This window comes from Pseudomonas sp. Pseusp18, from assembly GCF_059506005.1.
Genome location: NZ_CP169240.1, coordinates 3,548,626 through 3,663,968 on the forward strand (window position 1 = coordinate 3,548,626; position 115,343 = coordinate 3,663,968).

Genomic DNA, 115,343 nt, shown 5'->3' on the forward strand with positions numbered 1-115,343 from the left:
TCACTCCGACGCTGATCATGGGCAGCGCCCTGGGCCTGCAAAGTGAAGTGCCTTATCTGATCAGCATGGCGCTGTTCGTCTCGGGGCTGGGCACGTTTGTGCAGGCGCGGCGGTTCGGTCCGGTAGGCTCCGGCCTGTTGTGCCTGCAAGGCACCAGTTTCTCGTTCATTAGCGTGATTCTTAGCGCCGGGTTCATGGTCAAGGCGCGAGGCGGCGGCACCGATGAAATCCTGTCGACGATTTTCGGCGTGTGCTTTTTCGCCGCGTTCATCGAAGTGGTGTTGAGCCAGTTCATCGGCAAGCTGCGGATGCTGATCACCCCGGTGGTGACCGGCACCATCATCACCCTCATGGGCCTGTCGCTGATCAAGGTCGCCATGACCGACATCGCTGGCGGTTTCGGTGCGGCGGATCTCGGTGCGGCCAGCCACCTGGCGCTTGCCGCACTGGTGCTGGGGACTATCGTGGTGTTGAACCGGGTGGACGTGCCGTTCCTGCGCCTGGGAGCAATCGTCATCGGCCTCGCCCTCGGCTATGCGGTCGCGTGGTTCATGGGCCAGGTCGATTTCGCCAGCCTGCCCGCCGTGCCGCTGATGAGCGTGCCTGTGCCGTTCAAGTACGGTTTCTCCTTCGATTGGGTGGCGTTTGTGCCAGTGGCGGTGATTTTCCTGGTGTCGCCCCTCGAAGCCGCTGGTGACCTGACCGCCAACTCGATGATTTCCCGGCAGCCGGTCAAAGGCCCGGTGTATATCCGTCGGATCAAGTCCGGGCTGCTGGCCGACGGCCTCAATTCAGCCATGGCGGCGGTGTTCAACAGCATGCCGATGGTGACCTTCGCCCAGAACAACGGGGTGATTCAGCTCACTGGCGTGGCCAGCCGTTATGTGGCGTTTTTCATTGCCGGTCTGTTGGTGCTGCTGGGCTTGTTCCCGATGATCGGCGCCGTGCTGCAATTGATGCCGAAACCGGTGCTCGGCGGTGCCGAACTGGTGATGTTCGGCACCGTAGCGGTGGCCGGAATCAAGATCCTCGCCGAGGCAGGCCTGCATCGGCGCAACATGCTGATCGTGGCGATTTCCCTCGGCATGGGCCTGGGTGTCGCGGCGGTGCCTGAAGTCTTGCGCGAGCTGCCGAAGGCGCTGCACAACATCTTCGAATCGCCGATCACTGTCGGTGCGTTGTGCGCTATCGTGCTGAATATCTTCCTGCCCGAAGAGTTCATCGAGCTGGAAGAAGACGAGTTCGACCCGGAAGCCTCGGTGCTTCAGGTGATGCAGAACCCGGATGTTCCGGCCAAAGGTGAACCCACGTCGCCTGTGGTTGTCGCACAGTTGAACCGTCCGTAATGCTCAAAGGCCGAGCTTTGAGCGGTTCGGCCTTTTTCTTTACGAGAATATGTTCATGCGCAGATTGCTAGCCCTGTCCCTATCCCTTCTATTGCTCTCCCTGAGCGCCTGCGCCTTGTTCCCCAGTCGCGACCCGCTGCACATCAACGTGGTCGGTATCGAGCCGCTGCAAAGCCAGGAGCTGGAAGTGCGCTTCGCGGTAAAACTGCGCGTGCAGAACCCCAATGAAACCGCGATCGCCTACAACGGCGTGGCGCTGGATCTAGAGGTTAATGGCCGACCACTCGCCTCCGGCGTCAGCGACCAGTCGGGCTCGATCCCGCGATTCTCCGAAGCAGTCATAGTGGTGCCGGTGAGTATTTCGGCGTTCACGGTGCTGCGTCAGACCCTCGGATTGAGTCAGACACAAACCCTGGACAATCTGCCCTACGTACTGCGCGGCAAACTGGCTGGCGGCGCGTTCGGCACGATGCGTTTTGTCGATCGCGGGAAGCTCAGCCTGCCGGGTTCGACCTCCGGCACCTGGTAACGCGCTAGTAACGTAATTCTGTTCACTTACGCCGTAATGCGATCTGTAGCAGCTGTCGAGCCTGCGAGGCTGCGTTCGGCTGCGAAGCAGTCGTCAAATAAGACAATGCGGTGCATCAGATACACCACGGCAGCCGGACTCACGACTGCTGCGCAGCCGAACGCAGCCTCGCAAGCTCGACAGCTGCTACAAGGAATGCGTCGCGGCTGAAATCGCTTAAGTGAACCGCAGCACGCTAGGTAACGGGGTCGATCACCTGCGTCACACTATGCTTCAGACCTTCTACGTGCCAGTTGGCCCATAGTCGGGTCTTGCCGTTGCCGCCTTCATCCGGCTCGATCGCCAACCAGTTTCGAGCGGCGATCAGGTAACGCCCCCTCGCGCCAACAGGCAACATGGTTCCGGTGATCCCGTAATCGATCTGTTCCTGGTTGCCACCGATGGACTCCAGAAAGTGCACCGCCAACACCGGTGGCGCAGGATGCACGACGCCGGTGGAAATCAATTGGTAGATTTTCCCTGCGCCATCGATGCCATGCCGGGGCAACTTCGATTCGATCACACAGGCCCCGGCCACATGAACATCGCCGGACACCAGCGTGACCTTGCATGATTGGGCTTTGGCGAAATCCAGCAGCCGCATGATCAACCGCTTGCGTTCACTGCGGTGCGGCAGGCTTCGCCAGTGGTCGCGTAAATCGTCCTCGAGCTCCTGTTGCCCCACCATCACGTCCAGCGCCTTTTCGGCCGCCTGCAAATCAAGGTAGCCCACCGGAATACTCGACATCAGCAACAGGTGCTTGTGCGCAGGGACCTTGTCCAGCCAGGCATAAATCGCATCCCAACTGACCGGGGAAATAACCCGGGTTTGTTGGGCCTGCGGGGTGGTCAAGTCCGGCGCACGTTCGCTGCGCAAATCGGGAACCAGCAATGCCAATTCGCCCAGGCCGGTGAACCCCAGGTGAAAGCCGTCAGCGGTGCCGGGAATCGCGCACGGATGAGTATCAGCAGACGGTTTGAGGTGAGGATGGGTCTGGATCAGTTGCTGCTGGAAAATCCTGAAATAGCGTTTGGCCGTGGCAAACAGCCCCTGGAACACCGGGCTTGAATGTAATACCTCATCGTAGGAACCCCAGCCATCGATGATGTCATGGTCATCCCACATCATCACCGTCGGAATGGCGCCGAACACCCTGGCCATCTCGGGCTGTTTCCAGCATTCCAGGTAGAGCCTGGTGAAGAACTTGTCCAGATCGGCTTCGATCACCTTGCTGTAAGCGGCCTTTTGACGGTCGGCGAAGGGTTTGGCGAACCATGCTTTCATCGACGGCACACTGCTGCGCATGTCGTCGCTATAAACCTGATCGCCGCCCATCAACAGCAGATGATAGGGCTCGCCCTGGTGAGCGCCCCACATGTGCTCCCAACGCTCGTTATTCCGGTCTACCTTCTCCATCTCCTTGGGGTCGGAGAAACCGTTGCACGACACATAGGCAATGCGCGGCGACTGGCCCTTGGCCGGAACGACGAAGTTGGCCTGCGCACTGTCTACGGTAACCGTGTAACTGGTGGCAACGGCCTGATCCTGCGCCGCCTTGAAATCAATGCGCCAGACCCGGGAATTAGGGTTCAGCAGCGGGATATCGGCGATGGCCAAGGGTGTGTCGGCAGTCACACCCTTGGGCACTTTTACCGTGGGTGGAGGCCCGCCCAAGGGTGAAACCACCAGGGCAGACACGTTGTAGACATTATTGTTGATGCCACGAAACTGCAGAATCGGGCCTAGTAACAAACTCATGGCGAGTCCATCCGTTGACAGGGGTGTGAACACCTGAAGACTAGACGAAGCGCACTCATCAGTCATGCCTACCCTTGTGGCGAGCGAGCTTGCTCGCGCTGGGCTGCGTAGCGGCCCCAAAAATCTGACAACCACTGCGAGTTTTTGTGAGTGCTACGCACTCAAGCGGGAGCAAGCTCCCTCGCCACAGGTTTCTCTGACTCGAGACACTCCTAAGTGAACTGCATTGGCCCTTCTACTGGGTTTATGTGTTGAACCGCACGCCCGGTTTGGCTCGTTCATCCACCGTCAACTCAAACACATCCGGGCGCGCATAGTGCCCGACCACGTCGTAGTCGTACCGGGCGCGGATCAGGTCATCGGTGTCGATTTCGGCGGTCAGCAATCCCGCCTCGCCACGCAGCGGCCCGGCGAGAATGTCGCCCATCGGCCCGACAATCACGCTGCCGCCGGCAATCAGCGGGCGCTCCGCCGGCCAGTTGGCGATGTCCACGCCCAAGGCTTGCGGCGAGTCCTGAACCTGACAGGCGCTGACCACGAAACAGCGTCCTTCATGGGCAATGTGGCGCATGCTGACCTGCCACATTTCCCGCTCGTCCACGGTCGGCGCGCACCAGACCTCCACGCCTTTGGCGTACATCGCGGTGCGCAGTAACGGCATCATGTTTTCCCAGCACACCACCGCGCCGATCCGCCCGACCTGGCTGTCGATCACCGGCAAGGTCGAGCCATCACCCTTGCCCCAGATCAGTCGTTCGGTGCCGGTGGGCATCAGTTTGCGGTGCTTGGCAACCAGCCCTGCCTGCGGGTCGAAATACAGCGCGGTGCAGTACAAGGTGCTGCCGGCGCGTTCGATCACACCGATCACGAGGTTGGCCCCGGTGCGGGCGGACAACCCGGCCAAGGCGTCGGTCTCGGTACCGGGCACGTCGATGGCATTGGCGAAATACCGGGCAAACGCTTCACGACCTTCCGGCAGTCGATAGCCGAGTTGCGTGCCAAAACCCTCGCCTTTGGGGTAGCCACCGAGCAACGCCTCAGGCATGACCACCAACGCCGCGCCGGATTCGATAATGGCGGTTTCCCAGGAGAGGATTTGATCGAGGGTGTCGGCCTTGCCGCCGGGCAAGGCGCCGATTTGCAGGGCAGCAACAATTGACTTGGGCATTACGGTGGCTCCGTCAGTAATGAGGTGTTGCTCATTCTCCGGCGCCACAGGATCATGAATAAAGCCCGACTCACTGCTGAATGATATGAACCAAATGAATATCGCCACCGTCGATCTCAACTTGCTCAAAGTCTTCGAAGCGCTGCATGAGGAGTCCAGCGCCAGCCGTGCCGCGCTACGTCTTGGCGTGACGCAGTCGGCGGTCAGCGCGGCATTGCGCCGGCTGCGCGAGGTGTATGGCGATCAATTGTTCGTGCGCACTGGCCGAGGTCTTGCGCCGACGCTCAAGGCCAACCAGCTGAAACCGGTGGTCAGCGATGCACTGAACAAATGCCGCCAGAGCCTGGCGATGGTCGATCCAGCGGCCCATCATTACGACGGGCGCTCGGTCACGGTGGGCTTGTCGGATGATTTCGAAATCGCCTACGGGCGACGATTGATCGAAGACATCGCTCACCGTGCGCCGAAACTGCGACTGATCTTTCGCCAGACCCACAGCCAGATCGTCGCCCGGGCCTTGATGGAACGCAGTATCGATCTGGCGATCACCGCAGGCGGGTTTGCCGAGCGTTTACTCAGCCGTCAGGTGTTGGGTGAAGGGGGTTATCTGTGTCTGGTGGATCCCCTCAGCTTGGCCGAGGGGCAACAAATCCTCAGCCTTGATGAGTTCGTCGCCCGCGAGCACATTCTGGTGTCTTCGGGCGGTTTTATCGGGATTACCGATGAAGGCCTGGCGGCGTTGGGATTGAGTCGGCGGGTATGCGCGTCGACCACGCATTTTGCCGCGTTGCCGTATCTGCTCAAGGGCAGTCAGGCGGTGGCGACCATTCCGGCCCATGCGGCGCAAAGCATTGCGGCGCTCAGTGGACTGGCGTTGCTGCCCTGCCCTTTGGCGCTGCCGCGTTACCCGATCGAACTGGGCTGGCGCACCAGCACGCAGCTCGATCCGGTGGTGTTGAAAGTGCGTGAAGCGATTGCCGCGATCTTTTCCGGGGCGTTTATTTAGCGGCCATCAAGCGATTGACTTCACTGCGCACCATGTTCGCGAATTCCGGCGGCGACATGCCGTCGAGTTCGGAGCGTACCCATTCCGCCCATTTGCCTTTGCGCTTGGCGCGCTCACCGAACAACCGAGCGGCTTCGCCCTTGGCTTTGCCCAGGTTGTTTTGCCAGAGTTCGAACAGACGGGATTTTTCATCTTCAAGCGCTGCGCGCTCGGCGAGGGGTTTGTCGGCCAGATTGAAGCTCATGGGGAATTACCTGCTGCGTAAAATAGGCGACATCTTACACTGTAGGAAGAAATGTCCTGCGCTGGATTTTATCGTTCCCACGCGCAGCAACGGAATGCCTCAATGGACGCTCTGCGTCCGCTTGAGCCACCTCACAAAATAGCTGCAACTTTTTCAATCGCCGCAGACTCCATTGCTCACTGTCCATTCACTGTAAGGAGTACACCAAATGGCTCGCAAAACCGTCGATCAAGTCGCCGATGATCAAATCAAGGATCAGGTCTTCAGCGAACTTCAGGCCCTGATCGAAGAGTCGGAAAAACTGCTGAAAAGCAGTGCCTCACTGGTCGGAGAAGAAGCGGACACCCTTCGAGGACAAATCGCCCAGAAACTCCAGCAGGCCCGGGACTCGGTGACCAGTGTTCGTGACCGGACCAAACCCGCGGTCGACGCCACCGAGATCTACATTGGCGGCCATCCATGGCAAACCGTGGCCATCTCTGCGGGTTTCGGCCTGGTGGTTGGTCTGTTGTTGGGTCGGCGTTGAACCATTGACCACTGCGAAACCTGTGGGAGCAGGCTCAGAGCCCAGCCAGTTCCCGCAGATTCGCCAGCGTCTGTGGATCGAGCGCAATGCCTTCAACATTGGCTTTGGCGCGTTGCAGGTGACGCCGATCACCCGGTAACCGCTTGAGCCCCACACCATGCATCTGCCGGACCAGTTCCTGACTGCGTTCGGCAAAGTTTTGCCCCGCCGATTTGCTCGGGTCGATCACGATCAGCAGTTGCCCGGTCCAGGGGGTTTTGGCCCCCGGATGGTTCGACCAGTCGAACTCGAAAGAAAAATTGCCACCCGTCAATGCCGCCGCCAACAACTCCACCATCATCGACAGCGCCGAGCCCTTGTGCCCACCAAACGGCAGCAACGCGCCGCCTTCGAGAATGGCTTTCGGGTCCTGAGTCGGCTGGCCGAGGCTGTCCACACCCATGCCCGCTGGCAAGCGTTCGCCTTTGCGCGCGGCGATCTGCACGTCGCCATGGGCGATGGCGCTGGTCGCTAGGTCGAAGACAATCGGCGCACCGTCGGCCCTGGGCGCGGCGAAGGCAATCGGGTTGGTCCCGAACAGCGGACGATCGGCACCGTGCGGCACCACGCAGGTCATGCTGTTGACCACGCTCAGTGCCACCAGCCCTTCATCGGCAAACGGCTCGACGTCCGGCCACAAAGCGGCGAAGTGATGGGAATTGCGGATCGCCAACACCGCAATGCCGGCACTGCGGGCTTTTTCCACCAGCAAGGGCCGCGCCGCCGCGAGAGCCGGTTGGGCAAATCCATTACCGGCGTCAACCCGGACAAAACCCGAGGCCACGTCCTCGACCACCGGCACGGCCTGGCCATTGACCCAGCCGCTCTGCAACGTCGACACATAACCGGGAATACGGAAAACACCGTGACTGTGGGCGCCATCGCGTTCGGCGCTGGCGCAGTTGAGGGCCAGGGTTCTGGCGACATCGGCTGAGGTGCCATGGCGCAGGAAAATCTGTTCGAGCAATTGAACGAGCGCGCCGAAATCGAGGTTTTGGGTGTTCGAATTGACGGCCATTTCAGGCGATGCGGTCATCTGAAGCTCCGGTTTTATTATTGGGTATGGGCAACAGGTCAAGCGAGGTTACTGGGCAACCGAAAAAGTCGTCGATTAAGCGCTGTTTTACCGGCGTCCTGTCAAGCCTGCGACAAAGAATCAGCTCAAGCAATATGTACCGCACCCGGGCTTTCCGTTGGCCCTACTGTTTTCCCTCGACCCAACAACTTGCGATTGCCAGCGATCGCAGCCGATCGAGGAAAAACCATGACTACTCCAGCACTGCCGTATTTTTTCGACGAGGCAGAACGTGCATCCAATGCCAAACAACCCGGTGATCGCGAGAAAGCGCTGAACTTCACCCTTGATGACCTGAAATGGTTAAAGGGCGTTTACCTCCCGACCCAGGTAGCGCGCAAGAAACACAGCAAACCTATGCACGTCGACCGATTGCTTCTAAGCCAGACCGGCGCGGCCGACATTCCACTGGCCGGTGCCTTTGCCATAAGCCGGCCCAATGACGGCGAGGTAACGCTCTACACACCCTGGAAAGGTCTGATCAAATTCGCCGACATGGACGACGCGAAAAGCAAACTCAAGGAGTGGCTGGTGCAGGACACCGGAAAGCGAGAATTACTGCGCTACCTCTCAATCGAACAACGCACCGCTGTGCTGGCCGCCGCCGCGCCAGACATCACCATACAAGCCATCGAAGGGGCGGTATTTCAGGATCAGGAGGCCCTCCTCGAACGCAATGGGGCACACAACATCCAGGCGATGATGGGCGAGCTGATAAAGACTCCGACCCTGCAGGCGATGCTCGATGAAACCCTCAAAATTGCCTTGGCCAGGTCCTTCCCTGGATTGGATCAGCGCCACACGCGAGTAGAGAGTTTTATCAACACCGTTTCGGCCTTCGACAATACCGAATATAGCCATAAGACGTCCGCGCTACCGCTGGACGCCGCCCTCCTGCAGTATTACCTGACCAATCAATGGCCCGTTGGCGACTACCGGATCTTTTCCAACCCCCGACACGGCGTGAGCAGCGACGCCGATAACCAGGCATGGGAAAGTGCAATCACGGAAATCGCGCAAAGTTTTACACCACACCTGCAAAGCCTGCTCGAGACGTTCTGGAACATGCCCATGAATGGCGGACGATCACGCGCCGAGTTTTTAACCGAGTGCATGCGCGACACCTATCACGTGAATCTGTTGCTCAAATGCCAGCAAGGTGTTTTGTCCGTGCAGCAATACCTGCGCCTTATGAACATCAGCCTCACGCCCACCCCGGGCGCTTCTCTGCGTATCGAAAAAGTGCGCGTCACCGCCCCCTACAAGCACTATGCAGAACTGGCCTCGACCTTGATGATCGGCGGTGACGATACTCTCGGTTTTTTGTACAGCCAATCCCGAGGCATCGAAGCCACGAGCGACCTGCCCGCCATCAAGAGCATCGTGTTGCGCATGCTGAAAAGCGAAGGGCATGAAGACACGCTGCTCAATTTCATGTCGCTGGATGAGCGCGGCACGTTTCTTGACCTGAAACCCCACGATCCAGTGATTATCGGTGAACCGATTGTCGGTCCGGTGTTTGAACAACTGATGGCAGACGTGCTTGCCAAACAATTGCAAAACCTGAGCTACGCCTTGAGCCGGTACCGTGAAAGCGAAGGCACGCTCAACCTCCACGCCCTGCTCGACAAGGCGTTGGATGTTCGAGGCCTGATCGACGATCGGCTGCTGGTCCCCGACGCCGCCGGGCGCTGGAGCACCCAAGCAGACCAGCGCTGGAGCGCGCAACCGGCCACCGTGCGCGCCGAGTCGGCTAAAGAACAGCTGAGCCTGCTCTCCACGGTCGAACAGGCGCTCGAACAACGTCTTGAAAACCACCCCGCCATTCCCGCCGCAACCCGCACGGTCGCTGAGGCGCAACGTATCGTCGGTTCATCGCTGGAAGGCTTGCAATCAAGCTTCACCCATACCCTGTCGACGGCGCTGCGCAGCGAACTCAAACTGCGAACCGTCGCCCATACGTTAGGTGCAACGGAACAGGCGATCATCAAAACGGTGCTCGATACCCCGGTGCGCCTGCAACGCGCTGCACTTAACGGCTTTCTGCCCGACGTGTTCTCTCTGGCGCTTAAGGTGGGCGACTCCGCCGACTTGTTGAAACTGGCCAGTTGTTTTGTGCTGACTGAACGAGGCGGACTGGACCCGATACATTCGGGCAAGGCCATTGTATGGACCCCGGCGCTTGGCTTCGAAGCATTCCCGTCACTCAAACCCTTGCTGACCGAACTAGAAAGACGCCTGCAAGACGAAGATGAACGTAGCACGCTGCTGGAAAACCTCGGACGCGGCCAGCGATTGCCCAGGCAGAGAGTGAACCTGGCACCGCTGCAACAGGTACACGGCAATTTCTTCGATCATGTACAAAGGCCCAATGTCCACCTCGACCTGACGTCCATCGAGGATGCACTGAAGACACCGCTTTCCGTTACGAACCTATCCAGACTGCTGAACCTGGTGGCACTTCGCGAACCGAAGACGGGGTTACAACGTGCAACGGACATCGCCCGGTCCCTGACAACCCAGCAAATGCTTCCGGCATGGCTGGCAAAGGCCTCTATCGCAGACCAGGTGCTGCACGGCGAGCTGCTTCAGCAATATCTGAATAACGCCACCGATGACAAGGACTACCTGAGCGGCATTCGCACGTTGGCGCGCACGGCACACCATGAATTGCAGAAGCAACTCAAGGCAGACGCCTTCGACATTGACCCAGACAATGTCGAGATACACATCCGCCCACGTCCGACATCTGGGGCAGTGATACAAACCCTTACCGAGTTTGCGTTGACCCACATTAAGGATCTGGAACAAGCCGCCTTCAAGCTGGTGTCGCTTAATGCCACCGCCATTCCTGACGACATGGACCAGAGTTACATCAAAGACCTGATACGTAACCTGAAGCTGGGCGAGCATCAGCAAGCGATATTGAACACTGCGTTTGCCGATACACACGTCAGCGCGGCGGATCGCAGAAAGCGGTTCGCCACGCAATTGCCCTGGCAATTGATGCACTACGCCCATTCGGAAAAACTGCAGGAGCGTCTGGGCGAGACCGGGTTTGATCTGATCCGGCAAGTCATGGACATGCCCGACGCCATCGCCCGTGCCGCAGTCGACGGCGCAAAGGCGATCATCCGCCCACTTGAGTTCGTCGGTATCAGGAGCGGGCAGACCATCAAAGTGCCAGGCCTCTATTTGATCGGCTCAACGTCGGACAACGCAGGGCCACAGGTCCTTATAGCGCCCTATAGTCCTCGGCATGGCGTGAAAGAATATGAAAATGAACGACAACTGGTGACCGAAATGAAGACCCGGGGCGCGCTGCACGACTGGGTACTCAAGAATCTGCCGCAGCCTGATCGGATCCTGGTGGAAAACCGGATGGCGCACACCAATCATCGCCTCAACGAAGTCACCCTGGCGTCCAGTCCGATCAAGGGAAACCTGTTCAGGCACTTGTTCAACGACAATGCTGCGTTACTCGCCCGTTTACTAGGGTGTCAGTCGGACAACCATGCTCAAGGCGAATGGGCAACCATCAAGCATGTATTGGGTGAGGACTCGCATCAGGCTTTTACGCTTTTCATGGGCAAACTCGCGTATCCGATCACGGTATGGCGTAGTTACCGGGACATCAAGCAGTCCGCCGAAGACCTGCAAACGCACAAGTGGGGCGCCGCGATAAAGGCGTTCATCAGCGGCATCGCGCAACTCGCCACCTTGCGTCAATCAATGGAAAACCAGACGCCCCCATCTTCGGCCGTGAATGAACCGCCCCCCGCAACACCCGACACCCGGTTCAAATGGAAAGACGTCGACATCACCGCTCCCGAACGCACTCACTTGCAGCGTTATGAGAGTCCCGATGTCGACCTGGGCTCGTTGACGCCGAACCCGACGCTTGGGCTTTACACCCATCCGACGACAAAAAAACACTATGGACCGGTTGAAGGCAAAGTGTATCCACTCAAAAAACGGGGCGCGCGTTGGTGCATCGGTGGCGACGATGCCCATGGTCCCGATCTTCGCCAGAACACCTCCAGACAATGGGTGCTGGATTTGAAAGCGCTGGCTCCGCGCTACAGCATGCTCAACCGATTGGAGACAGCTCTTGCAGTAAGGGGAGGCATGAATGTCGAAGCCGATGGAATGGCAGAAATCCGCATGCTGTTTCCCGTCAGGGCTCGAGTGATCGACGAAAGTCTTGACCAGGCGACCACGTATGCCTGGAACGCTTTTCGCAACCTGCAACTACTCAGAACCTCGGGTAACAAGGACACTCCTGTACATCAGCTCATTATGGAGTTTCTCGATGTACCGACAGTGCTGCCCGAGCATATGACGATGCTCGAAAAAGTCGTCGGCGATATTTTTGGTGCTTTGCTGGATCCCACACTCAGGGATGCCAAGTCCAGGCGGTTTGTGGTCGGGAGAACCCATGAAGAAAGGGAAAGTACTTTCGCCTTCACGATTCCTACGGACCTCCAGCGGAAAGTCTACCTGGCAGAGAAATTCTTTCTCCCGCAGCTAGACCATTACCGCAATTATATGTCTGATGCATCCTTCCCCATCCGGCCTCATGCCCGCGCTTCCACCTTGATCCACGAACTGTCGCACATTGTGTGCGACACAGAAGACCTTGGTTATCTCGACGCCTCCAGACCTTTTGCCGACTTGATAGAAACGTCGAGCGCCCGGGCCAGGCAGCTCAAAAAAGCATTGACTGATGTTCAGCGGACCGCCTTATCGAGCAAGTCACCCTTGAATCAGCTGTTCAGGCTCGAGAATGCTGATTCCGGGCTATGGGAAGATTTTGGCAGTACCACTTACGAGAATACTGATCGGATGCTGGAACATGTTTTGAAATTAACGGGTGAACAGACTCTGGACGATGCCCGCAAGCGCTTCATGAGGGACTCGACGACCAGACTGGCTGTGCAACTCGGCAATGCTGATAGCGTGTCCTGGTTAATCGGTCAGTTAGGGCGCCAATTGCACACCAGCACTCCTTGAACCATAAAAATAAGCGCCACTTTGATGGGGAAATGCCATGACGGTTGTTCTCGCAGGCTTCCCCTCAAGGTTAGAATGCAGGAAATCAGGATGAGTCAATGACCGACCACTCTCTCTCCCAAGCCCAATACGACGCCATCACCGATGCCGCTGCGCACTGGTGCATGCGTCTGCATGCCACCGACTGCACGGCCGAGGAACGCCTGGCGTTCGAGCAATGGCGTGATGCTCATCCGCTGCACGCCTTCGAGTACGAAGCCATGCTGGAGATCTGGGATGTTGCGGGGGATTTGCCTCGTCCCGAATCCGCCACACCGGCTGTTCGGCTCAAACCGGCAACGCCCTGGCGCACCTTCGGCATCGCCGCCACCGTCTGCGCCCTGGCGCTGCCCCTGGCGGCGTATACCGGATGGAACCTGGGGTGGCTGCCCAATGCCTACCAGCATTTCGAGGCGACCGATAATGTTCGTCAGGTCACGCTGGGCGACGGCAGCCAGGTGGAGCTGAACCTGGGCAGTGAACTGACGTTCAGCAATTACAAGGATCAACGACGTGTCACGCTGAAAAAAGGCGAAGCCTTCTTCAGCGTCAGCCACGATGCCCAGCACCCGTTCATTGTCAGGGCGGGCGACGGCAGGATTCGCGTCACCGGCACCCAATTCAACGTCTGGATGTATGAAGACCAGGTCCGCGTGAACCTGATCGAGGGTTCCGTGCTGGTGACCAGCAACGATACCCTGCCCGGCGACGGTCTACGTCTGGAACCTGCGATGCAGGCGCGTTACAGACACGGTGACTTCACCCCGCAAGTCAGCCAGACCTATGCCAACGACCAGTCGCTGGCCTGGCGCAGCGGCAAACTGGTGCTTGATAACCTGGCGCTGACCGATGCCCTGCCCCTGATCAATCGTTATCTGAACAAACCGGTGATGCTCGCGGACCACAGCGCTGGTTCGATTCGCCTCGGCGGTATCTACAACATCAAAGAGCTCAACAGCCTGGTGGCTTCGTTGCCCAAGGTGCTGCCGGTCTACCTGACCCGCAACCAGGACGGCAATCCGGTCCTCAACTCGATGCCACAACAAGCCCCAAAAAGCTGAAGGCCGCCACCCTTGCGGGGTGCGGCCTTCACTTTTCATTTAAACGCTGTTGCTGTTACTGCGCGACGATCTTCCCCACCTTTTCATCCTGCTCGCGGATCGTCTGAGCCTGGTACTGCGGATCAGCCGTGATCTGCTGCTCAGTGAACGGCAACACACTCAACTGTTTCTTCGAAAAGGCCTGTGTCTGGTCTCGGGAATACTTCGACGCCGGGTCACTGGACAACGAGAATGCCAGCAAACCCTGGGCCTGCGGCCCTTTGTCATCGAACGTCACCACCTGCAAATAGCTGGTGCCACTGACAACTTCGCGCTTGCCGTCGGTTCTCGGCACACTTTGAATAGCGTTATACACACCCAGCGTGCCCGGCCCGCCGTGGATCGGCGTTTGCTGCCCGCCACTGCTGGCCACCTGGATATCTCCCCAGCGGCTGTCGGCCTTCAGGCCAAGGGTCTCGACCTTCTCTACCGAAGCCAGCATCGCCGCTCGAACCGCTTTGGCGACTTCCGGCCGTTCGGTTGCCAGGCCACTCGGGGTGTGTTGCGGGTCCTTCGGATCGAACGCCACACGCCAGAAGTCAGGGGTTTGCTGCAACGCCAGCATGACGTTCTGAAAATGCACAAAGCCCAGCCCACTGTCCAGATTCACTCGGTGATCCCAAGCCTTGAGACTCGCACACAAGGGCGTCAGCGTCGACGCATCGGTGCCGAGGTCCGCGGCACAGAATTGCAGCAGGTCCGGCATCACCAGGGCCGCCTGATACACCTGATCGTCCATCACCATGCGTTGCAGATCCGCCGCAGCGACAGGACCGGCCTTGTTCAAGCTGCCCAGACGCTCCAGTGCGAAGCGCGAACGCAGCCCCAATGGCTGGCTATCCTGACTGATCAACGGCGAGAAACCGGTAAGCGGTTGTGCCGGGTTGGCCATCCAGGCCGAATCGTTGGAGTGCTGCACAAAATCCTTACGCAGCAGTTGCGGCAATTTGTCTGCCGCATAAATACCTTTTTGCGCGGCGTGCGGGTCGATGTCCCAGGCACAAGCACTGTTGGAGCCGTCGAGCAGGACCATCTGTAGTCCCGCTCGCGGATCGCTGCACTTGGCCAACTTCTCGGCACTGACGTTCGGCACCACTGACAGGTTCATGTAAAGCGTCTGCCCCTGATCGTCCACCGCCAGGGTGTTGACCCACGGGATCCCCTGAATCTTGTGCACCGAAGCCTGTAAATCCTTGAGGCTGGCGGCACGATTCATCGCGTACCACTGCTGCAAGACCCGGTCGTTATCCAGGTTGGCATCGCGCAGGCTGTAGGCAAACTGATTATTCCAGTCCAGTTTTCCGGGCCATTGCACAATCGGCCCGAACACCGAGCTATAGACCACATGGGAAATCTGCCGGGTCTGGCCATCGGGTTGCTTCACGCTGACTGCCAGCGTCTGCTTTTTCATCGGCAAGGACTTGCCATCGAGCAGGTAGCGGGTAGGCTCCTTCGGATCGAGTTGCAGGCGATACAAGGTGAAGTGCTTGGACGAATCCACGGTGTGGGTCCATGCCAGATGCTGATTGAACCCGATGTTAATCATCGGCAGACCGGGCAACGCGGCGCCCATCACGTCCAGTTTGCCGGGAATGGTCAGGTGCATCTGATAGAAACGCATCCCGCCCGCCCAAGGAAAATGCGGATTGGCCAGCAGCATCCCGCGACCGTTGAACGAACGCTCACTGCCAACCGCAACGGCATTGCTGCCACGATCCAGAACGAAGCGTTGCATGCGTGAGGCCGCCAACTGGAACGACGCCGGGTCGCCTGCCGCATGAGCAACGGATTTAGGCGGAGTCGCGCCGGCCAGTGCTTCGGCAAACTGGCCCACGCCGCCTTCGACCAACAATCGACGAGTCAACTTGACCAGGTCCCGGGCGGTAATTGCGCGCACCCATTCGCCCTGGCAGTGCTGCGGTAAACCTTGCGCTCGACGCTCTGTCAGCGAACGGTTGTAACCCGCCGCATAGCCTTCAATGAGCTCACGTACTTCAGGAGTTTGCGCCTGCCAGAAACCGGCGACAGCCTCGGGGGTGTTCAGCCAGTTGAAAAACAGATCGCTGGCCAGGTTGCCGCGCTCCTCGAGCGTCACCTGCTCCGGGCCAAAATACCGCGAACGCTCGCCATTGACGGTGACGATCTCATTGGCCAGCAAGCACAAGTTATCTTGAGCGTAGGCATAGCCAATGCCATAGCCGAGCCCGCGCTCGTTTTCGGCGCGGATATGCGGTACGCCGAAACTGGTTCGACGGATGTCGGCCGTCGCCTGCTCTGGCTGACTGCGCGCGTTTGCCGCAAGGCTCAGCCCCAGAAACACACCCGCCAGGCTCAACCTGGTTAACTGCCTGGAAATAATCACGCTCGCTCCTGATCGAAAAGACGTATGACACGCAATGCGCCTTCCAGAAAAACGAAGCAAACACCAAAAAAATTAGGTCTTTGAGGGCATCCCCAATGCTCTTCTCACAGAGCGCTGACGTCGCGGCGACAAATTTTCTACATGCAGGTCTTCATTATTTCCCGGCTCGTTCGTCTTATTGATCAAGAGCACCCATCACATTTTCATGATCAGGCTCTGGAAAGGAGTTTTTGCATGTACAACCCGCAACTGCCAACGGATGGTAGCCATGCATCAAAGGGCAGCGCCATGAGCTCCGGTGCTTGCAATCAACAGACCGAACGCCAGGGCAACGAACGGATCAGGTTTTTGCTCAAATGCTTTGGCCTGCGGACCAGCCTGATTCGCCTGAAAGTCATCGACGCCTTGCTAAGCGCCGCCGAAGGCGACCGCAGCCTGGGTGTGCGCGGTGTGCACAGTCATTTGCTGGACCTGGACATTCCCCTGTCCTTTCTCAGTGTCCGCGAAGTGTTGAAACGCCTGTGCAGTGAAGGCGTGATCACGCTCAATCCAGACAAAAGCTACAGCCTGCATCCACAGGCCGTAGCCGTCCTTCATGGTGAGCAATCAGGCCAGCAGGCGTCGCTCAAGGCTTGACCTTGCGACGCATCACGCCATTGATCACCACCACGACCACCGCCACGCCAATGGCGATGTACTGGAACAGCTTCTCGCTGATGAACCCTGCGTTCTGCAGCCAGGAAAGGCCGAACATGATCCCCAGTACCACCAGGGAAATCAGAATCGAGTATTTCAAACGTTGCGACTGGGTCATTACGGGTTCCTGAACCAAAAAATGTATCCGGTTTGTATCCGATTGCATACCAAACCCCTACAGTTCTGTGTGAATGAGAGGCTGCAAACGGGGTCTCATGTTACAGCCGATGAAGAGTTTTGACTTCATTGCGGCGATAACCATGAGGATTTTTGAAATGCTCCGTCGAATCACACGGCTGATTCCACTGCTCGCCCTCCTGACCCTGAGTGGCTGCATCATTCTTCCTAATAACGGCTGGCATGGCGGCCACCATTACGACCGTGGCGGACCGGGCTACTATCAACATCGATGATCTAAAACAGCTGACATAAACGACGAATATTCAGCCAATCGTTCGTAAGAAAATAATCATTCTTTGGCCCACTGAATAAATGCCCGCTCTCTAGCGGGCATTTTTCGTACATGACTGTTCCAATCAGTCTGTCAGCCAAATCCACCTTTTTTTGCGTGCTCCCACACCTCGAAATATAGCGAAAACCATTGAAGCTTTAAGTCTCAATCGTGAGTTTGAGCTGTTCGGGATCAATGTCTACTCTCGGAACATCACAAATAAATCCGCCGTCCAACTTCGAGTAAAACAGGGATGCCATGCTCAAGCCGTTAATCAATATCAGCCCCCATCATTTGTTTGGCTTTTGCCTTGCAATCACTCTTTTCGAACTACTGACTTATATGGGCAGCGACATGATCATGCCGGCCATGTTGACCGTAACCGATCAACTGGGTGCCGGCCCGAGCCACGTTCCATATGCCTTCAATCTTTATTTGATTGGCGGCATTCTTCTGCAATGGCTTATAGGTCCGCTGTCTGATCACTACGGTCGCCGCCGGCTGTTGCTGCTCGGTTGTGCCGGGTTCGCCCTGGCCTGTGCCGCTGCGTTCTACGCGCAGAGCATTGTTGCCTTCAACGGCTTGCGTCTGATTCAGGGTATGGGGCTGGGATTTGTCATTGCAGTCAGTTATCCAGCCCTGCAAGAAGTTTTCTGCGAAACCGACGCGGTAAAAATCATGGCGTTGCTGGGGAACGTTGCGCTGCTCTCCCCGCTGCTCGGCCCCCTGCTCGGCAGCCTGGTACTGGAATGGCTTTCCTGGCGGGAGATGTTTTTAGTGTTGGGTGTCGGCGGCGCGACGGTCTGGCTCGGGCTTTACCTGTTCATGCCGGAAACCGTGGGCACTGTGCGCCAGGACGGTCAACAATTGGCCGCAGTGCCCTTTGAATGGAACGGCACTATGCGCCGATACGCCGCGTTGCTCACCAACACACAATTCCTGAGCGCTACCGTCGCCCTGGGACTAATGAGCCTGCCGTTGATTGCCTGGATCGGCTTGGCGCCAATCTTGCTGATCCAGAGCCAGGGACTTTCTCCTCTGCAGTATGGCCTGTGGCAAATCCCGGTATTTGCGGCCGTCATTCTTGGCAATCTGATACTCAACCGATTGATTGCCAGCACTGAACTGCCCCAACTGATTCGATATGCGCTCTGGCCATTTTGCGGCGGGCTCATTGCATTGATCACCATAACGCTCACCGGTGCTTCAACGGTGCTGTTGGTCAGTTGCCTATCGCTTTACGCCATCGGTCTTGGCATGAGCAATGCCGCGCTGTACCGGCTCGCCCTGTTCTCCAGCGATGACAGCAAAGGCCTGGTCTCGGCCATGACCGGCATGATCTCCATCGCCGTCATGGGTGGCGGCGGCTCGATTATCGCCGCACTGGGTGCCGGTGACAGCCTTGAAGCTTTCGCCCTGATGGCCGGTCTCACGGGACTCTTGTGCCTGGCGCCCTTGCGACTGTTTCTGCGCCGCTCTCATATCACGCTTGCCGTCTGACACCACCCCACAGGTCTTTTGATGATCCATCTACCTCACACCGATGCGCTTTGCGCGTTAACGCAACCCTATTGCCTGGAATCCATGCCAGAAGGCCTGTTCGATCAGGCAATGGGTGAAATCAGCCTGTTTCATTGTCATCACACGCCCGGATACGAACGCTGGCTGAACGCAAACGGGCTTGATGCAAATACTCTGGAGACACTGGATGACTGGTCGAGGCTGCCGCCGATTTTCGCCAATTACTTCAAACGTCATTTGCTGCTCGGCCCCACAGGCGAAGATGCGCTGGAGCTGACATCCTCCGGCACCAGCGGCCAGAAGAGTCGCATGCGCTACGACCAGCGCAGCATGACTGCGGCACAAGGCATGGTGAGCCATATATTCAGGCATTACGGCTGGGATACCCCGGACATCCCCTGCAATTACCTGCTCCTGAGCTATGAACCCGAAGCGGCCATCACGTTGGGTACGGCCTACACCGATCAGTTTCTTTGCAGCTATGCCCCCGTCAACCGAGTCGTTTACGGCTTGCGCCTGACCGGAAAAGGCCACGAATTCGACCTTTTCGGTGTGATTCGTGCCTTGCAGGAGTTTGCCGAGGAAGGATTACCCGTTCGCATTATCGGTTTTCCGGCATTCCTTTCCCATGCACTGCAACACATGGAAGACACCAGCGTGGCCGACTTGCAGTTGCCTGCCCAGTCGCTGGTGTTTCTGGGAGGCGGCTGGAAAACCCAGGCCGCGCAGGAAATCCCCCTGCATCAGCTATATGCCCGAGTCAACCGGCAATTGAGTATCGACCTGTCCCGCTGTCGGGACGGCTACGGCGCCGTAGAGCATGCCGTGCCCTATATCCAGTGTGCCCACCATCGTTTCCATGTACCGATCTACTCGAAGGTTTTCATGCGCAACCCATCCGACTTCACTGTCCAGCCCTACGGCCAGCGCGGCTTGCTGGAGTTCGTTTCGCCCTACATTTCGTCCAGCCCCGCTCATGCGGTGGTCATGAGTGATCTGGCGACATTGCACCCCGGCTCCAGTTGCGGATGCGGCCTGACGACCGATTGGTTCGAACTGCATGGACGTGCCGGCACCACCGCCAGTCGCAGCTGTGCCATGGCCGCTTCAGAACTGATCGGGGGGGCTTGATATGTACCTGATCAATGGCCAGTTGCGTGATGACGTCACCCCGCAAAGCGCCCTGCAACTCCTTCAAAAGTCATTGCCGCGACTGCTTTGCGCACCGATCGATAGCGAGACCGTCATCGAGTCCGCCGCTCGCTTTGCGACGCAGTTGCAAACTCGTAGCCTGGATCTGTCCCTCGACGACGATCAATATCAAGGGCTGATCGATTTCTGCCAACACAGCAACTTGAGCACCAAGCTTGAGCGGGAACTGGGCCAGCTACCGCGTTCGCTACGACGCATCGACTACCGGCAGCCCTGCTTCGAAAGCTGGCACCCGTTGGGGCTGGTGGTGCATATCACCCCGGGCAATGCGCCGATGCTGGCGTTCTGCGCGATCCTCGAAAGCCTGCTGGCCGGCAACATCAATTGGCTTCGCCCCAGCTCCAGCGATCAGGGTTTGACCGCACAGTTGCTCGCCGCCCTTGTGCGGTGCGACACCAGCGGCAGACTGGCCGAATTCGTAGCGGTTCTGCCGGTGAAGACCTCGTGCATCGCTCAACTCTGCGCCAAGGCCGATGGAGTGTCCGCCTGGGGCGGGGAAACGGCGCTTAAATCGATCCGTCAGCAGATCCCGTCCGGCTGTCGCTGGATCGATTGGGGACACAAAATCAGCTTCGCCTATCTCTCACCTGACGCGGCGACCTCTTCGGCGCTCGATGCGTTGGTGGATGAAGTCTGTCGACTGGATCAGCAGGCGTGCTCCAGCCCTCAATGGGTGCTGGTGGACAGCAACGATCCGGCCGTCTTGCAGAACCTCGGAGATCGACTGGCCGAAGCCTTCATCCGTCGCGCCCCACACTGGCCAGCGTTAACGCCGACAGATCAGGAAGCATCGGAAATCACTACCCGCACCGCCATGGTGCAGCTGGATCAATGTTTCAAAAACCAGACCGGCCAAGTGTGGAGCGGCCTCGGATGGCGTGTCATCTGGGAGCACCATCAGACCCTTGCGCCGTCACCACTGTTTCGTACGATTCTGCTCAAACCGGTTCCGCAGCATCTGCTCACCGAGACACTGCAGCCCTGGCGCAACTTCCTGCAAAGCTGCGCGTTGATGTGCCACCCGGCAAAAACGCCTGAGATCGTTCGAACATTAGTCAATGCCGGCGTCAGCCGCATTGCGCCTTGCGAGTCGATCCATGACGGCTACACCGGTGAGCCCCACGATGGCCTCTACGCGCTGTCGCGTCTGAGTCGCCGCCTCTCGGTGAGTTTGCCCCCGCATGTGTCGACGGGCCGTGCGACGCTCGACCCGATTCCGCCCGCCCCTGACACATCTAATGACCCGATCATGGACAAATGCACTTTTATGGCCCAGCCAATCGGGTCCGCAGCACAGCTGTACTTCCGTTCCGGCGGAAGCAGCGGGACGCCGGCGTTGGCTGGATTCAGCTATCAAGACTTTCAACGACAAATGCGCGCCGCAGCCGATGGCATGTTCTGCGTCGGCCTCGATCCGTCCCTGGACCGGGTGATGAACCTGTTCTACGGCGGCAACCTTTATGGTGGTTTTTTCAGTTTTTCCAACATTCTTGAACAGATGGGTGTTGTGCATTTGCCCATGGGGGCTCCCCAGGACGATGACTTCAGCGAAATCGCCCGACTGATCGTGGAGCAGCGTGTCACCGTGCTGATCGGCATGCCCAGTACGCTGCATCGCCTGTTTCTCAAAGAGCAGGCCCGACTTCGCGCTTATGCCGGTATCGGCAAAGTATTCCTTGGCGGCGAACATCCGGGAGAAGCCAGTCGGCGCCTGATGGAAAGTTGTGGGGTGTCGACGATTCGCTCCGCCATGTATGGCTCCGTCGATGCCGGCCCCCTGGGGCATGCCTGCCGGGCAATGGCGGACGGCGTATTCCATTTGATGAGCGAAACCCAGCATCTGGAAATCGTTCAGCTCGAACAGGATGTGCCGGTACAGACCAATGAGATCGGCCGGCTGCTGTTTACGTCCCGCGCCCGGCAAGGTCAGCACGTGCGCCGATATGACATCGGCGACACCGGCCGCTGGATACCCGGAGCCTGCCCTTGCGGGCTGGAGACGCCACGATTCGAACTGCTGCAGCGGCACGGCAAGCTGGTGCGCATTGGCACGGAATTCGTTGCGCCTGCAGCGCTGGAACTCAGTGTGGGATCCCCCATTCAAGTGGTCCTGGACCACACCGCCGACGGGATCGAGCGAATGCACGTTCTCGCTGATGCAGACGCCACCTGGGTCCACGAAAAACTGCTGACCCACGAAGCCTTGGCGAATGCGGTGCGCGCTGAACTTTTAATTGTGGAGGTGACGACATGCGCTGAACAAGCATTCACCCGAAACAAACACAGTGGCAAAACACCGTTAATTATCGATCAACGAAAATAAAAAAGTCGACGCAAGACGCTCACTATAAAAGAGAACGCCGTGAAGCCAACTTACTCGCTTGAACAACTTGTACCTTATATAAGACAACACTCCGACTTCTACCGTAAACATCTGGAACACTTGCCCGCGAACAGGCTTACTTTAAAAGATCTGCCATTAACCAATGTGGCCGACTATTGGTCCGGTAGCAACGACTTGAGTCATTGGTCAGTCCTGACCGGAGATGTCGATGACGCACTGGTATTTAAAACCGGCGGCTCGACCAGCCAGGGCAAACTTGCGGTTTACTCCTCCGAGGAATGGCAAACTTTGGTCAGCACGTTCGGCGCCAGCCTCTCAGTTCAACTGAACAACGGCGACCGGGTGGCCAACCTGTTTTTTTCAGGGGATCTCTACGCCAGCTTTCTGTTTATCCACGACTCCCTGGCCCATGTCGGGAGACCTATCTGTGAATTTCCGTTTACCGGAAGCGTCGAGCTCGACGTACTGGCGGATGCCATCGCACGACATCGGATCAATGTTCTGGCTGGAGTGCCGGCACAGTTACTGCGATTCGCGGCCTACCTGGCGCAACATCAGCGTGTCTTGTGCGGGGTCGAGACGCTGCTGTATGGCGGTGAAAGCCTGTTTGCTCCGCAGTTGGCAATTCTCGCAGAAGTGTTCCCCAACGCACGCATTGCCTCTATTGGCTATGCCAGCGTAGACGCCGGACTCATTGGTGCCAGCGATCGCGACTGTGCATTGGGCGAGCATCGGGTATTCGAACCACAAACCTTGCTGGAAATCATCGATGAACACACTGGTGAAGTGATTGAAGAATGCGATCGCATCGGGTTGTTGGTACTGACCAACCTTACACGCCAGCTCATGCCGCTGCTGCGTTACCCGGTAGGAGACCGTGCTTGTTGGCGTGAACCGACCGCAACCCCGATGCGTAAATTCGCCCTCAAGGGCCGCAGTGCCCATAGTCAACGTATACGAGTAGGTGTGCTGTCGCTGTTTACCGAAGAAATACACGAGATCGTTCAACGTGCAGCACGCACAGAGCAATGGCAATTGCTGATCGAGCAGACCGGTCACAAAGATCTGTTGAGCGTGAGGTGGGTGCCTGAACCTCACTTGCAAACCGTCGAACCGGATCGCCGTGCACTGCGTGAGGCGCTGCTTGCCCACTACCCCGCCATCGACGAGCTAAGCCGCGAGGGTCTGCTGGAATTGCGGGTGCTGACCTGCACAACCACAGAGCTGAAGCTTCACCCTCGCTCAGGCAAACAACTCAGGGTGGTGGATTTGCGAGTGTATGACACTCCCTCGCTGGGGTCTGTGTGATGACCCGGTTGATATTTCGCGCCTACCGCCCCTCCGACGCAGGTGCCGTGAGCCAACTGTTTCGAGAGGTCTACGGCGATCATTACGTTCAGCCGGATGTCTACCTGCCGAATATGATCAGTCAACACCACGCCGCGGGGCGCTGGCAATCGATGCTGGCCGTGGGCGACGCACGCGTTCTGGGGCATGCCGCATTGTGTCGCGACACGCTTTCGAATACCGCGGAACTGGCGCTCAGCGTGGTGCATCCCACCGCACAGGGACAAAGTATCGCAACCCGCCTGGGCCGCGAGTTATTGAGGCAGTCAGGTTCTCTGGGGCTCACGAGCGTCTCGATCAAGCAAGTGACCCACCATCCCTACACTCAACGCATGGCAGAAAAGATCGGTTTTCACAGCACTGGATTGCTTCCCGACTATGTCCCTTCGCCATTCGCAGAACCACTCCCTGAAACCATCGTAATGGGGTGTCGCATGGTCGAAGGACACGAGCGCCCGCTCCCCGACATCCCCTGGCCTGAACGCTACCGGGCGTTCATGAAGCACCTGTGCTCGGTGTTCGGAACCCGGCGGGATATGGCGTCACGGTCCGAGATGCCTTTGCAAATAAAGCAACACCAGCATCGGTTCGATATCGTCATTGCGCGCTTGAACAGACACTTGCTCCAACAGCTCTGGCAACTGCCCAGGCAGTGGATGATCTGCGCCAGACTCGAACTGTCCCGGCACTTCACACAAGACTTGCGAAGCTTTTCGGCGCTGGGCTTCGCCTTCACCGGCCTGATGCCCGCGCCGGGTGGCAATGGCTGGTTCGCCCTGTTTCATCGAGGTGTCCAGTCTCGGTCACTCAACCTGAACAGCGCACACATGCAACAGTTGCATGACGATTTACAGCAGAACGCCAACGCCACGATAGGCCACCGCTGCACCGACGTCCCCATCGGTGGCCCGCTTAGCAGCGTGAGTCTTCTCTGTAAAAACCATTATCCGAATGAGCGCAAAGCTCCACCAGCCAGTCGACAAACACCCTAACCCGCCGGGACAACTGGCGGTGAGGAGGATAGAGCGCCGTCAGCGGCATACCCGGTGGCGGCACATCCCTCAGGACCTCGATCAACCGTCCCTCCTTCAATTGACGGGCAACGTGATAATACGGAGCCTGGACCAAGCCATATCCCGCCTCACACGCCGCCAGATAGCCATCGGAGCTGTTGACCGCGACGTGCTTGGGCAGGTCGATCAACCGCAACTGCCCATCGACGACAAACTCCAGTCCGTAGCGTTTGCCTGTGCTATTGGAAAAGTACTCCACCATCTGATGCCCCTTCAGATCCTCCAGACACCGTGGAGTCCCGCAACGCTGCAAGTATTCGGGACTCGCACACGTGACCTGATCCAGTGTGGCCAGCGGCCGCGCCACCAGTGAGTCGTCCAGGGCCGAGCCGCCCCGCAACACGCAATCGACACCTTCGCGGATCAGATCCACAGTCCGGTCATTCAAACCGATTTCCAGCTCGATCAAGGGATAGCGTGCAGTGAATTGCGGCAATGCCGGGATCACCATCAGACGCCCCACTCCCGCCGGCATATCCACTCGCAACAGGCCTTTGGGGTTGTGGCGAGCAGCGGAAAACACGGCTTCGGTTTCCTCCAGATCGGCCAGCAACTGCACGCAACGCGGGTAATAGGCTGCGCCATCGAGCGTCAGGCTGATTTGCCGGGTGGTGCGTTGCAGCAGTTGCACGCCCAGATGGGCCTCAAGTTGCTTGATCAGAATGGTCACGGAGGCACGCGGCAATTGCAGGCTGTCCGCCGCCTTGGCGAAGCCACCCAGCTCGACGATTCGCGTGAATACACGCATGGCGTTTAAACGATCCATGGTCAGGACTCGATGATTATTTAGAAATTACGAACAGTGATAGCACTTTTAGCCGGTTTATCTTCGTTCTGTCGAGATCGACACTAAGCGCCTACATCCACAGGGAGTTCATTTCATGCAAACACGTCAACTGGGCAAGAACGGACCACAGGTGTCAGCCATCGGTCTGGGCTGCATGGGCATGACCGATTTCTACACCACCGGCGTGGACACCCGCGAAGCCACGGCAACGCTGCATCGTGCGCTGGAGTTGGGGATCAACCTGCTCGACACGGCAGACATGTACGGCCCACACACCAACGAAGAGCTGATCGGCAAGGCGATTGTCGGCAAGCGTGACCAAGTGTTCCTGGCCAGCAAGTTCGGCATTGTCCGCGACCCGTCCAACCCCGGCGCGCGTGGCGTCAACGGTCGCCCGGAATACATTCGCGAAGCGATCGACGGCACCCTCAAGCGCCTGGGCGTGGAAACCCTGGATTTGTATTACCAGCACCGCATCGATCCGCAGGTGGCCATCGAGGAAACCGTCGGCGCCATGGCCGAACTGGTGAAGGCCGGCAAGGTGCGTTACCTGGGATTGAGTGAGGCCTCGGTCGACACACTGGAGCGAGCGAACAAGGTTCATCCGATCAGCGCCCTGCAAAGTGAATATTCGCTGTGGAGCCGCGATCAGGAAGAGAACGGTTGCCTGGTCGCATGCCAGCGCCTGGGCGTGGCCTTTGTACCTTATAGTCCGTTGGGCCGGGGCTTTTTGACCGGGGCACTGAAAAGCCCGGATGACTTCGCTGCAGACGACTACCGTCGCTTCAGCCCGCGTTTCCAAGGGGAAAACTTTGCCAAAAACCTGTTGCTGGTGCAGCAGGTACAAACGCTGGCCGCCGACAAAGGCGTGACAGCCGGCCAATTGGCCTTAGCCTGGGTCTTGGCTCAAGGGGATTACCTGATCCCGATTCCGGGCACCAAACAGCGTAAATACCTGGAGGAAAATGTGGCCGCGCTGGAGGTGAAACTGAGCCGCGAAGAGTTGCAGGCCCTTGAAGCGATATTCCCGGCCAATGCCACGGCAGGCCTGCGTTATCCGGAGGAAGTCATGAAGTTGCTCGACCGGTAGCTGCTGGCGAAGCGTGCGTTCGGCTGTGTGAGCGGCCGAACGCTGCGCAGCTGTTCTGTATTACTTAGAAACAATCCCCTGTCTCCTTGTCAGGTAAATTGGTCAAAATGCATCTTTTTTGGCCGCAACCCGAGACGAGACTCCCATGCGAACCCACCTGCGTCTGGCCGCCCTGAGCGCCCTCTTCATCTCTTCCCTGACCCAGGCCGCCGACCTGATCCCGATCGAAGTTCACCGCGACGCCAATTGCGGCTGCTGCAAAAAATGGGTCAGCCATCTGGAAGCCAACGGCTTCAAGGTCGAAGACCACGTTGAAACCGACATGAGCCAGTTCAAGCAACAACACGGCGTGCCGCCTCGCCTGGCGTCGTGCCACACCGCTTTGATCAACGGCAAATTTGTCGAAGGCCATGTGCCGGCCGACCAAGTTCTGGCCTTGAGCAAGCGTGACGATCTGTTGGGAGTTGCCGCCCCCGGTATGCCGATGGGTTCGCCCGGGATGGAAATGGACGGCATGAGCGACGCCTATCAGGTGATCGGCCTGCAAAAGGACGGCACTGACGTGGTGGTGGCGGACTACCCCGCCCATTGATGTTCGGTGCCTACATCGGGTTGTTTCTCGCGGCGTTCGGCGCCGCGAGCCTGCTGCCCTTGCAGTCCGAAGCGGTGCTGGTGGGGTTGTTGCTCAGCGACCGGTATTGGCTCTGGTCGCTGTTGGCAGTGGCAACGCTGGGCAACGTGCTGGGGTCGCTGCTGAACTGGTGGCTGGGGCGCGGCATCGAGCGGTTTCGCGAGCGGCGCTGGTTTCCGGTCAGCCCTCGTCATCTTCAACAAGCCCAAATACATTATCTGCGCTACGGTCATTGGTCCTTGCTGCTGAGTTGGGTACCGATCATCGGCGACCCGCTGACGCTGGTGGCCGGCGTCATGCGCGAACCGCTGGGGCGTTTCCTGATGATCGTGACCCTCGCCAAGGGTGCCCGCTATGGCGTACTGGCAATGGCCACGTTGGGCTGGATGGGTTGAACGAAAGGCCCCGTGTATCGGCGTTCGCCGTAGCAGCTGCCGAGCCTGCGAGGCTGCGTTCGGCGGCGAAGCCTTCGTGAATCCGGCTGACGCAGTTTGCCTGATGCACTGAAAGCTCTGGTTTGACGACTGCTACGCAGCCGAACGCAGCCTCGCAGGCTCGGCAGCTGCTACAAAAAGAGTGCATCGCGAGGGGAATGGCTTGACTGCGTTTAATGTCACCCTAATCACGCCAATCCAGCATCGGCGGATTTCCTGTGGAGTTTCCCCATGTCGCCCATCCTTTCCCGCTGGTTACCCGGCCTGCTGCTAACGGCGGCACTGCCGGTTCTCGTTTATGCCCAGAACCAGGCCCAGGCCGAAACACCAGAATACGGCCTGGAACTCCAGGGCTTTGACTACCCCTACACGGTCAAGCATTTCGCCTTTCAATCCCAGGGCAAATCCCTGCAAATGGGCTACATGGACGTTGCCGCCCAAGGCAAGGCCAACGGCCGCAGCGTGGTGTTGATGCATGGCAAGAATTTCTGCGCAGCCACCTGGGACAGCTCGATCAAGGCACTGAGCGAGGCCGGTTACCGGGTCATCGCCCCGGACCAGATCGGCTTCTGCACCTCCAGTAAACCGGACCACTATCAGTACAGTTTCCAGCAACTGGCGAGCAACACTCAGCAACTGCTCAAAGCCCTCGGCATACAAAAGGCGACCCTGCTCGGCCACTCCACCGGCGGCATGCTCGCCACCCGCTATGCGCTGCAATACCCCGATCAGGTCGAACAACTGGCGCTGGTCAACCCCATCGGCCTGGAAGACTGGAAAGCCCTCGGCGTGCCATATCGCTCGGTCGATCAATGGTATGAGCGCGAGCTGAAAGTGACCGCGCAAGGTATTCATGACTACCAACGCACCACCTATTACGACGGCCGCTGGAAGCCCGAGTTTGACCGCTGGGTGAACATGTACGCAGGCCTGGCCAAAGGACCGGGCAAAACAGCGGTGGCGTGGAACTCGGCGCTGATTTACGACATGATCTTCAACCAGCCGGTGTACTACGAGTTCAAGGACCTGAAAGTGCCGACCCTGCTGTTGATCGGCACCTCCGACACCACAGCCATCAACAAAGACATCGCACCGCCCGAGGTCAAGGCGAAAATCGGTCATTACGATGTACTCGGCAAGCAAGTGGCGAAGCTGGTCCCCCAGTCGACACTGATTGAATTCCCGGGTCTGGGCCACGCGCCGCAGATGGAGGAGCCGGCGAAGTTTCATCAGGCGTTGCTCGGCTGGCTGAACAAAACCAATCCCGTTCGTTGATGAGGTAAGGCTGATGGCGGTGCAGATTGCGGTGATCGATGACTGGCAGGACGTAGCGCGCGACGTGGTGGACTGGTCAGTGCTGGACAGCATCGGCCAGGTGAGTTTTATCCATGACTACCCGGCCGATAACGAAACCCTGGCCGAGCGCTTGGGCGCATTCGAGGTGATCTGTGTGATGCGCGAGCGCACCCGGTTCGACGAAGACCTGCTGCGCCGCTTGCCCACCCTCAAACTGTTGGTCACCGGCGGCATGCGCAACGCCGCCCTGGACCTGAAGGCCGCCGCCGCGCTGGGCATCCAGGTCTGCGGCACCGACAGCTACAAACATGCCGCGCCAGAACTGACCTGGGCACTGATCATGGCCGCGACCCGCAACCTGGTGGCCGAAGCCAACGCCTTGCGCGCGGGCTTTTGGCAGCAAGGCCTGGGTGGCGACTTGCAGGGCAAGACGCTGGCGATCCTCGGCCTGGGCAGTATCGGTCAACGGGTTGCCCAATTCGGCCAGGTGTTCGGCATGCGCGTCATTGCGTGGAGCGAAAACCTCACCAGTGAACGGGCCGCCGAAGTCGGCGTGACCTATGTCAGCAAGCAGGAACTGTTCGAACAGGCTGATGTGCTGTCGGTCCATCTGGTGCTCAGCGAGCGCAGCCGAGGGCTGGTGGACGCTCAGGCGCTGGACTGGATGAAGCCCACGGCATGGCTGGTCAATACTGCGCGCGGGCCGATTGTCGATGAAGCGGCGCTGATCAAGGCCCTGCAGAAACAACGTCTGGCGGGTGCTGCGCTGGATGTGTTCGAGCACGAGCCGTTGCCCCGCCATCACCCGTTCAGAACCCTGGACAATGTGTTGGCCACACCCCATATCGGGTACGTCAGCCGACAGAACTATCAGCTGTTCTTTTCGCAGATGATCGTGGACATTCAGGCTTGGGCGGCCGGGGCGCCGATTCGGTTGCTGGGCTGAGACGGCATTATCGTTCTTCGCGGGCAAGCCGCGCCCCCACATGTGAAATGCATTCCCCTGTGAGAGCGCGGCCTGCCCGCGAAGAGTCCCTCAAATCCACCACACCCTCCTGAATCCTGCGCACCGCAATGGTGCAATCCCTATTCCATCGTGCCCAACTATCGTGACTTACTGGTCCCGATTTGACCCACTCCAAAAAACAAACCTGCCCTTCGTCGGTGCGTTCCCCCATAAAGCCCGTGTGTTTTGTACCCTCCTCCAACCGATTGTCGAACAATTTGTCCGGTTGACCACCCCGCTCTAGGTTCTGGCCTAGACTGTTTTCGGGGAATAAAACCGACTGGTCATTCGGTGAAATAAATAGAAACTTTTGGTGCTGGCTTCAGGTCAGCTGAAAGGTAGGGCACAGCGACTGGTGCATTCCTTGCAACAGCCACTCCACCCATTGAGCTTCAGCGCATGGGCAGCACTTGCTCACCGATGCGTAGCGCGTTTGCGCCCGGCCACAGGAATTGGCCAACACCGTTTGTGCCAGGCCTGGAATCAGATCAACAACACGGGGAGATGCATATGATCAGTACGGCGTTAGATGTTCAGGGAGAACGTGCTCTTCAGCAGGTCGGCGAAGCCAACACCGTGGGAGCCCTTACCGCCAAATCGGTCAGCGTCCCGGTCACCAAGGCGTTGGCACCGGTAGTCCGTCAGAATCCCAACAAGAAGAAAGTGTTGTTCGTTACCTCGGAGATTGCCGATCTGGTGAAGACCGGTGGCCTGGGCGACGTTTCCGCCGCGCTGCCGCGAGCCATGGCTCACCTGCACGATGTCCGGGTGTTGATCCCCGGTTACCCGCAAGTGCTGAACAGCGAAAATCCGATTCATATCATCGGTGAACTGGGCGGGCACGCCGCGTTGCCGCCCTGCAAGATCGGGCGCATGGACATGCCTGACGGCCTGGTCATTTACGTGTTGATCTGCCCTGAACTGTATGAGCGCGAAGGTTCACCCTACGGCGCCAACAACGGCCGTGACTGGCCAGACAACCATATTCGTTTCGCCCGCCTGGGCCTTGCGGCCGCCGATATCGCCGCCAACCTCGCACAAATTCACTGGTGCCCGGATCTGGTGCACGCCCACGATTGGCCCGCCGGCCTGGCCCCTGCCTATATGCACTGGCGTGGCCAACGCACCCCGACCCTGTTCACCATCCACAATCTGGCGTACCAGGGCGTCACCAGCCTCGGTTCGTGCCCGGAACTCGGTATTCCCGTGCACGCCTTGCAGCAAGAAGGCATGGAGTTTTACGGCAAGATGTCGTTCCTCAAGGCCGGCATGGCCTACTCGAGTCACATCACCACCGTCAGCGCCACCTATGCCCAGGAAATCACCACGCCGGCCTTCGGCTGCGGCCTCGACGGTTTTCTCGCCGCCAAGACCCAGCAAGGTCTGCTCAGCGGGATTCCCAATGGCATCGATGAAAGCTGGGACGCAGCCACCGATCCGCACCTGTTCTGCCCGTTCGGCATCGGCGACTGGGACGGTAAAGCAGTCAACGCGGCGCACGTTCGCCGGTTGTTCGGCCTGAATGATTGCGAAGGCCCGCTGTTCGCCGTGGTCTCGCGACTTGTCTACCAGAAAGGCCTGGACCTGACCGAAGCGGTGGCCGAATACATTGTCGCCAACGGCGGGCAGATCGCGATTATCGGCCGTGGCGAACCGGAAGAAGAACAAGCCATGCGTGAGCTGGCGTTGCGCTTCCCCGGGCAAATCGGCGTGCACATCGGCTTCAATGAAACCGACGCCCGCCGGATGTTTGCCGGCAGTGATTTCCTGCTGATGCCTTCGCGTTACGAACCTTGCGGCCTGAGCCAGATGTACGCCCAGCGCTTCGGTTCATTGCCGGTGGCGCGCAATACCGGCGGCCTGGCCGACACCATTGAAAACGGCGTGACCGGTTTTCTTTTCGACGAATCCACCGTGGAGAGCTATCGCGAAGCCCTGAGCCGCGCGTTCAAGGTGTTCGCCTTCCCCGGCCTGCTCAACGCCATGCGTTGCCGGGCCATGGCGGCGCCTTTCAACTGGTGCAAGGCGGTCGAACCCTACGCCGAACTCTACGAACAACTGGTGGCTAAAGCGCTGGGTAAATCGGGCAAACAGTAAGAGGTTTTCAACGATGCCGTTACGGACTCTTGAAACCTGGCCCCACGGCGCAATCATGCTGGACGCTGAACACACGCGTTTTGCCTTGTGGGCGCCAGATGCGTTTTACGTCAGTCTTGAACTGGAAAACGGACAATCCCTGCCACTGCTGCCTCAGGCCGATGGCTGGTTTGTGATCAAGACCCGCTGCCCCGCGGGTACCCGCTACCGCTACAACATCGATGGCGAGCTGGAGGTGCCGGACCCGGCCTCCCGCGCGCAGGCAGGGGATATCGGCAGCCACAGCGTGGTGGTCGATCCCCTCGCCTATCGCTGGCAACACAGTGCCTGGCAAGGTCGGCCATGGAACGAGGCGGTGATCTACGAACTGCATGTCGGTGCGCTCGGCGGTTTCAGCGAGGTCGAGCAGCATCTGGCGCGCTTGGTCGAGTTGGGGATTACCGCCATCGAACTGATGCCGTTGGCGCAGTTTCCCGGCGAACGCAATTGGGGCTATGACGGGGTTCTGCCTTACGCACCACAGGCCTCCTACGGTTCGCCCGAACAACTCAAACACCTGATCGACACGGCCCACGGCCATGGCCTGGCGGTGATTCTCGACGTGGTCTACAACCACTTCGGCCCGGACGGCAATTACCTGCATCGCTACGCCAAAGGCTTTTTCCGCGAAGACCAACACACCCCGTGGGGCGCAGCCATCGACTTTCGCCGGCGCGAGGTGCGTGACTTCTTTATCGACAATGCGTTGATGTGGTTGCTGGAATACCGCTTCGACGGCCTGCGCCTGGATGCCGTGCACGCCATCGAAGACCCGGACTTCCTGCAAGAGCTGGCGCAACGGGTTCGCCGGCAAATCGATCCGGCGCGGCACGTGTGGCTGATGGCGGAAAACGAGCACAACCAGGCCAGCCTGCTGGAGCAAGGTTTCGACGCGCAGTGGAACGACGACAGCCATAACGCCCTGCACGTGTTGCTCACCGGTGAAACCGACGCCTATTACGCCGACTATGCGCAAAACCCCACCGAACAACTGGCCCGTTGCCTGAGCCAGGGTTTCGTGTTTCAAGGCCATATCACCCGCCACGGTACGCCGCGCGGTGAACCGAGCGGTCACTTGCCGCCGACGGCCTTCGTGCTGTTCCTGCAGAACCACGACCAGATCGGCAACCGCGCCTTTGGCGAGCGGCTGCATCAACTGGCCCGTTCCGAGGCCCTCAACGCCGCCACCGTGTTGCTGCTGTTGTCGCCGATGATCCCGCTGATGTTCATGGGCGATGAGTTCGCCGCCGAGCAACCGTTCCTGTTCTTCACCAGCCACCACGGTGAACTGGCGGAGTTGGTGCGCGAAGGTCGACGCAACGAATTCGCGGCCTTCAGCGCCTTTGCCGACCCGCACAAACGCAAGCAGATTCCCGACCCGAACGCGATGCAGACTTTCGAAGCGTCGCGGCCGAAGCTGACCGCCACCCGGCAACCGGCCATTCATGAGCTGTATCGTCGACTGCTGCAAATCCGCCATCAACACATCATCCCGCAGTTGCCCGGCGCCCATGCGCTGGGCGCGCAGCTACTGGCCGAGGGCGCGGTGTCGGCACGCTGGCGGCTGGGCGATGGCAGTCAGTTGCGCATTGACCTGAACCTCAGCGACGCAGCCGTGGTCCACACCCCACAGGCCGACGCGACGCTGCTGTTCGAATACCCGCCGCACTCGGCCGGTCTGTTGGATCAGGGCACCCTTGCCCCGTATTGCGCGCTCGTCAGCCTCACAGCCGCAGCCCCTTTGCTACCCCCGGATGGAGAGCGACCATGAGCGATGCGCAACTGGAAATACTGGCCAGCCGAGCCGGCCTGGCCGTCGACTGGATCGACGCCAACGGCCGGCCACAAAAAGTCACGCCGGCGGTGCTGCGCTCAGTGCTTATCGGGCTTGGCCATCCCGCCAGCACCGCCCAGGAAATCGACGCCAGCCTGCTGCAACTGCAGGAGGCACAGCAAACCCGGCACCTGCCGCCGCTGCTGACCTGCGACGTTGGCGTCGGTCTTGATCTGGCCCACTACTTTGCACCGCAAACCCCGTGTGAGATCCATCTCGAAGACGGCTCGCGGCTCAACCTCAAGCTCGATGACAACGCTGTTTTGCCCGGTTTGGTGCCGGTGGGTTATCAGCACGTCAGCATCGACGATCAGTCGTTCACCCTGGCGGTGGCGCCCGAGCGCTGCTACAGCGTCGGCGACGCCGTTGACAGTCAAACCCCGCGCGCCTGGGGCCTGAGCGTGCAGTTGTATTCGCTGCGCCGCCCCGGCGATGGCGGTTTCGGCGATACCCAGGCCCTCGAAGATCTGGCCCGGGTGGCCGGCGAACGGGGCGCCGAAGCGTTGGCGATCAGCCCGCTGCATGCGATGTTCAGCGGCGACACCCAGCGTTACAGCCCTTACTCGCCGTCCAGCCGTTTGTTCCTCAATAGCCTGTACGCGGCGCCCGGTGCAATTCTCGGCGAGCGTGCCCTGCGCACCGCAATCGACGCCACCGACCTTGCCGCCGAACTCAAGCACCTCGAGGCATTGCCGCTGATCGACTGGCCCACCGCCGCCGAGGCCAAACATCGCTTGCTGGAAGCCTTGTACGAAGGATTCACCCACGGCGCACACCCCTTGCATGCCGACTTCAGCAGCTTCCGCCACGCCGGTGGCGAAGCGCTGGAAAATCATTGCCGCTTCGAAGCGATCCAGGAAGCCCGTGCAAGGCGCGGTGAAAGCCTCGACTGGCGCGAGTGGCCCGAGCAATGGCGTAACCCGCGCAGCGCCGCCCTGGCGCAATTTGCCGAAGAGAACTCGGCCCGCATCGGCTATTACGCATTCTGCCAATGGCTGATTGCGCGCAGCCTGGAGCGCGCACAAACCGCCGCCCGTGGTGCCGGCATGGGCATCGGCCTGATCGCCGACCTGGCGGTGGGCGCTGACGGCGGCGGCAGCCAGGCCTGGAGTCGCCAGGACGAATTACTCGCCTCGCTGACCGTGGGTGCGCCACCCGACATCCTCAACCGCACCGGCCAGGGCTGGGGGATATCCGCGTTTTCCCCCGAAGGTCTGGTGCGTAACGGCTTTCGCGCGTTCATCGAAATGCTGCGGGCCAATTTCGCCCATGCCGGCGGCCTGCGCATCGATCACGTCATGGGCCTGCAACGGCTGTGGGTGATCCCTAAAGACGCACCGCCCAGCGACGGAGCGTACCTCTATTATCCGGTGGATGATCTGCTACGCCTGCTGACCCTCGAATCCCATCGGCATCAGGCCATCGTCCTCGGCGAAGACCTCGGCACCGTGCCCGATGGCCTGCGTGAAAAACTCATCGCACGCTCGATCCTCGGCATGCGCGTGCTGTTGTTCGAACAGGACAACACGCACTTCAAACCGATTCTCGACTGGCCGGACAACGCCCTGGCCACCACCAGCACCCATGATCTGCCGACGCTCAATGGCTGGTGGCATAGCCGCGATATCGATTGGAGCGCGCGCCTGGGCCTGACCGACGCCACGGGCGAAATCGAATGGCGCCGCCATCGCGAACGCGAGCGCGAAGGCTTGCGCCGAGTGCTGAGCCAGGACCCGCAGAACTTTCGCGAAGAGTCCCATGAAACCGATCAAGTGCTCGACGCCGCCATCCGGTTCCTCGGTCATACCCGCGCGCCGTTGGTGTTGTTGCCGCTGGAAGATGCCCTGGGTATCGAACAGCAGGCCAACCTGCCCGGCACCACCGACACCCACCCCAACTGGTCCCGCCGGTTGCCCGGCGACAGCGAGGCACTGCTCGATGATCCGGATGCGGCCCGCCGCCTCGAACTGCTCGCCTGTGCGCGACTTCAGGCGGCCGAGCGTGACCAATGAATCAACCGCTCAGCCAGCCGCTGCGGGCGACCCTGCGGCTGCAATTTCATCAAGGCTTCACCCTGGATCAAGCGGTGCCACTGGTGCCGTATTTTTCCAGCCTGGGCATCAGTCATCTCTATGCCTCGCCGCTACTCGCCGCCCGCGCCGGCTCCATGCACGGCTACGATGTGGTAGACCCGACCACGGTCAACCCTGAACTGGGCGGCGAAGCGGCGTTACGCCGTTTGGTCGCTGCGTTGCGCGAACATCATATGGGGCTGATTCTCGACATCGTCTCCAACCACATGGCCGTCGGCGGGGGCGACAATCCCTGGTGGCTCGACTTGCTGGAATGGGGACGGCTGAGCCCCTACGGCGAATTCTTCGACATTCAATGGCACTCGCCCGACCCGTTGATGGAAGGCCAGTTGCTCTTGCCCTTCCTGGGCAGCGACTACGGCATCGCCTTGCAGGACGGCACCCTGCCCTTGCGTTTCGATGCCCGCCGCGGCGCCTTTCATGTCGAGCACTATGAGCACCACTTCCCTATTTGCCCGACCGACTATGGCGAACTGCTCAAGGCCGATGACCGATTGAATGTCGAGCAGGCTGAACGACTCAAATCCCTGGCAGACCGCTTCAGCACCTTGAGTTACCAGAGCGATGCCCACAGCCTGGCGGTTCCACTGAAAACGGAACTGCGCGAACTGGCTAGCGATCCGGCCATCCTAGATGCCATCCAGTACACCCTCAGCACTTACGACTCGCTTACCCCCGAAGGTTTCCAGCGCCTGCACACGTTGCTGGAGCGCCAGAGTTATCGCCTGGCCAGTTGGCGCACCGCGGCGGACGACATCAACTGGCGGCGCTTTTTCGATATCAATGAACTGGGCGGCCTGCGCGTCGAACGGCCGGCGGTGTTCGAGGCGACCCATGCAAAAATCTTCGAGCTGGTGGCCGAAGGTCTGGTCGACGGGCTGCGCATCGACCACATCGACGGCCTCGCCGACCCGCGGGGCTACTGCCGCAAACTGCGGCGCAGGGTCGATCGCCTGGCACCGGGCCGACACCTGCCGATCTACGTCGAAAAGATCCTCGGCGAAGGCGAAACCCTGCACCGCGACTGGTGCGTCGATGGCAGTACCGGTTACGAATTCATGAACCAGTTGTCGCTGCTGCAACACGACCCCGAAGGCGCCCAGGCCTTGGGCGAACTCTGGAGCCGGCACAGCGAACGGCCCGCCGATTTCCGCCAGGAGGCACAACTGGCGCGCCAGCAGATTCTCAACGGCTCCCTCGCAGGCGATTTCGAAAGTGTTGCCCACGCCATGTTGCAAGTGGCCCGGGACGACCTGATGACCCGGGACCTGACCCTCGGCGCGATCCGGCGGGCCTTGCAGGAACTGATCGTGCACTTCCCGGTGTACCGCACTTACATCAGCCCGTTGGGTCGCGCGGCCCAGGACGAGATGTTTTTCCAGCAGGCCATGGCCGGTGCCAGGCAAACCCTTGGCGAGGCCGACTGGCCGGTGCTCGATTGCCTGGCCGGCTGGCTCGGTGGCCAACCCTGGCGCAAGCGCCCGGTGGGCCGTCCACGCAAACTGCTCAAGCATGCCTGCGTGCGCTTCCAGCAACTGACCTCACCGACGGCCGCCAAAGCGGTGGAAGACACCGCGCTTTATCGCTCGGCGGTGCTGCTGTCGCGCAACGATGTCGGCTACAACACCGAGCAGTTCAGCGCCCCGGTTGCCGACTTCCATGCCGCCTGCGCCAATCGCCTCGCCGAGTTCCCCGACAACCTGCTGGCCACCGCGACCCACGACCACAAACGTGGTGAAGATACCCGCGCGCGGCTGGCGGTGTTGAGCGAGCGCAGCGCCTGGTACGCCGAACAGGTCGAGCACTGGCAAACCCTCGCGGGCGAACTGCGCAGCGACCCCGGCGCGCCCTCGGCGGGCGACGAACTGATTCTGTATCAAGCAATCCTCGGCAGTTGGCCACTGGAATTGTGTAGCGACGATCAACCTGCGCTCGAGGACTACGCCAAACGCCTCTGGCAGTGGCAACGCAAAGCCCTGCGCGAAGCCAAGTTACAAAGCAGCTGGAGCGCATCAAACGAGGTGTATGAACAGGCGACCCACGGGTTTCTCGAACGCCTGCTGCTAAGCCCCGAAGGTCAGCCATTGCGCGCGGCCATCGAGGCAGCCGCTCAACGCATTGCCGTCCCGGGTGCACTGAATGGATTGGCGCAAACCTTGCTGCGAATGACCGTGCCGGGAGTGCCGGATCTCTATCAGGGCAACGAGTTCTGGGACTTCTCGCTGGTCGATCCGGATAACCGCCGGCCGGTGGATTACGTCAGCCGTCAGCAGGCCATGCACCTACCGCTTGACCTGTCCGCTCTGTTGGCGAACTGGCGTAACGGGCGCATCAAGCAAACCTTGATCGCCCGGGCGCTGAACCGGCGTGCCGGGCATGCCGAACTGTTTCAAAAAGGCACTTATCAAGCCCTTGAAGTGATTGGCAGCCAGGCTCACCGGGTACTGGCGTTTGCTCGAGAATGGCAGGGGAAACGGGCAATCGTGGCCGTACCGATACGTTGTGCCGGACTGCTGGAAAACAGTGCCGCCCCCCAGATTGACGCGTCGCTGTGGGGCGATACCCGAATCAAATTGCCGTTCACGGCCACCGAAGAAAATCTGAAGGGACTTTTTACCAGCGTCGCAGTCACAAAACACAAGGAGCTGATGGTCGGCGCCGCGCTGGGGGATTTCCCGGTCAATCTCTTTACCCAAACTTGAGTTCAGTTCAGGAGCATTGCGATGAGTACCGACGAAAAACGCATTCGCGAATTTGCCTATCAAATCTGGGAATCCGAAGGAAAACCCGAGGGCCAGGAAGCCCGCCATTGGGAGATGGCCTGCAAACTCGCCGAGGCCGAAGCCCTGGCGCCCGGCAAACCAGCCAAAACGAGCAGCAGCAAAACCGCAAGCAAGCCCGCGGCCGGCAAGCCCGATGGCAAGCTGGTCAATGGCAAGGGCCTCGAAACCAAACCCCGCGCCAAGCCCAAAGCCAAACCCGCTGCCGCTTCGGCAGTGATCCCGCCGGGCGAAAAAACCACCGTGAAAAAGCCGCGCACCGCGCGTAAACCACCCGAGGTCTGACGCTTCACTGTCTTGTCCTGATTGACTTCGTGGCGAGCCCGCTCGCCACCGAGAGCGCATTCGCCCTCGAAAAATACCGTTGCAGGAGCAGCTATGACCAGTCCAAAGAAAACCGCGCCCGAACCTCACGAGGCCTCGCGAATCCGTGAAGGCTTGCCCTTCCCGCTAGGCGCGACCTGGGATGGCCTGGGGGTCAATTTCGCGCTGTTTTCGGCTAACGCGACCAAGGTCGAACTGTGCATCTTCGACGATGCCGGCGAGGTGGAACTGGAGCGTATCGAGCTGCCGGAATACACCGACGAGATCTACCACGGCTACTTGCCCGACGCCCATCCGGGGCTGATCTACGGCTATCGCGTGTACGGGCCGTACGACCCGGCCAACGGTCATCGCTTCAACCCGAACAAACTGCTGATCGACCCCTATGCCAAACAGTTGGTCGGCCAATTGAAATGGTCCGAAGCGTTGTTCGGCTTCACCATCGGCCACCCCGACGCCGACCTCAGTTTCGATGAGCGCGACAGCGCGCCCTTCGTGCCCAAGTGCAAAGTGATCGACCCGGCCCACACCTGGGGCCATGACCATCGGGTCAGCGTGCCATGGGACAAGACGATCATTTATGAGACTCACGTACGCGGTTTCAGCATGCTTCACCCCGCCGTTCCCGAGAACCTGCGCGGCACCTTCGCCGGGTTGATGGTCGATGACGTGCTGGAACATATCCGCAAGCTCGGCGTATCGACCGTGGAGTTGCTGCCGATCCATGCCTTCGTCAACGACCAGCATCTGCTGCACAAAGGCATGACCAATTATTGGGGTTACAACAGCATCGCGTTCTTTGCCCCGGACCCGCGCTACCTGGCCAGCGGCAAGATCGCCGAGTTCAAGGAGATGGTCGCGCACCTGCACGAGGCCAATCTGGAAGTGATCCTCGACGTGGTCTACAACCACACCGCCGAGGGCAACGAACAAGGCCCGACCCTGTCCATGCGCGGCATCGACAACGCCTCTTACTACCGTTTGAGGCCCGACGACAAACGCTACTACATCAACGATTCCGGCACCGGCAACACCCTGGACCTGAGCCACCCGTGCGTGCTGCAAATGGTCACCGACTCGCTGCGTTACTGGGCCACGGAAATGCACGTGGACGGTTTCCGTTTCGACCTGGCAACCATCCTCGGCCGCTACCATGACGGCTTTGACGAACGGCACAGCTTCCTTGTTGCCTGTCGTCAGGACCCGGTGCTGCGTCAGGTGAAATTGATTTCCGAATCCTGGGACTGTGGCCCCGGCGGTTATCAGGTCGGGAACTTCCCACCGGGCTGGGTCGAATGGAACGACAAATTTCGCGACACCGTGCGCGCGTTCTGGAAAGGTGACGACGGCCAGCTTGCCGACTTCGCCAGCCGCATGACCGCCTCCGGAGAGATGTTCAACCAGCGCGGCCGTCGACCGTATGCTTCGCTGAACTTCGTCACCGCCCACGACGGTTTCACCCTCAACGATCTGGTGTCGTACAACGACAAGCACAACGAGGCCAACGACGAGAACAATCAGGACGGCAGCAACAACAACCTGTCGTGGAACCACGGCGTCGAAGGCCCCACCGACGATCCCGAGATCAATGCCCTGCGCCTGCGGCAGATGCGCAACTTCTTCGCCACGCTGCTGCTGTCCCAGGGTACGCCGATGCTGGTGGCCGGCGACGAGTTCGCCCGCACCCAGAAAGGCAACAACAATGCCTATTGCCAGGACAGCGAGATCGGTTGGGTCAATTGGGACCTGAGCGAAGACGGCAAGGCGCTGCTCAAGTTCGTCAAACGCCTGATCAAGTTGCGCCTGGCCTATCCGATCCTGCGGCGCGGGCGCTTCCTGGTGGGCAATTACAACGAAGACATCGGGGTCAAGGACGTGACCTGGCTGGCCCCGGACGGCAGCGAAATGTCCAATGAGCAATGGGAAGAAGGTCACGGTCGCTGCATGGGCATACTGCTCGATGGCCGCGCCCAGGAAACCGGCATTCGCCGCAAGGGTGCCGACGCAACCCTGCTGCTGGTGGTCAACGCGCACCATGACATCGTCAACTTCCTGCTGCCGGAAGTGCCTGACGGCGGTTTCTGGACCTGCATGATCGATACCAATCAACCGTCGATTCGGGGCCAGGAACGCTTTGAGTTTGGTCGCCAATATTCGGTTACTGGCCGTTCGCTGCTGTTGTTTGAACTGCAGCATGAGGAAGAAGAGTGAAAGTGATCACCATAATATCTGTAGCAGCTGCCGAGCCTGCGAGGCTGCGTTCGGCTGCGCAGCCGCCGTAAAACCTGAGTGCACGGTATATCTGCAAGATCGCATCGTTTGACTTCACGACTGCTTCGCAGCCGAACGCAGCCTCGCAGGCTCGGCAGCTGCTACCAAGGGACGGTTTCGGTGACTTTTTGCAAAGCCTGACACAGCCAGGGTTAAAAAAACCGCATGAGACCAAAGGCTGAGGCGACGAATAGCGTTTCATGGGCAATACTCTGACCGCGGCAATCCAGGGTTCGGAGCGCCGCACATTGCTATCTACCCGCCTTCACGGGTCTGCCAGGCTTGCGCCCTTGCAAGCATTGCGCACGACTGAGGGCCAGACAGAACAAGGATGTAGCGCCTATGAAACCGGTTTCCATCAGCGAAAACAGCTTGTCTGCGCAGATCTGGAACAGCGCCCCACAACTGGACAACATCCCCGTCATCAACACCGAAACACTGGTCCCTGCTGGAGCTCGCGCGGTGATAATCGCCCCGCATCCCGGCGATGAAGTGGTGACTTGCGGTGGCCTGCTGCAACTGTTGTGCGCCCTTGGTCATCCTCTGCAACTGATCTCGATTACCGATGGCAGCGCCAGCCATCCGGGGTCGCGACAGTGGTCAGAAAAACGCCTGAGCGTGTTCCGCCCCCAGGAAAGTGTCGAAGCCTTGCGCCGGCTCGGCTTGCCGATGCACAGCCTGAAGTGGATTCGCGGCGGCTTCACCGACAACGCTCTGGACGAGCGGGAGTCAGAATTGACCCAGTTCATCGTCCGCTACCTGCGCCCCGGCGATGTGGTATTCACCACCTGGCGCGAAGACGGCAACGTCGACCACGACGCTGTCGGCCGGGCCAGCGCCAGGGCCGCCGCCCTGGTCGGGGCGACGCTCAACGAAATACCGGTCTGGGCCTGGCACTGGCCGATGCGCGACCACGGGCAACTTCCTTGGCATCGCGCACGCAAGCTACGCCTCGACACCTGGACTGTCGCGCGCAAAAGCCACGCCACCTATGCCTACGCCAGCCAGCTCGACGGCGAACCGGCGATCGGCATCGCCCCGCTACTGCCACGAGTGATTCTGGAACGCATGCGGTTGCCGTATGAAATTGTGTTTGTCTGATCGGACTCGCTCGTAGCAGCTGCCGAGCCTGCGAGGCTGCGTTCGGCGGCGTAGCCGTCGTAAAACCGGAACTTACGGTGCATCAGGCAAACCGCGTCAGCCGGATTCACGACGGCTACGTCCGAATGCGGCCCACACCGAACGCTGCCTCGCGGTGCTCGACAGCTGCTACGGGTGTGGTGAATGTGTTTGAACTGCTCGCCCACGCATCAGTCGCATACATACAGCAGCCCTGATTCAGAGGAGTGAACGTGACCCACGATGCCGAACGCCAAGCCGTCGAATCAGTGCCATCGAACACGCCCCCGACGATTCGCCGACTCAGAGTACTGACGGTCAATACTCACAAGGGTTTCACCGCCCTCAACCGACGCTTCATCCTCCCGGAACTGCGCGAAGCGGTACGCAGTACGTCGGCGGACCTGGTGTTCCTGCAGGAAGTGGTCGGTGAACACGACCGCCATTCTTCCCGTTACAACGATTGGCCACCGACCTCGCAGTACGAATTCCTGGCCGACAGCATGTGGAGCGATTTCGCTTACGGTCGCAACGCGGTCTACCCCGACGGCCATCACGGCAATGCCCTGCTGTCGAAATACCCGATCCGCGAATTTCGCAACCTCGATGTCTCGATCACCGGCCCCGAGCGGCGCGGCTTGCTGCACTGTGTCCTGGATGTACCGGGCCATGCCGAAGTGCATGCCATTTGCGTGCACTTGAGCCTGTTGGAAAGCCATCGACAACTCCAGCTGCAGTTGCTCTGCCTGTTGCTCGAATCGTTACCAGACGACGCCCCGGTAATCATTGCCGGCGACTTCAACGACTGGCAGTTGCAAGGCAATGCTACCCTCGCCCGACGCGACTACCTGCATGAAGCATTCGAACGCCACCACGGCCGCCCGGCGAAAACCTACCCGGCACGGTTTCCCCTGCTGCGCCTGGACCGCATCTACCTGCGCAATGCCAGCAGTCATGAGCCACGCATACTCGGCTACAAGCCCTGGACGCACCTGTCGGACCATTTGCCGCTGGCGGTGGAGGTGCGCCTGTAACACCGTCAAGCGACAGGCGCCAAGAACTGCTGCCTGAAGCAGAAAAAATGACAGTAATCACGTCACGGACTTGCTCATGAATTTTGCACTGTTCATCCGTCACGCAACCGATAGCCCACTACCCAATACGTCTGGATTGCACCTTTCAGGATGATTTTTCGTACAAACAACAACTTAGATCAGCGCCAATAATCAGTCACTTACAGAGCCTAAAATAGCCGCACCACTTATCGGCCATTTTCTTGACGCAGCACCATCGGTCTTCTTAGCTAGTCCTTACTACCCCCGGAAATCCATCAGGGGCAAGCCTCCAGACACCCGTAAAACGGGCGGGTCGGACCTTGCCTCAATCCATTCGGTCGCCCCTCATTCGGGGTAGGAGAGACGCCACAGCGAGATACGCATGCGATTGCAAGGTAGACCTCCATGAGAACTTCATTCACCCCACAAGAGATAAAATTCACTTTTTGCGTTGTCTCCGGTTCACTCCTGCTGTGCTCATCCATGGAGGTGCGAGCGTCGTCTGCCGAGGACGAAACAACGCCCTGGTACAGCCAGCAATTGCCGACAATTACCTTGCCCTTCGGCTTGGCCACGTATCCCGACCGCTTACGCGTCAACTCAGACTTACCCAGCTCACGCCTGACGATCGAAGACGCCGCGCCCCTGGCCTGGGACCACGCCTATGGCCCGACGTCGCGGCAGGCCCAAACCGATTATCTGGCCCAGGGCACGATCCCCGGAGCCAGCGAATTCAAAGGCCCGGCGCTCCTGACCGTGCAAAGCAACAGCGGTAGTACCCAACGGGTCGGACTGATCGGCGGCACCGCTCAATTCCAGGGCAACGACAACGGCCTGCTGACCAGCCGCGCCCTCGCCGACCCCAGCCACGACACGCTCAACCTTCAAGGCCAGAGCCTTGGTGCCTACTGGAGCCTGACCGGGCCGCAAGGCTGGCACGTCGACTTGACGGCCAGCGGCGGCCGGGTCAGCGGTTTTAGCCGCAACGACCAGGGCGTGCGACAAACCACCGAAGGCAGCGCGATGACAGTGTCGGTGGAAGGTGGTTTCCCGATTGGCCTGAGCGAAAACTGGGTGGTTGAACCCCAAGCGCAGTTGATCAATCAACGCATCACGCTGGATACGCCGTATGCCGGGTCAGGCAACGCCTCGTCCAGCGACCTGACGTCCTGGAGCGGACGGGTCGGTGCACGTTTGAAAGGCAGTTACGATATCAATGGCTTGCCGGTCGAACCCTATGTGCGGACCAACGTGTGGCACACGGTGTACACCGGCAACACCGTGAGCCTGGATCAGGTCGACAAAATCAGCAGCAGCCGCAATTCATCGACAGTGGACGTAGGCCTGGGGTTGGTGGCCAGGATGACGCCTTTGGTCAGCCTGTATATCAGCGCCGATTACAGCAGCAATGTGGATGACAATGATTTGAACGGGTTGATTGGCAGCCTCGGGGTGCGGATGCGGTGGTAAAAAGATCAAAAGATCGCAGCCTTCGGCAGCTCCTACAGTTCAGCGTTGTCCCGCCCACCTGGGACGGCCCCGATCCCGTAGGAGCTGGCGAAGCCTGCGATCTTTTCGATCACCCCTCCGGCCGCAAAATCAACACCGCCAACGGCGGCAAATTCAACACCAGGGAAAGAGCCTGCCCATGGCTCGGTTCTTCCTCGGTGAACACCCCGCCACCGTTACCGTAATTGGACCCGGCATAGGTGTCGGCGTCGCTGTTGATCAACTCGACCCAGCGCCCGGCAAACGGCACGCCGACGCGGTAGGACTGACGCGGCACCGGGGTGAAGTTGGCCACCACCAATACCGGCCTGCCCTCCTTGCTCCAGCGTAGCCAGGCATAAACGCTGTTGATCGCGTCGTCGCCGATCAACCACTGGAAGCCCTGCGGTACATCGTCCTGATCGTGCAGGGCCGGCTCTTCGCGATACAACCGATTCAAGTCGCCGACCAGTTTGCGCACACCCTGGTGTTCCGGATATTGCAGCAAGTACCAGTCCAGCTGCTGATCGTGATTCCATTCGCGCCACTGGCCGAACTCGCAGCCCATGAACAACAGTTTCTTGCCCGGATGGGTCCACATGAAACTCAGGTAAGCCCGCAGGTTGGCAAACTTCTGCCAACGGTCGCCGGGCATTTTGTCGATCAGCGAATGCTTGCCGTGTACCACTTCGTCGTGGGAAATCGGCAGGATGAAACGCTCGGACCAGGCATACACCAGGCCGAAACTCAGTTCATTGTGATGATGGGCGCGGTACACCGGATCCTGCTGAATGTAATGCAGCGAATCGTGCATCCAGCCCATGTTCCACTTATAGGCAAAACCCAGCCCGCCCTGTTGCGTGCTCTGGCTGACACCCGGCCACGCGGTGGACTCTTCGGCAATCACCAGTGCACCCGGTGCTTCCAGGGCCACCACGTCATTGAGATGGCGAAGGAAATCGATGGCCTCCAGATTCTCCCGACCGCCGTGACGGTTGGGCACCCACTCGCCAGCCTTGCGCGAGTAATCGCGATACAGCATCGACGCCACTGCGTCGACCCGCAGTCCATCGACATGGAAATGCTTGAGCCAGTGCAGCGCCGACGCCAGCATGTAGCCGTGCACCTCGGTGCGGCCCAGGTTGTAGATCAGCGTGTCCCAGTCCTGGTGAAAGCCCTCCATCGGGTTGCCGTATTCGTACAACGCGGTGCCGTCGAACTGCGCCAGGCCATGGACATCGGTCGGGAAATGCGCCGGCACCCAATCAAGGATCACGCCGATTTCGGCCTGGTGACAGGCGTTGACGAAAGCGGCAAATTCATCCGGCGAGCCGTAACGGGCGCTCGGGGCGAATTGCGACAACAGTTGATAACCCCACGAACCACCGAACGGATGTTCCATGATCGGCATCAATTCGATGTGAGTGAAACCCAGCTCTTTCACATACGGAATCAGCCGCTCGGCCAGCTCGGGCCAGGTGTACTGACGGGCGACTTCGCCCAGGTCATCCAGTTCGCATTGCCAGGAACCGGCATGCAACTCATAGATCGACAGCGGTGCACTGGTTCGCTGACGCTCGCTGCGGGACTGCATCCAGTCCTGGTCCTGCCAGTCGACTTTCAGTGGCGAGGCGACTTTTGATGCGGTGTCCGGAGGCAGCGCGGTGGCCAGGGCCATCGGGTCGGCCTTGAGCGGCAGAATGCCGTGGGCGCCGAGGATTTCGTATTTGTAGGCTTCCCCCGCTTGCAGGCGCGGAATGAACAACTCCCAGACACCGGAAGGATGACGCAGGCGCATCGGATGCCGACGACCGTCCCAGACGTTGAAATCGCCGACCACCGAGACCCTTCTGGCATTCGGTGCCCACACGGCGAAACGCACGCCATCCGCGCCATCGACCGTCTTCAGCTGTGCGCCGAGGCAACCGCTCAGGTCGCGGTGATTGCCCTCGGCGAACAGGTACAAGTCCATCTCACCGAGTAACGGGCCAAAGCTGTAGGGGTCTTCGGCCAGTTGCTCGCCGCCGGCCCAACGGGTTCGCAACAAATAGGGCCGTGCCTGTTCGAAATGACCGACGAACAGCCCCGGGGTTTGGGTGGCCTCAAGGCTGCCGAGTTCTTCTCCGGAGGCCTTGTCCACCACTTGCACACTCAAGGCATCCGGCAGATAGGCCCGAATGAATTGCCCGCCGGCGCCATCGCCGTGCGGGCCGAGAATTGAGAAGGGATCCTGATGTTCGGCGCGTACCAATGCGTCGATGTCCCGCGCCTTGGGCAGCAGCGCCTCTTTAACGTGCCCCTGTTCCTTGTTCGAGAAACTCATGACTACTCTCCACCAAGATCGGAAAAGGGTTTAAGCCCACTCAATAATCCATATAAACCGTGTAACGGCACCGGTAGCCAGGTGGGGCGATTTTCCGCCTCATAGGCCACTTCATAAGCCGCCTTCTCCAGCCCGAACAACGCCAGCGCAGCGTCCTCGCCTTCGGGATCTTGCCATGCATGAGCAAGACTAGCTGCCGCCAGCCGATAAGCGTCGACAAATGATTGTCGCGCCTCTTTCAAATAGCGATCGGCGACCCGTTGACGCGCCGCCTGGGCATCCGCCGTGTTGTCGACGTTGTGTACATTGATCGCCATCGCCGCGGCGTAATCGAAGGAGCGCAACACGCCGCTGACGTCTTTATAGGGGCTGTGTTTACCGCGGCGCTCACGCAGCGGCCGCGCGGGTTCACCCTCAAAATCGATCAGGTAGGCATCGCCCTTGATCACCAGCACTTGCCCCAGGTGCAAGTCGCCATGGACGCGAATACGCAAGCCGCCAGCAGTCTTTTTACCCAACTCCTGAACATGGCTGAGGATGGCTTTTTTGTTGTCCAGCAATCGGCTGACCAATGCCTGATCCGCCGCGCTCAGTTCGGTTTGATGCTGCTTGAGCAGCTTCAGTGCATGCTCCAGCTGCGCCGCCACGTCCTTGGCCGAGGCCAGGGCATCTTTCTGACTCATGATGTGTGGGGCAAAGTCCAGGTTGGCGCTTGGGGTCGCCAGTACCTGATGCATCTCCCCCAGGCGCTGGCCGAGCATGCCGGCAAAATCCTTCAGCTCGCCGAGGGCGTTGTAGTGCTGCTCCTGCTCGGACACGGCATCGGCGAGCTCATCGCGAAGCGCTCGTTCGAGGTTGTTCTGGGTCCATTCCCACGCGTCGCCCTGATTGCTCAAGTAACCTTGGGCGATCATCAACAGCGTGTCCAAGCCCGCCGCATCGCGACGGATCACCGCCCCCAGCAGCGGCGAAATATTTTTGAAACCGGCATGGGTCAGGTACGCGCTCATTTCCAGTTCCGGGTGCACCCCTGACGCGACCTTGCGGATCAACTTCAACACCAGACTGGCGCCGATCACCACCGAACTGTTGGATTGCTCGGCAGACAGGTAACGCACTTCCGACTCGGCGCTCAGCCCCAGTTTGGCCAATTCGTCGGTTGGCTCGAAACGGATCTCGCCACCGTCCGACGGCAGCACCGTGCTGGCCTGCAACCCCTGCAACACCGCATGAACAAAGCTGTCGAGGCTGAAGGCGTCGGTGATCAGGCCGACCTGGCGACCGCGCCGGACCCTGGCCAGCGCCAATTGCTGCGGCAACGCCGCGCCAACCTGTTCCTCGGAAATAAAGCCGAACGGCAATTGATAGCGGCTGGTCTGGCCAGCGCTGGTGACGTCGATTTCACTCAACAGCACCGGATGCTGCGGGTCGCCGAAGCGCACGCCGTAAGCGAGATTGACGCTGTCGATGGTGCCGTCCTTACCGGCGAACCAGCGGCGATTCTGCAACCAGCTCGGCAAAATACCCTGCTCCAGCGAGTGCCGGGACGGCGCTTCGAGCAGCTCTTCCATGCGCTTCATCAGCACCAGGGTGGTGAAATCCGGCAGGCTTTGCGCCGGCTCCACGTGCCAGCTCGGCATCTGGTTCTCCGCCGCCAGGCCGAACCAATAGAAGCCGTAAGGCGCCAGCGTCAACAGGAAATTCAACTGGCCGATCGGCGGAAACGCATTGCCGCCGAGCATCTCCACCGGGACCATGCCGACATACGCCGACAAATCCAGCTCCGCCGCTTGTGCGCTGCGGGACACGTTGGCCACGCACAAAATGATCTCGTGCTTGCCGTCCGCCCCGGTGAATTCGCGGGTATAGGCCAGGATCCGTCGATTGCTCGGCGACAGCATCTTCAGCGTGCCGCGACCGAAGGCCTTGGACTGCTTGCGTATCGCGAGCATGCGCCGGGTCCAGTTCAACAATGAATGAGGATCACCGGCCTGGGTTTCGACGTTAACCGACAGATAGCCGTATTGCGGGTCCATGATCGGCGGCAACACCAGGCTGGCCGGATCGGCGCGGGAAAAGCCGCCGTTACGGTCGATTGACCATTGCATCGGCGTGCGCACACCGTCGCGGTCGCCGAGGTAGATGTTGTCACCCATGCCGATTTCATCGCCGTAATACAGGGTCGGCGTGCCGGGCATCGACAGCAACAGACTGTTGAGCAGCTCCACGCGACGACGATCGCGCTCCATCAATGGCGCCAGACGCCGGCGAATCCCCAGGTTGATCCGCGCCCGACGGTCGGCCGCGTAGTAGTTCCACAGGTAATCGCGCTCCTTGTCGGTGACCATTTCCAGGGTCAGTTCATCGTGGTTGCGCAGGAAAATCGCCCACTGGCAGTTGGCAGGGATTTCCGGTGTCTGGCGCAGAATGTCGGTAATCGGGAAACGATCTTCCTGGGCCAGCGCCATGTACATGCGCGGCATCAGCGGGAAGTGAAACGCCATGTGGCATTCGTCGCCGTTCTGGCCTTTGGCGTCGGTGTTTCCAAAATACAACTGAGTGTCTTCCGGCCACTGATTAGCCTCGGCCAGCAGCATGCGGTCGGGGTAATTGGCGTCTATCTCGGCGCGGATCTGCTTGAGGACGTCGTGGGTCTCGGGGAGGTTTTCGTTGTTGGTGCCGTCGCGCTCGATCAGGTACGGGATCGCGTCCAGCCGCAGGCCGTCGATGCCCATGTCGAGCCAGTAGCGCATCACCGACAGCACCGCTTTCATCACTTGCGGGTTGTCGAAATTCAGGTCCGGTTGGTGGGAATAGAAGCGGTGCCAGAAATACTGACCGGCCACCGGATCCCAGGTCCAGTTGGACTTCTCGGTGTCGAGAAAGATGATGCGGGTGCCGTCGTATTTCTGGTCGTTATCGGACCAGACATAGAAGTCGCGGGCCGCCGAGCCGGGCTTGGCCTTGCGCGCGCGCTGGAACCACGGGTGCTGGTCCGAGGTGTGGTTGATGACCAGTTCGGTAATCACCCGCAAGCCACGTTCGTGGGCCTCGGCAATGAAACGCTTGGCATCGGCCAGAGTGCCGTAGTCGGGGTGCACGCCACGGTATTCGGCGATGTCATAGCCATCGTCGCGTCGTGGCGAGGGGTAGAACGGCAACAGCCAGATGGTGTTGACGCCCAGATCGGCAATGTAATCGAGTTTGGCGATAAGGCCGGGAAAGTCGCCGATCCCGTCATTGTTGGAGTCGAAAAAAGACTTAACGTGAACCTGGTAGATCACCGCATCCTTGTACCAGAGCGGGTCTTTGATGAAGGTGGCTGACCTGGGTTTCTTCGCCATTTGAAACTCCTGTTTAATTCGAATAAAACCGCCGGACCTGTGGCGAGGGAGCTTGCTCCCGCTCGGCTGCGAAGCAGTCGTAAAACCTGCAAAAGAGGTGTGACTGACATATTGTCTGGGGCCGCTGCGCGACCCAGCGGGAGCAAGCCCCCTCGCCACAAAAGCCCCCTCGCCACAGTCAAGAAGCGGTAATCCGCCAAATCCCGAACGGCAGATGCCACGGTTCGATCCGCATGAACTGGTACTTGCCGTGCCAGGTCCAGCGGTGGCCGTTCATCAAGTCTTCGCCCTGGGTGCTGGCATCGTCGGGCAGGCCCATTTCCCACAGCGGCAATTCAAAATTCGCTTCCTGGACGTTATGCGGATCGAGGCTGACGGCCACCAGAATGAAATTGCTGCCGTCCACACTGCGTTTGCCGAAGTACAGAATGTTGTCGTTCCAGGCGTTGTAGACCTTCAGGCCCAGGTGCGTGTGCAGCGCCGGGTTCTGCCGGCGGATGCGGTTCAGCTGGGCGATTTCGGCAATGATGTTGCCCGGCGCGGTGAAGTCCCGTGGGCGAATCTCGTACTTCTCGGAATTGAGGTACTCCTCCTTACCCGGCACCGGCGCCGCTTCACACAGTTCAAAGCCCGAATACATGCCCCACAAACCGGAGCCCATGGTCGCCAGCGCGGCACGAATCAGAAAACCGGGGCGCCCGGAGTCATGCAGGAATGCCGGGTTGATGTCCGGCGTATTGACGAAAAAATTCGGTCGGTAGCATTCGCGCCACGGCGACTCGTTGAGTTCGGTGAAATAGGTCGCCAGTTCGGTCTTGGTGTTGCGCCAGGTGAAATAGGTGTAGCTCTGGGAATAACCGACCTTGCCCAGACGCGCCATCATTGCCGGCGTGGTAAAGGCTTCCGCCAGAAAAATCACATCGGGGTACAGCGCCCGCACATCGGCGATCAACCACTGCCAGAACGGCAACGGTTTGGTGTGGGGGTTATCAACGCGAAACAGCTTCACGCCCTCCTCGACCCAACCCACCACGATGTCGCGCAACTCGACCCACAGGCTGGGAATCGCGTCCACGGCATAGAAATCGACGTTGACGATGTCCTGGTACTTCTTCGGCGGGTTCTCGGCGTATTTGATCGTGCCGTCCGGCCGCCAGTTGAACCAGCCCGGATGCTGTTTGAGCCACGGGTGATCCTGGGAACACTGAATCGCGAAGTCGAGGGCCACTTCCAGCCCGTGCTCGGCCGCCGCCGCGACCAGCCGGCGAAAATCTTCGCGGCTGCCCAGTTCCGAGTGAATCGCCTCATGCCCGCCTTCTTCGCTGCCGATGGCGTAAGGGCTGCCCGGATCGTCAGGGCCGGCGGTCAGCGAGTTATTCGGGCCTTTGCGGAAGCTGCGGCCGATCGGGTGGATCGGCGTGAAATACAGCACGTCGAAACCCATGTCCTGGATCATCGCCAGCCGCGTATGCACATCGTTGAAGGTGCCATGCCGGGTCGGGTCATCAGTGATCGAGCGCGGGAACAATTCATACCAACTGGCGAACTGCGCCAACTCCCGCTCAACATCCACCGGGTACTCAGGACTCAGACTCACGAAGGGCCGATGGTCGGCCTGGGCCATCAAGTCCGCGCTGCGTTGGTGCAAAAACAAGGCGACCTGCTCGGTTTCGAGCAGACCGGACAACTCATGGTGCAACGCCGCCAGTTGTTCGCTCAGTTGGCCTTCGCTGCGTTCGGCCGCCTGCTGCACATGAGTGCGCCCTTCCTGCAGCTCCAGGCTGACCGAGACGCCGGCCATGTGCTTTTTTTCCAGCTCATAACAAAAGCTGGCGTACTGATCGATCCACGCTTCAAGGCAGAACACATAGCGGCCCTGCTTCTCGACACGGAACTGGCCCTTCCAGCCGTTATTGCCCAGTTCGGCCATCACCTCGCTCTGCCAGGTGTCGTCGCCTTCGGCACGCCAGCGGATGCGCACGGCCAGTTTGTCGTGACCGTCGGCAAACACTTTGCTGGTCACCACCACGTCCTGACCGACCACGGCTTTAACGGCGAATTGCCCGCCATCGAGGGTCGGCATGGTGTTTTCAATCACGATACGCGGCAGCAGTAACGCCTGGGACAGCGGTATATGCGGGTTGTAGCTCAGTTCTGTGGGTTTTTCAGCGGTCATCGAGCATCTCTCCTTACGCCCCAAGGACGCTCTTGTGCCTGGTCATCGTTCACACGGAGCAGTCTGCCCCGGGATGAACTTACATAGCTTCCGAGCGACAGGCGCCGGCAAAGTTCAGAGGGATCTGCCAGGTCTTTCGGGAATCGAATCCTCCCGGCACGGGTCAACTAACTTAAGCACGACTCACGCCATCTATCGGTTGCACAGAACAATCACCGGCCAATGCGTCCTAACACTTAATGAATCCGCAAAAAGGCCTCCTCTATGACTTTGCGAATCGAAAACCAGACCTGCTTCTTCATCACCGAGGACAGCGAAGAAATTCGCCTTTGCCCTGATATCACCATAATCACTGACGAGGAAAAATCCATGTCGGCAGTGGACCTCGACGGCCAGCGCTTCTACATCACCGAAGCAGAAGCCGATGCATTGACCGTAGCAGGCGCCGTGGACGGTCGCCGGCATTTGAAGGCCACGAACAGTGATTCGGTGATTTGACTGACCCGTATCAACACACCCCGCCAGCGCCTGACACAGGCACTTGCAGCCCGCCCTTGCGGGTGCATCAAGTTGTCGCAGGCGGGTGTTGGCAATCCATCTGATCCGCTTTTTATTGCGTTAGCTGAGTCTGTTATGCAAACAGATCGCTGGTCATAGTGCTCAGGCCTGATGGAGGCTGATGAGCGAAAGACCATGAGCGATAGAATCCCCGTCCGAACCGTTGAACCTGCCTCATTCATAAAAAACAACGAGCCTTCGCGTCCAAAGATGAAGGCCAAGTCCAGCGACAACCTGATCCACACCCGCAGCTTCACCGGCCTGTTCCGCACCCTGCGCATGAGCGGCGCGGGGTTTCTGTTTCTGCTGTTCTTCGGCACGGTGTGGCTGAACTGGGGCGGCCGCCAGGCGGTGCTCTGGGACCTGTCCGAAAGCAAGTTCCACATCTTCGGCGCGACCTTCTGGCCCCAGGATTTCATCCTGCTGTCGGCGCTGCTGATCATTGCCGCCTTCGGTCTGTTTGCGATCACCGTGTTCGCAGGCCGGGTCTGGTGCGGTTACACCTGCCCGCAGAGCTCCTGGACCTGGATCTTCATGTGGTGCGAGAAGATCACCGAAGGCGAGCGCAACCAGCGGATCAAGCTGCAAGCCGCGCCCTGGGGCCTGAACAAACTGCTCCGCCGCTCGGCCAAACACACCTTGTGGCTGGCGATCAGCCTGCTCACCGGCCTGACCTTTGTCGGCTACTTCACACCGATCCGGCCCCTGGCCGAAGAGCTGCTGACTTTGCAAATCGGCGGTGTCAGCCTGTTCTGGGTGCTGTTTTTCACCGGCGCCACTTACATCAACGCCGGCTGGCTACGTGAAGCCGTGTGCATGCACATGTGCCCGTATGCGCGGTTCCAGAGCGTGATGTTCGACAAGGACACCCTGACCATTTCCTACGACGTGGCTCGCGGCGAAAACCGTGGCCCGCGCAAACGTGAAGTGAAACCCGCCGAGGTCGGACTGGGCGATTGCATCGACTGTCAGGTGTGCGTCCAGGTTTGCCCGACCGGCATCGACATCCGCGATGGCTTGCAGATGGAATGCATCGGTTGCGCCGCATGCATCGACGCCTGCGATTCGATCATGGACAAAATGGGTTACGACCGAGGGCTGATCAGCTACACCTCGGAGCATCAATTGCAGGGTGGCAAGACCCACCTGCTGCGCCCGCGCCTGATCGGTTACACCGCGGTGCTGTTGGTGATGATCGGCGCCTTCGCCCTGGCCCTGGTGGAACGGCCGATGGTGTCGCTGGACGTGAGCAAGGACCGTGGCCTGTTCCGCGAGAACAGTGAAGGCCAGATCGAAAACATCTACAGCCTGAAGGTCATCAACAAGACCCAGCAACGTCAGGATTACCGTCTGACGCTGGTCGATGACGACGGCTTCCAGTTGCAAGGCAAGACCGAACTGAGCCTGGCCCCCGGTGAAATTGTCGATGTGCCGGTGTCGGTGGCGATGACCACGGAACGGCCAAGTAGCAGCTCGCAGACGATCAGTTTCAAAATTGTCGACAGCGATGAGCCGGACATCTATAGCGTGGCCAAGAGCCGGTTTGTTGCACCGATGAACCGCTGAGCCTTTAAGATGCAATCCTTTGTCCTGTGGCGAGGGGGCTTGCCCCCGTTGGGTCGCGAAGCGGCCCCCTACATTATTCAGATATATCGAGCAGTCTGGTTTACGACTGCTGCGCAGCCGAACGGGGGCAAGCCCCCTCGCCACAAAATGCACAATTCACTAACCGGGCACTCGATGAAACGCTACGAAAAATTCGCCGACGACATCGCTGAACTGATCCGCTCCGGCGTACTTGGCCCCGGCCATCGGGTGCCGTCGGTACGCTACGCCAGCCAGACCTACGGCGTCAGCCCGTCCACGGTGTTCCAGGCCTATTACCTGCTCGAACGTCGTGGCCTGATCCGCGCGCGACCGCGTTCCGGCTACTTCGTCAATGCGCATGCACCAAGCCCGTTCTCGGAGCCGGTGATCAGCAGCCAGGTCAACGAGTCCACCGAAGTCGACGTCAGCGAACTGGTGTTCTCAGTGCTGGACTCGATCAAGGACCCGACCACAGTACCCTTCGGCTCGGCCTTCCCCAGCCCCACGCTGTTCCCGCTGCAGCGCTTGTCCCGCTCGCTGGCCAGTGCTTCCCGGGAGATGGACCCGCGCATGGTGGTCACCGACATGTCGCCGGGCAACCCGCAACTGCGTCGGCAAATCGCCCTGCGCTACATGGTCGGCGGGCTGATGCTGCCGATGGAAGAACTGCTGATCACCAACGGTGCGCTGGAAGCGCTGAACCTGTGCCTGCAAGCCGTCACCGAGCCTGGCGATCTGGTGGCCATCGAAGCCCCGGCGTTTTACGCCAGCCTGCAAGTGCTGGAACGGCTGAAGCTCAAAGCCGTGGAAATCCCCGTCCACCCGCGAGACGGCATCGACCTCGGCGTACTCGCCCAGACCCTGGAACGGCACCCGATCAAGGCCTGCTGGTGCATGACCAGTTTCCAGAACCCCATGGGCGCGACCATGCCCGAGGCGAAGAAACAGGAACTGGTGGAGTTGTTGCGCAGCCATCAGGTGCCGCTGATCGAGGATGACGTCTACGCCGAGCTCTATTACGGCCAACAGGCGCCAAAACCGGCCAAGGCGTTCGATACCGAAGGGCTGGTGATGCATTGCGGTTCGTTCGCCAAGAGCCTGGCCCCCGGCTACCGCATCGGCTGGGTCGCCGCCGGGCGCTATGCGCAGAAAATCGAACGGCTGAAACTCATGACCTCGCTGTGCGCTTCGATGCCCGCCCAGGCCGCCATCGCCGATTACCTGCAACACGGCGGCTACGACCGGCACCTGCGCAAACTGCGTTACGCCCTGGAAGAACAGCAAAGTGCCATGCTCGCCGCCATCGCCCGCTACTTCCCGGCCCAGACCCGCGTAAGCCAACCGGCCGGCGGTTACTTCCTGTGGCTGGAACTGCCGCCGCAGATGGATTCGTTGAAGTTGTTCCAGATGGCATTGGCGCAGGGGATCAGCATTGCACCGGGGCCGATTTTCTCACCGACCCAGCGGTTCAGAAATTGTATCCGGTTGAATTACGGCAGCCCGTGGACCGAGGATTCGGAGAAGGCGATGGAGACGTTGGGGCGGATTGTCAGGTCCTTTTAACAGCGCCCACAGGCGCGTAGGAGCGGCCGAAGGCTGCGATCTTTTGATCTTGCTTTTGATCTTTTGATCTTGCTCCTGATCTCTACCGCCCACCACCAAGATCGACGAAAGTCCCGGTCGCATACGACGCCTTATCCGACAACAACCACACAATCGCCTCCGCCACTTCATCCGGCCGCCCACCGCGTGCCATCGGAATCGCCGATTCCAGCTTGCTGACCCGGTCCGGATCGCCGCTCAATGCATGGAAATCGGTGTAGATGTAACCCGGACGCACCGCATTGACGCGAATCCCCTCGCCCGCCACTTCCTTGGACAGGCCGATGGTGAAGGTGTCCAGCGCCCCCTTTGACGCGGCGTAATCCACGTACTCGTTGGGTGAGCCCAAACGCGAGGCGACCGAGGAGACGTTGACGATGCTGCCGCCCTGCCCGCCGTGTTTGGGCGACATGCGCAAAATCGCGTGTTTGGCGCAGAGGATCGGCGCCAGGACGTTGGTCTTGAGGATTTTCAGAATGCGGAATTCCGACATTTCGTCGATTCGCGACTTTTGCCCGACGGTGCCGGCGTTGTTCACCAGCGCCGTGACCCGGCCCAGTTCGGTGTCCACCCGATGAAACAGAGCGATCACTTCGTCTTCGATGCTGACGTCGGCACGCACGGCGATGGCTTGAGCACCGCGTGCGCGGACTTGCTCCAGCACACTGAGCGCCGCCTGTTCGTCGGACTGATAATTGATGCAGATCCGATAACCTTGTTCGGCGGCCAACAGGGCCGTGGCGGCGCCGATTCCACGGCTGCCGCCGGTGATGACGATAACTTTGTCCATGCTGGCTTTCCCCCGTTCCAAGCGTAAGCAGTCGGGGCCAAGAATAACCGCCATTGGCGGGTTTTGCATGGGTCCACATCAAGGGGCATGGTACATCTTGTAGCAGCTGCCGAGCCTGCGAGGCTGCGTTCGGCGGCGAAGCCGTCGTGAAATGGGCTATCGCGGTGTGTCGGTACAACCTTGCATGCAGGGTTTACGACGGCTTCGCCGCCGAACGCAGCCTCGCAGGCTCGGCAACTGCTACAGGTACGACGTCCCCAACCTGTTCCGCTCGGTGAATGTCGACCATGAAGCGATCGGCCGGTAGCGGGTGCCCGAGCAGGTAGCCCTGCAACGAGTCGCAGCCCAGCTGGGTCAGGAAGTCCTGCTGGACACCGGTTTCCACCCCTTCGGCGACGATCCGCAGGCCCAGCGCCTGGCCCAGGGCGACGATGGCCGAGACAATGGCCGCGTCGTCACTATCGTGCTCCAGATCGCGGACAAAACCCCGGTCGATCTTCAGCTCATTAGCCGGCAGGCGCTTGAGGTACATCAAGCTCGAATAGCCGGTACCGAAGTCATCGATGGACAGGTCGACGCCCATTTCCGACAGCTCCTGCAACACCGTCATGCTCGCATCGGCGTCGCTCATGGCGGTGGTTTCGGTGATTTCCAGGGTCAGGCTGTTGGCCGGCAGATGATGGGTGGCCAGGGCTTTGGCAACGCTCTGCACCAGCCCCGCATGGCAGAATTGCAAGGCCGAGAGGTTCACCGCGATACGCCAATCGGTGTAACCGAGCACGTACCACTCGCGCATCTGCCGGCAGGCCTCGTTGAGCACCCACTCGCCAATCGGAATGATCAGCCCGGTCTTCTCCGCAAGGTCAATGAACGTGTCCGGCTGCAGCAGGCCCAAGGTCGGATGCTCCCAGCGCAGCAACGCCTCGGCGCCCACCGGTCGGCCATGACCGGCGTCGAATTTGGGCTGGTAATAAAGTTTGAACTGTTGCTGATCGACGGCACTGCGCAAGTCCTGGAGCAATTGCAGCTGTTTGCGCGCGTTGCTGTTCATCGAGGCGTCGAAGAAGCGATGACCGTTTTTCCCGGCGCCTTTGGCGTGGTACATCGCGGCATCGGCGTTCATCAGCAACTCATCGGCCGTCTGACCGTTGCCCGGATAGAGCGCGATGCCGACACTGGCGGAAATCTGCAAGTCATGTTCGGCGACCCGGAACGAGCGCGCAATCAACCCGACCTGACGCTCCGCCAGGCTCAGCGCATCGTTCGGCTCGTTCAGGCGCACCAGCAACACGAACTCGTCGCCGCCGATCCGCGCCAGGGTGTCCTGGCTACGCAGGTCTTCGCGCAGGCGCAGTGCAACTTCGCGCAATAGCTGGTCGCCCATGTGATGGCCAAACGCATCGTTGACCGGTTTGAAGCCGTCCAGATCAATGAACATCAACGCAAAACAGCCGCCCTGCTCCTGCACTTTCGACATGGCCTGATCGATACGGTCGGCCAGCAACATGCGGTTGGGCAAACCGGTCAGGGTATCGTGCAGGGCCAGCTGAGTGAGTTCGCGGTTGGCCACGGTCAGCGAATGGGCGAGGTCCGCAGTGCGAGCCTCCAGGCGGGCATCGAGGATCGACGTCAGCAAGGCGATGCTCAGTATCGCCAAGGTGGTGATCAGCACCAGGCTGTCCAGCCCCTTGCCGTTCAAGCCGCTGACCGCCGCACCACAGAAACTGCCGACGGCAAAGCGCGCCGCGGCCATGCCGGTATAGTGCATGCCGACGATGGCGATACCCATGATGACTGCAGCACCCGCACGGAACAGGCGAACATGCGGCGTGTGCTGGCGCAGGCGGAAAGCGATCCATAACGCCGCGCCCGACGCGCCGACGGCAATCAGCAGCGACGCGCCAAACAGAGTCGGGTCGTAATCGATGCCCGGCTGCATGCGCATGGCGGCCATGCCGGTGTAATGCATGGCGCTGATACCAGCGCCCATGACCAGCGCGCCGAACGCCAGTTGCCAGGCCGGCAACCGTGGCTGACTGACCAGCCACAGGGCAAAGCCGCAAGACAGCACCGCGATCAACAGCGACAGTGCCGTGAGGGTGGTGTCGTAGCCCAGGTCGATCGGCAATGTGAACGCAAGCATGCCGATGAAATGCATCGACCACACGCCGATGCCCATCGCAAAAGCGCCGCCCGCCGTCCATAAATGCACCGCTTGGCCCTTGGCCGTGGCGATGCGTCCGGTGAGGTCAAGCGCGGTATAAGAGGCCAGTATCGCCACGCACAGCGATATGAAAACCAGCGTAAGGGAATAACTACCAATGAGCATGGGATTTCTCGCAACAGCCCCCGCCATACTGTGTTTGTTCTCGGGGAGCAAAGCCGGCGATTGTACTGATTCCGCGGACGAACGCACTCACAAAGTAATCAAAAGGCCACCAAGATGATTGTGGCGAGGGAGCTTGCTCCCGCTGGACGGCGAAGCCGTCCCAAAGATGCTCACGCGTACATTCAGTCAAAACCGGATCAATCGGTTTGCGACTGCTTCGCAGCCGAGCGGGAGCAAGCTCCCTCGCCACAGGGACGGGGTTATTGCTTGTCACTCACCTGAAGCTGCCCGTCCCACCCACCGCCCAGCGCGGCAATCAATTGCACGCTGGCAATCAACCGACTCTGCAACAAGTTCAGCACGTTGCGTTCGTTGTTCAACGCCGTGGCCTGAACCACCACCACATCCAGATAAGCGATCAACCCGGCCTTGTACTGGTTCTGGGTCAAGCGAAGGGACTCGCGCGCCGCATCCAGAGCTTCCTGGCGCACGACCGCTTCGTCTTCCAGCACCTTGAGCTGCACCAGGTAATTTTCTACCTCGCGAAAACCATCGAGCACGGTCTGGCGGTATTTGGCGACAGTCTCGTCGTAGGCCGCTTCGCTGCGATCGACCTCCGCCGAGCGCTGGCCACCGTCGAACAGGGTCATGGCCAGTTGTGGGCCGACCGACCAGAAACGGTTCGGCAGGCTGATCCAGTTGGCGTAGGTGCTGCTGCTATAACCGCCGTTCATGTTCAGGGTAAGGTCCGGGTAATAGGCAGCTTTGGCCACGCCGATGTTGGCGTTGGCGGCCATCACCGAGCGCTCGGCGGAGGCGATGTCCGGACGGCGTTCCAGCAACTGTGAAGGCAGGCTCAGCGGCACTTGAGGCAACGCCGGAATGTCTTTGGTTTCGGCCAGGCTGAATTCGGCCGGCGGCAGGCCGATCAGCACGGCGATGGCGTTCTCGAACTGCGCGCGCTGCCAGATCAGGTCGACCATTTCCGCCTGAGTGGTTTTGAGCTGAGTGGTGGCCTGGGCCACCGCATCCTTGCCGGAGACGCCGGCGCGGTACTGGTTTTCGGTCATTTTCAGCGAGCGCTGATAGGCCTCGACTGTCGCTTCCAGCAGGCGTTTCTGTTCGTCGATCACCCGCAATTGCAGGTAGTTCTGCACCAGCTCCGATTGCTGGCTCAGGCGCATCGCCGCCAGGTCGGCAAAACTCGCCTGGGCATTGGCCGTGTCGGCTTCCAGGCCTCGGCGCAATTTGCCCCAGATATCGGCTTCCCAACTGACCCCGGCCTGTGCCGAATAAGTGTCACGGATGCCGCTGGACGAACTGCTCAGGCTCGAACTGCTGCTGCCGGTGCCCTGGCTGGAGCGGTTCTTGCTGACAGTCAGGTCCACCGTCGGGAAAAATGCCCCCCGGGCACTGCGCACCAAGGCCTGGGCCTGACGGAACTGGGCCTCGGACTGGGCAACGGTCTGGTTGGCGCTGTTAAGCTTTTCGATCAGGCCGTTGAGCTGCTGATCGCCATACAGCTCCCACCAGGCACCGCGCGCCAACGAGTCGCTGGGGTTGGCCTGACGCCAGCCGGCCGCCTCTTTGTACTGCGCAGGTGCGGCGGTTTGCGGGCGCTGGTAATCCGGGCCGATGGCGCAGGCGCTGAGCATTGCCACGCACAGCGACAAGCTCAGCAAACGCGAGCCTCGGGCCGTGATCAGCGGTGCAGCCAGGTTGAGAAGCGAACGGTCAGTCATAGCGGAGTTTCCAGAGCAGCATCGGTACGCACCCCACGCCAGCGGTTGAAACGATGGCGCAGTTTGTCGAGATAGAGGTAAACCACCGGGGTGGTGTAAAGGGTCAGCACCTGGCTGAAGACCAGCCCGCCGATGATGGTCAGGCCCAGCGGCTGACGCATTTCCGCCCCTTCGGCGCGGCTCAGCAGCAGCGGCAAGGCACCGAGGATCGCCGCCAGGGTGGTCATCAGAATCGGTCGCAGCCGTTGCAGGCAGGCGCTGCGGATCGATTCCAGCGGCTCCAGGCCTTGGTGCCGTTCCAGTTGCAGCGCCAGGTCGATCATCAGAATGGCGTTTTTCTTCACCACGCCGATCAGCAGGAACAGCCCGAGCAAGGAGATCAGGCTGAACTCACCGCCCAGCACATAGATCGACAGCAGCGCGCCGACCCCGGCCGACGGCAAGGTCGAAAGAATGGTCAGCGGATGAATGTAGCTTTCATACAGCACACCCAGCACCAGATACACCGCGACCAGCGCGCCGAGAATCATCCACGGCTGGCTCTTCTGTGCGGCGGCGAAGGCGTCGGCGGTGCCGGCCATTTTCGCGATCACGTCTTCCGGCAGGCCGACCTTGGCAATCGCTCGTTCGATGGCTGCCGAGCCCTGCTCCACCGTCACCCCTTCGGCCATGTCGAAGGCGATGCTTTCCGAAGCGAACTGGCCTTCGTGGCTGACCCGGTCGCCTTCCAGGCTGTTTTCATAGTGGGCGATGGTCGACAACGGAATTCGCGCGCCGTCAGCAGTGATCACTTTGACCTGGTTCAGGGTGACCGGGTCCTGGGCGTATTTCGGATTGACCTCCATCACCACCTGATACTGGTTGAGGCTGTCGTAGATCGTCGAAATCTGCCGCTGGCTATAGGCGTTGTTCAGCACCGCCGTGACCATGTTCATGTCCACGCCCAGCCGCTTGGCCTGGTCGCGATCGACGATCAGCGTCACTTGCTGGGCGCCACGGCCTTCGCGGGCGTCGATCGCCGTCAGCTCAGGCAGGGCCTTGAAGGCGGCAACGACTTTCGGATACCACTCGCGTAACGCACCGAGATCGCCACTTTGCAGGATGTAGGAATACTGCGAGGTGGTTTGCTCGCGACCGCCACCGAATTGCAGGTCCTGGTCGGCCATCAGCATCAACTGCGCACCGGGCACCTTGGGCATTTCCTTGCGCAAACGCTCGATGACTTTCTGCGCGGACAGGTTGCGTTCCTTGATCGGCTTGAGCCGCACCAGCATGAACGCGTTATTGGTGCCGTTGTTGCCACCGATGAACCCGGCGACGCTTTGCACCGCTTCGTCTTTCAACACCGCGCGGCGGAAGGTTTCCATCTTCGGCTGCATCACGCTGAACGACAGGCCATTATCGCCACGCACGAAACCGATCAGCTGGCCGGTGTCTTGCTGTGGAAGAAAGGTTTTAGGAACAACAACATACAGCGCAATGTTTACGCCAATTGTCACGATCAGACTGAGCAAGGTCAGTCGGCGATGACGCAGCACCCAGTCGAGGCTGGTGGCGTATTTGCCGACCATCCACTCATTGGCCCGCTGGCTCCAGCGTTGCAGACGGTTTTCCTGCCCCGGCGTATGCGGCTTGAGCCAGCGCGCGCAGAGCATCGGCGTCAGCGTCAGCGACACCAGCAACGACACCACGATGGCCGCCGCCAGGGTGATGGAAAACTCGCGGAACAGGCTTTCGATGATCCCGCCCATGAACAGGATCGACAGGAACACCGCCACCAGCGAGACGTTCATCGAAAGCAGCGTGAAGCCGACTTCCTGCGCCCCGAGGTACGCGGCCTTCATCGGCGGTACGCCCTTGTCGATGTGTCGGGAAATGTTCTCCAGCACAACGATGGCATCGTCCACTACCAGCCCGGTGGCCAGAATCAGCGCCATCAACGACAGGTTGTTCAGGGAGAACCCATAGAGGTACATCACCGCAAACGTGCCCACCAGCGATACCGGCACCGCCAGGGTCGGGATCAGCGAGGCGCGAAAATTACCGAGGAACAGGAACACCACCAGAATCACCAGCGCCACGGCAATCAGCAGGGTCATTTCCGCTTCGTGCAGGGTGGCCTTGATCACCGGCGAACGGTCCATCGCCAGGTTCAGCTTGACGCTGGCCGGCAGCACCGCCTGCAATGCCGGCAACTGCGCCTTGATCTCGTTGACCGTCTCGATGATGTTGGCGCCGGCCTGGCGGTTGATCACCAGCAACACCGCTGCGTCGTCATTGAAGAACCCGCTGTTATAGCGGTCCTCGACGCTGTCGCTGACCTTGGCCACATCCTTCAGGCGCAGGGCCGCGCCGTCTGCGTAGTGAATGATCAGCGACTCGTAATCCTTGGCTTTTTCCAGTTGATCGTTGGCCTGGACCTGCCACAGCCGCTGGCCGTCTTCGACTGAGCCCTTGGGCCGGCGCACGTTGGCGTTGGCGATGGTGGTACGCACATCGTCCAGCGCCACGCCGTACTGGTTGAGCGCCTGGGGTTCGAGTTCGATGCGCACCGCCGGCAACGAACTGCCGCCGATCTGCACTTCACCTACGCCCTGCACCTGGGACAGGCTCTGGGACAGAATGGTCGAGGCCAAGTCATAGAGCTGGCCTTTTTCCAGCACATCCGAGGTCAGCGACAGCACCATGATCGGCGCCTGGGACGGGTTGACCTTCTTGTAGGTCGGCATGCTGCGCATCCCGCTCGGCAGCAAGTTGCGCGAGGCGTTGATCGCCGCCTGCACTTCCCGCGCCGCGCCGTTGATGTCGCGGTCCAGGTCGAACTGCAGAATCACCCGGGTCGAGCCCTGACTGGAACGGCTGCTCATGGTGTTGACCCCGGCGATGGTGCCGAAGGAGCGCTCCAGCGGCGTGGCCACGGTCGAGGCCATGACCTCCGGGCTCGCGCCGGGCAGACTGGCCTGAACCACGATCACCGGGAAATCCATCTGCGGCAGTGGCGATACCGGCAACAGGCCGAAGCTCACGCCGCCCAGCAGCATGATCGCCAGGCTCAGCAGCATCGTCGCGACCGGGCGCTTGATGAAAGGTCCGGACAGGTTCATCGATGCCCACTCCCGACATCCACCCCTGTGGGAGCGAACCTCTGTGGCGAGGGGGCTTGCCCCCGTACGGCTGCGTAGCAGTCGTAAAACCACCGCATGCGGTGTACCTGGCGCACCTCGATTGCAGTTTTTGGGGCCGCTTCGCGACCCAACGGGGGCAAGCCCCCTCGCCACAGAGGCTCGCTCCCACAAAGTGTGCGCCTGGCATTGAGGGCGTGCGCATGTGTGAGTTTGCCGCCCGACGCCATCATACTTCCACCTCTTCGGCGTCGGACTTGCCGAAACGGCGTCCCAGGCGGTCGAAGTACAAGTAGATAACGGGCGTGGTGAACAGCGTCAGCACCTGACTCACCAGCAAGCCACCGACCATTACCAGACCCAGCGGCTGGCGCAATTCCGCGCCGGAGCCGGTGGCGAGCATCAGTGGCACCGCGCCGAACAACGCCGCCAGTGTCGTCATCAGAATCGGCCGGAAGCGCAGCAGTGCCGCCTGATAGATCGCCGCTTGCGGGTCCATGCCCTGATTACGTTCAGCCTCGAGGGCGAAGTCGATCATCATGATCGCGTTCTTTTTCACGATACCAATCAGCAAGATGATGCCGATGATCGCGATCATCCCCAGGTCATTACCGCTCAACAGCAGCGCCAGCAAGGCGCCGACCGCCGCCGAGGGCAAGGTCGAGAGGATGGTGATCGGATGGATATAGCTCTCATAGAGCACGCCGAGCACGATGTACATGGTCACCACCGCCGCCAGGATCAGCAGCAAGGTGCTCGACAGAGACGCCTGGAATGCTTCGGCCGCGCCCTGGAACTGGGTCTGCACGCCAATCGGCATGCCGATGTCTTTCTGCACCTGATCGATGATCTGCACCGCATGCCCCAACGCCACGCCGGGCGCCAGGTTGAATGACATCATCACCGCCGGGAACTGGCCGATGTGGGTGATCGCCAGTTGCGCCTGACGCTCCTCGACATGCGCCAGGCTGGACAGGCGCACTTGCCCGCCATCGCTGGTCTTGACGTGAATCTGGTTCAGCGCATCGGGGCCGATCTTCTCGCCGGACTGCGATTGCAGCACCACGCGGTACTGGCTGGCCTGGGTGTAAATGGTGGAAATCTGCCGCTGGCCGAAGGCGTCGTACAGCGCGTCGGTGATGTTCGACACCGATACGCCGACCCGCGACGCCGCATCGCGGTCGATCACCAGATAAACCTGCAAACCCTTGTCCTGCAAATCGCTGGCGACATCGGTCAGTTCCGGCCGTTGCGCCAAGGCTTCGACCAGACGCCCGCTCCACAGGTTGAGCAACTCGGCATCCGGCGACGACATGCTGAACTGGTACTGAGTACGGCTGACCCTATCTTCGATGGTCAGGTCCTGCACCGGCTGCATGAACAGGCGAATGCCGACCAGCTTGTCCAGCTCCGGTTGCAAGCGGGCAATGACTTGGGTGGCGCTCAGGTTGCGGTGGCTGTGAGACTTGAGGTTGATCAGTAACCGACCGCTATTAAGCGTCGAGTTGTCGCCATCGACCCCGATGTAGGACGACAGGCTCTCGACCGCAGGGTCAGCCAGAATCACCTTGGCCAATTCCTGCTGGCGCTCGCTCATCGCCGCGAAGGAAATCGACTGCGGCGCCTCAGAAATCCCCTGGATCACCCCGGTGTCCTGCACCGGGAAAAAGCCCTTGGGCACCACCATGTACAGGAATACGGTCAATGCCAGGGTGCCGATGGCCACCAGCAAGGTCAGTGGCTGATGCTTGAGCACCCACTGCAACTTGCGCCCGTAGGCGGCGATCATCCAGTCGATGGTCGCGCCACTGGAGCGGTAGAACCAGCCCTGATCTTTTTCCTTGGGCTCACGCTTGAGCAACCGCGCGCACATCATCGGCGTCAGGGTCAGGGACACCACCAGCGAAATCAGGATCGCCACCGCCAACGTGATCGCGAACTCGCGGAACAAACGCCCCACCACGTCGGCCATGAACAGCAACGGAATCAGCACCGCGATCAACGACAGGGTCAGGGAAATCAGGGTGAAGCCGATCTGCTTGGCACCCTTGAGCGCCGCTTGCAGCGGGCTGTCGCCCTCTTCGATGAATCGAGAAATGTTCTCCAGCATGACGATCGCATCATCCACCACGAAACCGGTGGCGATGGTCAGCGCCATCAGGGTCAGGTTGTTGACCGAAAACCCGGCGAGGTACATCACGCCGAAGGTGCCGATCAACGACAGCGGCACCGCCACCGACGGAATGATCGTGGCGCTGGCCCGCCGCAGGAACAGGAACGTGACCATCACCACCAGGGCGATGGCGATCAGCAGTTCGTGTTGCACGTCGGTGACCGAGGCGCGGATGGTCTGGGTGCGGTCGGTGAGCACGGTGACGTCGAGGCCGGCCGGCAGGTTGTCGGTGATGCTCGGCAGCAAGGCCTTGATCCGGTCAACCACCTCGATGACGTTGGCGCCGGGCTGACGCTGGATGTTCAGCAGCACGGCCTGGCTTTCATTGGCCCATGCCGCCAGGCGTTCGTTCTCGGCGCCATCGACGATTTGTGCCACGTCCTTGAGCCGCAACGGCGCGCCGTTTTTATAGGCCAGAATCAGGTTGGCGTAGTCCTTGGGCGACGTCAGCTGGTCGTTGGCGTCGAGCATCGACACCCGGGTCGGGCCGTCGAAGTTGCCCTTGGGCTGGTTGACGTTGGAGGCACCGATCAAGGTGCGCACGTCCGACAGGTTCAGGCCGTTGGCCGCCAGGGCCTCGGGGTTGACCTTGATCCGCACCGCCTGACGCTGACCGCCGGCAATAGTGACCATGCCGACGCCGCTGATCTGGGCGATTTTCTGTGCCATACGGGTGTCGACCAAGTCATTGAGCTTGGGCAGCAGCATGGTTTTGGAAGTGATGGCCAGGGTCAGCACCGGGGTATCCGCCGGGTTGACCTTGTTGTACACCGGCGGCGCGGGCAGATCCTTGGGCAGCAAATTGGTCGCGGCGTTGATCGCCGCCTGCACTTGCTGCTCGGCGACGTCCATATTGATGTCGAGGCTGAACCGCAGGGTCAGCACCGAGGCACCACCGGAACTGGTCGAAGCCATCTGGGTCAGGCCGGGCATCTGACCGAACTGACGTTCCAGCGGCGCGGTCACGGCGCTGGTCATGACATCCGGGCTGGCGCCGGGATAGAGCGTCATGACGCGGATGGTCGGGTAATCGACCTGGGGTAATGCCGACACCGGCAGCAGCCGATAAGCGATCACACCGGCGAGAATAATGGCCAGCATGCTCAGGGTCGTGGCGACCGGGCGAAGGATGAACAGCCGCGAGATGTTCATGCGCCGCCCTTTTTCGCCTTGTCGGTGGCCATCGCGTCAGGCGCAGTGACGGCTGACTTGCCTTGCAGGTGTTCGGTCGGGGTGGTCGGTACATCCTTGCTGTCGTTGACCACTTCCACTTCGCTGCCGTCCTTCAGGCGGTCGGTGCCTTCCAGCACCACCCGATCACCGACGGCCAGGCCTTCGGTAATCACGGTGTTTTCCCCGTCACTGGCGCCGACTTTCAACTGACGGATGGCAACCTTCTTGTCGCCGTCCAGCGCATAGACGAACGTGCCGTTGGTGCCGAACTGGATCGCCGCCGAGGGCGCCAGCACCACATCTTTAAGGGTATCGGCCAGCAGGTGCACGTTGACGAACTGATTCGGGAACAGCGCTTGATCGCGGTTCTCGTAGCGGGCCTTGAATTTCAGGGTGCCGGTGGTGACGTCAATCTGGTTATCGAGGCTCTGCAACACGCCGGTGGCCTGCAATTGGGTGTCGCCACGGTCCCAGGCTTCGGCGGGCAGCTTGGCGCCAGTGCGATAGCGGGTCAGCACGGTGTCCAGGCTGTTTTCCGGCAAGGTAAACGCCACGCTGATCGGTTGGGTCTGGGTGATGATCACCAGCGCCGTGGTGTCGTTGGGCGCCACGAGGTTGCCGACGTCCAGCTGCCGCAAGCCCACGCGCCCGGCGATCGGAGCGCGGATCTTGGTGAATTCGAGATTGAGCTTGGCGTCGTTGACCGCCGCCTGATTGGTCTTGACCGTGCCCTGATACTGGGCGACCAGCGCTTCGGCGGTGTCCAGGGTTTGCTTGGCGATGCTGTCTTCGCGGTACAGGCCACGATAGCGCTCGACGTCGACCTGGGCGTTTTTCAATTGCGCCTGATTCTGCAGCAAGGTGCCTTCGGCCTGGAGCAAGGCATTCTGATAAGGACGTGGATCGATCTCGGCCAGCAGGTCACCCGCCTTGACCATCTGCCCTTCTTCGAAATAGACCTTGACCAGTTCGCCACCGACGCGGCTGCGCACATTGATGGTGTTCAGCGCCGTGACCGTGCCCAGCGCCTTGTAATACAGCGGAAAATCGCCTTTGACCACCGGCGCCACGCGCACCGGAACCGGTCCCGTCGCCCCGCCGAATCCCGGACGCATCCCCCCCGAACGACCAGTATGCCCGGCAACGGCTTTCTGCCCTGCGCCCTCCTTCGGGCTGCTGCCAGCGGGCCAGAACTTCCAGCACAGGCCGGCGATGACCAACAGGACAAGCAGGCCGAACAGCCAGCGACGAGGATTGCGGGAAGCGGAGGATTGCATGGAATGATCAACCATTGGGCGCGTGCGCTTTTTTCTACGGGAGGCTGAACGATAAGCACTGGCGGGAATTAAGCAAAGCGCCTTTACCGGCAATTTACCTTTGGCTTACGGAACAGGAGGTTTAGCTAAGACACTGAAGCACAAATGAAAACGGCCTGGACAGAGCCAGGCCGTTAACAATTGTAAAACTTTGCTTACTTCAGAACGGCGAGCGCTGCGTCGTAGTTCGGTTCTTCAGCGATTTCCTTGACCAGTTCGCTGTGCAGGACCTTGTCGTTTTCGTCCAGAACCACGACGGCACGGGCGGTCAGGCCTTTGAGTGGACCATCGGCGATGGCCACGCCGTAGTTTTCCTTGAACTCGGCACCGCGCAGAGTCGACAGGTTCTGTACGTTTTCCAGGCCTTCGGCGCCGCAGAAGCGGGCTTGGGCGAACGGCAGGTCGGCGGAGATGCACAGCACGACGGTGTTGGCCACGTCATTGGCCTGGGCGTTGAACTTGCGCACGGAGGTGGCGCAGGTCGGGGTGTCGACGCTTGGGAAGATGTTCAACACTTTGCGCTTGCCGGCGAAGCTCGCCAGTGTCACGTCGGACAGATTGCCGGCAACCAGGGAAAAGGCTGGCGCCTGGGAACCGGCTTGTGGCAGTTGGCCGTTGACTTGAACCGGGTTGCCTTTAAGAGTGACTTGAGCCATGAACGGAGTCCTTCTGAACGTTGATGTAGAGAATTTTGACGAGGCCGAAGTTAACCACGAAATGAGCCGGGGACCTATGCAAAAACACAAATTGTCATGAGTGGCGGGAGAGGCAAACCTGCAATTCAACAGGGCTGGATGCACGTGCACTACCCGAGCAACCGCAGCATATTGCGGTGCCGCGCCGCGAAAATCCGCCGCATGTAGGCATTCACCAGCAGCCCTTCAGTCAAAGCACCGCCAATCGCCGCATAGGTCACGCGGTCGGTGTACAGCGTACCGCCCTCTCCCGCCGCCACCCGATGTTCATGACGAAAGGCACGCAGCGGCCCCTTGAGCATTTCATCGATGAAATGCATGTCGCCGACCTCCCGGATCACCACCGTCCAGTTCGACGGGATCAGGTTGAACATCCAGTGCCTGAAGCGAAACTCGCGCCCGACTTCGATGCGCAGGTTATCCAGGTCGATATCACCCCGCGACGTGACGCGTTCCGGAAAGATCTTCGGGAAATTGGCGCCTTCCAGGCAGAAGTCGAGGACTTGCCCCGGAGTGCGGTCGGGGATCAGTGTAGTGAGTTCCAGTATGGGCATGGAGGGCACCTTCCGTTGGTCGTTGGATGGTTTTCACAGGAATATTTGATCGCGAGGAGGATGTCGAAAATACATCTGTTTTCTACAACATCGACTAAAACGAAAAGGACAATTTTTGTTTAGGTGCATTGTCGATTCAAGTCACGCCCATTCGACTATGCAATGAATCACTCAACTTCAACGGAGACAAGACCATGCGATTCATGATCATTGTAAAAGCCAGCCCCGATTCCGAGGCCGGCGTGATGCCCAGCGAAGAACTGATGACCGCAATGGGCAATTACAACGAGGAACTGGCCAAGGCCGGCATCCTCATCGATTGCGATGGCCTGCAGCCCAGCAGTAAAGGTGCCCGTGTGCGCTTCTCGGGAGATAAACGCACAGTGATCGATGGCCCGTTCGCCGAAACCAAAGAGCTGATCGCCGGCTACTGGCTGTGGCAGGTGAAGTCGAAAGAGGAAGCGATCGAGTGGGTCAAGCGCTGCCCCAACCCGATGCCGGGTACAGAGGCCGAGATCGAAATTCGCCAGGTGTTCGAGGCCGAAGATTTCGGTGCCGAGTTCACCCCGGAACTGCGCGAACAGGAAGAGCGCGTGCGGGCACAGGCGAAGAAGCAATGAAGCAAACCTGACTCCCTGAAACGGAGCAGCATGATTAGACAGTTGACGCGACAACCACCTGCTAGAGTAAAAAAAGCCTTCATGCAGGCCAGACCGAATGTCATCGTCGGAAAATGAGGAAACGTCTATGAAAGGTTTGCTTCGCGTCGCGGCATTCAGCCTGATGGCGCTTTTCGCCAGTTGTGGTGTCGGTGCCCAGACAATGCAAAGTCATGCGGCGCCGGTTGCGCTCACTGTCATACCGGCCGACATCCCGGGGGAATAGCCAAGGGGATCGATCGTTCCCATGCCTGGGAACGATCCTTCGCGAACAATAAACCCGCGTTACTTGGACTTGAATTTTACAAACGATTGATTCATGTCCGAAGCCCAGCCATCGATCACGTTTTTCACGTCATCGGCTTTCATCACCTGAGCTTCGTTTTCCAGCGGTTTGCCGGTGCCCTTGCGCACCACCTGGGCGATGACCTTGTTGGTGCCGCCATCGAGAAACACCGCTTCGGTGGCCAGATCGGTTTGCTGATCGCGAGCACCGCTGGCGGTGGTGACGGCCGCTGCCACCAGGGCGATCGGGATCACTTCATACGGCTTGAGGCTTTCGGTCTTGCTGCTGACGGCGGTAATCGCTGCACGTACCACGATCACGCCTGGGCCGGGACCGCTGGCCAGTGGCAGGGATTTACCCAGTTCGCGCTTGAGCGCCTGATCGTAGTAGCTGGTGATGCCGTTCAGTGTGGTCTGAGGGATTTTCGCTGTCGGCTGCGGTTTGGGATAGAGCTGAGTCGGCTCGATGTAGGCACTGGTGTATTTGTTGACGTTGAGCTTGGGATCGACCCAGCGCATCACCACGGCGCCCGATGGCGACTTGGCTTCCTTGAGCTGGCTGTAGTCCTTGAGAAAGCCGGAGTACTGGTCTGGCTCGACGACTTTGCTGGCGCAACCCGCCACCCCAAGAGAGGCGATGCACAGTGTGCTCATCATTAACGCAAGCTTCATGCTTTAACTCCTGTCAGAAGGACGGCAACGGTATTGCCTACGAGAGTTACAGGTATAGCTAATGCCCGGCGTTTTTGTATCGAAAATCACAATTTTCAGCTCTCGCCACGGTCGCGATAATCACCACGAAGACCCGCTTTTCGCTGCCAACTCCCGCCGGCTATTGGCCCGCATCGCCTTGATCAACGACACCGTGCCCACCAGGATGATCACCGCGCCGAACAGGAAGTCGATGGTATACAACTGGAAATCGTTCAACGGCCCCACCAGGAACACCCGGATCGCGCCAATACTCACCAGCGTCGCGAGAAAGTCGATGCCCGGCTCGTCGCGATAGAACACGTGTAGCAGCGGCAGGCACATCACCAGCAACAACAGCAACACAATCACCTTGAACGAGCCCTTGCGCTCGACGCTGAACGCGCATTCGTTGGCGCCGTAGGGCTTGTAGTCCTGCTCACTGATCAGCGAATTTTTCTCGTTGATGTACTCGACACGGTTGTACTTCTGGATCGGCGTAAAGGTGTTGGACATCTGCATGCTGGTGGTGACGTTTTTGAAGCGCAGATCGACACGCTCGTTACCCTTGAGGTAGTACAACACCGGTTTGTAACCGTAGCGGTAGGTGTCGAACGGAAAATCCGTCGCACGCCCCTGGACGTCGATGGGCCGGGACTCAAGTTCGGCGTAGGCACTTTTGTTGACTGAAGACAGGTTACGGCTCAGGGGTTTGATCTTGACCTGTTCCATGAAAATCGGCGCAACGCCGTAGGACCACTGTAGCGGCTCCATGCGCAGCCGCAGTTCGTTGCGGCCCAGGTCGTAGCGATCAAAGGTTCGCTCGGAAACGACAACCGCCCCCGAGAGCATGAACTCGCCGCGAACGTTGTTGGTGATGCGCAGCGACAGTTGATCCTTGCCCTGCCCGCCGCTATCGCTGGCCGGCGGCGTGCCGCACCAGGCGTAGCTGTCGAACGCATCCCCGAGCTGGCCGTTACGGTTCTCTTTGAACACGTAAAAATAACTGCCCCACAGGGCCGCCATCAGCAACAGCGCTATCAACCCTAAAATCTTCTTGCCCGCGCCCAAACCAGACTCCTTTCTTCACCAACTCCTTATGAGACGCGGACTCTATCAAAATGCCATCACTGGCCCAAGCAAAAGATCTCGATGCCCTACCGCCGCCGAAACAACGGCCGCGGCTCGATTACCGAACGCCCATACAACACGCTCATCCCCGCCAGTCCCTTCAGCGCATCTTCGGCAGACTTGTCTTCGCGCACGGCAAAGCTGTCGAAGCCACATTGGCGCATGTGGCTGAGTTGATCGCGCAGCACATCGCCAATCGCGCGCAGTTCTCCTTGCCAACCGAATCGCGTGCGCAACAGATAGGCCTGGCTGTAAGCGCGTCCGTCGCGAAAACTCGGGAAGTCCAGGGCAATCAGCGGCAGGTCGGGAAACCACGGGGTCAGGTTTGTCACTTCGTCGTCAGGACCGAGCCAGACACCTTCGAGTGCAGTCGTGGTGTCGGCGTTAAGGGCCAGCCACTGGGGTAATGGCAGGATCAGCGGCCCGGCCGGCAGTTCACCGGTCGTTTCACGAATCAACTGCCACGGATCATCGCGCACCCACTCGGCGCCGCCCTCTCGCAAACGCAGCACATTGTTCATGCCGACACCTCCAGCACCTTCGGATAAACCCGCTCCTTGAATGGCTCCAGACCGATGCGCGCCAGGGTATCGACGAACAGTTCTTCGCTCTCGCGGTAGCGCACGAACGTGCCGATGATCCGTTCAATCACATCGGGCACTTCGGCGGCGCTGAAGGACGGGCCGATGACCTTGCCCAACGCGCTGTCCTTGCCCTGGGCGCCGCCGAGGGTGATCTGGTACCACTCGCTGCCGTTCTTGTCGACGCCAAGGATGCCGATGTTGCCGATATGGTGGTGGCCGCAGGCGTTCATGCAGCCGGAGATGTTCAGGCTGATGTCGCCCAGGTCATGCAGGTAATCCAGATCGTCGAAACGCGCCTGAATCGCTTGCGCGATGGGGATCGACTTGGCATTCGCCAGGGCGCAGAAGTCGCCGCCGGGGCACGCGATGATGTCGGTCAGCAAGCCGATATTGGCACTCCCCAGGCCTTGCTCGCAGGCCAGGCACCACAGCGCGTAAAGATCGGTCTTGGGCACGTCCGGCAGGACGATGTTCTGTTCATGGGCGATGCGTATTTCGCCGAAACCGAACTGCTCGGACCATTGCGCCACCGCGTCCATTTGCTCGGCCGTGACATCTCCCGGCGGCGAGGCGATGCCCGGTTTGGTCGACAGCACCACACTGGCGTAACCCGGCACCTTGTGCGGCTGAACGTTACGCGTCACCCAACGGGCGAACGCCGGGTGCTCGGCCAGGCGTGTGCCGAAGTCCAGGTCGGTGCCGACCAGTGAACGGTAATCGGGTGGCACAAAGGCGCTGGCAACACGTTCATACTCGACGTCGGTCAACTGCGCCGGACCGTCCTTGAGGTGTTGCCACTCCTCCTCCACTTCCTTGGCGAACGCTTCGATCCCCAGGGCTTTGACCAGAATCTTGATCCGCGCCTTGTACTTGTTATCGCGCCGCCCGTGGCGGTTGTAGACCCGCAGCACCGCCTCGACATAAGACAGCAAATGCTGCCACGGCAAGCCTTCGCGAATCTGCAGACCGAGGATCGGCGTGCGCCCCAACCCGCCGCCAACAATCACTCGCAGGAGCATTTGCCCACTGTCGTCGCGATAAAGATAAAGGCCGATGTCATGCATCATGATTGCCGCGCGGTCCTGTTTCGCCGAGCAGATGGCGATCTTGAACTTGCGCGGCAGGAACAGGAATTCCGGGTTGATGGTCGACCATTGCCGCAGAATCTCCGCCAGCGGACGCGGGTCCATCAGCTCGTCCGCGGCGACACCGGCAAAGGCTTCGGTGGTGATGTTGCGCACGCAGTTGCCGGAGGTCTGGATCGCGTGCATTTCCACCTCGGCCAGGCGTTCGAGGATGTCCGGGACCTGAGCCAGTTCGATCCAGTTGAACTGCATGTTCTGCCGGGTGGTGAAGTGGCCGTAACCACGATCGTAGTCCCGGGCAATGCTCGCCAGGGTGCGCATTTGCCTGGCGTTCAGGGTGCCGTAAGGTATCGCCACGCGCAGCATGTAGGCGTGTTTTTGCATATACAGGCCGTTCTGCAAACGCAGGGGCAGGAACTCTTCTTCGCTCAATTCGCCGGCCATGAAACGCTCGACCTGATCGCGAAACTGCGCAACTCGCTCGAACACCAGGGCCCGGTCATAGTCATCGTATTGATACATGTGGCTGCCACCTCATCAGGAATTTTGCGCAGAACCTGTGGGAGCCCCTGTGGCGAGGGGGCTTTCCCCCGTTGGGTTGCGAAGCAGCCCCAAAATCTCTGATACACCGAAGATCTTGTGAGTGCTACGCACTCAAACGGGGGCAAGCCCCCTCGCCACAGGAGCTCCCACAGGAGTTGCGGTGGATCGAACTCTGCGGCTCGTTCTTGGGGTGCAACTATGCGGCAGCAGCGCAGCGTGTTACAGATTCAGCTAAACACTAAAAAACCGTATCAGGACGCGACTGATGGCCGCAGGCGTGCCCCGCATCTGATCCGTATAAATGAAAGTTTCCTGAGACTGTTTTGTTTCCGGCAGGGTTTCTACAGTTCATCGCATGCCAGACCGGGTGGCCTGGCAAGACTTTGCAACCGTGGAAGAACTGACCATGAGCACAGCAACAATCGGACTGGCCTATAACTACAAGGTCGTCCGCCAATTCGTCGTGGCAACCGTGGTATGGGGCGTCGTCGGGATGGCAATGGGGGTATGGATCGCCTCGCAACTGGTATGGCCCGAGATGAACCTCGACCTGCCGTGGACCACCTTCGGCCGCTTGCGTCCGCTGCACACCAGCCTGGTGATTTTCGGCTTTGCCGGCAGCGCGCAATTCGCCGCCAGTTACTACGCCGTGCAGCGCACCTGCCAGGTGCGGCTGTTCTCGGACAAACTCGCTGCATTCACCTTCTGGGGCTGGCAATCGGTGATCGTGGTGATGCTGATCAGCCTGCCGCTGGGCTACACGACAACCAAGGAATACGCCGAGATCGAGTTCTCCGGCGCGGTGTGGATGACGGTGGTCTGGCTCGCCTATGCCATCGTGTTCTTCACCACCGTGGTGCGCCGCAAGACCAAACATATCTACGTCGGTAACTGGTTTTTCGGTGCGTTCATCGTGGTGATCGCCATGTTGCATGTGGTCAATCACCTGTCGATTCCGGTGGACTGGTTCAAGTCGTATCCGGTGTACTCCGGGGCCACCGACGCCATGGTGCAGTGGTGGTACGGGCACAACGCCGTAGGCTTTTTCCTCACCACCGGGTTTCTCGGGATGATGTATTACTTCGTGCCGAAACAGGTGGGTCGACCGGTGTATTCCTATCGTTTGTCGATCGTGCACTTCTGGGCGCTGATCACCCTGTACATCTGGGCGGGTCCGCACCATTTGCACTACACCGCGCTGCCGGACTGGGCGCAGTCCCTGGGCATGGCGATGTCGCTGATTCTGCTGGCGCCGAGCTGGGGCGGGATGATCAACGGCATGATGACGCTGTCGGGGGCCTGGCATAAGTTGCGCACCGACCCGATCCTGCGGTTTCTGGTGCTGTCCCTGGCCTTCTATGGCATGTCGACCTTCGAAGGGCCGATGATGGCGATCAAGACCGTCAACGCCCTCTCCCACTACACCGACTGGACCATCGGCCACGTGCACGCCGGCGCGCTCGGCTGGGTGGCGATGATCACCTTCGGCGCCATCTATCACATGGTTCCGAAAGTCTTCGGCCGCACGCAAATGCACAGCGTGCCGCTGATTAACCTGCACTTCTGGCTGGCGACCATCGGCACCGTGCTGTACATCGCCTCGATGTGGGTCAACGGCATCACCCAGGGCTTGATGTGGCGCGCGATCAACGACGACGGCACGCTGACCTACTCGTTCGTCGAGGCGTTGCAGGCCAGCCATCCGGGCTTCATCGTGCGGTTTGTCGGCGGGGTGTTTTTCCTCAGCGGCATGCTGCTGATGGCTTATAACGTGTGGCGTACGGTGCGGGTTGCAGATGTGAAGATGGCCGAACTTGAAGCGCAGTATGCCTGAGGCAAGGAGCCTGACATGATCGAAATGGCGTTGAATTTATTGGGTGTGCTGGGGCTTTGGCTGGCGATCGAGTACTGCCTGAAACACCAGACGGCCGAAAGCCTGGACGATGCCAGCCTGATTCCGTTTGCCGATGATCCCGAGGTGGCGCGGCGGGTTGAACTGGCGACCGGCAAAACCGTGAAAGCGGTGGCGCCGGAAGAGCTGAAACCGGGCTGGGGCAACCTCGAAATCTGAGGTACACCCAATTCACTGTGGGAGCGGGCTTGTGGCGAGGGGGCTTGTCGGACCGCCGCACCGCCCCGTTCGAGTGCGCAGCGCTCGCAGGTTCTGGGTCCGCTGCGCGGCCCAACGGGGCGGTGCGGCGGTCCGACAAGCCCCCTCGCCACAAAAGCCCGTTCCCACAGGGTTGAGTGTCGATCACATGGACATTAGTTGCGCTCGCGGGGAATCAGGCTCTGCAGTTGCTGCGCCAAAAAGTTTGCATCGAAGGCAAACGTGTCCGGGTCTTTCAGGCCGTTGGTCTTGCGCCATTGCCAGGCGCTGGACGGTGGCAGGCACACCAGCGAAATACTGCCATAGCGCGCCGCGGTCAACCCCATCACGGCAAGGGAAATCTGCCCACCAACGCCCATCACGTCCGGCACAAACTCCACCGGTTTGCCGGCGATAACGACGCTCAGTTTCTCGGTCTTGAACGTCGACGTCTCCACCGGCACACTCGGCCCGGATGCGACATACGCCTCGCGGCTCACTTCCAGCAGGTTCGGCGCCAGGACCGGTGCCAGCCACTGCTGGATCTGATCGAACAACTCCCCGATGCGCGTCGCCCACACGGCCGATTGCGCCTCAAACAGTTGCTTCTTGTGCGCTTCGCTTTCTGCGTAGTGGCGAAGCATCTCGCCCAGTTGCTGTACGTCGTCCATTGCGGTGTTCCTTTGGTTGAAGCGGTGCTGCGGACTTTGAGCATGGCAGATGCGCGCTGCCGGCGTACGACTAAAAGCGCGAGCGGTACTGGCTAGGGGTCATGGCCAGGTATTTGCGAAAGGCACTGCCCATGTGGGATTGATGGGCGAAGCCGGCATCCAGAGCGATGCTGGCCAAGGGCAGAGCCGTGCGCTCGATCAGCCTGCGTGCGGCCTGAAGCCGCACTTCAATGAGGTAGGCGTGAGGCGTCAGGCCAATAGCCTGGGTGAAATCGCGCAGAAAGCGCAGTTCGTTGTGCCCATAGGTGGCAGCCAATTGTTCCAGCGTCAGGGGGTGCTGGGACTGCTCGGCGATCTGCTCCATGACTCGGGCGAAGGCCTTGGGCGTGGCACGCAGCGTTGTATCGGTTATCGAACCCGCGACGCCAACCAGCGCGACGGCACATTGCTCAAGCGCCAGCAGGTCGGGCTGCGTGGCGAGCAGCTGACGCCGTATATCTCGCGCCAGGGTCAGCGCACGCCGATTGCCGCAAGATTGCATGCGGTGAGCGGCGACCGGTAACAGTTCACTGGCGAACGGCTCATCCAGCCGCATCAACAGATACTCGCCACCAGTGGCCGATTCGGAAAACACCTCCACGCCGACCGGCGTGTACGCCAATACGCCCGGCCAGGTATCGAAATCCGTCCGTCGGTCAGAGTCGATCGCATGCACGCCTTGCTGACGTTCCAGCGTCACCCCGAGGGTTCGCGACTGCGCCGGATCCCGCGCACTGTAAGGCGCACGGGGCAAGAGTCGCAGGCAGAGTCTGCCGCCCAACAGGTTCTCGCTCAGCACACCCGGCATGTGAAATTTCCTGATAGATCGGAACAAGGATCCACTGGACACTCTCCCCAAGGGTTTGCCATTCACAGGAGCACGACATGCGCACCATCGGCCTTATCGGCGGCATGAGCTGGGAGTCCAGCGCTGAGTATTACCGCCTCATCAACCAACAGGTACGCGACCGCCTCGGGCCGTTGCGTTCGGCGAAATTGCTAATGTACAGCGTCGACTTCGGCCCTGTCGAACAGGCCCAGCATGCCGGGCGCTGGGACGATGCGGCGGCGATTCTGGTGGATGCCGCGCGACGTCTGGAGGCTGGCGGTGCCGACTGCGTGGTGCTGTGTACCAACACCATGCATAAGGTGGCCGGGCAGATTCAGTCTGCGATCGATATTCCGTTCCTGCACATTGCCGACCCGGCCGGTCAGGCGGCACTGGACGCCGGTGCGTTGCGGGTGGGTTTGCTGGGGACTGCGTTCACCATGGAACAGGATTTTCTCAAGGCGCGCCTGACGGACTGGGGCCTGACGGTGCTGGTGCCGGAGGTCGAGGAGCGTCAGGCGGTGCACCGGATCATCTATGACGAGTTGTGCGTCGGGATAATCAGCGAGGCGTCGCGCCAGGTCTATCGACGGGTAATCGAATCGCTGACCGAACGCGGCGCTCAGGCGATCATCCTCGGCTGCACCGAAATCGGCCTGCTGATCAAACCCGAGCACAGCACCCTGCCCTTGCTCGACACCACCGAACTGCACGCGCAGGCGGCGGTGGCGTTTGCCTTGGGCGACTGACTCAATCGGCCTTGGGCGTGCGACGCAGGCGCGCCATGCTCAGGGTATCGACCAGCCGACCGTCACGCACGGCGTAGTCGCGAAACAGGCCTTCGGTCTCGAAGCCAAATTTCCGGTACAGGCCGATGGCCGCTTCGTTGTCGGCGTACACCGAGAGTTCGACCCGTTGCAGGTTCATCCAGTTGTCGGCGACATCAAGCGCCGCCGCCAGCAGTTTCGAACCGACACCCTTGCCCTGCCAAGCCACGGCAACCCCCATGCCGAAGCTGCCTGCATGGCTGCGGCGGATTCGCGAAAACTGTTCCAGGCCGATGTTACCGATGACCGAGCCCTGATGCAGCGCCACCAATTTCACCGCCCGTTCGTTGTCCGCCATCAGGCGTTGGCGCCAGACCTCGGTGGACTGAAACGGCATTTGCAGCACCTGACGGGCCACAGCCGGGTCGTTGTAGAGGGCGGTGACGCCCTCGATGTGGGATTCGCTGAAGCGCTCGAGGGTAATGACGGAGTCGGCGGGCATGAGTGTTTCGTCCTTGATGCGTACGTGGCCGCTTACTCTATAACGGTGCAAACCTCTGTGGCGAGGGAGCTTGTCGGAACGCCGCACCGCCCCGTTGGGTTGCGAAGCAGCCCCCATTCTGAGAACCCGGTTTGTCTGATGCACCGGTTTGAATGGTTTTGGGGGTGCTACGCGCCCCAGCGGGAGCAAGCTCCCTCGCCACAAAAGTGTTCTTGCCAGAAGATCCGTCGAGCTACTCGAACCACTCCCTTCGCTCATTAAAGGTATTGTGGATCAGCTCGACGATCGCCTGCACCGCAGCTTCATTTCGGGAGTCGGCATTGATCGCCATCCACACCTGGCGCTCCATCGGTTGGCTGAAGAGCCCTGGCAATGCCACCAGCCCCCTATCGAATTGGCTCATGTAGTGCGGCAGCAAACCGATACAGGCGCTGCAGCGGATCATCTCCAGCATCAGCTCATAGGAATGCAACTGCACCACTCCCGCCAGACGCTGCTCCACCAGACTGTTCCACGGCCCGAAGGCGCCGACCTGGCGGTCGTGTTGCCATTGCACCAGCATGAAATCGGCCAGGTCGCCCAGGCTGTCCGGGCGGGCCGCGACCCGCGAATAGCGTTTGGCGATGTGCGGCAGGTAGTCCAGCCGTGCCAGACGCCGGGGCTCGGTGATGGCGAAACTGGGGCCTGGTAACGGCGAATCTGTGCCCGCCAGCCACACCACCACATCGGCGCTGATCGCCCGCAGGGACAGTTCGCTGTCGAGGGAGATGATGTCCAGGCGCACGCTGGCGTTGCGTCGCAGCAGCGAGACCAGGTCGCGACCGAGGATGTCGTGCAGGATCGACTCGGCCACGGCCAGGCGCACCAACGGCTGTTCGATCACTGGCAAATCGCGCTCACGGGCCAAGGCCATCAACTGCGCCTGAAGCTGCAACCCGTCACGACTGAGGGCAAAGCCATTGCCCGAATGGCAGAACAGCGAGCGCTGCAGTTGTGCTTCAAGTTGCGCCAATTGTTTACGCAACTGGGTCGACTTGATGTTGAGACTGCGGGCCGCTTGCATGAAACAGCCACAGCGGGCGCTGACCCTGAAGGCCAGCAGTAACACCGGATCGATTCCGGCTATCCGTGCGTGAGAGGCGTTGCTGTGTTCTACGGGCGAACGGTACTCGGCCACGCCCTGACGCCCGGCGGATTCCATGAATGACATCGATGACTCCCTGTCGATCTGTCCTTGACCGTTTCATCCTGCTGATCGTTCATGAATCTGATGTGACAAACGGGTAAAAACCAAACCAATAATCAACTGCTGGGCGTTTGCCGAAAGCTCACCGCCAGGCGATTCCAGCTGTTGATGGCGCTGATGGCCATCGTCAGGTCGACCAGTTCCCCTTCACCGAACTGCTCCCGGGCCAGTGCATAAACATCGTCCGGCACATGGCTTTGCGCGAGCAGGGTCACCGCTTCGGTCCAGGCCAGGGCCGCCCGCTCCCGAGGGCTGAAAAAGCCGCTGTCGCGCCAGACCACGATTGCATACAGCCGCCGATCGGTCTCGCCGATACGACGTGCGTCCACCGAGTGCATGTCAGTGCAGAAGGCGCAACCATTGAGCTGCGAGGCGCGGATCTTGATCAGGTTCAGCAACGCCGGTTCGATGCTCAGATCACGGGTCAAGGCCTCCATGGCGATCATGGCTTTCATCGCCTTGGGCGATGCGCTGTAGTAATCCAGGCGAACGGTCATGGCGGCGGCCTCGTGGCGCGAATCGGTATCTCCACGTTAGGCGCTGATGCACGAGCGTTACAGAGCCAATTCAGCGAAAAAGCCATGGACCGCCCGACAGAAGACCAATTGCCGGTTTTTCGCCCACACAACTTCTGTGCAGTCACTCATGCAGGTAATCTGGCGCGACGCACAGTCGCCTCACAATCGCCCCAGGAGCCCCGCCGGTATGGAACTTCACGTTGTCATCAACGGCCGCAAGGATCTGGCAGGCCAGCTGTACCGGCAACTGCGCAGCGCCATTGAATCCGGGCGCCTGGCAGCCGGCACGCAGCTGCCGCCCAGCCGTTTGCTGGCCGAACAACTGGGGATTTCGCGCAAGACCATTTCCGACACCTATGCGCAACTGACCTACGAAAACTTCCTCACCGGGGTGATCGGCAAAGGCACCTACGTCAATGCCCGGGCGGCAAAAGTCGTCCGTAAACAGAGCCATTCGGAATTGGCCAGCTTCGATGTCATCGAGAGCTGGCGCAAGTTGCCGACGTTCTTGCGCCACCCGACGCTGGAAGGCTCGCTGCGCTACGACTTTATCGGTGGTGCAACCAGCAAGGGCCAGTTTCCGCAGGACGACTGGCGCCGTTGTACCTCCCATGCCTTGCGCCAGATCGCCGGTTCCAAGGGTTTCTACAGCCAGCCCGAAGGCCTGCCGGCGTTGCGCAATGCAATCGCACAGCACATCGCATTTTCCCGCGGGGTCAATTGTCGGGACGAAGACGTGGTGGTGTGCAATGGCGCGCAGCAAGCGCTGGACCTGATTTCCCGGGTGTTGACCCAACCGGGCAGCCTCGTGGCCATGGAGGACCCCGGTTACCCTCCGGCGCGCCTGTTGTTCGGGACTCATGGCGCAACGGTGGTCGGCGTGCCGGTCGATGCGCAAGGCATCCAGGTCGAGCACATTCCCGACGGCACGCGGCTGATTTATGTCACCCCCTCGCACCAGTTCCCCTTGGGCATGCCCATGAGCCACGAGCGTCGGGTGGCGCTGCTGGAGCGGGCCCACGAACTGGGGGCGATCATCATCGAGGACGATTACGACAGCGAGTTCCGCTATGAAGGCCGGCCCACCGACTCGCTGCAAAGCCTGGATGAACGCGGCATCGTCGCCTACGTCGGCACCTTCTCGAAGACCCTGTTGCCGGAGTTGCGGCTGGGGTATGCGATTTTGCCGCCGGCGATTCTCGAAGCGGTGATCAGCGCCAAGCAGCTCACCGACCGGCACACCTCCACCCTGCCCCAATGGGCGCTGGCCAAGTTCATCGCCGAGGGCTGTCTGCTCAAGCACATCCGGCGTTGCCATACGATTTACGCCGGGCGCCGCGAACGGATCCTGGCGCGGATGGCGGGCGACCTTTCGCCATGGTTCGAAGCGGTGCCGACCACAGCCGGGTTTCACATGGCGGTACTGTGCAAGGTGCCGGTCGATATTCCGTTGGTGATCGAACTCGCGAAAAAAGTCGAAGTGGGACTCTATACCCTGGACGACTTTTTTTACCAGCAAACGCCACGGGCCGGGCTTTTCCTGGGGTTCGGGGCGATCGAAACCCTGGACATCGACATCGCCCTGGACCGTTTGCGGGACATTTTGCAGCAGGTTGGTTGAGGGATTGGTCTGCGGTTTTATCCGGTGATTGGCTATTGGCGGCCCAAGGGGGCAGGCCTATCCTGCATGGGCGTTATCCCTCAATGAGCAGGATTCGTCCGGCCTGATTCAGGAGTGTGAGTAATGTCCAACCAAGTGTTCAACACCGTAAAGATACGAGCTGCCGCCGGTCGCTCGGACGAACTGGGCAAACAACTGCAAAAGATTGTCGACACCCTGCGCGAACTTCCGGGCTGTGACGCCTATATGGTCGACCGCTGCCCCGAGGACGACACCCGCTGGACGGTCAGCGCCCACTGGCAATCGGAAGCGGCGATGCAAGCGCATTTCAACCGCCCCGAAGTGCAAGGTTTTATCGGCCTGATCGACAGCCGGTTGGCCAATGCCGTCGACTTCAACAGCTTTCCTATCGTTTGAAACAAGATCAAAAGATCGCAACCCCGATAGCAGCTTGCGTTCGCTTGTAGCAGCTGTCGAGCTTGCGAGGCTGCGTTCGGCTGCGAAGCAGTCGTGAGTCCGGCTGACACGGTCTGCCTGACGTACCGCAAGCTCTGGTTTGACGACTGCTTCGCAGCCGAACGCAGCCTCGCAGGCTCGACAGCTGCTACGGGTAATGTAGCCTCGGTGATTGGTCCCCTGATCTTCCGGAAAATTGGCCGTTTGATTAGCCGATAGCGCCGCTTACTGTGGTCCCTGACGACTCACCACCACAGGTAATCAACCATGAATGCGCTTCGCTTTTTTGCTGCCTCTTTCGCCGCCCTGACGCTAACCGTTTCAGCCTCGGTATTCGCCCACGAAACCGCCGCCCCTTCGGAAAATGTCACCATCCTGCAAGACCAGATGCTGAAAAACGCACCCGGCAAAAAAGCCCTGATGATCGAAGTCGATTACCAGCCGGGCCAATCTTCCATTGCCCATAAACACCAGGGTACGGCCATGGCCTACGTGCTATCGGGGGAGATCACTTCTCAAGTCAAAGGCGAAAAAGCGACCACCTACAAGGCTGGCGAATTCTGGTACGAACCGGCCGGGTCTGAACATCTGGTGTCGAAAAACGCCAGCGCTACCCAACCCGCCAAGCTGTTGGTGTTCATGGTGTTGGCCCCGGATGAGAAAGTGCTGATTCCTTTGGAAAACTGATAGCTGAGGCCATCAGCCACCACAAAATCTTCAGGCATAAAAAAGCCCCGCCTCTTTCGAGAGCGGGGCTTTTTCATTCAGCGCTTATCAGGCCGCCGGCTCCAGCTCGGCGTCTGCGCTGCTAGTGACAGCCGCAGGCACCACCGCTTGACCGCTCAACGCCACATCCAGCAATTCACGGTTGGCCACCGCGTACATGGCGTAGTCAGTGCCGCTGGCGGCACGGATTTCCACCAGCATGGCGCGCCAGCGTTCGATCATGCCTTCGTTCTGCTCCATCCACAGCTCCAGGCGTGTTTCCACGTCCTGGGTGCCGTCGCCCTGTTGCAGGACCGAGATGGTGATCGCACGTTGTTGCCAGTCGACGTCATCGCGGAACGCTTCACGGGCCAGGGCCTGCCAGTTGTTTTCAACCGGCAGAGCGCTGATCTGTTGCAGGTACCAGGTAATGTCCAGCGCGCTGCCCACGGCGAAGTAGGCCTTGGCCACGTCCGCTGGGTCCTGGCCGGTCACGTCGGAAGCCTCGATGATCGGCAGCAGGGTGTACAGGTGCGTGGTGCCAGCCACCATGCGTGCCAGCAACTCCGGAACACCGGCTTCGACGTACGCCTGATAGCGAGCCTGCCAGGTGTCGCGAATCTCGCCACTGAGCAGTTCGTCAAGCTTGAGGCCCAACTCTTTCAGGTGCGGACCGAAATGCGCGACGTCGCGGGCAGCATTCTGCTCGTTGCGGCGGGCACGCAGGAACCAGCGCGTAGCGCGACGGCCCAGACGCATCAGCTCGTCCATCAGCTCCAGTTGCACATCAGCGGAGACCAGGTAGTCCAGGGACTCGATCTGACGGAACCAGTGCGGGAGGTGGAAAATGTCACGCACGATCACATACGCACCGGCCACGTTCGCCGGGCTCATGCCGGTCGACTCTTTGAGCCGTTGAACGAAGGTGATGCCCATGTGGTTGACCAGATCGTTGGCGATCTGGGTGCTGACGATTTCGCGCTTCAGGCGGTGACGGCGCATGGCGGCAGAGAACTTGCTGACCAGCGTCGGCGGGAAAGCGGTTTCCATGTCGCGGGTCAGGTAGTCGTCGTCCGGCACCAGGGAGCCCAGCAACTGCTCCTTGAGGTCGATCTTGCTGTAGGAGATCAGCACCGACAGCTCGGCACGGGTCAGGCCATGGCCTGCCGCGACGCGCTCGTTGATCGCATCTTCCGACGGCAGGAACTCGATGGCGCGATCCAGCTTGCCACGGGCTTCCAGATCGTTCATCAGGCGCTTGTATTCAGCGATCCGTGGCAACGCGCGACGGGCCGCCAGCGACAATGCCTGGGTCTGCTTGTAGTTGTTGCCCAACACCAGGCCACCGACTTCGTCGGTCATGCTCGCCAGCAACTGGTTACGTTGCTTGTCGGTCATGTCGCCGGCCTGAACCACTTCGTTCAGCAGGATCTTGATGTTCACTTCGTGGTCGGAGCAGTCCACGCCACCGGCGTTGTCAATGAAGTCGGTGTTGGAACCGCCGCCATTGAGGCCGAACTCGACGCGACCCAGCTGAGTCATACCGAGGTTACCGCCCTCGCCCACAACCTTGCAGCGCAGTTCGTTACCGTTCACGCGCAGTGCATCGTTGGCCTTGTCGCCGACATCGGCGTGGCTTTCGCTGCTGGCTTTGACGTACGTACCGATACCGCCGTTCCACAACAGGTCTACCGGTGCCTTGAGCAAGGCGTTGAGCAGTTCGGTCGGGGTCAGCTTGTCGGCCTGAATGTCGAAGCGCTCTTTCATCTGCTCGGAGATGGCAATGCTCTTCGCGCTACGGGAGAAGATACCGCCGCCTTCGGACATGATGCTGGTGTCGTAATCCGACCAGGCCGAACGCGGCAGGTCGAACAGGCGCTGACGCTCGGCGAAGCTGCTGGCAGGCTCCGGGTTCGGGTCGATGAAGATGTGCAGGTGGTTGAAGGCTGCGACCAGTTGCAGCTTGTCGGACATCAGCAAGCCGTTACCGAACACGTCACCGGCCATGTCGCCGACGCCCACCACGGTGATGCTGTCTTCCTGGACGTTGATACCGCGTTCGCGGAAGTGGCGTTGTACGCCGACCCACGCGCCCTTGGCGGTGATACCCATTTTCTTGTGGTCGTAACCAGCGGAACCGCCAGATGCGAACGCGTCGCCGAGCCAGAAGCCGTAGTCGATGGCGATACCGTTGGCGATGTCGGAGAAGGTCGCAGTGCCCTTGTCCGCTGCTACCACCAGGTACGGGTCATCGTCGTCATGACGCACGACGTTGGCCGGCGGTACCAGCGCGCCGTCTTTCAGGTTGTCGGTGATGTCCAACAGGCCCGAGATGAAGATGCGGTAGCAGGCGATGCCCTCGGCCGCGATCTCGTCACGGCTGCCGCCCAGTGGCAGGCGACGCGGCAGGAAGCCGCCCTTCGCACCCACCGGCACGATGACCGAGTTCTTCACTTGCTGGGCTTTTACCAGGCCCAGGACTTCGGTGCGGAAGTCTTCTTCACGGTCGGACCAGCGCAGACCGCCGCGAGCCACGTTGCCGAAGCGCAGGTGCACACCTTCGACGCGCGGCGAGTAAACGAAGATTTCGAACTTCGGAACCGGCTTCGGCAGCTCTGGAATCTGGTGCGGGTTGAACTTGAAGCTGAAGTAGGACTTGTTCTGACCGTGAGCATCGGTCTGGTAGAAGTTGGTCCGCAGGGTCGCCTTGATCAGGTCCAGGTAACGACGCAGGATGCGGTCTTCGTTGAGCACCTGAACATCGTCCAGTGCGCTCAGAATCGCGTGTTCCAGGCGTTGTTGCTTGTCTTCCAGATCGTCACTGGCCAGCTTGCGCGCCAGATAGAAACGGGTCTTGAACAACCGGGTCAACTCGCGAGCGATGTCGGTGTGGTTGTTCAGGGTGCTGGCGATGTAACCCAGGTCGAAGCCCAGACGGATCTGCTTCATGTAACGGGCATAGGCACGCAGCAGCGCCACGTCGCGCCATGGCAGGCCGGCGGTCAGCACCAGACGGTTGAAGGCATCGTTCTCGGCATCGCCACGCACGATGTGGACGAAAGCGTCCTGCAAGGTGTCGTTGAGTTGCTGGATGTCGAGCTCCAGGCCTTCGGCAGCCGTGAACGCGAAGTCGTGAATCCAGAACTCGCGGCCGCTGTTGTGGCGCAGGCGATACGGGAATTCACCCAGTACGCGCAGGCCGAGGTTTTCCAGGATCGGCAGTACATCGGACAACGCCAGCGGCGTGTCGGCGTGATACAGCTTGCAGTGCAGCTCACGTTGGCCCGATACCTGACCCAGTGGCTGATAGAAGCTCATCACCAGCGGATTCTTTTCGCTCAGGCTCAGCAGATGCTGCATGTCGACCACAGCCGAGTGGGCGGCGAAACGCTCGCGGTAACCGGCCGGGAAGCCTTTCGGGAAGTCGGCCAGCACGTTGGTGCCCTGGGCTTCGCCGAAGCTCTCGACCACCAGGCTGGCGTAGTCGTCCTGCCAGCTGCGGCAGGCCTGCACCACTTCTTTTTCCAGCAGAACCGGGTCGATGTCCAGACGGTTCTTCGGGTCGACCCGCAGAATCAGCTGCACACGGGCCAGCACGGATTCGGAGAAGAAGGTCCAGAACTCGCAGTCCGAGGCTTTCAGACGATCCATCAGCACTTGCTGGATCTTCTGGCGCACTTCGGTGGAGTAGATGTCACGCGGCACATAGGCCAGGCAGTAGCAGAAACGGCCGTACGGATCTTTGCGCAGGAATACGCGGATCTTGTTGCGTTCCTGGATCTGCACGATCGACATCACGGTGGCGAACAACTCGTCCACCGGCGTCTGGAACAGGTCATCGCGAGGCAACACTTCAAGCACCTGGGCCAGTTCCTTGCCCAAGTGAGCCTTGGCCTGGAAGCCCGAACGCTGCTCGATGATCTCGACCTTGCGACGGATGTATGGAATGACCCGCACGCTTTCGCCATACACCGACGAGGTGTACAGGCCCATGAAGCGGCATTCCTTGATGACCTTGCCGTTGGCATCGATCTGGCGGATCGACACGTAGTCCGGGTACGCCGGACGGTGGACACGGCTTGGATGCGCAGCCTTGGCGAACGACAGCGGCGTCGGTTCACGCAGATAGTTGACGGCGTAGTCTTCGATGCGCAGGTCATCGACGGTCAGGCCAGCGCGCAGCAGCTTGGTCAGGCCGAGGAACGAGCTCTGATCATAGTCGATGTGACCGCCGTTCTGATCTTCGCCCACCACGAACTCTTCGTAGCCCAGGAAGGTGAAGTGGTTGCCCACCAGCCATTCCAGGAAGCTCTTGATTTCGGATTTTTCTTCGGCGTCGATGGCGAACTGGCTATTGTCGATGCCTTCGATCAGCTCCTGGACCTTGGCTTTCATCGGTTCAAAATCGGCGACCGCAACGCGGACTTCACCGAGAACCTGCTCCAGCTCTTTGGTCAGGACATTCAATTCGGCCGTGTTGGCGCAACGGTCGATTTCCAGGTACATCAGCGATTCTTGCAGAATGCCTTCACCCTGGGTGCCTTTCGGCAGGATTTCCAGTAGCTCGCCCTTGCTGCCGCGACGCACGCTCAGCACAGTGGTTTGCAGGGTATGGATGCTGTAGCCGCGACGGTTCAGCTCGGTACGCACCGAATCCACCAGGAATGGCAGATCGTGGTGCAGCACTTCGACCGCGGTGTGGGTCGACTGCCAGCCGTGGCGTTCGTAATCGGGGTTGTAGACACGCACTTGCGATTGAGCGTGATCGAAGCGCTCAAGCAGGCGCCATGCAGAAAGGGTGCAACCGGCGAGGTCGGATAGCCGACGCTGAGTCAGCTCGTCGAGGGAAATAATGCCGAAAAATTGTTCGGCGAACAGCGCCACTTGTGGCAGTGCCTGTTCACTGATGTGCTGCGCCAGTGCCGCTTGCAGTTGGTGCTGGAAGTCGGCTTTGCTGGCTGCGGTGAAGAACGCCATCTGTGGTACTCCGCTTGGGCTTGTTATTGATGGAAGCGTCGCGTGCAACCCCCTTTCGGGGTATTCCGTCACCCTGTTCCTGATTCTCGGGCAGAGGAAACAGGACGACAGTTGGGTGAAGCTGGACGAGACACTCAGGTCACATTCACCTTCCATTGAATGGGCATCTGCAAAAACGACTGTCGGGGCTACCATTGAGCCATCGACAATGCCTTTACGGGTGCTCATCCGTTGCGCAGCTTAACCAGTGCGGCAAGGGCCGTGCTTGCAGCGCTGCGACATATTCGGTCATCGGCACGTAACTCGCGGCATGCGCCTCGAACAACACTAGCAGCCGTGCAGAAAAATGGGCGTTTTATGCCCGGATTTACGGCACCTTCGTCCCAGAAATGACTCGAGATGCATCAGATGTTCACGACACATCCTCTGACACTCAGCCAAGCAGAAATTCCCGAGGGCTGGCAGAATTGCCGTTTGTTGTGTTCACAACGCTCGCCGAGCCAGGATTTTTCCCATGCAAATGACAACCGACCTCTTGATCGTCAACCCGTGCGATGACGAAGAAGACAATCTGGCCATGCTCTGCTGCAACAGTGCCGAGGGCGAAATGTTCCTGATGAGCCGCTTTCCGGACGAGGACGAGCTGGAGATCATCTTCCACGACAAGCCTTCGGCCCTGGATGGCGTGAAAGTCACCCTCAGCCCTGACCGTCTGCTGATCGAAATCGCCGCCGTGGACGCCGATGCGCTGGATGGCAATGATTCGCTGGAAATCCTGCACAGTACCGATGCCAGCGATCTGGCCGAGGTGGAAGAGACGCTGCAGAACATTCTCGAGGGGATTGGTACTTACATCAGCGAAATCTGATGGTGGCTGAATGGGCGCCCTCGCGGGCAAGTCGGATCGCCGCACCGCTCGCTCCTACCGGTTTTGAGGTGATCGTTCCCACGCTCTGCATTCCCACGCAGAGCGTGGGAACGAGCGTTAATCCGCACATTTCTACAAAATGCCGTTAGTCGGCGCCCCCCGCGATGGATTAAAGTAACGCCCCCAGCCCTGGCGTTATTCGAACGTCTTCGGTCACCCTTTCCAGGAACAGTCATCGATGGAACATCGTGAAGCGCTGCTCGCGCTGCGAACCTTTCTTTCAACGCAGATTCTCGGCCAGGAAAAACTCATTGAGCGCTTGCTCATCGCCTTGCTCGCCGACGGTCACATGCTGGTCGAGGGCGCCCCGGGGCTGGCCAAGACCAAGGCCATCAAAGAACTCGCCGAAGGCATCGAAGCACAGTTCCATCGCATCCAGTTCACCCCCGACCTGCTGCCGGCCGACATCACCGGCACGGAAATCTATCGCCCGGAAACCGGCAGCTTCGTGTTCCAGCAAGGCCCGATCTTCCATAACCTGGTGCTGGCGGACGAAATCAACCGTGCCCCGGCCAAGGTCCAGTCGGCCCTGCTCGAAGCCATGGGCGAACGCCAGGTCAGCGTCGGGCGCAGCACCTACGAGCTGTCGCCGCTGTTTCTGGTCATGGCCACGCAAAACCCCATCGAGCAGGAAGGCACCTATCCACTGCCCGAAGCCCAGCTCGACCGGTTCCTGATGCACGTGAAAATCGGCTTCCCCGACGCCACCGTCGAACGGCGGATTCTGCAACAGGCCCGTGGCGAAGCACTGCACGGCGAAACCAAACCTGAACGCCGGGTCAGCCAGCAGGCGATCTTCGCCGCGCGCAAGGAAATCCTCGGGTTGTACATGGCCGACGCCGTGGAGGAATACCTGGTGCAACTGGTCATGGCCACGCGGATCCCGGCCAAGTTCGACCCGGAAATGGCCGAATGGATCGCCTACGGCGCCAGTCCGCGCGGCTCCATCGCCCTCGACCGTTGCGCCCGGGCCCACGCCTGGCTGGCCGGTCGCGACTTCGTCAGCCCCGAAGACATTCAGGCGGTGCTGTTCGATGTGTTGCGTCACCGCATCATTCTTTCCTTTGAAGCCGAAGCCGCTGGCATCGACCAGGACCGGGTGGTCCAGCGGATTCTCGACGTCGTAGCCGTCGCTTGACCCCGATGAACACCCTTCTGCCGCCCGAGCCGGGCATCCGCATCAGCCTCGCCGAGCTGATCGAGATGCGCCATCGCGTGCGCGAAGTGCAGCTGTTTTCCACGCCGAGCCAGCGCAGCCCGCTGATCGGCCTGCACCACTCCAAACTGCGCGGGCGCGGGGTGGACTTCGATCAGGTGCGGGTCTATCAGGCCGGCGATGATGTGCGCAGCATCGACTGGCGCGTCACCGCCCGGACCCAGGAACCGCACACCAAGCTGTTCCATGAGGAACGTGAGCGGCCGATCTTCATCATGGTCGAACAGAGCCGTCGGCTGTTTTTCGGCTCCGGGTTGATGTTCAAGTCGGTGCTGGCCGCCCAGGCCGCGAGCCTGATTGGCTGGGCCGCGCTGGGGCACAACGACCGGGTCGGCGGGCTGGTGTTCGGCGACAACGAGCATTACGAAATCAAGCCACGACGCAGTAAGCAGAGCCTACTGCAACTGCTCAACCGGCTGGTGCGGGTCAATCAGTCGCTGCACACCGAACGCGAGCCGGACCGCGACGCCTTCGGCATTGCCCTGCGCCGCGCCCGGGAAGTGCTGCGCCCCGGCAGCCTGGTGATCGTGATCTGCGACGAACGCGCCCTGTCCGACAGTGCAGAACAACAGCTGAGCCTGTTGTCGCGCCATTGCGACCTGTTGCTGTTGCCGGTGTCCGACCCGCTGGATCACGCCCTGCCCGCCGCCGGTCTGCTTCGTTTTGCTGAACACGGCGCACAACTGGAACTCGACACCTTGAATTTCGACCTGCGCCAGGCCTACCGCGCCCAAGCGGAAGCGCGCATCGCCCGCTGGGAATTGCTGGCGCAGAAGCTACGGGTGTTGCTGATGCCGTTGAGCACCCAAAGCGAGATGGTCGAGCAATTGCGCGAATACCTGAACCCACAACGTCCGGGGAAAGGTCGATGAGCAGCCTCGATCAACTGCAACCGTTGATTTCCCCGCCACCGATCGGTTTCTGGCCGCCGGCACCGGGCTGGTGGCTGCTGCTGTTGTTGCTGCCGGTGATCGGTTTCGGCGCATGGCAGTTGCGACGCTTCATTCCGGACAAGCGCCCGATCGTCCGTGCCGAACAACCGCTGGACCCGGTGCGCCTCGCCGCCCTGGCCGAACTCGCGTTGATGCCCAAACCCTACGACGGCGCCCCGGCCGGTGCCTGGCTGCAGCAACTCAATGGCTTGCTCAAACGCCTGTGCCGCAACCACTACCCCTATAGCCAGAGCCACACCCTCAACGGGCGCCAATGGCTGGCGTTCCTTGATAACCGCTGCCCGGCTGCCGGCCTCACGCGCTGGATGGTGTTGGTGGAAGGTGCCTACAAGCCCGAATGCAAACTCGACGACAAGGCCATCGCCGGCCTGACTCAAGCCGTCGACACCTGGATTCGCAAACATGTTTGAGTTCGCCTGGCCGTGGATTTTCGCCCTGCTGCCGCTACCGTGGTTGATGCGGGTGCTGTTGCCGGTGGCCGACAGTGGCGAACCGGCGCTCAAGGTCAGCTTCCTCAGCGACCTCGAAGGCCTCGCTCGCCGCCGCGCCCGGGCCAACCTGCCGACCTGGCGCCAGCAAGCCCCGTTCATTCTGATGTGGCTGTTGCTGCTGATCGCCGCAGCGCGCCCGCAATGGCTCGGCGAACCGCTACCGATTGCCGCCAGTGGCCGCGATTTGCTGGTGGCGGTGGACGTCTCCGGCTCAATGGACTTCCCCGACATGCAGTGGCAGGACGAAGACGTCAGCCGACTGTCACTGGTGCAGCATTTGCTCGGTGATTTTCTCGAAAGTCGCGATGGCGACCGGGTCGGGTTGATCCTGTTCGGCAGCCAGGCCTATCTGCAAGCGCCGCTGACCTTCGACCGCCATACCGTGCGTGTCTGGCTCGACGAAGCGCGAATCGGCATCGCCGGCAAGAACACCGCCATCGGCGACGCCATCGGCCTGGCCCTCAAACGCCTGCGCCAACGCCCGGCACAAAGCCGCGTACTGATTCTGGTCACCGACGGTGCCAACAATGGCGGCGAAATCGATCCGCTGACCGCCGCACGCCTGGCGGCGAATGAAGGCGTAAAAATCTACCCGATCGGCATTGGCGCCGACCCGGAACAAAGCGGCACCCTGGGCTTCCTGGGTATCAACCCGAGCCTGGACCTCGACGAGCCGGCCTTGAAAGCCATTGCCCAAGCCACCGGAGGCCAGTATTTCCGCGCCCGCGACGGCCAGGAATTGCAGGCGATCAAGACCACCCTCGACAAACTGGAACCGGTGGCCCAGCAACCTACGCAGGCCCGTCCGGCCCAGGCGTTGTATCACTGGCCTCTGGCGATGGCGCTACTGTTGAGCATGCTGCTGGTGATCCGTGAGCGCTGGCCGGATAACCCGTTGCAACGTCTATTCACCAAGAAGCTGTTTACCAAAGAGCGGTTTCTGCATACGCAACTGCCCGACTGGCGTCAGCGCCTCAAACGCCTGCGTCTGCGGAGGCGCCGATGATCGCTCTCTGGCCATACTGGTTCCGCCCTTGGTGGCTGCTATTGCTGCCGTTGCTGGGCTGGTTGCTCTGGCAACTCTGGCACCGGCAGAAGCGCGCGGGTCGCTGGCAAATGATTCTGCCACCGGCCTTCCATGCCGCGTTGCTCAGTGGTGGCAGCGGTCGCGAGAGCAAACTGCCGTGGGTCGCCCTGGGCCTGGCCTGGGTGCTGACTGTGCTGGCCCTGCTGGGGCCGAGCTGGCAACGCGTCGAGCAAACCGGCCAAAAACCCGCTGACCCGCTGGTGGTGTTGCTTGAGTTGACCCCGGAAATGCTCGCCACCGACGTTGCGCCAAACCGATTGGAACAGGCTCGGCGCAAACTGCTGGATCTGCTGCAAAACCGCAGCGACGCGCAGACCGCCATCGTCGTCTACGCCGGCAGCGCCCACACGCTGGTGCCACTGTCGGACGACCTGTCGACCAGCCGCAATCTTTTGGATGCACTCAAGCCGTCGCTGATGCCCCAGGCCGGTCATCGCGCCGATCTGGCGGTGGCCAAGGCCCTGACGCTGCTGGATCGGGGCGCCCTCGGCCAGGGGCGGATCCTGCTGATCGGTTCGTCGCTGACGGAACACGAACGCCAAGGGATTCGTCAGTCGCTGGACGCCAAGTCCACACAATTTCTGATGCTCGGCATCGGTACCGCCGAAGGTGCGCCGGTCGCGCAGGACGACGGCAGTTTCCTCAAGGACGATCAGGGCGCGATTCTGGTGCCGCATCTGGACGGCCCCAGCCTGAAAGCCTTTGCCAATGGCCTGGGTGGACGTTACGCCCAGGCACGCCTGGACGATGCCGACCTGCGCGACCTCGGCCTGCTCGACGGCCCACGGGACCTGCGTAACGACGGCCAGACGTTGCGCCTCGACACCTGGGCCGATCAAGGCTACTGGCTGCTGCTGCCATTGTTGTTGCTGGCCGCCTGTGCCGGGCGTCGCGGCTGGCTGTTCTGCTTGCCGCTGCTGTTCCTGCTGCCGCAACCGAGTTACGCCTTCGATTTCGAAGACCTGTGGCTGCGGCCCGATCAGCAGGGTTTGCACTTGCTCAAACAAAAGCGCCCTGCCGAAGCCGCGCAGCATTTCGAAGACCCGCAATGGCAAGGTGTGGCGCTCTATGAAGCCGGCGACTACAGTGGCGCCGCCCAGCGGTTTGCCCAAGGCAACGACGCCCACGCCCACTACAATCGGGGTAACGCGCTGGCCAAGAGCGGCGAACTGGAAGCAGCGCTGGACGCTTATGAGCAAGCGCTGGAACTTCAGCCAGACCTGCGCCCGGCGCTGACCAACAAGGCTCTGGTGGAAACGCTGCTCAAGCAGAAAACCGCTACATCGCCCGTCGAGCCGGACAAAACCGCCGAGGGCGAAACCGAAACCATGCCTCAGGAACCGCCACCGGGCAGCGCCACCCAGCCGAGCGATGGCGAGCCGAAAACCGATGCCCAACAGGCCACGCCGGACGCCGAGCAGCCGCCCACGGCACCACCGCAACCGGGCGCCAATGAAGTTCCGGGCAGCGAATTGGGGGATGAACAAAGCACCACGCCACCACGGCGCCCCGCCAGCGACATGCTCGAAGGCGAACAGCAACAGGCGTTGGAGCAATGGCTGCGCAAGATCCCGGATGATCCCGGCGAACTGCTCAGGCGCAAATTCTGGTACGAACAGCAACAACATCAGGATCAGGGAAAAACTCGATGACCCGCTTCACCGCCTTCTTGCTTGCACTGCTTTTCTGGACCGCTCAGGCCCAGGCTGCGGGACTGGTCGCCAGTGTCGATCGCAGTCGCCTGAATTCCGGGGAGACGGTCGAACTGACTCTGGAATCCAGCGACGTGACCCAGTTCGGCAAACCCGACCTGACTCCGCTGGAACCGCAGTTCGAGGTGCGCGGTACCCGTCAGGTCAACCAACCGAACACCCTCAACGGCAACACTCAAGCGACCACCCGCTGGATCATCACCCTGCTGCCCCGGCAGAACGGCAGTGTGGTGATTCCGTCACTGCAACTGGGCGAGGCGCAGAGCCAACCGATTACCGTGCAGGTGATAGAAAGCGAAACCCAGGACAGCAGCAACACGCTGGCGCCGGTGTTCATCGAAGCCAGCCTCGACCAGAACAGCGTCTATGTGCAGGCTCAGGCGATCCTGACCTTGCGCATTTATCATTCGGTGTCGCTGTACGACGACAGCAGCCTGACCCCGTTGCAGATTCCCGATGCGCGCATCGAACAACTGGGCGAGTCGCGCACCTACGAGAAAGCGATCAACGGCCTGCGCCACGGCGTGATCGAAATGCGCTACGCGATTTACCCGCAGCACAGCGGCGTGCTGACCATTCCGGCGCAGGTATTCAGTGCCACATTGGTCGATGCCCAACCGTCCCAGGACGGATCGCCCCAGGGGCCAAAACCGGGCAAATTGATGCGCGTCAGTTCCACCGAGATTCTGCTGACGGTCAAGGCCAAGCCCGGCAGTTATCCAGCCGATGCTCCCTGGCTGCCGGCCCGCAGCCTGAGCCTGAGTGAAAGCTGGAGCCCGGAACCGGATCATGCGCAGGTCGGCGACTCGCTGACCCGCAGCCTGACCTTGAGCGCCGAAGGCCTCGCCAGTTCTCAACTGCCACCATTGCCCGCCACCGAGATCAACGGCCTGCGGCGCTACCCGGATCAACCGGTGCTGAGCAACCAGAGCGGGGAGCGTGGCTTGGTCGGCAGTCGCGAGGACCGTGAAGCCCTGGTTCCGATCCGCACCGGCGACATCGACTTGCCGAGCGTTGAAGTGGTCTGGTGGAACACCTTCGAGGATCACCTGGAACACACCAGCCTGCCGGCCCGCACGCTGCAAGTGGCGAGCAATCCGAGCCTGATCGTCGACGCCCCGGCGAGCAGCCCGCTGGTGATGTCCGGCGCCAGCAACGAAGCCCTTTGGTGGTGGAAACTCAGCACGGCAATTCTGGCCTGTACCACCCTGCTGGGCTTCGGCCTCTGGTGGCGCGCCCGCTCGCAACCGGCAGTCCTGCGGGCAGCGCAGACCGGCCCGAGCCCTCGCACGCTGCTCGACGACCTCAAACGCGCCTGCCAGGCCAACGACACCCACGCCACCCGCCAGGCCCTCGACGCCTGGGCCCGGCAACAACCGGAAACCCTGGCCGACATGGCCGCCCGCTTCGTACCGCTGTCCGATGCCCTCGACGGCCTGAACGGCGCGCTCTACAGCGAAACCGGCCAGTACTGGCAAGGCGAAGAACTCTGGCGCGCCATCCGGGCGATCCCGACGGCCGAAGGGGTTCAAGGCGTGGTCGGCGACAGCGGGTTGCCGCCGCTTTATCCTAAATAGTCCCGACCAATGGGATGAAGGGGCTTTTGTGGCGAGGGGGCTTGCCCCCGTTGGGGTGCGAAGCGCCCCTTACAATTCTTCAGTGCCACCGAGTCGCCTGGATTCACGACTGCTTCGCAGCCGAACGGGGGCAAGCCCCCTCGCCACAAAATCAGTGCCTGACCACATCCCATGTGTTTGCCAGTAAACTCTCCCCTCTTTAGCCGCCATCATTCTTCTTGCGGCCATCACCTTATTTTGTTGCGGAGTACGCCTTGCGTCTGTTCCACACCTCCGACTGGCACCTTGGGCAGAACCTGCACGGCCAGGAGCGCGATTTCGAGCATGCCTGCTTTCTCGACTGGCTGCTGCGTCAGCTGAAGCTGGAGCAGCCCGATGTGCTGCTGATTGCCGGCGATATCTTCGACACGGTCAACCCGCCGGTCAAAGCCCAGGAGCGCCTCTACGATTTCATCGTCAGCGCCCACGAGCAGCAGCCGTTGCTGACTATCGTGATGATCGCCGGCAACCACGACTCCGGCTCGCGGATCGAACTGCCCGCGCCGTTGATGCGCCGCTTGCGCACTCACGCCTTGGGTCGCGTGCTGTGGCTGGATGACGGTCAACTGGATGCCGAACGCCTGTTGCTGCCGTTGCCGGATGCCAGCGGCGCAATCGCTGCCTGGTGCCTGGCGCTGCCGTTCCTGCGCCCCGCCGAAGTGACCGGCGCGCAGCTGGGTGACAACTATTTGCGCGGCATCGGCCAGGTTCACGAATGGCTGATCGAGGCGGCGAACGCCAAGCGCAAGCCGGGTCAGGCGCTGATCGCTATCAGCCATGCGCACATGGCCGGCGGTTCGGTTTCCGAGGACTCCGAGCGCAGCCTGATCATCGGCAACGCCGAAGCCCTGCCCGCCAGCCTGTTCGGACCGAGCATCAGCTATGTCGCCCTCGGGCATTTGCACAAGCCGCAGAAGGTCAACGGCGAAGAACGCATCCGCTACAGCGGCTCGCCGATTCCGTTGTCATTCTCCGAGATCGGTTATCAGCATCAGATTCTCGACATCAAACTGGATGGCGAAACCCTGCTCAGCGTCGAACCGAAGCTCATTCCCCGACCAGTGAACCTGCAACGCCTCGGCCCCGCGCCGCTGGCGGAAATCCTGCTGCAACTGGCCGACCTGCCCAACATCGACCTGCTCGCCGACATCCAGCGCCAGCCGTGGCTGGAAGTGCGGGTGCGTCTCGACGAGCCGCAACCGGACCTGCGCCATCAAGTGGAAACAGCCCTGCAAGGCAAAGCGGTACGGCTGGTGCGGATTGCCGCCGAATACGCCGGCAACGGCAGCCGCGACGGCGTCGAGGACGGCGCCACCTTGATCGAACTGGACCAACTGACGCCGCAGGAACTGTTCAGCCGCGCCTGGCAGGACAACTATGGCAGCGAGGTCGACGAGCAAACGCTCAGGGACTTCGCCGAGCTGCTGCAAGACGTGCAGATGGAGAGCGAACAGCCATGAAAATCCTCGCGATCCGCCTGAAAAACCTCGCCTCCCTGGCCGGGCCATTTGAAATCGACTTCACCGCCGAACCCTTGGCCAGTGCCGGCCTGTTTGCGATTACCGGGCCGACCGGCGCCGGCAAAAGCACCCTGCTCGATGCGCTGTGCCTGGCGCTGTTTGGCGCCGTGCCGCGGCTGAACAACGCTCAAGCTTCCGCCAAAACCCCGGACGCCGATGGTGAAATCAGCACTGGCGATCCGCGTACGCTGTTGCGTCGCGGCACCGGTGAAGGCTTTGCCGAAGTGGATTTTGTTGGCATCGATGGCCGCCGTTATCGCGCGCGCTGGGAAGCCAATCGCGCCAGGGAAAAGGCTGCTGGCAAGCTGCAAGCCAGTCGCCAGAGCCTGCGCGACATCGATCAGGATCAACTGCTCGCCAGCCAGAAACTTGAATTCAAGAGTCAGATCGAGTCCGTACTGGGCCTGAACTTCGAACAGTTCACCCGCGCCGTGTTGTTGGCGCAGAGCGAGTTCAGTGCGTTCCTCAAGGCGGACGACAACGACCGCAGCGAACTGCTGGAAAAGCTCACCGACACCGCGCTCTACACCCGCCTCGGTCGCCGCGCCTTCGACAAGACCAAAGAAGCGCGCGAAGCCCACAAGCTGTTGCAGGACCAGGCCACTGGGGTCACGCCACTGTCGCCTGAAGCCCGGGCCGAGCTCGATGAGCGCTTCAATGACGCGCAGCAGCAACTCAAGACCCAGCAGGCGCAGCTCAAGCAATTGGAGTTGCAACACACCTGGCTCAAGGACCTGCGCCAGTTGCAGGACGCGCAACAGAGCGCCACCGAGCAACTGCAATCCGCCCAACAACACTGGGACAGCCTGGCTAGCGAGCGCTTGAAGCTGACCCGTCTGGAGCAACTGGCCCCGCAACGGCACCAATTCGCGCGAAAGACCGAATTGACCACCCAGCTCGCACCGCTGGCGGCGCAGATTCAGCAGCATACCCAACAGCAAACCGAACTGAGCGCGCGTCAGGCTCAGCTCGAACACAGTCTGAGCGCGGCGCAAACGGCGCTGGTTGAAGCGCAGAGCCAACACAGCAACAGCGCGCCACTACTGCGTCAGGCCTTCGAAGAGCAAAGCACCCTCGCCCGCCTGGTCAACGACGCCAGCCTCAGTGCCGACCTCAAGCAGCAGGCAGAACTGGCCTGCGCTCAGGGCCAAAGCACGATTCAGGGTTTGCTCGACCAGCAGAAACAAGTCGCAGAACGGTTGCAGCAAATTGCCGGTGAGCTTGAGCAAAGCACTCATCTGGCGCCGCTGAGCGATGCCTGGAACGCCTACCGCGATCGTCTGCAGCAACTGATGCTGATCGGCAATCGCCTGAACAAGGGCCAGTCCGAACTGGCTGCCCTGGAGCAAAGCGCCACCCGCGCCGCCGAGGATCTGGCCGCTCAACGCCAGAACCTTGAGCTGCTGTACAAAGAGGCTGGCGCCGAACCCGAAGCCGTGGCCGAGCAGATTCAGATCCTCGGCAGCCTGCTACAGGACAACCGCAAGCAACTGCGGGCCGTTGAAGAACTGACGCGGCTGTGGGCCAGCCAACAGGAACTGGACAAGCGCGGCACCGAACTTCAGCAGCGCCAAGTCGCCGCTCAGCAAGAGCGTGATCGTCTGACCCAGGACGGGGTGAAGACCAAGACCGAATTGACGATCGCCGAACAGACCCTGACCGTCACCCGCGAACTGCTGGAACGTCAGCGCCTGGCGCGCAGTGCCAGCGTCGAAGAACTGCGTGCGCAACTGCTGGACGATCAGCCGTGCCCGGTTTGTGGCAGCCTGGACCATCCTTATCATCAGCCCGAAGCCTTGCTGCAAAGCCTCGGCCGCCACGATGAAAGCGAACAGGCCAACGCCCAGAAAGCCGTCGACCTGCTCAAGGAAAAACTCACCGAGCTGCGCGCAGAAGTTGGCGGCTTGATTGCTCAACAAAAGGAATTGCTGCAGCAGCAAGAACAACTCGCCACTCAACAACAGAGCCTGGCGCCTAGCCTGGAAGCGCACCCGTTGTCCGCCCAACTGTTGGCCCAGGACGCGAACAAACGCGATGCCTGGCTGAGCCAACAAAGCAGCCAGTTGAACCAGAGCATCACCCAGGACGAACAGCGGCAAACCGCCCTGCTCACCCTGCAACAAGATGCCGCGCGCCTGGCGCAACAACTGCGCAGCGCCGAAGCGGCGAACCAACAGGCGACACAACACCTGCTCAACCAGCAACGGGAGTTGAGCAGCGATCGCCAACGCCTGGACGAAGAACTGAGCGCGTTCAGCAGCCTGCTGCCAGCCGAGACGCTGGAAGCCCTGCGCAATGAACCCGCCGCGACTTTCATGCAGCTCGACCGGCAGATCGCCCAGCGTCTGCAACAACTCGAGCAGCAGCGCGATGAACTCGATGAACAGCAACAACGCCAGCAGACGCTGGACAAAGAGCAGGACCGCCAGCAGACCCGCGCCCAGCAGCTGGACGCCGCGCAGCAGCAGTTCACCGCGCTGGCCGGGCAACAACAGGCTTGCCAGGAAAAACTGACGCAACTGCTGGGTGAACACGCCAGCGCCGAACAATGGCAGCAGCAACTGGATCAGGCCGTCGAGCAGGCACGCAATGCCGAAGCGACGGCCAATCAGGAACTGCAAAGCGTGCGCACAGGGCTGGTGCAACTGGCCGCCGAACTCAAGGCACAACAAGAACGTGCGCAAGCCCTGGAAAGCGAAGACCGCGAGCTGAGCAGCAAGATCGCCGACTGGCGCGCGCAGCATCCAGAACTGGACGACGGTGGGCTGGAAGCGCTGCTCGGCGTCAACGACCAACAGCTCAGCGAGCTGCGTCAACGATTGCAGCAAAGCGAACAAGACATCGCGCAAGCCAAGGTGCTGTTGCAGGAGCGGGATCAGCGCTTGCGCGATCATCAGGCGCAGCACAACGGCAACCTGGACGCCGGACAACTGGCCACGGCACTGGCCGAGCTGCAAAACCTGTTCGCCGCCAGCGAGCATCGCTGCGCCGAATTGCGTGCCGAACAAACCGAAGATCAGCGTCGACAAAACGCCAATCAGGCGCTGGCGCAGCAGATCGCCGACGCCTACGCCGAGTACCAGCGCTGGGCGCGCTTGAGTGCGCTGATCGGTTCGGCCACCGGCGACACCTTCCGCAAAATCGCCCAGGCCTACAACCTCGACCTGCTGGTGCATCACGCCAACGTCCAGTTGCGGCAACTGGTGCGGCGCTATCGCCTGAAACGGGGCGGCAGCATGCTCGGGTTATTAGTGATGGACACCGAGATGGGCGATGAACTGCGCTCGGTGCATTCGCTGTCCGGTGGCGAGACGTTCCTGGTGTCGCTGGCGCTGGCGCTCGGTTTGGCATCGATGGCATCGAGCACGCTGAAAATCGAATCGCTGTTCATCGACGAAGGCTTCGGTAGCCTCGACCCCGAATCCCTGCAACTGGCCATGGACGCCCTCGACGGCCTGCAAGCGCAGGGACGCAAGGTCGCGGTGATTTCCCACGTACAGGAAATGCATGAACGGATTCCGGTGCAGATCCAGGTCCACCGTCAGGGCAACGGCCTGAGTACCCTGGAGGTGAAATGAATACGCTGTATTCGTTCCGCCGCTGCCCCTACGCCATGCGCGCTCGCATGGCCCTGCGCTATTCGGGGGTTGCAGTGAATATCGTCGAGGTCAGCCTCAAGGCCAAACCGGCCGAAATGCTCGCGCTGTCGAGCAAAGGCACGGTGCCGGTGCTGAGCGTGGATGGCCGGGTGATCGATGAAAGCCTGGAAATCATGCGCTGGGCGCTGGCGCAGAACGATCCGCAGGACTGGCTGCTCAAGGATGACCCTGTCGGGCAGCAATACATCGGCGGGCTGATCGAAGAAAACGATTCGGTGTTCAAGGTGCACCTCAATCGCTACAAATACGCCGAGCGTTATCCCGAGCAGCCGATGACGTTTTATCGCGCCGAGGGCGAGGTGTTCTTGCGCAAGCTGGATCAGTTGCTGGAGGGGCGCGACTACTTGCTGGCCACGCACCCGAGCCTGGCGGATGTCGCCTTGATGCCGTTCGTGAGGCAATTCGCCCATGTGGATCGCGAGTGGTTCGGGCAGACGCCTTATGTGCGATTGCAGGGCTGGTTGCAGCGGTTCATCGACTCAGATCTGTTTGCTGACGTGATGGCAAAGCAAAAATAACAGCATTCCTTTGTGGCGAGGGGGCTTGCCCCCGTTGGGGTGCGAAGCAGCCCTGAATCAGGTTATCGCGATTTGTCAGATGAACCTCAGTCGCCGGTTTTACGACTGCTGCGCAGCCGAACGGGGGCAAGCCCCCTCGCCACATTTGACTTCATCGGCCGGGGATTCAGGCCAACACCGAGCACATCCCCAACGCCGAGCAATCCACCTGGAATGGCCCGAAAAATTCGCCATTGGATTTGCTCGGCGGATTACCCACCAGCAACTCCAGCGCTTTGGCGGTCTGGATGTTGTGGGCGATGTTGTGGTTGCATTCGATGGCCCGCGCCACCGACCCCGCCGAGCCCTGCCCGATCCCCAACAATGAAGCGCCGTTGGTCATGAACGCCAGGAAAGCGATGACCCAGAGTCTACGTCCTTTCATGCCCCTGCCACTCCCGCCAAGTCGACGTCATCAACCACCGCATGTTGAGCGCGGTGTTCGAACTGGATACCGGGATAAGCGACCTGAATCGGTGCTTGAAGGCTGTGTTGCGATTGAGCCGAAAGGCTGACGACCAACACCATGGCCACGTAAAGACCAATGGCCAGGTAGGCGCCGTGTTTGGCAGAAGTGAGGATGGTGCTGGCCATGGTGTTCTCCGTGGGCATGTTTCAGTGCCCACAGAATCGATCAAAAAACAGAAGATAACTAGCGACCTTTATGCATAGTAGCTATCAGTTTTATTGATCTTTAACCCGGCGTGTTTCAGTCCTCGATAAAACTCATCAAGCGCTCACGGGCCGCTTCCGGCTCGTTGGGAACGGGCTGGGCAGCCGACAGAATCGGGGTGGAGTAGAGAAACAGGAGAACCACTGCCAGACGCATCGCCATGCTGTCGATCCTTTTAGGGAAGGAGTCAAAAAATCAGCGTCAAATTTAAACACATGGCCATGTGATATCAAGCACTACATTGATAGCAATATGATGCTGTCGTAAATGCGTTATGCAGGAGCGACATCACTTCGGCGCTTTTCGACGCCTGTGGGCCGATCGGCAAGTGACTTCGCTCCTGCATAAAGGGTGCAGGGCTGACATTTCAGTGTTGGGTTTTGTGATCCAGCGCGGCGTAGAAGTTGGCGCTCTGTTGCAGGTATTTCTGGGTATAGCTTTGGGTGTGGGATTTTTTGTCGCTGATCTCAACGTTGGCGCTGGCAGGCAGAGCAACAGTGGCAGAGATAGCGGAAGCGGCGATGACAGAGAAGAGATTGAAGTTCATGGCGGTATTCCTCGATTCAGTTGGCTTGCTTGCCCGGTTGGGCCGTGAAGCAAACTTAACTCCCGAGGGTCGGCGCCTTGAAATGCTTTGTAGCATTAGCCGATATCAGTCTCATTAATAGAAGGTTGCAGGCCCCATCAACCGGGGCCTGCGGCCTATTGACGCAGCAGGAACTTGAGATCGCTCGGGGCATCCATCGGCAGTTTTTGCACGGTTTTGCCCAACAGACCGGTCTTGATGTCACGCTCGATGACGACAATCTGGTTGCTCTTCTGGTTGGCAATCAACACGAACTTGCCGCTCGGGTCGAGACTGAACTCGCGCGGGTGATCGCCGTCCACCGAGCGGCGCTGAAGCTCCTTGAGGTGGCCGGTTGCCGGGTCGATGGCGAACACCAGCAACTGATTGGCGGTGCCACGGTTACTGACATAAAGGAACTTGCCATCGGCCGAGGCGTGAAGCGCAGCCGCAGCCTTGCCCGATGTGGGCAGCCCCGCCGCCAGATCGACCAACTGCGTTTGTTCGAGTTGGCCGTCCTTGTAATCGAACACCGCCACCTGCGCGCTCATCTCCATGGTCAGCCAGGCGTGCTTGCCATCGGCGCTGAACAGCAAATGTCGCGGCCCGCTGCCGGGTGGCAACTGGACGGACGCCGGTTTGGCAGCGGTCAACGGCCGTTCCGGATTGGCCTTGGGGTCGAAGCGATAGACAAAGATCTTGTCCGCGCCCAGATCGTTGGAAAACACGTAGTGGCCGTCCGGCGAAGAAACCACCGAGTGCACGTGCGCCGACATCTGCCGCTCGGGGTTGACCCGGCTGGCCGGATGACTGCTCATCTGCACCACCGGTTTAAGCGCGCCATCGCTGCCCACCGGTAACACCGCCAGGGTGCCGCCCGGATCTTCTGCCACCGAGTAGTTGCTGACAAACAGATGACTGGCATCACCGCTGATGCTCGAATGCGTCGGCTCGTTGCCCAGGGTCTGCACCTGGTTGATCAGGCTCAGTTCATGGGTTTTCGGATCGATTGCGTAACTGCTGACGCGCCCTACCGGATCGGCCTGCCCCGGGCCGTTTTCGTTGACCGCGAACAGGCGATGTTGATCCTTGGACACGGTCAGCCAGGACGGGTTGGCGCTCTTCACCACTTGCAGCGGCTTGGCGTCGATCTGCCCGGTGCGGCTGTCGAAGTTCAGGCGATAAATCCCCTGGCTCTGGCCGGCGGTGTACGACCCCACCAGCAACTCGTAGTTGTCGACCGGCGCCGCCTGCACGCCCATCGCGCCGACGCTGCCGGCGATCAACAGTGGCCAGAAGTTACGCATCCTCATTCGTTTCGTCCTCGTCATCCTGACCACCAAACGCTTCCATAGGCACCAGCCGGTGTTCACCGGAATCACCGGTGATGATCCAGCTCTTCAAATCGGGATCGAAAGTCGCCGCCTTGATCTGCGCCATGCTGAACTCCCAGCGCTTGAGCGCCCGACCGTCCATGCATTCGATGTGCAGGTTATCGTCTTCATCGAGAGAGAAGTCGAAAGCGTGCAGCCCGTCGATCTCCAGCATGTCGCAATGTTCGAGGGCGTTGAGCAAGGTGTCGTTTACGGCAGTCATGGCAGTCAATCTTTGAATGGGAAAGTCGCAATGATAGCTCAATGCGGGAGCGGACTGTGGCGAGGGGGCTTGCCCCCGTTGGGCTGCAAAGCAGCCCCAATATCTCTGATGTGCCAATGATTTTGTGAGTGCTACGCACCCAAACGGGGGCAAGCCCCCTCGCCACAGGGGGTTGCGTTCAGCGGCTAGAGAGCATCGCGCGATGGTTTGCCATCGACCAGACGTTGGATGCGCAACGGATTGCCATTCTTCAACGCGTCCGGCAGCAGGCTATCGGGGTAATTCTGGAAGCACACCGGGCGCAGGAAACGGTCGATGGCCAGGGTGCCCACCGAAGTGCCGCGCGCATCGGAAGTCGCTGGATACGGTCCGCCATGGACCATCGAATCGCAGACTTCCACACCGGTCGGATAACCGTTGAGCAAGATCCGCCCGACCTTCTGCTCCAGCAATGCCGTCAGCTCACCGAAGCGTTCGAAGTCCGCCGGCTCACCGATAATCGTTGCCGTCAGTTGCCCGTGCAGGCCGTTCAGCGCAGCACTGAGTTGCGCCTGATCCGCCACTTCAACAAACACCGTGGTCGGGCCGAACACTTCCTCTTGCAGCACTTCGTCGCCATCAAGCAACAGGCTCACATCTGCCTTGAACAATTGCGGCTGCGCCTGATTGCCTTGTTGCGGGTTCCCGGCCAGGTGCTCGATCTGCGGATGGGCGAGAAGCTTGTGCAGGCCTTTGCCATAGCTGCTCAAGGTGCCGGCGTTGAGCATGGTTTGCGCCGGCTGATCGCCGATCAGCCCGGCCACCTGTTGCACGAACGCACTGAACTGCGGCGAACGAATGCCGATCACCAGCCCCGGATTGGTACAGAACTGCCCGCAGCCCTGCACCACCGAAGCCGTGAGGTCACGGGCGATGATTTCACTACGAACTTCCAGCGCCTGAGGCAACACGATCACCGGGTTGATGCTCGACATCTCGGCAAACACCGGAATCGGCTGCGCCCGTGCCGCAGCCATGTCGCACAGCGCCCGACCGCCTTTCAGCGAACCGGTAAAACCGACCGCCTGAATCGCCGGATGCTTGACCAGCGCTTCCCCTACCCCACCGCCGTAGATCATGTTGAACACACCGGCCGGCATGGCGGTTTTTTCAGCGGCGCGAATCACCGCGTCGGCCACCCATTCAGCGGTTGCCATGTGGCCGCTGTGGGCCTTGAACACCACCGGGCAGCCGGCGGCCAAGGCGGCAGCGGTATCGCCGCCCGCCGTGGAAAACGCCAACGGAAAGTTACTCGCGCCAAACACCGCCACCGGCCCCAGGCCAATGCGGTATTGGCGCAGGTCCGGACGCGGCAGTGGCTGGCGTTCCGGCAGCGCCAGATCGATCCGCGCGCCATAGAAATCACCACGCCGCAGCACCTTGGCGAACAGACGCATCTGGCCGCTGGTGCGCCCACGCTCACCTTGAATCCGCGCCGCCGGCAACGCGGTTTCGCGGCAGACCACGGCCACGAACTCATCGCCCAGGGCGTCCAGTTCATCGGCAATCGCGTCCAGAAATTGCGCACGGCGCTCGGCGCTCAGGCTGCGATAGGCCGGGTAAGCAGCGGCGGCAGCCTTCGCGGCGGCGTCGACTTCTGCAGCAGTGGCCTGGAAGAAATCGTGGGGCAAGGCCTCGCCAGTGCTGGCATCGACGCTCTGCAGTTTGACGGTGCCAGCGGCGCTGCGCTCACCGCCAATGTAGTTGTGACCAAGAATCCGGGTCATGGGTGTCTCCTTAAAGTGTGCCGACGGTGCCGGGTTCGAATGCCGCTTCAACCGGTGCGATGCCGTTGATCAAGGGGGCGCCGAACTCGGCCTGGCTGATCTCGAACACATCGCCCGGCCGGGTACGGATGCCGTCGGCGAAGGACAGGGTCGCGGTGCCGAAGAAGTGAATGTGCACATCGCCGGGGCGCAGGAACTGGCTGTACTTGAAATGGTGATACTCGAGGTTTTCCAGGCTGTGGCACATGTTGGCTTCGCCACTGAGGAACTCGTTCTGCCAGAGCACTTCGCCGTCACGCAGGATGCGGCTGGTGCCCGCCAGGTGTTGTGGCAATTCGCCGACCCGAAGCTCCGGGCCATAGCTGCAACTGCGCAGTTTCGAATGAGCCAGGTAAAGGTAATTCTTGCGTTCCATCACGTGATCGGAGAACTCATTGCCCACTGCAAAACCGAGGCGATACGGTTTGCCGTCGTGGCCGATGACATAGAGGCCGCTGAGCTCTGGCTCTTCCCCGGCATCTTCGGCAAAGGGCGGCAACGGGAACGGTTTGCCCGGTCGCACGACGATGCTGCCGTCGCCCTTGTAGAACCATTCCGGTTGCACACCAGCCCAGCCGGATGCGGGTTTACCACCCTCCACGCCCCATTTGAAGATGCGCATGGTGTCGGTCATCGCCGCTTCGTCGCCGGCCTGCTGATGCATTTTGTCCCGGGCCGAGGCGCTGCCCAAATGGGTCAGGCCGGTGCCGCTGACCAGCATATGCGCCGGGTCCGGGTGATCCAGCGGCGGCAGGATGCGCTGCTTGGCCAGCAGCTCGGCATAGTTGTGGCTGATGCCCAGCCCCAGGGTTTGAACCTGTTGCTCAAGATTGACCCCCGCCTCGATCGCCGCCAGCGCCAGATCCCGCACCGTGTGCGCATCCCGCACTTCGCGCACCAGATCGTCTTCGACCACGCCGACGCGGCGCTCGCCATTACTCAATTCGAACTGAACTAAACGCATGAACCTTCTCCTGTTAATGCAGAACTTGTTGGCCAGTTTCCCGTCAGGTGCGGGTAGCACCGCGAGCGCTGGCGGCGAACTGGTCGGCCGGCAGCACGTGCTTGCGCTCCAGCAGGCGATACACCACGCCGGTCAGGACCAGGCCGAACACCATCACGCAGGACAGGAAGTACAGCCCCGACGCCAGGTTGCCGGTGTATTCCTTCAGCGCACCGATCACGAACGGGCCGATGTAGCCGCCGAGGTTGCCCACCGAGTTGATCAAGGCGATCCCCGCCGCCGCACTGGCGCCGGCGAAGAATCGCCCCGGCAAGGTCCAGAACACCGCCGTGCAGGAAAACAGCGCGAACGCCACCAGGCACAGCGCCGCCAGTTGCAGCACCGGCACCGACAGCCAGGCGCTGAGGAACAGGCCGATGGCACCCAACACATACAGCACCGCCAGATGACCGTAGCGATCATTCAGGCGGTCGGAACTGCGCGGAATGATCAGCAAACCGATGATCCCGAAGATGTACGGCACCGATGACACGAACCCGGTCACCAGGTCCGTGCCACCGAACTGCTTGATCAGCGTCGGCAGCCACAAACCGAGACCATAGATGCTCAGGGTCACCGGCAGATAGAACAGCGCCAGCAGCAACACCCGTTTGTCCTTCAGTGCATGCAGCGGATTGCCGTGGCAGGTCTGGCCATATTCGGCGAGGTCTTTTTTCAGCTCCCCGGTCAGCCAGTCTTTCTCGGATTGATCCAGCCATTTCACTTGGTCCGGGCCGTCCGGCAAGTAGCGCAGCACCGGCCAGGTCAGCAGGATCGCTGGCGTACCGATGACGATGAACAGCCACTGCCAGCCGTGCAGGCCAAGGACGCCGTCCATGCCGAGCAAGCCGCCGGACACCGGGCCGGTGATCATCATTGCGATGGGTTGGGAAAGGATGAACAGCCCGAGGATCTTGCCGCGATGACGAATCGGGAACCATTGGGTGATGTAGTACAGCACGCCCGGGAAGAACCCGGCTTCGGCCGCTCCGAGCAGAAAACGCATCACATAGAAGCTGTTCGGGCCCTGGACGAACGCCATGCCGATGGTGATAGCGCCCCAGGTGACCATGATCCGCGCGAACCAGCGTCGGGCGCCGAAGCGGTCGAGCATCAGGTTGCTGGGGATCTCCAGCAGAAAGTAGCCAATGAAGAACAGCCCGGCGCCAAATCCGTAAGCCGCGTCACCGATGCCGACGTCAGCGCCCATGTGCAGCTTGGCGAACCCCACGGCGGAGCGATCCACATAGGCGATCAGGTACAGCAGGATCAGGAAGGGAATCAGTTTCAACGTGATGCGACGGATAAGCCGCAATTCCTGGCTCATGAGTTCGGTCTCCGATTGTTGTTGTTATAGAACCTCGGGGGACGCCTCTCGCGGAAAACCATCAGGGCCATCCCTCCGTTGAAAACGACTATATAGTATTACTATTTAACCAACAACACTTCCAAACAGCCGAAATTGCGCTTATGTTACGCCACAGCTCGAACAATATAGTCATACAATAAGAGAACCGATCATGACTGATAAGAAACCCACCCTGCGCTCCGCCCAATGGTTTGGCACTGCCGACAAGAACGGCTTCATGTATCGCAGCTGGATGAAGAATCAGGGCATCGCCGACCATCAGTTCCACGGCAAGCCGATCATCGGCATCTGCAACACCTGGTCGGAACTGACTCCGTGCAACGCGCATTTCCGCCAGATCGCGGAGCACGTCAAACGCGGGGTGATCGAAGCCGGTGGCTTTCCTGTGGAATTTCCGGTGTTCTCCAACGGCGAGTCGAACCTGCGCCCCACCGCCATGCTCACCCGTAACCTGGCGAGCATGGATGTCGAGGAAGCCATTCGCGGCAACCCGATCGATGGCGTGGTGCTGCTCACCGGTTGCGACAAAACCACTCCGGCGCTGCTGATGGGCGCGGCCAGTTGCGACGTGCCGGCGATCGTCGTCACCGGCGGGCCGATGCTCAACGGCAAGCACAAGGGCCAGGACATTGGTTCGGGCACGGTGGTGTGGCAGCTCAGCGAACAGGTCAAGGCTGGCACTATCACCATTGATGATTTCCTCGCGGCCGAGGGCGGCATGTCCCGTTCCGCCGGTACCTGCAACACCATGGGCACCGCCTCGACCATGGCTTGCATGGCCGAAGCACTGGGCACGTCCCTGCCCCACAACGCGGCGATTCCGGCAGTCGATGCGCGCCGTTATGTGTTGGCGCACATGTCGGGTATGCGTGCGGTGGAGATGGTTCGCGAAGATTTGAAGCTGTCGAAAATCCTCACCAAGGAAGCCTTCGAAAACGCCATCCGGGTGAACGCTGCCATCGGCGGTTCGACCAACGCGGTGATCCACCTGAAAGCCATCGCCGGACGCATCGGTGTCGAACTGGACCTGGACGACTGGACCCGCATCGGTCGCGGCATGCCGACCATTGTCGACCTGCAACCGTCCGGTCGCTTCCTGATGGAAGAGTTCTACTACGCCGGCGGCTTGCCCGCGGTGCTGCGTCGCCTCGGCGAAGCCAACCTGATTCCGAACCCGAACGCCCTCACCGTCAACGGCAAAACCCTCGGCCAGAACACCAAGGACGCGCCGATCTACGGCCAGGACGAAGTGATCCGCACTCTCGACAACCCGATCCGCGCCGACGGCGGCATCTGCGTGTTGCGCGGCAACCTGGCGCCACTGGGTGCGGTGCTCAAACCCTCCGCTGCGAGTGCCGAGCTGATGCAACATCGTGGGCGCGCGGTGGTGTTCGAGAACTTCGACATGTACAAGGCGCGGATCAACGATCCGGAACTGGACGTGGACGCCAACTCGATTCTGGTAATGAAAAACTGCGGGCCGAAGGGTTATCCGGGCATGGCCGAAGTCGGCAACATGGGCTTGCCGGCCAAGCTGCTGGCCCAGGGTGTAACGGACATGGTGCGGATTTCCGACGCACGCATGAGCGGCACGGCGTACGGTACCGTGGTCTTGCATGTGGCACCGGAAGCCGCCGCCGGCGGGCCTTTGGCGGCAGTGAAGGAAGGCGACTGGATCGAGCTCGATTGCGCCGGTGGACGTTTGCATCTGGACATTCCGGATGCTGAACTGGCCGCACGCATGGCCGATCTGCAACCGCCACAACAGTTGCTGGTGGGCGGCTATCGCCAGCTGTACATCGACCATGTGCTGCAGGCGGATCAGGGCTGCGACTTTGACTTCCTCGTCGGTTGTCGTGGGGCTGAGGTGCCGCGTCACTCTCACTAAAATCAAAAGATCGTCCGAACGCGGCCCGAGCCTTCGGCAGCTCCTACAGGAATCGGGTACGGCGACGAAATCGCGGCGCACACGGTCGGTGTAGGAGCTGCCGAAGGCTGCGATCTTTTCAGGGGCGCCTGCTATCATGCGCAGCACCCCATCGCACAGGACCGCGCCGTTCCCCATGGATTACCGCAAACCCTCCGACCGCAAAAGCATGCACTCGCGCATCGTCCAGGAACTGGGCATGCAGATTGTCTCGGGACGCTTCAAACCGGACGACAAACTGCCCGCCGAAGCCCTGTTGTGCGAGGAATACGCGGTCAGCCGGCCAGTCCTGCGCGAAGCGACCCGAGTGCTGGTTGCCAAGGGCCTGGTGTATTCCCGTCCGCGGGTCGGCACCGTGGTCAAGCCGCGCCGGGAATGGCACATGCTCGACCCGGACGTGTTGCACTGGCTGATGCAAAGCAGCCCGCAGAATGAGTTCTTCAGCCTGCTGACCAGCGTGCGCAGTATCATCGAACCGGCCGCTGCAGCCTTGGCCGCGCAGTTCGCCACCGACGCAGACATCGCCTCCATCGGTGAAGCCTACCAGCGTATGGAAGCCGCACCGACGCCTGAAGCCTTGTTGCAGCCGGACCTGGATTTCCACAGCCGCATCGCCGACGCGACCCACAACGACCTGCTGGCAAACCTGTGCAACATGTTGTCGGTGGCGATTGCCGAAGCCTTGAAACACTCCAACCAACGGCCGAACCTGCATGAACTGGCGTTGCCTCGGCACAAGGCGATTCTCACGGCGATCGAGAATCGCGATGCGCTGGGCGCGCGGCATGCGACGTTGGTGCAACTCGACGATGCGCGTAATGCGCTGAATGTGGTGCTCGGCACCGATCCCGCATAACCACCACAATTCCCCTGGGCTCATTGCCACCACGTAGTCATCACTTAGATCATCGAATTGTCGGATCTGCGGTATCCCGTTACCGTACATCCATTCCGGCCTCGCCTTACTTTGCGTAACTCAACCCATGCAAAGGATTGCATCATGCCGATACCTGCGTCCCCCCCTGCCACGGCGGACATGACCGATATCATCGCGCACGCCGTCAGCGCCCGCTTCAGCTCCCGCCCCACCCTGCGCTCGGAAACCGCTCGCCAGCTCAAGGACGGCGTACTGGAAAAATACCCGCAACTGGACTTCGACCCTGAGCGAACCAAAATCGCGCAGCCGATTCCCAACGGGGCCTGGCGCCTCGCGTTGCTGCTGGACTTGGTACTGGATTATCTGGCCAGCGGCACACCTGTCGATTTCAGCGAGCAGTTCAGTCGTGCCTGCTTTCTGACCAACCGTGCGCCCGCGCAACTGACTGTCGGCAAAACCACATCGAGCCTGCCTGATCTCCAGGTGATTGCGGGGGTCATCCTTGAGCTGCCCGACTTGCTGCACATCGGGCTCCAGGAATCGCTGACTCTTTACTGGAACCAGAAGGACGAGGCCGGCGTCAGCCGCTGGCAATGGCTGGGAAACTTGCTGGCCGGCGTCCTGCAGACATCCGCGACCCGCCTGTCGAAAAGCAACCCGGTGCAGGCCGGGATTCTCGCGGAGCTGGCCAGCCACCCGGACAACCTGCAGCGTCTCCAGCAATCCTGGTCAAAAGGCCCCATACAAGCCTGCACCCTACAAACCACCCTGACCAACGGTGACGTCTCCATTACGCTGCAGGCCCCCGAGCTCCTGGTGACTTGTGGTGAAACCCATTTGTTGTGCAGCGTGACCGGCAAAATCGAGCCCTTCTCTTCCCTGGAAGCTTTCGGCCTGGCTTGGGGCGCACGGTTTCAACAGGCATACAAAGCCGATGTCATCACCTGGAAGCGATTTAAGCCGGACGGCAACATCTTTGACATTCAGGCTGCCCTGCTCCTGAACCGGCAGCTGGAAGATCTGGCTGCACTCAAACTGCCCGCCAGCCGGGGCTTGGGCGAGTTGGCGAAACACGTTGATGCGATCACCGAAGTCGCCACGCTGTTCATCGACAGCCAACCGGTCGATGCGGTTTTTCAACCGATACAGGCATCGATTTCCGAGTGGTTGCAAGCAGCGACACCCACTGACCGCATGGCCTATCGCAAGCACGTCCTGGCCATGGCCAGCGTCAAGCAACAGACTCAGGGGCGCACCTTCAACGATGGCATCGACGACCTTCATACGTTTGCCCGAAAAGCCTTGCACAAGCAGATGCAGGAAGATTATCCGCTGGCGCCCGGTTACAACTCCGACGAGCTGGAACTGACCTTTCATGTACCCGTCGGTGACCTCGGCAGCGGCTACATCGAAACCGTCAAAATGACCCTGACCGAGCTGGCAATCAACAATCTCGCCGCAAAACCCAAGGGCCGCATGACTGTCCGTCACACGGGAGACCAACTGATTCAGGAGTGGACTACCGACGCCTATCTGCTGGACCTGGTAAGCCGGGTCAATGTCGGCCAGCACTATCCCGAACTGATCGAAACCTTGCTGCTCGGCGAGACCGACGACGCACGGGAGCGGGAACGATTGTTCACGCTGGAACTGTCGGTTCATCTCCCCCTGCTGG

General features: G+C 60.5%; 88 protein-coding genes (2 of these 88 only partly in view). 51 read left to right on the top strand and 37 right to left on the bottom strand.

From position 1 onward, the window contains the following. Both ACEN9A_RS15945 and ACEN9A_RS15950 read left to right on the top strand, forming a co-directional pair. A protein-coding gene (locus ACEN9A_RS15945; RefSeq protein WP_258674185.1) for a nucleobase:cation symporter-2 family protein crosses the window boundary here: on the top strand, positions 1–1,346 show its 3' portion. The gene continues 130 nt to the left of window position 1, outside the view; the window shows 1,346 of its 1,476 coding nt (coding positions 131–1,476); the start codon falls outside the window, past its left edge; the stop codon is at positions 1,344–1,346. Between the two features lie 55 nt (positions 1,347–1,401). Then, positions 1,402–1,875, top strand: coding sequence for an LEA/WHy family protein (locus ACEN9A_RS15950; RefSeq protein WP_258668556.1), 474 nt, complete (start codon positions 1,402–1,404; stop codon positions 1,873–1,875). Between the two features lie 235 nt (positions 1,876–2,110). Here the strand turns inward: ACEN9A_RS15950 and ACEN9A_RS15955 are convergent, their stop codons facing one another. Continuing rightward, entirely contained in the window at positions 2,111–3,673 is a 1,563-nt protein-coding gene (locus ACEN9A_RS15955) for an alkaline phosphatase D family protein (protein ID WP_258668557.1), read from the bottom strand. 244 nt (positions 3,674–3,917) lie between these two features. Further along, the gene (locus ACEN9A_RS15960) at positions 3,918–4,841 is read right to left on the bottom strand and encodes a carbon-nitrogen hydrolase family protein (RefSeq protein WP_258668559.1); all 924 of its coding nucleotides are present in this window, start codon (positions 4,839–4,841) and stop codon (positions 3,918–3,920) included. Between the two features lie 85 nt (positions 4,842–4,926). Here ACEN9A_RS15960 and ACEN9A_RS15965 point away from each other — a divergent pair, with 85 nt between their 5' ends. Continuing rightward, entirely contained in the window at positions 4,927–5,847 is a 921-nt protein-coding gene (locus tag ACEN9A_RS15965) for a LysR family transcriptional regulator (protein WP_258668561.1), read from the top strand. On the opposite strand, the gene ACEN9A_RS15970 is transcribed toward ACEN9A_RS15965, so the two are convergent. After that, positions 5,840–6,091, bottom strand: a complete 252-nt coding sequence (locus tag ACEN9A_RS15970) for a hypothetical protein (RefSeq protein ID WP_007937833.1) — start codon at positions 6,089–6,091, stop codon at positions 5,840–5,842. The two genes, ACEN9A_RS15965 and ACEN9A_RS15970, sit on opposite strands and share 8 nt — an antisense overlap. 208 nt (positions 6,092–6,299) lie before the next feature. Here ACEN9A_RS15970 and ACEN9A_RS15975 point away from each other — a divergent pair, with 208 nt between their 5' ends. Beyond that, positions 6,300–6,617, top strand: coding sequence for an ElaB/YgaM/YqjD family protein (locus tag ACEN9A_RS15975; protein ID WP_258668564.1), 318 nt, complete (start codon positions 6,300–6,302; stop codon positions 6,615–6,617). 34 nt (positions 6,618–6,651) lie between these two features. Here ACEN9A_RS15975 and ACEN9A_RS15980 read toward each other — a convergent pair whose 3' ends face one another. After that, positions 6,652–7,692 carry an Ldh family oxidoreductase gene (locus ACEN9A_RS15980; RefSeq protein WP_258668566.1) on the bottom strand — a complete coding sequence of 347 codons (1,041 nt, stop codon included), beginning with the start codon at positions 7,690–7,692 and terminating at the stop codon, positions 6,652–6,654. 228 nt (positions 7,693–7,920) lie between these two features. Between ACEN9A_RS15980 and ACEN9A_RS15985 the strand changes: the two genes are divergently transcribed. Further along, positions 7,921–12,744, top strand: coding sequence for a M35 family metallopeptidase (locus tag ACEN9A_RS15985; RefSeq protein ID WP_258668568.1), 4,824 nt, complete (start codon positions 7,921–7,923; stop codon positions 12,742–12,744). A 98-nt stretch (positions 12,745–12,842) separates the two neighbouring features. Beyond that, positions 12,843–13,844, top strand: a complete 1,002-nt coding sequence (locus ACEN9A_RS15990; RefSeq protein WP_258668570.1) for a FecR family protein — start codon at positions 12,843–12,845, stop codon at positions 13,842–13,844. A gap of 55 nt (positions 13,845–13,899) precedes the next feature. Here the strand turns inward: ACEN9A_RS15990 and pvdQ are convergent, their stop codons facing one another. Continuing rightward, positions 13,900–16,245 (bottom strand): bifunctional acylase PvdQ, encoded by a 2,346-nt coding sequence (gene pvdQ, locus ACEN9A_RS15995; protein ID WP_258668572.1) that lies wholly within the window; start codon positions 16,243–16,245, stop codon positions 13,900–13,902. Positions 16,246–16,479: 234 nt separating this feature from the next. Here pvdQ and ACEN9A_RS16000 point away from each other — a divergent pair, with 234 nt between their 5' ends. Further along, positions 16,480–16,881 (top strand): hypothetical protein, encoded by a 402-nt coding sequence (locus ACEN9A_RS16000; RefSeq protein ID WP_018926106.1) that lies wholly within the window; start codon positions 16,480–16,482, stop codon positions 16,879–16,881. Here ACEN9A_RS16000 and ACEN9A_RS16005 read toward each other — a convergent pair. Then, entirely contained in the window at positions 16,871–17,059 is a 189-nt protein-coding gene (locus ACEN9A_RS16005; RefSeq protein ID WP_018926107.1) for a hypothetical protein, read from the bottom strand. The two genes, ACEN9A_RS16000 and ACEN9A_RS16005, sit on opposite strands and share 11 nt — an antisense overlap. Before the next feature lie 157 nt (positions 17,060–17,216). On the opposite strand from ACEN9A_RS16005, the gene ACEN9A_RS16010 reads away from it, so the two are divergent. From ACEN9A_RS16010 to ACEN9A_RS16035, 6 genes are all read left to right on the top strand, one after another. Beyond that, positions 17,217–17,354: a hypothetical protein gene (locus ACEN9A_RS16010; RefSeq protein ID WP_258668574.1), complete on the top strand. Its 138-nt coding sequence runs from the start codon at positions 17,217–17,219 to the stop codon at positions 17,352–17,354. 296 nt (positions 17,355–17,650) lie between these two features. Further along, a complete protein-coding gene (locus tag ACEN9A_RS16015) occupies positions 17,651–18,892 on the top strand; it encodes an MFS transporter (RefSeq protein ID WP_258668577.1) in 1,242 nt (413 codons plus the stop codon). Positions 18,893–18,913: 21 nt separating this feature from the next. Then, on the top strand, positions 18,914–20,044 hold the full coding sequence (locus ACEN9A_RS16020) for a LuxE/PaaK family acyltransferase (RefSeq protein ID WP_258668578.1): 1,131 nt from the start codon (positions 18,914–18,916) through the stop codon (positions 20,042–20,044). A gap of 1 nt (position 20,045) precedes the next feature. After that, on the top strand, positions 20,046–22,448 hold the full coding sequence (locus ACEN9A_RS16025) for an aldehyde dehydrogenase family protein (RefSeq protein WP_258668580.1): 2,403 nt from the start codon (positions 20,046–20,048) through the stop codon (positions 22,446–22,448). Positions 22,449–22,487: 39 nt separating this feature from the next. Beyond that, positions 22,488–23,777 carry a phenylacetate--CoA ligase family protein gene (locus ACEN9A_RS16030; protein ID WP_258668581.1) on the top strand — a complete coding sequence of 430 codons (1,290 nt, stop codon included), beginning with the start codon at positions 22,488–22,490 and terminating at the stop codon, positions 23,775–23,777. Continuing rightward, positions 23,777–24,808 (top strand): GNAT family N-acetyltransferase, encoded by a 1,032-nt coding sequence (locus tag ACEN9A_RS16035; RefSeq protein ID WP_258668583.1) that lies wholly within the window; start codon positions 23,777–23,779, stop codon positions 24,806–24,808. The genes ACEN9A_RS16030 and ACEN9A_RS16035 overlap by 1 nt, the downstream gene beginning before the upstream one ends. Here ACEN9A_RS16035 and ACEN9A_RS16040 read toward each other — a convergent pair. Then, entirely contained in the window at positions 24,729–25,655 is a 927-nt protein-coding gene (locus tag ACEN9A_RS16040) for a LysR family transcriptional regulator (protein ID WP_258668584.1), read from the bottom strand. The genes ACEN9A_RS16035 and ACEN9A_RS16040 overlap by 80 nt on opposite strands. Before the next feature lie 115 nt (positions 25,656–25,770). Between ACEN9A_RS16040 and ACEN9A_RS16045 the strand changes: the two genes are divergently transcribed. The 14 genes from ACEN9A_RS16045 to ACEN9A_RS16110 all read left to right on the top strand — a co-directional run bounded on the left by ACEN9A_RS16045 (position 25,771) and on the right by ACEN9A_RS16110 (position 45,215). Beyond that, complete coding sequence (locus ACEN9A_RS16045) at positions 25,771–26,766, top strand: aldo/keto reductase (protein WP_258668585.1); 996 nt, start codon at positions 25,771–25,773, stop codon at positions 26,764–26,766. A 145-nt stretch (positions 26,767–26,911) separates the two neighbouring features. Next, positions 26,912–27,358, top strand: coding sequence for a DUF411 domain-containing protein (locus ACEN9A_RS16050; RefSeq protein WP_258668586.1), 447 nt, complete (start codon positions 26,912–26,914; stop codon positions 27,356–27,358). Continuing rightward, complete coding sequence (locus ACEN9A_RS16055; RefSeq protein ID WP_138867644.1) at positions 27,358–27,792, top strand: YqaA family protein; 435 nt, start codon at positions 27,358–27,360, stop codon at positions 27,790–27,792. Before ACEN9A_RS16050 ends, ACEN9A_RS16055 begins: the two co-directional genes overlap by 1 nt. 270 nt (positions 27,793–28,062) lie before the next feature. Then, entirely contained in the window at positions 28,063–29,106 is a 1,044-nt protein-coding gene (locus ACEN9A_RS16060) for an alpha/beta fold hydrolase (RefSeq protein WP_018926118.1), read from the top strand. Between the two features lie 13 nt (positions 29,107–29,119). Then, the gene (locus ACEN9A_RS16065; RefSeq protein ID WP_258668590.1) at positions 29,120–30,073 is read left to right on the top strand and encodes a D-2-hydroxyacid dehydrogenase family protein; all 954 of its coding nucleotides are present in this window, start codon (positions 29,120–29,122) and stop codon (positions 30,071–30,073) included. Between the two features lie 570 nt (positions 30,074–30,643). Next, a complete protein-coding gene (gene glgA, locus ACEN9A_RS16070) occupies positions 30,644–32,230 on the top strand; it encodes a glycogen synthase GlgA (protein ID WP_258668592.1) in 1,587 nt (528 codons plus the stop codon). A gap of 13 nt (positions 32,231–32,243) precedes the next feature. Further along, positions 32,244–34,040: a malto-oligosyltrehalose trehalohydrolase gene (gene treZ, locus ACEN9A_RS16075; RefSeq protein ID WP_258668593.1), complete on the top strand. Its 1,797-nt coding sequence runs from the start codon at positions 32,244–32,246 to the stop codon at positions 34,038–34,040. Further along, positions 34,037–36,115, top strand: a complete 2,079-nt coding sequence (malQ, locus tag ACEN9A_RS16080; RefSeq protein ID WP_258668594.1) for a 4-alpha-glucanotransferase — start codon at positions 34,037–34,039, stop codon at positions 36,113–36,115. Before treZ ends, malQ begins: the two co-directional genes overlap by 4 nt. Next, entirely contained in the window at positions 36,112–38,898 is a 2,787-nt protein-coding gene (locus ACEN9A_RS16085; RefSeq protein WP_258668596.1) for a malto-oligosyltrehalose synthase, read from the top strand. Before malQ ends, ACEN9A_RS16085 begins: the two co-directional genes overlap by 4 nt. 21 nt (positions 38,899–38,919) lie before the next feature. Continuing rightward, the gene (locus ACEN9A_RS16090) at positions 38,920–39,261 is read left to right on the top strand and encodes a DUF2934 domain-containing protein (protein ID WP_258668599.1); all 342 of its coding nucleotides are present in this window, start codon (positions 38,920–38,922) and stop codon (positions 39,259–39,261) included. Positions 39,262–39,354: 93 nt separating this feature from the next. After that, on the top strand, positions 39,355–41,511 hold the full coding sequence (glgX, locus tag ACEN9A_RS16095) for a glycogen debranching protein GlgX (protein ID WP_019579260.1): 2,157 nt from the start codon (positions 39,355–39,357) through the stop codon (positions 41,509–41,511). 402 nt (positions 41,512–41,913) lie between these two features. Continuing rightward, the gene (locus ACEN9A_RS16100) at positions 41,914–42,672 is read left to right on the top strand and encodes a PIG-L deacetylase family protein (RefSeq protein ID WP_019650000.1); all 759 of its coding nucleotides are present in this window, start codon (positions 41,914–41,916) and stop codon (positions 42,670–42,672) included. A 251-nt stretch (positions 42,673–42,923) separates the two neighbouring features. After that, positions 42,924–43,724 (top strand): endonuclease/exonuclease/phosphatase family protein, encoded by an 801-nt coding sequence (locus tag ACEN9A_RS16105; protein WP_019650001.1) that lies wholly within the window; start codon positions 42,924–42,926, stop codon positions 43,722–43,724. Positions 43,725–44,150: 426 nt separating this feature from the next. Then, positions 44,151–45,215, top strand: coding sequence for an autotransporter domain-containing protein (locus ACEN9A_RS16110; protein ID WP_258668601.1), 1,065 nt, complete (start codon positions 44,151–44,153; stop codon positions 45,213–45,215). A gap of 109 nt (positions 45,216–45,324) precedes the next feature. On the opposite strand, the gene glgB is transcribed toward ACEN9A_RS16110, so the two are convergent. From glgB to ACEN9A_RS16125, 3 genes are all read right to left on the bottom strand, one after another. Continuing rightward, positions 45,325–47,556, bottom strand: a complete 2,232-nt coding sequence (gene glgB, locus ACEN9A_RS16115; RefSeq protein WP_258668602.1) for a 1,4-alpha-glucan branching protein GlgB — start codon at positions 47,554–47,556, stop codon at positions 45,325–45,327. Between the two features lie 2 nt (positions 47,557–47,558). Next, the gene (treS, locus tag ACEN9A_RS16120) at positions 47,559–50,900 is read right to left on the bottom strand and encodes a maltose alpha-D-glucosyltransferase (RefSeq protein ID WP_258668603.1); all 3,342 of its coding nucleotides are present in this window, start codon (positions 50,898–50,900) and stop codon (positions 47,559–47,561) included. A 178-nt stretch (positions 50,901–51,078) separates the two neighbouring features. After that, on the bottom strand, positions 51,079–53,076 hold the full coding sequence (locus tag ACEN9A_RS16125; RefSeq protein ID WP_258668605.1) for an alpha-1,4-glucan--maltose-1-phosphate maltosyltransferase: 1,998 nt from the start codon (positions 53,074–53,076) through the stop codon (positions 51,079–51,081). Between the two features lie 264 nt (positions 53,077–53,340). Between ACEN9A_RS16125 and ACEN9A_RS16130 the strand changes: the two genes are divergently transcribed. From ACEN9A_RS16130 to mapR, 3 genes are all read left to right on the top strand, one after another. Next, on the top strand, positions 53,341–53,574 hold the full coding sequence (locus ACEN9A_RS16130; RefSeq protein ID WP_258668607.1) for a DUF3203 family protein: 234 nt from the start codon (positions 53,341–53,343) through the stop codon (positions 53,572–53,574). A 195-nt stretch (positions 53,575–53,769) separates the two neighbouring features. Then, positions 53,770–55,200: a cytochrome c oxidase accessory protein CcoG gene (ccoG, locus tag ACEN9A_RS16135; protein ID WP_258668608.1), complete on the top strand. Its 1,431-nt coding sequence runs from the start codon at positions 53,770–53,772 to the stop codon at positions 55,198–55,200. 174 nt (positions 55,201–55,374) lie between these two features. Beyond that, positions 55,375–56,784 carry a GntR family transcriptional regulator MpaR gene (gene mapR, locus ACEN9A_RS16140; RefSeq protein ID WP_018926134.1) on the top strand — a complete coding sequence of 470 codons (1,410 nt, stop codon included), beginning with the start codon at positions 55,375–55,377 and terminating at the stop codon, positions 56,782–56,784. An 82-nt stretch (positions 56,785–56,866) separates the two neighbouring features. Here mapR and ACEN9A_RS16145 read toward each other — a convergent pair whose 3' ends face one another. The 8 genes from ACEN9A_RS16145 to ACEN9A_RS16180 all read right to left on the bottom strand — a co-directional run bounded on the left by ACEN9A_RS16145 (position 56,867) and on the right by ACEN9A_RS16180 (position 70,717). Further along, positions 56,867–57,613, bottom strand: a complete 747-nt coding sequence (locus ACEN9A_RS16145; protein WP_018926135.1) for an SDR family oxidoreductase — start codon at positions 57,611–57,613, stop codon at positions 56,867–56,869. Positions 57,614–57,806: 193 nt separating this feature from the next. Further along, positions 57,807–59,942 carry a putative bifunctional diguanylate cyclase/phosphodiesterase gene (locus ACEN9A_RS16150; RefSeq protein ID WP_258668609.1) on the bottom strand — a complete coding sequence of 712 codons (2,136 nt, stop codon included), beginning with the start codon at positions 59,940–59,942 and terminating at the stop codon, positions 57,807–57,809. A gap of 260 nt (positions 59,943–60,202) precedes the next feature. Further along, positions 60,203–61,684, bottom strand: a complete 1,482-nt coding sequence (locus tag ACEN9A_RS16155) for an efflux transporter outer membrane subunit (RefSeq protein ID WP_258668610.1) — start codon at positions 61,682–61,684, stop codon at positions 60,203–60,205. Next, positions 61,681–64,788 (bottom strand): efflux RND transporter permease subunit, encoded by a 3,108-nt coding sequence (locus ACEN9A_RS16160; RefSeq protein WP_258668611.1) that lies wholly within the window; start codon positions 64,786–64,788, stop codon positions 61,681–61,683. The genes ACEN9A_RS16155 and ACEN9A_RS16160 overlap by 4 nt, the downstream gene beginning before the upstream one ends. A gap of 247 nt (positions 64,789–65,035) precedes the next feature. After that, entirely contained in the window at positions 65,036–68,131 is a 3,096-nt protein-coding gene (locus ACEN9A_RS16165; RefSeq protein ID WP_258668612.1) for an MdtB/MuxB family multidrug efflux RND transporter permease subunit, read from the bottom strand. Beyond that, positions 68,128–69,444, bottom strand: a complete 1,317-nt coding sequence (locus ACEN9A_RS16170) for an MdtA/MuxA family multidrug efflux RND transporter periplasmic adaptor subunit (RefSeq protein ID WP_258668613.1) — start codon at positions 69,442–69,444, stop codon at positions 68,128–68,130. The genes ACEN9A_RS16165 and ACEN9A_RS16170 overlap by 4 nt, the downstream gene beginning before the upstream one ends. 179 nt (positions 69,445–69,623) lie before the next feature. Continuing rightward, entirely contained in the window at positions 69,624–70,124 is a 501-nt protein-coding gene (gene tpx / locus ACEN9A_RS16175; RefSeq protein ID WP_018926141.1) for a thiol peroxidase, read from the bottom strand. Positions 70,125–70,273: 149 nt separating this feature from the next. Next, a complete protein-coding gene (locus ACEN9A_RS16180; RefSeq protein ID WP_258668614.1) occupies positions 70,274–70,717 on the bottom strand; it encodes an SRPBCC family protein in 444 nt (147 codons plus the stop codon). Between the two features lie 194 nt (positions 70,718–70,911). On the opposite strand from ACEN9A_RS16180, the gene ACEN9A_RS16185 reads away from it, so the two are divergent. Then, a complete protein-coding gene (locus ACEN9A_RS16185) occupies positions 70,912–71,337 on the top strand; it encodes a YciI family protein (RefSeq protein WP_192350688.1) in 426 nt (141 codons plus the stop codon). A 127-nt stretch (positions 71,338–71,464) separates the two neighbouring features. Then, on the top strand, positions 71,465–71,602 hold the full coding sequence (locus ACEN9A_RS16190; RefSeq protein ID WP_019650017.1) for a hypothetical protein: 138 nt from the start codon (positions 71,465–71,467) through the stop codon (positions 71,600–71,602). A gap of 59 nt (positions 71,603–71,661) precedes the next feature. Here ACEN9A_RS16190 and ACEN9A_RS16195 read toward each other — a convergent pair whose 3' ends face one another. The 4 genes from ACEN9A_RS16195 to ACEN9A_RS16210 form a co-directional block, all read right to left on the bottom strand. Beyond that, positions 71,662–72,333 carry a DUF3313 domain-containing protein gene (locus tag ACEN9A_RS16195; protein ID WP_019650018.1) on the bottom strand — a complete coding sequence of 224 codons (672 nt, stop codon included), beginning with the start codon at positions 72,331–72,333 and terminating at the stop codon, positions 71,662–71,664. 120 nt (positions 72,334–72,453) lie between these two features. Then, positions 72,454–73,422, bottom strand: a complete 969-nt coding sequence (locus ACEN9A_RS16200) for a hypothetical protein (RefSeq protein ID WP_258612123.1) — start codon at positions 73,420–73,422, stop codon at positions 72,454–72,456. Between the two features lie 86 nt (positions 73,423–73,508). Next, entirely contained in the window at positions 73,509–74,003 is a 495-nt protein-coding gene (locus tag ACEN9A_RS16205; protein WP_258668616.1) for a DUF934 domain-containing protein, read from the bottom strand. Next, entirely contained in the window at positions 74,000–75,673 is a 1,674-nt protein-coding gene (locus ACEN9A_RS16210) for a nitrite/sulfite reductase (RefSeq protein ID WP_258668618.1), read from the bottom strand. The genes ACEN9A_RS16205 and ACEN9A_RS16210 overlap by 4 nt, the downstream gene beginning before the upstream one ends. A gap of 427 nt (positions 75,674–76,100) precedes the next feature. Between ACEN9A_RS16210 and ccoN the strand changes: the two genes are divergently transcribed. Together ccoN and ACEN9A_RS16220 are read left to right on the top strand one after the other, a co-directional pair. After that, positions 76,101–77,528, top strand: coding sequence for a cytochrome-c oxidase, cbb3-type subunit I (ccoN, locus tag ACEN9A_RS16215; protein ID WP_026286424.1), 1,428 nt, complete (start codon positions 76,101–76,103; stop codon positions 77,526–77,528). Between the two features lie 15 nt (positions 77,529–77,543). Next, complete coding sequence (locus ACEN9A_RS16220; protein ID WP_258668620.1) at positions 77,544–77,765, top strand: cbb3-type cytochrome c oxidase subunit 3; 222 nt, start codon at positions 77,544–77,546, stop codon at positions 77,763–77,765. A 194-nt stretch (positions 77,766–77,959) separates the two neighbouring features. Here the strand turns inward: ACEN9A_RS16220 and ACEN9A_RS16225 are convergent, their stop codons facing one another. Then, on the bottom strand, positions 77,960–78,454 hold the full coding sequence (locus ACEN9A_RS16225) for a hypothetical protein (protein ID WP_064618184.1): 495 nt from the start codon (positions 78,452–78,454) through the stop codon (positions 77,960–77,962). Between the two features lie 70 nt (positions 78,455–78,524). Next, a complete protein-coding gene (locus tag ACEN9A_RS16230; protein WP_258668622.1) occupies positions 78,525–79,301 on the bottom strand; it encodes a helix-turn-helix domain-containing protein in 777 nt (258 codons plus the stop codon). A gap of 77 nt (positions 79,302–79,378) precedes the next feature. Here ACEN9A_RS16230 and ACEN9A_RS16235 point away from each other — a divergent pair, with 77 nt between their 5' ends. Continuing rightward, entirely contained in the window at positions 79,379–80,071 is a 693-nt protein-coding gene (locus ACEN9A_RS16235) for an aspartate/glutamate racemase family protein (protein ID WP_258668624.1), read from the top strand. 1 nt (position 80,072) lies between these two features. On the opposite strand, the gene ACEN9A_RS16240 is transcribed toward ACEN9A_RS16235, so the two are convergent. From ACEN9A_RS16240 to ACEN9A_RS16250, 3 genes are all read right to left on the bottom strand, one after another. Then, a complete protein-coding gene (locus ACEN9A_RS16240) occupies positions 80,073–80,591 on the bottom strand; it encodes a GNAT family N-acetyltransferase (RefSeq protein WP_258668625.1) in 519 nt (172 codons plus the stop codon). Positions 80,592–80,823: 232 nt separating this feature from the next. Continuing rightward, complete coding sequence (locus ACEN9A_RS16245) at positions 80,824–81,801, bottom strand: LysR family transcriptional regulator (protein WP_258668627.1); 978 nt, start codon at positions 81,799–81,801, stop codon at positions 80,824–80,826. Positions 81,802–81,893: 92 nt separating this feature from the next. After that, the gene (locus ACEN9A_RS16250; protein ID WP_019579292.1) at positions 81,894–82,334 is read right to left on the bottom strand and encodes a carboxymuconolactone decarboxylase family protein; all 441 of its coding nucleotides are present in this window, start codon (positions 82,332–82,334) and stop codon (positions 81,894–81,896) included. 208 nt (positions 82,335–82,542) lie between these two features. On the opposite strand from ACEN9A_RS16250, the gene pdxR reads away from it, so the two are divergent. From pdxR to ACEN9A_RS16265, 3 genes are all read left to right on the top strand, one after another. Continuing rightward, positions 82,543–83,976 (top strand): MocR-like pyridoxine biosynthesis transcription factor PdxR, encoded by a 1,434-nt coding sequence (gene pdxR, locus ACEN9A_RS16255; protein WP_258668629.1) that lies wholly within the window; start codon positions 82,543–82,545, stop codon positions 83,974–83,976. Between the two features lie 123 nt (positions 83,977–84,099). Next, on the top strand, positions 84,100–84,393 hold the full coding sequence (locus tag ACEN9A_RS16260; protein WP_258668631.1) for a putative quinol monooxygenase: 294 nt from the start codon (positions 84,100–84,102) through the stop codon (positions 84,391–84,393). A 306-nt stretch (positions 84,394–84,699) separates the two neighbouring features. Beyond that, the gene (locus tag ACEN9A_RS16265) at positions 84,700–85,119 is read left to right on the top strand and encodes a cupin domain-containing protein (protein ID WP_258668633.1); all 420 of its coding nucleotides are present in this window, start codon (positions 84,700–84,702) and stop codon (positions 85,117–85,119) included. Positions 85,120–85,206: 87 nt separating this feature from the next. On the opposite strand, the gene ACEN9A_RS16270 is transcribed toward ACEN9A_RS16265, so the two are convergent. After that, entirely contained in the window at positions 85,207–90,114 is a 4,908-nt protein-coding gene (locus ACEN9A_RS16270) for an NAD-glutamate dehydrogenase (RefSeq protein WP_258668635.1), read from the bottom strand. 514 nt (positions 90,115–90,628) lie between these two features. On the opposite strand from ACEN9A_RS16270, the gene ACEN9A_RS16275 reads away from it, so the two are divergent. The 10 genes from ACEN9A_RS16275 (at position 90,629) to ACEN9A_RS16320 (ending at position 103,814) form a co-directional block, all read left to right on the top strand. After that, positions 90,629–90,982, top strand: a complete 354-nt coding sequence (locus ACEN9A_RS16275) for a hypothetical protein (RefSeq protein ID WP_258668637.1) — start codon at positions 90,629–90,631, stop codon at positions 90,980–90,982. Positions 90,983–91,220: 238 nt separating this feature from the next. Beyond that, positions 91,221–92,180 carry an AAA family ATPase gene (locus ACEN9A_RS16280; protein ID WP_007941298.1) on the top strand — a complete coding sequence of 320 codons (960 nt, stop codon included), beginning with the start codon at positions 91,221–91,223 and terminating at the stop codon, positions 92,178–92,180. A 5-nt stretch (positions 92,181–92,185) separates the two neighbouring features. Beyond that, positions 92,186–93,130, top strand: a complete 945-nt coding sequence (locus ACEN9A_RS16285; RefSeq protein WP_019579297.1) for a DUF58 domain-containing protein — start codon at positions 92,186–92,188, stop codon at positions 93,128–93,130. Then, positions 93,127–93,621 carry a DUF4381 domain-containing protein gene (locus tag ACEN9A_RS16290; RefSeq protein ID WP_258668639.1) on the top strand — a complete coding sequence of 165 codons (495 nt, stop codon included), beginning with the start codon at positions 93,127–93,129 and terminating at the stop codon, positions 93,619–93,621. The genes ACEN9A_RS16285 and ACEN9A_RS16290 overlap by 4 nt, the downstream gene beginning before the upstream one ends. Continuing rightward, positions 93,614–94,708, top strand: a complete 1,095-nt coding sequence (locus tag ACEN9A_RS16295) for a vWA domain-containing protein (RefSeq protein ID WP_064618194.1) — start codon at positions 93,614–93,616, stop codon at positions 94,706–94,708. The genes ACEN9A_RS16290 and ACEN9A_RS16295 overlap by 8 nt, the downstream gene beginning before the upstream one ends. Further along, the gene (locus ACEN9A_RS16300) at positions 94,705–96,441 is read left to right on the top strand and encodes a vWA domain-containing protein (protein ID WP_258668641.1); all 1,737 of its coding nucleotides are present in this window, start codon (positions 94,705–94,707) and stop codon (positions 96,439–96,441) included. Before ACEN9A_RS16295 ends, ACEN9A_RS16300 begins: the two co-directional genes overlap by 4 nt. Further along, positions 96,438–98,078 carry a BatD family protein gene (locus ACEN9A_RS16305; RefSeq protein ID WP_258668643.1) on the top strand — a complete coding sequence of 547 codons (1,641 nt, stop codon included), beginning with the start codon at positions 96,438–96,440 and terminating at the stop codon, positions 98,076–98,078. Before ACEN9A_RS16300 ends, ACEN9A_RS16305 begins: the two co-directional genes overlap by 4 nt. A 254-nt stretch (positions 98,079–98,332) precedes the next feature. Beyond that, positions 98,333–99,577, top strand: a complete 1,245-nt coding sequence (locus tag ACEN9A_RS16310) for an exonuclease SbcCD subunit D C-terminal domain-containing protein (RefSeq protein ID WP_258668645.1) — start codon at positions 98,333–98,335, stop codon at positions 99,575–99,577. Further along, on the top strand, positions 99,574–103,215 hold the full coding sequence (locus ACEN9A_RS16315; RefSeq protein ID WP_258668647.1) for an AAA family ATPase: 3,642 nt from the start codon (positions 99,574–99,576) through the stop codon (positions 103,213–103,215). The genes ACEN9A_RS16310 and ACEN9A_RS16315 overlap by 4 nt, the downstream gene beginning before the upstream one ends. Beyond that, complete coding sequence (locus tag ACEN9A_RS16320) at positions 103,212–103,814, top strand: glutathione S-transferase (RefSeq protein ID WP_258668649.1); 603 nt, start codon at positions 103,212–103,214, stop codon at positions 103,812–103,814. The genes ACEN9A_RS16315 and ACEN9A_RS16320 overlap by 4 nt, the downstream gene beginning before the upstream one ends. A gap of 166 nt (positions 103,815–103,980) precedes the next feature. Here the strand turns inward: ACEN9A_RS16320 and ACEN9A_RS16325 are convergent, their stop codons facing one another. From ACEN9A_RS16325 to ACEN9A_RS16365, 9 genes are all read right to left on the bottom strand, one after another. Continuing rightward, positions 103,981–104,238 (bottom strand): hypothetical protein, encoded by a 258-nt coding sequence (locus tag ACEN9A_RS16325; RefSeq protein WP_007941322.1) that lies wholly within the window; start codon positions 104,236–104,238, stop codon positions 103,981–103,983. Continuing rightward, entirely contained in the window at positions 104,235–104,447 is a 213-nt protein-coding gene (locus ACEN9A_RS16330; RefSeq protein WP_018926170.1) for a hypothetical protein, read from the bottom strand. The genes ACEN9A_RS16325 and ACEN9A_RS16330 overlap by 4 nt, the downstream gene beginning before the upstream one ends. Positions 104,448–104,562: 115 nt before the next feature. Further along, entirely contained in the window at positions 104,563–104,688 is a 126-nt protein-coding gene (locus tag ACEN9A_RS16335; RefSeq protein WP_019579306.1) for a hypothetical protein, read from the bottom strand. A 205-nt stretch (positions 104,689–104,893) separates the two neighbouring features. After that, positions 104,894–105,073, bottom strand: a complete 180-nt coding sequence (locus ACEN9A_RS16340) for a hypothetical protein (protein ID WP_019650041.1) — start codon at positions 105,071–105,073, stop codon at positions 104,894–104,896. A 155-nt stretch (positions 105,074–105,228) separates the two neighbouring features. After that, positions 105,229–106,398 (bottom strand): lactonase family protein, encoded by a 1,170-nt coding sequence (locus tag ACEN9A_RS16345; RefSeq protein WP_258674186.1) that lies wholly within the window; start codon positions 106,396–106,398, stop codon positions 105,229–105,231. Next, entirely contained in the window at positions 106,391–106,687 is a 297-nt protein-coding gene (locus ACEN9A_RS16350) for a DUF5629 family protein (RefSeq protein ID WP_018926173.1), read from the bottom strand. The genes ACEN9A_RS16345 and ACEN9A_RS16350 overlap by 8 nt, the downstream gene beginning before the upstream one ends. 185 nt (positions 106,688–106,872) lie before the next feature. After that, positions 106,873–108,453, bottom strand: a complete 1,581-nt coding sequence (locus ACEN9A_RS16355; protein ID WP_258668651.1) for an aldehyde dehydrogenase (NADP(+)) — start codon at positions 108,451–108,453, stop codon at positions 106,873–106,875. Between the two features lie 10 nt (positions 108,454–108,463). Beyond that, on the bottom strand, positions 108,464–109,456 hold the full coding sequence (araD1, locus tag ACEN9A_RS16360; RefSeq protein WP_258668654.1) for an AraD1 family protein: 993 nt from the start codon (positions 109,454–109,456) through the stop codon (positions 108,464–108,466). 43 nt (positions 109,457–109,499) lie between these two features. Beyond that, positions 109,500–110,822 carry an MFS transporter gene (locus ACEN9A_RS16365; protein WP_019650045.1) on the bottom strand — a complete coding sequence of 441 codons (1,323 nt, stop codon included), beginning with the start codon at positions 110,820–110,822 and terminating at the stop codon, positions 109,500–109,502. A gap of 193 nt (positions 110,823–111,015) precedes the next feature. Here ACEN9A_RS16365 and ACEN9A_RS16370 point away from each other — a divergent pair, with 193 nt between their 5' ends. From ACEN9A_RS16370 to ACEN9A_RS16380, 3 genes are all read left to right on the top strand, one after another. Beyond that, positions 111,016–112,752, top strand: a complete 1,737-nt coding sequence (locus ACEN9A_RS16370) for an IlvD/Edd family dehydratase (protein ID WP_258668655.1) — start codon at positions 111,016–111,018, stop codon at positions 112,750–112,752. 175 nt (positions 112,753–112,927) lie between these two features. Further along, positions 112,928–113,647 carry a FadR/GntR family transcriptional regulator gene (locus tag ACEN9A_RS16375; RefSeq protein ID WP_019650047.1) on the top strand — a complete coding sequence of 240 codons (720 nt, stop codon included), beginning with the start codon at positions 112,928–112,930 and terminating at the stop codon, positions 113,645–113,647. A 144-nt stretch (positions 113,648–113,791) separates the two neighbouring features. Beyond that, positions 113,792–115,343, top strand: partial view of a dermonecrotic toxin domain-containing protein gene (locus tag ACEN9A_RS16380; protein WP_258668657.1) — the 5' portion only. The gene runs 3,164 nt beyond the window's last position; only the first 1,552 of its 4,716 coding nucleotides appear in the window; the start codon lies at positions 113,792–113,794; its stop codon lies off the right edge, out of view.

Coding starts and splice junctions, on each gene's coding strand:
- ACEN9A_RS15950 (WP_258668556.1), top strand. CDS start 1,402: ATGCGCAGATTGCTAGCCCTGTCCCTATCCCTTCTATTGCTCTCCCTG.
- ACEN9A_RS15955 (WP_258668557.1), bottom strand. CDS start 3,673: ATGAGTTTGTTACTAGGCCCGATTCTGCAGTTTCGTGGCATCAACAAT.
- ACEN9A_RS15960 (WP_258668559.1), bottom strand. CDS start 4,841: ATGCCCAAGTCAATTGTTGCTGCCCTGCAAATCGGCGCCTTGCCCGGC.
- ACEN9A_RS15965 (WP_258668561.1), top strand. CDS start 4,927: ATGAACCAAATGAATATCGCCACCGTCGATCTCAACTTGCTCAAAGTC.
- ACEN9A_RS15970 (WP_007937833.1), bottom strand. CDS start 6,091: ATGAGCTTCAATCTGGCCGACAAACCCCTCGCCGAGCGCGCAGCGCTT.
- ACEN9A_RS15975 (WP_258668564.1), top strand. CDS start 6,300: ATGGCTCGCAAAACCGTCGATCAAGTCGCCGATGATCAAATCAAGGAT.
- ACEN9A_RS15980 (WP_258668566.1), bottom strand. CDS start 7,692: ATGACCGCATCGCCTGAAATGGCCGTCAATTCGAACACCCAAAACCTC.
- ACEN9A_RS15985 (WP_258668568.1), top strand. CDS start 7,921: ATGACTACTCCAGCACTGCCGTATTTTTTCGACGAGGCAGAACGTGCA.
- ACEN9A_RS15990 (WP_258668570.1), top strand. CDS start 12,843: ATGACCGACCACTCTCTCTCCCAAGCCCAATACGACGCCATCACCGAT.
- ACEN9A_RS16000 (WP_018926106.1), top strand. CDS start 16,480: ATGTACAACCCGCAACTGCCAACGGATGGTAGCCATGCATCAAAGGGC.
- ACEN9A_RS16005 (WP_018926107.1), bottom strand. CDS start 17,059: ATGACCCAGTCGCAACGTTTGAAATACTCGATTCTGATTTCCCTGGTG.
- ACEN9A_RS16010 (WP_258668574.1), top strand. CDS start 17,217: ATGCTCCGTCGAATCACACGGCTGATTCCACTGCTCGCCCTCCTGACC.
- ACEN9A_RS16015 (WP_258668577.1), top strand. CDS start 17,651: ATGCTCAAGCCGTTAATCAATATCAGCCCCCATCATTTGTTTGGCTTT.
- ACEN9A_RS16020 (WP_258668578.1), top strand. CDS start 18,914: ATGATCCATCTACCTCACACCGATGCGCTTTGCGCGTTAACGCAACCC.
- ACEN9A_RS16025 (WP_258668580.1), top strand. CDS start 20,046: ATGTACCTGATCAATGGCCAGTTGCGTGATGACGTCACCCCGCAAAGC.
- ACEN9A_RS16035 (WP_258668583.1), top strand. CDS start 23,777: ATGACCCGGTTGATATTTCGCGCCTACCGCCCCTCCGACGCAGGTGCC.
- ACEN9A_RS16040 (WP_258668584.1), bottom strand. CDS start 25,655: ATGGATCGTTTAAACGCCATGCGTGTATTCACGCGAATCGTCGAGCTG.
- ACEN9A_RS16045 (WP_258668585.1), top strand. CDS start 25,771: ATGCAAACACGTCAACTGGGCAAGAACGGACCACAGGTGTCAGCCATC.
- ACEN9A_RS16050 (WP_258668586.1), top strand. CDS start 26,912: ATGCGAACCCACCTGCGTCTGGCCGCCCTGAGCGCCCTCTTCATCTCT.
- ACEN9A_RS16055 (WP_138867644.1), top strand. CDS start 27,358: ATGTTCGGTGCCTACATCGGGTTGTTTCTCGCGGCGTTCGGCGCCGCG.
- ACEN9A_RS16060 (WP_018926118.1), top strand. CDS start 28,063: ATGTCGCCCATCCTTTCCCGCTGGTTACCCGGCCTGCTGCTAACGGCG.
- ACEN9A_RS16065 (WP_258668590.1), top strand. CDS start 29,120: ATGGCGGTGCAGATTGCGGTGATCGATGACTGGCAGGACGTAGCGCGC.
- glgA (WP_258668592.1), top strand. CDS start 30,644: ATGATCAGTACGGCGTTAGATGTTCAGGGAGAACGTGCTCTTCAGCAG.
- treZ (WP_258668593.1), top strand. CDS start 32,244: ATGCCGTTACGGACTCTTGAAACCTGGCCCCACGGCGCAATCATGCTG.
- malQ (WP_258668594.1), top strand. CDS start 34,037: ATGAGCGATGCGCAACTGGAAATACTGGCCAGCCGAGCCGGCCTGGCC.
- ACEN9A_RS16085 (WP_258668596.1), top strand. CDS start 36,112: ATGAATCAACCGCTCAGCCAGCCGCTGCGGGCGACCCTGCGGCTGCAA.
- ACEN9A_RS16090 (WP_258668599.1), top strand. CDS start 38,920: ATGAGTACCGACGAAAAACGCATTCGCGAATTTGCCTATCAAATCTGG.
- glgX (WP_019579260.1), top strand. CDS start 39,355: ATGACCAGTCCAAAGAAAACCGCGCCCGAACCTCACGAGGCCTCGCGA.
- ACEN9A_RS16100 (WP_019650000.1), top strand. CDS start 41,914: ATGAAACCGGTTTCCATCAGCGAAAACAGCTTGTCTGCGCAGATCTGG.
- ACEN9A_RS16110 (WP_258668601.1), top strand. CDS start 44,151: ATGAGAACTTCATTCACCCCACAAGAGATAAAATTCACTTTTTGCGTT.
- glgB (WP_258668602.1), bottom strand. CDS start 47,556: ATGAGTTTCTCGAACAAGGAACAGGGGCACGTTAAAGAGGCGCTGCTG.
- treS (WP_258668603.1), bottom strand. CDS start 50,900: ATGGCGAAGAAACCCAGGTCAGCCACCTTCATCAAAGACCCGCTCTGG.
- ACEN9A_RS16125 (WP_258668605.1), bottom strand. CDS start 53,076: ATGACCGCTGAAAAACCCACAGAACTGAGCTACAACCCGCATATACCG.
- ACEN9A_RS16130 (WP_258668607.1), top strand. CDS start 53,341: ATGACTTTGCGAATCGAAAACCAGACCTGCTTCTTCATCACCGAGGAC.
- ccoG (WP_258668608.1), top strand. CDS start 53,770: ATGAGCGATAGAATCCCCGTCCGAACCGTTGAACCTGCCTCATTCATA.
- mapR (WP_018926134.1), top strand. CDS start 55,375: ATGAAACGCTACGAAAAATTCGCCGACGACATCGCTGAACTGATCCGC.
- ACEN9A_RS16145 (WP_018926135.1), bottom strand. CDS start 57,613: ATGGACAAAGTTATCGTCATCACCGGCGGCAGCCGTGGAATCGGCGCC.
- ACEN9A_RS16150 (WP_258668609.1), bottom strand. CDS start 59,942: ATGCTCATTGGTAGTTATTCCCTTACGCTGGTTTTCATATCGCTGTGC.
- ACEN9A_RS16155 (WP_258668610.1), bottom strand. CDS start 61,684: ATGACTGACCGTTCGCTTCTCAACCTGGCTGCACCGCTGATCACGGCC.
- ACEN9A_RS16160 (WP_258668611.1), bottom strand. CDS start 64,788: ATGAACCTGTCCGGACCTTTCATCAAGCGCCCGGTCGCGACGATGCTG.
- ACEN9A_RS16165 (WP_258668612.1), bottom strand. CDS start 68,131: ATGAACATCTCGCGGCTGTTCATCCTTCGCCCGGTCGCCACGACCCTG.
- ACEN9A_RS16170 (WP_258668613.1), bottom strand. CDS start 69,444: ATGGTTGATCATTCCATGCAATCCTCCGCTTCCCGCAATCCTCGTCGC.
- tpx (WP_018926141.1), bottom strand. CDS start 70,124: ATGGCTCAAGTCACTCTTAAAGGCAACCCGGTTCAAGTCAACGGCCAA.
- ACEN9A_RS16180 (WP_258668614.1), bottom strand. CDS start 70,717: ATGCCCATACTGGAACTCACTACACTGATCCCCGACCGCACTCCGGGG.
- ACEN9A_RS16185 (WP_192350688.1), top strand. CDS start 70,912: ATGCGATTCATGATCATTGTAAAAGCCAGCCCCGATTCCGAGGCCGGC.
- ACEN9A_RS16190 (WP_019650017.1), top strand. CDS start 71,465: ATGAAAGGTTTGCTTCGCGTCGCGGCATTCAGCCTGATGGCGCTTTTC.
- ACEN9A_RS16195 (WP_019650018.1), bottom strand. CDS start 72,333: ATGAAGCTTGCGTTAATGATGAGCACACTGTGCATCGCCTCTCTTGGG.
- ACEN9A_RS16205 (WP_258668616.1), bottom strand. CDS start 74,003: ATGAACAATGTGCTGCGTTTGCGAGAGGGCGGCGCCGAGTGGGTGCGC.
- ACEN9A_RS16210 (WP_258668618.1), bottom strand. CDS start 75,673: ATGTATCAATACGATGACTATGACCGGGCCCTGGTGTTCGAGCGAGTT.
- ccoN (WP_026286424.1), top strand. CDS start 76,101: ATGAGCACAGCAACAATCGGACTGGCCTATAACTACAAGGTCGTCCGC.
- ACEN9A_RS16220 (WP_258668620.1), top strand. CDS start 77,544: ATGATCGAAATGGCGTTGAATTTATTGGGTGTGCTGGGGCTTTGGCTG.
- ACEN9A_RS16225 (WP_064618184.1), bottom strand. CDS start 78,454: ATGGACGACGTACAGCAACTGGGCGAGATGCTTCGCCACTACGCAGAA.
- ACEN9A_RS16230 (WP_258668622.1), bottom strand. CDS start 79,301: ATGCCGGGTGTGCTGAGCGAGAACCTGTTGGGCGGCAGACTCTGCCTG.
- ACEN9A_RS16235 (WP_258668624.1), top strand. CDS start 79,379: ATGCGCACCATCGGCCTTATCGGCGGCATGAGCTGGGAGTCCAGCGCT.
- ACEN9A_RS16240 (WP_258668625.1), bottom strand. CDS start 80,591: ATGCCCGCCGACTCCGTCATTACCCTCGAGCGCTTCAGCGAATCCCAC.
- ACEN9A_RS16245 (WP_258668627.1), bottom strand. CDS start 81,801: ATGTCATTCATGGAATCCGCCGGGCGTCAGGGCGTGGCCGAGTACCGT.
- ACEN9A_RS16250 (WP_019579292.1), bottom strand. CDS start 82,334: ATGACCGTTCGCCTGGATTACTACAGCGCATCGCCCAAGGCGATGAAA.
- pdxR (WP_258668629.1), top strand. CDS start 82,543: ATGGAACTTCACGTTGTCATCAACGGCCGCAAGGATCTGGCAGGCCAG.
- ACEN9A_RS16260 (WP_258668631.1), top strand. CDS start 84,100: ATGTCCAACCAAGTGTTCAACACCGTAAAGATACGAGCTGCCGCCGGT.
- ACEN9A_RS16265 (WP_258668633.1), top strand. CDS start 84,700: ATGAATGCGCTTCGCTTTTTTGCTGCCTCTTTCGCCGCCCTGACGCTA.
- ACEN9A_RS16270 (WP_258668635.1), bottom strand. CDS start 90,114: ATGGCGTTCTTCACCGCAGCCAGCAAAGCCGACTTCCAGCACCAACTG.
- ACEN9A_RS16275 (WP_258668637.1), top strand. CDS start 90,629: ATGCAAATGACAACCGACCTCTTGATCGTCAACCCGTGCGATGACGAA.
- ACEN9A_RS16280 (WP_007941298.1), top strand. CDS start 91,221: ATGGAACATCGTGAAGCGCTGCTCGCGCTGCGAACCTTTCTTTCAACG.
- ACEN9A_RS16285 (WP_019579297.1), top strand. CDS start 92,186: ATGAACACCCTTCTGCCGCCCGAGCCGGGCATCCGCATCAGCCTCGCC.
- ACEN9A_RS16290 (WP_258668639.1), top strand. CDS start 93,127: ATGAGCAGCCTCGATCAACTGCAACCGTTGATTTCCCCGCCACCGATC.
- ACEN9A_RS16295 (WP_064618194.1), top strand. CDS start 93,614: ATGTTTGAGTTCGCCTGGCCGTGGATTTTCGCCCTGCTGCCGCTACCG.
- ACEN9A_RS16300 (WP_258668641.1), top strand. CDS start 94,705: ATGATCGCTCTCTGGCCATACTGGTTCCGCCCTTGGTGGCTGCTATTG.
- ACEN9A_RS16305 (WP_258668643.1), top strand. CDS start 96,438: ATGACCCGCTTCACCGCCTTCTTGCTTGCACTGCTTTTCTGGACCGCT.
- ACEN9A_RS16315 (WP_258668647.1), top strand. CDS start 99,574: ATGAAAATCCTCGCGATCCGCCTGAAAAACCTCGCCTCCCTGGCCGGG.
- ACEN9A_RS16320 (WP_258668649.1), top strand. CDS start 103,212: ATGAATACGCTGTATTCGTTCCGCCGCTGCCCCTACGCCATGCGCGCT.
- ACEN9A_RS16325 (WP_007941322.1), bottom strand. CDS start 104,238: ATGAAAGGACGTAGACTCTGGGTCATCGCTTTCCTGGCGTTCATGACC.
- ACEN9A_RS16330 (WP_018926170.1), bottom strand. CDS start 104,447: ATGGCCAGCACCATCCTCACTTCTGCCAAACACGGCGCCTACCTGGCC.
- ACEN9A_RS16335 (WP_019579306.1), bottom strand. CDS start 104,688: ATGGCGATGCGTCTGGCAGTGGTTCTCCTGTTTCTCTACTCCACCCCG.
- ACEN9A_RS16340 (WP_019650041.1), bottom strand. CDS start 105,073: ATGAACTTCAATCTCTTCTCTGTCATCGCCGCTTCCGCTATCTCTGCC.
- ACEN9A_RS16345 (WP_258674186.1), bottom strand. CDS start 106,398: ATGCGTAACTTCTGGCCACTGTTGATCGCCGGCAGCGTCGGCGCGATG.
- ACEN9A_RS16350 (WP_018926173.1), bottom strand. CDS start 106,687: ATGACTGCCGTAAACGACACCTTGCTCAACGCCCTCGAACATTGCGAC.
- ACEN9A_RS16355 (WP_258668651.1), bottom strand. CDS start 108,453: ATGACCCGGATTCTTGGTCACAACTACATTGGCGGTGAGCGCAGCGCC.
- araD1 (WP_258668654.1), bottom strand. CDS start 109,456: ATGCGTTTAGTTCAGTTCGAATTGAGTAATGGCGAGCGCCGCGTCGGC.
- ACEN9A_RS16365 (WP_019650045.1), bottom strand. CDS start 110,822: ATGAGCCAGGAATTGCGGCTTATCCGTCGCATCACGTTGAAACTGATT.
- ACEN9A_RS16370 (WP_258668655.1), top strand. CDS start 111,016: ATGACTGATAAGAAACCCACCCTGCGCTCCGCCCAATGGTTTGGCACT.
- ACEN9A_RS16375 (WP_019650047.1), top strand. CDS start 112,928: ATGGATTACCGCAAACCCTCCGACCGCAAAAGCATGCACTCGCGCATC.